The organism is Halopenitus salinus (assembly GCF_055397165.1).
In genome coordinates this window covers 663,557-777,862 of record NZ_AP043853.1, presented here as the reverse complement: position 1 = coordinate 777,862, position 114,306 = coordinate 663,557, and the positions used below count along the sequence as shown (strand labels likewise).

Here is a 114,306-nt window from a genome sequence, read left to right as displayed (position 1 = left end):
CGACCTCACGGTGGGCGTGGCCGCAGCCGACGGCACACCGCATGCACGTCGTCGGTACCCAGTCGCTCATCGGCTCCCCGGGGCCTCCGTTCGGTCGCGTTCGCTCGTTCCGTCGTTCGGCATCCGCACTCGCGTCCGTCCTCGCCCGCGAGCCGACGCCGCGGTGGCGCGTTCCGCCACTATTCGTACAGCTCCGGGGCGACGTCGTAGGCCGGGATCGGACCGTCCTCGCGGTTTGGCGTCCGGCGCGCCTCCTGGCTCGTCTCCGTGTCGTCCCGCACGCGGGTCGTCGACACGCTCAATCACCCGCCTCGATGGGCGTCCCGTCGGCCGCGGTCGGTGCCGGGCTCTCGCCGTCGACGAAGGGGTACCACGACTGCTTGCCGTCGGCGAGACACGGATCGACGTAGCCGTCGACCTCCTCGGGCTCCGCGAGCTCGACGATCGTCTCGTGGCCGGTCGCGTCGACCCACTCGCGGAAGGTCTGTCCCTCCGAGCGCAGCGCGGCGTAGGCCTCGACCACGTTGGCGATCAAGCCGGGGACCTCGTCCGCGGGCACCCGCTGGCGAACCCACTCGATGAACGAGGGATCCTCTCCGATGCCGCCGCCGACGCCGACGTCCATCGCCTCCACCATCTCGCCGTCCTTTCGCGCGCGCATCCCCTGGAGGCCGATGTCGGCGGTCATCGCCTGTCCACAGTCCGCCGTACAGCCCGAAAAGTGGATCTTGATCCGATCGACATCGTCGGGCAGGTCGACGTTCGACCCGAGCCAGCGGAGCAGCCGGGCCATCCGCGCCTTCGTCTCCGTGAGGGCGAGCGAGCAGAACTCCGTTCCGGTGCAGGCCATCGCGCCCTGCACGAACGGGTTCGGCTCCGGCGTGTAGGTCTCGAGGAGGGGCTCTTCGAGCAGCGCGTCGAGCTCCTCGTCGGGGACGTCCATCACGAGCGGGTTCTGTCGGCGGCTCAGCCGGACCTCGCCGGAGCCGTACTCGTCGGCCAACTCCGCGAGCGCGATCGCGTCCTCGGCGGGCAACCGACCCACCGGGACCGAGAGGCCGACGTAGTTCCGTCCGTCGGCCTGATCGTAGACGCCGACGTGGTCGTGGGCGCCGTGCTCGCTCGGGCGTCCGGCGTTGTAGGTGTACTCGCCGCGGAAGTCGGTTCCGGCGGACTCGAACTCGAACTCGAGGCGATCGTCGAGGTCCTCGCGAATCTCGTCGGTTCCCCGCTCGTCGACGAAGAACCGCGCGCGGTTCTTCGATCGATTCTGCCGGTTGCCCTCCTCGTGGTAGAGTTCGACGAACGCCCGCACGGTCTCGACGGCCCGCTCCGGGCGGACGAACAGGTCGAGCGGCCGGGCGTTCCGGGGCTCGCGGCCGCCGAGGCCGCCGCCGACGCGGACGTTGAACCCGGTGACCTCCTCGCCGTCGACGAACTTGTGGGCCGGCTCCAGTCCGACGTCGTTGATCGCGTCCTGGGCACACCCCTGTCTGCAGCCCGTCACGGAGATGTTGAACTTCCGCGGCATGTTCGAGAGGTCGTCGTCGCCGCGGATCGTCTCCTGTATCTCCTCGAGGATCGGCCGCGACTCGACGTACTCGTCGGCCTTGCCGGCGACCGGACAGCCCGTGATGTTGCGCATCGTGTCCCCGCCGGCCGACCGTGAACTCACGCCGACGGACTCGAGCGTCTCCCAGATCTCCGGGACGTCCTCCAGCTTGAGCCAGTGGAGCTGGATCGACTGTCGGGTCGTGAAGTCGATCCACCCGTTTCCAAACTCGGGGTTCTCCGCGGGCCCGCGGGCGTACTCACGGGCGACTTCGCCGATCGCGCGAAGCTGTTCCGGCTCTAGGACCCCGCCGCAGTTCGTCAGCCGCATCATGAAGTACGACTCCTGGCCGTCCCGGTGGTGGAACAGCCCCCAGAACTTGAACCGCGAGAACCACTTCTCGCGGTCCTCCTCCGGGATCGAGTCCCACCCGCGATCGGCGAACTCCAGGATCGTCTCCCTGATCTCGTCCCCGTAGGCCTCCGACTTCCACGACTCCTTTTTATGCGCCATGCGAGCCAACCCAAATTACTGACCGTTTGAACATCGTTATTCGATTATGATTCAATAGTGTCTACATATATGGCTTATCTATGTATTGATCGTACAACAATGGGTGTGTGTTGTAGTATATTGTTTCTCAAGTCTATCCGGATCTGTATAAGGTCCTGTGTGCCGATCGACTCTGTGGGATCCTATTCGATCAATAAAAACGTGCCTTCTGGACGTTCATTCACATCTATTCGGAGATCGATCTCCGTTTACTATCGAGCGCCCCTACCGACGTCGTTCACTCGTCGCCGCGAACCACGAGGACCGGCGTCGAGGCGTTGTCGACCACGCGTTCGGAGACGCTCCCGAGCGAGACGATCTTCTCACGGGGGCTCTTTCCGCGCGTCCCGATGACGATCAGATCCACGTCCGTCTCGTCCACGTACGCGAGGATCTCCTTCCAGGGGGTCCCCGTGCGGATCCCCGTCACCGCCTTGAGGCCCGCCGCGTCGGCGCGCTCCGCGACGGCCTCGACGGCAGCCTCGCCCTCCTCGCGAAGGGACGACTCGAGGTCCGCCCGCGTGTCGCTGTCGGCCGCGGTGAGGATCCGGTTGTCGAGGACGTAGAGGCCGTGTACCGTCGCCTCGTCGTCTTCGGCGATCGAGATCGCGTGATCGAGGGTCGTTTCGACAGTCGGGCTGCCGTCCGTCGGCACGAGTACGTGATCGTACATCGGTCTGTCCCGGTTCGATCTTCGACGCCCCCGCGTATCAACGTACCCCCCGCCGTGGTCGGACCGCGGCGTCTTTATCGCTGTGGCTCCCGTCTCGATCCATGAGCGACGATTGGGTGAGCCTCTTTTCGGGCGGCAAGGACTCCTCGTGGGCGCTGTATCGCGCCCTCGAGGAGGACCTTCCCGTCTCGCGGCTGTTGACCGTCCACCCGGCTGGCGACTCCTACATGTATCACACCCCGGCGACGCGGCTGTCGGCGCTCGCCGCCGAGAGCGCCGGCATCGAGGCGATCGACGTCGAGCCGGCCGACTTCGAGTCCGGCGAGGCCGCCGATTCGGATGCCGGAACCAGGGGCGACGCCGAGATCGAGCCCCTCGAGGCGGCCCTTCGTGACCTTCTGGACGTCCCGGGGTTCGACCTCGCCGGCGTCACCGCCGGAGCGGTCGAAAGCGAGTTCCAGACCTCGCGGATCGAGGGGATGTGTGACCGCCTCGGGATCGATCTCTTCGCCCCGCTGTGGCAGGAGGACCCGGTCGCGCTCGCGGAGTCGATGATCGACGCCGGCTTCGAGATCACGATCGTCCAGGTGGCGGCCTACGGCCTCGACGAGTCGTGGCTCGGCCGCACCCTCGATCGGAATGCGCTCTCTGACCTCCGCGATCTCAACGACGACTACGGCGTCCACGTCCTCGGCGAGGGCGGCGAGTTCGAGACGTTCGTCACGGACGGCCCGCACATGGACCGGGCGATCGAACTCGAGACCGAGCCGGTCTGGGAGGGCTCGCGGGGACACCTCCGAGTTCTCGATGCGGAGTTGACCTAGAGACCTCCCGGCTCGGACGCCCGTCGATGGCCGACGGCGGCGAGTAAACTGGCCGTCGGCGATCAGAACTGGCCGCCGTCGGTGATGGACGTGTGGGCGCCGATGAGCGCGCCCGACAGGTCGAAGTTCTCGATCGTGGTGTCGCGGTCGATGATCGAGCCGCGGATCTCGGCGTTGCGGACGGTGGCGTCGGGGAAGACGACGGCGCGTTCGAGGGTGGCCTCCTCGACGGTGGCGTCGGCCATCACGTGGACGGTCTCGCCGAGGGTGGAGTCGCTCACGGTGGCGTCGTCGTGGACGACCGTGCCGCCGTCGAGGGACCACTCGATCGCGTCGAGGTAGCTCTCGGGCGTGCCGATGTCGAACCAGGCGCCGTCGAAGGTGAACGCGCGCACCGTCCGGCGCTCCTGTAACCACTGGATGAACCAGCCGGGTTCGTCGGGGTTCTCGCCCGCCTCGAGGTAGGTCGCCAGGTCGCCGAGGCGCTCGGCGGGGAACGCGTAGCAGGCGATGGAGACGAGCGTGCTCTTGGGGTCGTCGGGCTTCTCCTGGAAGTCGACGACCCGATCGCCGTCGAGGTCGACGAGGCCGTAGGACTTGGCCTTCTCGCGGGAGCCGACGTCGTACGCCGCGAGCACGGGATCGCCGGCGTCCTCGAAGAAGTCGACGAACTCGGCGATGTCGAAGCTGATGAGGTTGTCGCCGGCGACGACGACGAGGTCGTCGTCGATGCCCTCGCGGTCGACGAGCTGGGCGAGCGCGCCGACGACGCCGAACTTCTCGTCCTCGTTTTCGGTGTCCTCGATGGAGAGGGTGAGCTTCTCGAAGGGGGTCTCCTCGAGGTACGTCTCGAAGTCGGGGGCGAACCGCTCGTTCGTGGAGACGAAGACCTCGTCGATGCGGTCGTCGGCCTCGAGATCGGCGAATATCTCGTCGATGACCGTGTGTTCGCCGATGGGAAGGAACATCTTGGGTCGGTCCTTCGTGATCGGCCACAACCGCGTCGCGTACCCGCCCGCGAGCACAACCGCCTTCATATACTCGCGCAGACGAGGAGGGGTCGTATCACTCTTTCCGTCTCGTCTCGCCGGGTGTTCGGGTTCGGATCCTCGGGATTCGGATGCAGATTCCGGTATCCGGGTTCGCATCCCCGTGACTCGCGATCGCCGCCGGTTTGTACCGCGTTCACCTACGAGCGTGCATGGAGCGCACGACGCGCCAGCGGATCGCCGACCACCTTCGCGAGACGGACGCCACGGCGAGCGAACTGTCCGAGGTCGTTTCGCGTCCCCGGTCCGTCGTCTACGACCACCTCGAGCACGTCGCCGACTCGATCTCGGACGACGACGCCGAGGCGAGCGGCGACGGCGGAGAGCGGCTCTTGGTCGCGCCGCCGCGATGTCGCGAATGCGGATTCGACGGGTTCGACGATCCGCTCACGCTTCCGTCCCGCTGTCCGGAGTGTCGCAGCGAGCGGATCGACGAGCCGACCTTCCGGATCGAGTAGGGCAAATGTTCCGCATCCGTGAGGCTCCACCGACGTACACGCGAGTCGGTTTCGGCATAAACGACTTTATTGGGTCGCACGAAACGGACGGTCGTGATCGCTCAGTCGCCGCTGCCGGGTCGGGTCGTCCTCGCGTTCTACGTGCTCGCGTTCGGCATCGCCGCCGTCGCGTGTTTCGCGGCCATCCCGCGAGCGCGCCGATTCGACGACCCGGACACCCGCCGGGGACTCGTTGGACTGCTCGTCCTCAGCGGCGGCTGGGCGGCCGCGCACGTCGGATTTCTGCTGGCGCCTCCCGGTCCGATCGCGGTCGCCTTCTACCTCGCCGGTCTCGTCTCCGGGTTCTCGACCATCGGCGCCTGGCTCTACTTCTGTTCGGCCTACACCGGTCGGTCCCTCCACAGACAGCCGCTTTATCGACGGCTCGCGCTCGGCGTCTATCTCGGAGTGATGCTCGTGAAGTTCACGAACCCGATCCACGGACTGTACTTCACCACCGAGGCCGCCACCCGACCGTTCGTCCACCTCGGGGTCCAGCACCTCATCGGCCACTGGATCGCAATGGGGCTGGCCTACGCGCTCGCGACCGTCGGGATCTTCATGCTCCTCGAGCAGTTCACGCAGGTCGGCGCCGACACGCGACCCCTCGCCGTGCTCGTCGGCTTCACCGCGTTGCCGCTCGTGTTGGACGTCCTCGGGTACCTCCTCCCGTTCGTCGTCGACATGACTTACGAGCCGCTCGGCGTCGCGGTCTTCGCGGTCGGGGTAACCTCCATCTTTTTCGATCGCTTTCAGGCTACCCGCATCGCCACCGAGTCCGACGACCCCGTGATCGTTCTGGACGATGACGACCGCATCACCGACTACAACGTCTCCGCGAGGCGGCTCTTCCCCTCGCTTTCGGACTCGACCGCCATCGGCCGGGAGGTCTCCGAGGTGCTTCCGACGATCGGCGATGCGATCGATACCGACGAGAACGTCCGCCCCGTCGAGGTCGACGGGGAGCGGCGATACTACCACGTTTCGGTCGGCCCCTTCACCGCCGGCTCCAGACATCTCGGTCGGCTCCTCACGATCACGGACGTCACGGACCGCGAGCGCTATCGAACGGAGCTCGAGCGACAAAACGAGCGGCTCGACCGCTTCGCGAGCGTCGTCTCACACGACCTCCGGAATCCTCTCAACGTCGCACAGGGGCGGCTCGATCTGGCACTCGAGGTCGGTCCGGACGACGCCGAGGCGTTCGAGCATCTGGAGGCCGCGGACCGGGCGCTCGATCGGATGGAGGAGCTGATCGCGGACGTGTTGACCCTCGCCCGTCAGGGCCAGCCGATCGACGAGACCGAGCCGGTCCGCCTCTCGGACGTCTGTGAGGCGGCCTGGGAGGTGATCGACGCCGGCGACAGCACCCTCTCCATCGAGAGCGACGTCGCCTTCACGGCCGACCCGGAACGGCTCAGACAGCTCCTCGAGAACCTGTTTCGTAATTCGGTCGAACACGGCGGCGAGGGCGTGAGCGTGACCGTCGGGGACCTCGATGGCGGCGAGGGATTCTACGTCGCCGACGACGGCCCGGGGATACCCGAGGAGGACCGCGAGGACGTCTTCGAGTACGGCCATACGACGATCACGGACGGGACCGGATTCGGGCTCGCGATCGTCTCCGAGATCGCCGAGGCGCACGACTGGGGGGTGTCGGTGACGGACGCCGAGGGCGGCGGCGCGCGCTTCGAGGTGAGAGGAGTGCGGACGATCGACGCCGAATCGGCCGAGTTCGAGCCGATCGGAACCGAACCTGCGAACGCGGACTGACGCTCCGGGGACGAACTGACGCTCCGGGGCCGACGTGACAGACGAGTTGTAGCGGGTGATCGTCGACGCCGCTATCCGTCGCCGTGGGCGTCGACGACGATGACCTCGCCGTCCTCCACCGTGACGTTGATCAGCGTTCGCACGTTGTAGTCGGTGTCGTCGAGCTCGTTCTCGCCCGCCTTCTTGATGACGGCGACGACGTCGACGACGTCCGCGCCGATCTCGTTCGTGAGCGCGTCGAGGACCGCCTTCATCGTGCCCCCGGTCGAGAGCACGTCGTCGATCACGAGCACGCGGTCGCCCGCCTCGACGTCGTTGATGTACATCTCCGACTCCGAGTAGCCGGTCTCTTGAAACAGCGGGACCTCCCCGTCGAGCCCGTACTGGCGCTTGCGGATCACCACGAGCGGGATGTCCGTCATGAGCGAGAGCGCGGTGGAGATGTGGATGCCCATCGCCGCCGGGGTGACGATCTTGTCGACGTTCTCGAGTTCGGCCTTGCGGATGATCCGGATGACGATCTCCCGGAGCAGCTCCGGTTTCAGCATCGGAACGCCGTCGCTTATCGGATGGACGAAGTACTCGTACTCGCCTTTCTCGATGATCGGGGCGTCGAGCAGCGACTGCTCCAACTGATCCATGTCGCCGGTACAGACCCGGCGGGATAAAGCCTGGCGGTTGTGGCTGCCGGCCGTCCCGCCGGCGCCGGTCCGGCTCGAACGTGGTTCCGTCTCACTTCGAGCCACGGTCCGCGATCCGCTCTGCGATCCGTTCTCCCACGCCGGTGAGATATGCCTGTCCCCACAGTCCGACGATCAACGCGCCGATCGAGTTGAACACGAGGTCCTTGACCGTGTCGTCGAGCCCGTGTTGGGCGAGCGGCATCTCGATCCCGGTCGTCGCGGCGACGACGTCCAGGCCGTACTCGAACAGCTCCCAGAGGACGCCGAACGCGAGCACGAACGAGACGACGAAGACGACGAAGAACCGCCTCGGCAGGACGATCTCGTCGTGGTGGGCGTCGATCGCCCGCACGAGGATGTAACCGATCGCCGCGATAATCGACGCCGAGGTGGCGTGGGTGAGGTGGTCCCACCAGCCGACGGAGGAGTACAACCCGGCGGACCCGAGCGTGTGTAAGAAGACGGCCGTGGTGATCCAGAAGGCCAGAAACGGGTCGATCGCGACGCGGTAGTTCCGGTCGATGACCGCGGGCGCGAACGTGATCGCGAGCCCCGCCGTGCCGTTCGTGACGACCTTCGGCTCCCCGGCCCACAGACCGTATCCGACGAGCCCGACGAGCACGACCTGCATCGCCCGCGCGAGCCGGCGCTGGCTGTCGCGTCCGAGACGTCGCCGGATCCGCCGGATCACGGTTCGGTCACCTCCTCCGTCCCCTCGGTATCGAGCAACTCGCGCTCGAGCTTCCGCTTGAGGGCGCGGTCCCGCCGTCGGAAGTACAGATCGAAGAGCAACCCGGCGGCGAGACCGGCGAGCGCGATCCGAACGAACTCGACCATGAGCGCCTCGTTGTCGAGCAGGTACGCCGTGCCGATCCGTCGATCGAGGAACCACCGTACGATCGTCGAGACCGCGCCCGAGGCGAGGGTGGTGACCACCACGAGCGCGACCGCGAACCAGTGGGTGACGCGCATGCCCGTGAACATGTCGAGCTCGACGACGACCAACAGCGCGAACGCCGCCAGCGCGAGGTACGACGCGAACACCCCGATCTCCACGTCCGGGATCACGGCCCGCGTCGCGACCGGAAGCGCCGCGAGCAGGAGCAGCTCCCACGGGAGGACCACTCGCCAGTCGCGGCGGGCGATCGCCGGCAGCGCCATCACCACCATCGTCGCCGCCGAGATGAGCGCCCACAGCGGCTCGAGGTCGAGGAGGCTCTCGACGAACACGAGCGCGACCGCCGCGAGGATCGCCCAGCCGATCATGGCGTTCCGTCTCGTGTCACGAAACAGCGAGGCCAACAGGTCGTCCCGATCGCGGCTCATGCGGGTGAGTTCCTCGCCATTACGGATAAAGGTCCCCTCGATATCCGTCGATCCGACGGTTCATCGGGTTCGACGGCGACCGCTCGTAGCCGCTCTCCGGGGACGTTCTCCGAGACCACCCGCTCCCGGGGGCTGGCCGATCGCCGCCCCGGACGGATCAGACGTATCGGTTTTCCGATTCCGCCTTGATGTCGTCGAGGAACTCGTGGGCCTCCTCGAAGATCTCCCGTGGTCCGTCCTGGGTGATCGTGTTCGCGGCCTGGTCGTAATCGCGCCACTGGAGGTCGCGATGCTCGTTCGAGAGCTCCGCGCTCGCCTCGAAGGAGCGCGCGATGAACAGGTGGACCGTCTTGTGGATCGTCTCGCCGTTGGCCTCGAAGACGTAGTCGTACTCCTCGCGGAAGCCGTCGATGAGGCGGAAATCCTCGATCCCCGCCTCCTCTTTGACCTCCCTGATCGCCGTTTGCTGGAGCTCCTCGTCCCCCTCGACCCCGCCTTTGGGGAACTCCCAGTCCCCCGGTCGGCTCTTCAGGAGCAGGTACTCCCGATGGCCGCGGGTGTCGCGGAAGAGGATGGCTCCGGCGCTCGTCGCTTCGACCGTCATTGCGAAACCGTACTACGTCACCGCTAAAGAGGGTGTCGGACGGCTCATCGCTCCCGCCTCATCGCCCGACGTCGCCGCCGCTACCGGCCTTCGACCCGTCGATCCGGGAAAACACGAGAGCGGGTAGGTGCGTTTTTAGGCCTCGGACACGGACGCTCGAACATCACAGAATGACCTTCGTAACCAAACTCTCCTTCGAGTCCGGGGACCGGGCCGTCCTCGAGGAGACGGTCGAGGACCTGAAGCGGACGGTCGAACGGAAGGGCGCCGAGTGCAAGGGTCCGCACGCGTCCTCGCCCGAGCACGCGCGGGTACAGCTGTACAAGCGGCTCGCGCCCGGCGACCAGTTCTCGCCGTGGGAATACACCGTCTACGGCCGCCGTCTCGAGATCCACGGATCCGACGACGTCGCTCGCGAGATGGTCGACCGCGAGTTCCCCGATTCGATCCACGTCGAGGTCGAGGTCGACCGGAAGAAGCCGCTCGGCCACGGCCGCGAGTGAACGTTCGCTCCCCGACTGGATCACTCCCGCGACCGGCTTTTTTGATCCTGCGACCCGATTCCGATCGCGAACGCGGCGGTGGAAATGCGGATCAGCATAAAAACACCGAACGTTCCGGGACACCTCCCGGGAAAAACGCACGACTGCGGCCGATTCAATGGAACTCGTTCGTGACCGCGTCTAGTAACCTTTAACCGACGCAAGCCGGTATATTCGGCCAAGATGGCGAGCAACAAGATCCTCGGTATCGACCTCGGTACCACCAACTCCGCGTTCGCCGTGATGGAGGGTGGCGACCCCGAAATCATCGCGAACGCCGAAGGCGATCGGACGACCCCGTCGATCGTCGCGTTCTCCGACGACGGCGATCGGCTGGTCGGAAAGCCCGCCAAGAACCAGGCCGTCCAGAACCCGGACGGAACGATCCAGTCCATCAAGCGTCACATGGGCGAGGAGGACTACGCCGTCGAGGTCGAGGGCGAGGAGTACACGCCCGAACAGATCTCGGCGATGATCCTCCAGAAGATCAAACGCGACGCCGAGGAGTATCTCGGCGAGGAGATCGAGAAGGCGGTCATCACGGTTCCGGCGTACTTCAACGACAAACAGCGCCAGGCGACCAAGGACGCGGGCGAGATCGCCGGCTTCGAGGTCGACCGGATCGTCAACGAGCCGACGGCGGCCGCGATGGCCTACGGCCTCGACGACGAGTCCGACCAGACCGTCCTCGTCTACGACCTGGGCGGTGGGACCTTCGACGTCTCCGTCCTCGATCTGGGCGGCGGCGTCTACGAGGTCGTCGCGACGAACGGCGACAACGACCTGGGCGGCGACGACTGGGACCAGGCGATCATCGACCATCTCGCCGAGGAGTTCGAGAACGACCACGGGATCGACCTCCGCGAGGACAGACAGGCGCTCCAGCGGCTCACCGAGGCCGCGGAGGAGGCGAAGATCGAGCTGTCGAACAAAAAGGAGACGACGGTCAATCTGCCGTTCGTCACGGCGACCGACTCCGGTCCCGTCCACCTCGAACAGTCGATCACGCGGGCGACCTTCGAGTCGCTGACGAAGGACCTCCTCGAGCGGACCGTCGGCCCGACCGAGCAGGCCCTCGAGGACGCCGGCTACTCGAAGGGCGACATCGACGAGGTCATCCTCGTCGGCGGATCCACGCGGATGCCGCAGGTCCAGGAGAAGGTCGAGGACCTCGTCGGCCAGGAGCCGAAGAAGAACGTCAACCCCGACGAGGCCGTCGCGCTCGGCGCGGCCATCCAGGGCGGCGTGCTCTCCGGCGACGTCGACGACATCGTCCTGCTCGACGTCACCCCGCTGTCGCTCGGCATCGAGGTGAAGGGCGGCCTCTTCGAGCGACTCATCGAGAAGAACACGACCATCCCGACTGAGGCCTCGAAGGTCTTCACGACCGCCGCCGACAACCAGACCTCCGTCAACGTCCGCGTCTTCCAGGGCGAACGCGAGATCGCCGAGGAGAACGAGCTGCTCGGCGCCTTCCAGCTCACCGGCATCCCGCCGGCGCCGGCCGGGACGCCGCAGATCGAGGTCTCGTTCAACATCGACGAGAACGGCATCGTCAACGTCGAGGCCGAGGACAAGGGCTCCGGCAACGCCGAGTCCATCACGATCGAGGGCGGCGCCGGTCTCTCCGACGACGAGATCGAACGCATGCAGGAGGAGGCCGAGGAGCACGCCGAGGAGGACGAGAAGCGCCGCGAGCTCATCGAGGCCAGAAACGAGGCCGAATCGACGATCCAGCGCGCGGAGACGCTCCTGGAGGAGAACGAGGAGGACGTCGACGACGACCTGGCCGCCGACATCGAGGCCGAGATCGAGGACGTCGAGGCGGTCCTCGAGGACGAGGACGCCTCCATCGAGGACCTCGAGGAGGCGACCGAGTCGCTCACCGAGCAGCTTCAGGAGATCGGCAAGCAGATGTATCAGGAACAGGCGGCCCAGGCCGGCGCGGCCGGCGGCGCGGGTGCCGGCGGCATGGGCGGTGCCGGACCCGGCGGCATGGGCGGCGCCGGCGCCGGTGGCGCGGGTCCCGGTGCGGGCGAGGCCGGCGACGACGAGTACGTCGACGCCGACTTCGAGGACGTCGACGAAAACGAAGACGAAGAGGAGTAGTTCCGGTTCGCGCTCGATCAGGGGAGCGTCGCCCTCTCGAGCGTGGACGGGGACGAGTCGCCCCCGTCCGGACCGGCGAGCGAACGGACGCACGCTCCGAATCGACCGACGCCGACCGCGCCCCCGCGCGGTCCGGGTGCACGCTTTTCAAGTAGCCCGACGAATTACGGGGTCACAAGACCGAACCAACACGCATGAGCGAGGACTTCTACGACGTACTCGGGGTCTCACGGGACGCCGACGTCGACGAGATAAAACGGGCGTATCGAGAGAAGGCGGCCGAGTACCACCCCGACGTCAGCGATCACGACGACGCCGAGGAGCGGTTCAAGAAGATCAAGAAGGCGAAGGAGGTCCTCACCGACGAGGAGACGCGCCGCCAGTACGACCAGCTGGGCCACGACCGATTCGTCGAGGCCGAAAAACACGGCGCGGCCGGCTCCGGCGCTGGCGGCGGGCCGGGCGGCGCGGGCGGTCCCTTCGGCGGCGGCGGTGGCGGCGGCTTCGAGGACATCTTCAACCAGTTCTTCGGCGGCGGCGGTCGCGGCCGCGGGAACGACCCGAACCGCCCTCGACAGGGTCAAGACCTCCGGACGGGAGTCACCATCGATCTGGAGGAGGCCTTCGAGGGGGCCACGAAGCAGTTCACCGTCACCCGTCCCGAGCGGTGTGCGGAGTGTGACGGCGCGGGTCACCCGCCGGACGCCGACGTCTCCACCTGCGGACAGTGTGGCGGCCAGGGACAGGTGACCCAGGTCCAACAGACGCCGCTCGGGCGCGTCCAGCAGACGACGACGTGTCCCCGGTGTGAGGGCACCGGCGAGACCTACAGCGAGCGGTGTTCGGCCTGCGGCGGCGACGGGATCGTCCGCAACGAGGCGACGCTGTCGGTCGAGATCCCCGCGGGCATCCAGTCGGGACAGAGCCTCCGGATGGAGAGAGAGGGCGCTCCCGGCGAGAACGGCGGCCCGAACGGCGACCTCCTCATCGAGGTCGACGTCGACGTCGGCGACCGGTTCGAGCGCGAGGGCGCCGACCTGCACGTCCACGAGGCGGTCTCGTTCCCGCAGGCGGTCTTCGGCGACACGGTGCAGATCGAGGCCGTGGACGGAACCGTCGAGATGGACGTTCCGGCCGGCACACAAAGCGGCGAGACGTTCCGCCTTTCTGGCAAGGGCATGCCCCGGCTTCGGGGTCGCGGCCGCGGCGACCTGTACGTCCAGGTGCAGGTGGTCGTCCCCGACTCGCTCAACGACGAACAGCGCGAGGCCCTGGAGGCCTTCGCCGAGGCCGGCGGCGAGGAGATCGACGTCGAACAGGGCTTCTTCGAGCGGCTGAAGAGCACCTTTTGAGCCGGCAGCGTCGGCGTCGAAGTGGAACGGCGGAGAACGGAAACAAGCGACGGGGTCGACCCGTCCGCCGCGTCGGATAAGAACTGTTTTGGGTCGTCCGTTCGACCCATCGAACGAGAACCCCGTATGTCGTCTTCATCCGCTCCATCACCGATCCCGGGAGGTGCTCCCGGTGGCTGAGGCCCGGGTGCTCGTCCCGGTCGAGGAATCGTCCACGCTTCGCTCGACGGTCTCACACGTCACGAGCGAGGCGGCCGCCGACGGGATCGAGGCGATCCACTTCGTCCATCTCGCCTCCTGGCGAACCGACGATCCGAGCGCCACGCGGCGGCGGGCGGCCGCGAGCGACCTGCTCGAGGAGGTCGCGGTCTGGGCCCGCTACGACCTCGAGGACGCGGGCGTCGAGGACGTCGCCGTCGAGACGTCGATCGTGGGCGAGGAGGCCTACCTGTTCGGCCCCGGAGACTTCGCGGATCAGCTCCACCGATACGCCGACGATCACGGCATCGACACCGTGATCCTCGATCCCGAGTACACCCCGGTGGGGAACACGACGCTGTTACAGCCCATGGAGTTCGAACTCGCCTCGACGCCGCTTTCGGTGCGCGAGGCCACCGTCGACCGTCCCGCACGTCACGTCCGGATCGCAAAGGAGCTCACGGGGCTGCGGTTCGCCGCGGTCTTCGGCCTCTCGTTCGTCTTCTACATGGTGCTCGGCGATCCCACCTACTGGTTCGACCTCGTGACCGGGGTCGCCTCCGCGCTCGTCGTCGCCATATCGCTCTCCCGGGTCAGCCTCGATCACGATCCGACGTTTCCGGAAACGCCGATGCGCCTGTTTCGCGGCGTCATCTACGTCCCCGTGTTGTTCTTCGAGATCCTCAAATCGAACCTCGTCGTCGCCCGAGTCATCCTCTCGCCCTCCCTGCCGATCGAGCCGACGATGACCCGGATGCGCGTACTCGTCGGGTCCGGCCTCCCCGTCACGACGCTGGCGAACTCGATCACGTTGACCCCCGGCACGCTCACGGTTCGCGCGCGGGACGCCGACCTCTACGTCCACACGCTCATCCCGTGGGCCCGCGAGGGGCTCTTCGACGGCGGGCTCGAGCGGTGGACCCGGTTCGTCTTCTACGGCCGCGAGGCCGCACGGCTCCCGACGCCGCGCGAGCGCGACGACTGCGCGGTGTTGCAGGGCCCCGACGCCGACGAGGACATGCCCCTTCTCGCCGCCGACGGCGGACGGTCGATCGCGACTGGGGACGGCTCGTCCGAACCGGCTGACGACGACCCTCGGGAGGGGCCGAACCGATGAGCATCGCCGACGTCGCGATCGCGAGCGGGTACACGGTCGGGGACGTCCTGTTGGCCGCCGCCGCCGGGTTCGTCCTGCTCGCGCTCGGAATGCTGTATCGGGCCGTCAAGGGCCCGACGATGCAGGATCGGGTCCTCGCAGTCAACGTGCTCGGGACCAACACGGTCGTCATCCTTGCGCTTCTAGGCGCCGGGCTCGGCGAGCCGACGTTCCTCGACATCGCGCTCGTCTACGCCCTGTTGAACTTCCTGATGGCGATCGCGATCTCGAAGTTCACGGTCGAACGCGGGGGGGTCCTCTGATGGCGCTCGAGTCGACCGATCCGGTCACGATCGCCCGGATCGTCCTCGTCGTCGCGTGTCTCGCCGGGGCGCTGTTCTTCACGTTCGTCTCGATGACGGGCGTGATCCGGCTTCCGGACGTCTACGCGCGGGCCCACACCGCCTCCCAGGCCGACACGCTCGGCGCGGGATTCGGATTGGCGGCCGTCGCGCTCACGCTCGGGTGGCAGGGTGCCTCGATCAAGACGGTGATCCTGTTGTTCTTCATCTTCGTGACGAACCCGACGGCGGCACACGCGATCGCGAGGGCCGCCTTCGAGGACGGGATCGTGCCGTGGACCGAGGGGGACGAGCGCCGATGAGCGCGAGCGTAACCGCGATCGAGGCGATGCTCTTCGTCTTCGTGATCGCCACGGCGCTCGTGACGGCGCTCGCCCGGGACGTCCTCTCGTCGATCATCGTCTTCGGGGCCTACAGCCTCGGCATGGCCGCGCTGTACACGTTCTATCGAGCCCCGGACGTCGCGCTCACCGAGGCGGCGATCTCGGCGGGCGTCACGACCGTCCTGTTGCTTCTCACCATCGCGAAGACCTCGCGCATCGACCGCGAGGTCGTCTTCGAGACGGTCGACTGGTCGGCCGCAGCGGCGGTGGGCGCCCTGTGTGCCGTGATGCTCGCCACGGTCTCGTTCATGCCGGCCGTCGGCGACCCGGACGCGCCCGTCTGGTCGAATCCCGACGTCACCGGCTACTACCTCGCGAACACCTACGCCGACACGGGCGTCGAGAACGCGGTGATGGCCGTGCTCGCCTCCTACCGGGGGTTCGACACCTTCGGGGAGGCGGTCGTGGTCTTCGCCGCCGGCGTGGCGGCGATGGTGGTCCTCCACCGGGAGGTGTTCTCGTGAGCGACCGCTCCTCCCCCGGCGACGCCGGGAAAACGACCGATTCCGCCGTCCCCAACGGCGACGGGGGCGACGACGAGCGCTCCGGCGCCCCCCCGATCGAGCCGACCTACTCCGGGCGCGACGAGCGGCCGCATCTCTCCCGGATCCAGCGTCAACAGACGCCCTACACGGAGAGCCAGGTGATCATGTCGACGGTCAAGATCGTCTCGCCGTTCGCGTTCACCTACGGGCTGTTCGTCACCTTCCACGGCGGCGGGTCGCCGGGCGGGGGGTTCCAGGGAGGCGCCATCGTCGCCGCGGTCGTGTTGATGATCGCCTTCGCGTTCGGGATCGACTCCACCCGCGAGTGGTTCACGAACGCGACCGTCGTCGGACTCGGCGTCGGCGGCGTCCTCGTCTTCGCCGGCATCGGGATCGTCGGGCTCGCCCGCGGCGGCACCTTCCTCGAGTACGCGCTGCTTCCGATCCCCCATCCGGTGAAGTACGGCATGGAGGGCGTCGAGATCCTCGGGATCGGGCCCATCGTCGCCGGCGTGCTCGTGGGGCTGTTCTTCCTCCTCGCCGCCGGCTTCGACGACCACGACGCCGGAAACGGCGGCTCAACCCGGCCGAACGACACCGAGCCGACGGAGGGGTCCGAATGACGGGCGTCGCGCTCACCGTCGTCGACCTGCTGGCGACGCGACACGCCTACGCCGTGTTCGCGATCCTGCTCTGTATCGGCCTGTACATGATGATCGCCAACGAGCACCTGGTGAAGAAGATCATCGGACTCAACCTGTTCCAGACGGCGATATTCCTCCTCTTCATCGCCTCCGCGTACGTGCGCGGCGGGGCGATACCGATCGTCCACGACGGCGGCGGCGAGACGCTCCACGTGAGCCCGCTCCCGCAGGTCATCGTCCTCACCGCCATCGTCGTCGGCGTGAGCCTCACGGCGGTCGGACTCGCGCTCTGTCTGCGGATCTACGCGGAGTACGGAACCCTCCGTACGGACGCGCTACGAGAGGTGATGCGCGAGGAGGACGCGATCCCCGACGCACCGGCCGCTCCGGATGCACCCGGGACCGACGAAGGGGGTGACGCCGCGTGATCGACGTCCTGTTGCCCGCGTTGATCGTGGTGCCCATCGTCGCCGCGACGATGCCGATCGCTCTCGGGCTTCGCTACGACGACGTCGGGTGGCCGATCGCCGCCGCGACCGCTCTCGCCCTCCTCGCGATGGCTGGGGCGGTCGTTCGGACGGCGTTCCTCGATCCGCCCTCCCCGATCGGGATCGTCCACGAGCTGGGCGGCTGGCAGCGGCCGTACGGGATCGAGCTCGTCGCCGACGAGCTGTCGGCCGCGATGGTCGCGCTGATCGCGATCGTCGCCGCGGCCACGCTCGTCCTCTCGCGAGTCGCCGGACCGCGCGGGAACGCGTTCTACGCCGCCTACCTCATGCTGGTCGGCGGGCTGATGGGCATGGCGCTCACCGGCGACCTGTTCAACCTGTTCGTCTTCTTGGAGATCGTCGGCCTGACGACCTACGCGCTCGTCGCCGCCGACCGGTCGGGCGCGAGCGCCTACGCCTCGATCAAGTACCTGATGGTCGGGACGGTCGGCGCCTCGCTGTACCTCGTCGGCGTCGGCTACACGTTCCTCGCGACGGGATCGCTCAACATGGTCGACCTCCAGGGCGCGATCGCCTCGGTCGGCTACGGCGACCCGCTGATCCAGGCGGGCTACGCCTTTATCGCGGTCGGCTTCGGGCTCAAGATCGCCCTGTTCCCGCTGCACGTCTGGCAGCCGGACGCCTACCAGCGCGCGCCGGATTCGGTGACGGCGCTGATCGCGGCGTTAGTCTCGACGGCCGCCGCCTACGCGCTGTTGCGCGTCACGTACACCGTCTTCACCGTCGAGTTCCTCGAGGCCAATCCCCACATCACGAACGGGATGTTGCTCGTCGCCGGCGTCTCGATCCTCGTCGGCTCCGCGCTCGCGGTCATGCAGTCCGACCTCAAGCGCCTGTTCGCCTACTCCTCGGTCGCCCAGTTCGGGATGATCGTCGCGGCGATCGGACTGGCGAACGAGACCGCGCTGCTCGGCGGGATCGTCCACCTGATCGGCCACGGGCTCCTCAAGTTCGGGCTGTTCCTCGCGATCGGCCTCCTCGCGTACGGCTACGGAGCCAGACGTGTTCGCGACCTCGCGAGCCTGGCTCGACGCGCGCCGTACGTCTCGGGGGCCTTCGTCGTCCTCGGGCTCGCGCTCGTCGGGATTCCCCCGTCGGTCGGGCTGCTCGGGAAGTGGTACATCGCCCTCGGCGCCGTCAGGGTCGCCGGAACCGGCGATCCGGCCGGTGCGGGGATCGCCGTCGTGATGCTTTTGAGCACCCTGTTCACGCTCGCGTACGTCGCTCGGATCGTCGAACAACTCTACTTCGCCGGCGTGGATCCCGCCGTCGACTCGACTGCGGATGGCGGATCGTCCGGCTCGGGGCCGTCCGACGCGCTCGCTGACGGCGGCGAGTCCGTCGGGCCCGTTCCGACCGGCGCCCTCGTCGTCCTCGTGGCCGTCACGCTGACCGCCGTCGGGCTCGGCTTCGCCGGCTTCGCCGTCTACGATCTCTTCGACCCGTTCCTCGGGAGGATGTTCTAAATGACCGAAGTCGAATCACTGAGACCGCTCGTCGCCGTCCTCGTATCGTTCGTTGCGTCCGGGTTCATCGTCGCCTCCTACCGGCGACCGAACCTCCGGGAGGGGTGGACGCTCCTGGCCGCCGTCGGGAAGTTCGCCGCCGTCGCCTCGATGCTGCCCGGCGTGCTCGGCGGCACCGTCTACGTCTCGAACCTCCTGGCGTTCCTGCCGGGCGTCCAGCTCACGCTGCGGGCGGACCCCCTCGGAATGCTCTTCGCGTTCCTCGCGAGCGGCCTATGGATCGTGACCTCGCTCTACAGCATCGGCTACATGCGCGGGCTCGACGAGCCCAACCAGACGCGCTACTTCGCCGCCTTCGCCGTCTCGCTGTCGACGACGATGGGGATCGCCTTCGCCGGCAACCTCGTCACCATCTTCGTCTTCTACGAGCTGTTGTCGATCGCGACCTACCCGCTCGTCGCCCACGACGAGACCGCGGAGGCGCGCTCGGCGGGCCGCAAGTACCTCGCGTACACCATGTTCGGGGGCGGCGTGCTCGTGCTCGCCGGGACCGTGTTGGTCTACTGGCTGACCGGGCTCGTCGGCGAGCCGACCGTCTCCTTTTCGGCCGGCGGGATCGACGCGCTCGCGACCGCCGCGAGCACCGACCCATTGATGGCGAAGATCGCCTTCGTCCTGCTCGCGGTCGGATTCGGCGTCAAGGCCGGGCTGATGCCGCTCCACCAGTGGCTCCCCGAGGCGATGGTCGCCCCGACGCCGGTGTCGGGGCTGTTGCACGCCGTCGCCGTCGTCAAATCCGGCGCGTTCGGCGTCTCGCGGCTCGTCCTCGACGTCTACGGACCCGAGGTCGTCTTCGATCTCGGCGTGGGGATCTGGCTGTCGGTGGCGGCCGCGTTCACGCTGACGGCGGCCAGCGTGATCGCCTTGCGCAAGGACCACCTCAAACAGCGGCTCGCCTACTCGACGGTGAGCCAGCTCAGCTACATCCTGCTTGGACTGGGGCTGTTCGGGTGGTACGGCCTCGTCGGGGCGCTGCTTCACATCCCCGCGCACGCGTTCATGAAGCTCACGCTGTTCTTCTGTGCCGGCTGCATCCACGTCGAGACCCACACCGACTACATCTCGGAGATGGCCGGGATCGGAAAGCGGATGCCGGTGACGATGGGCGCGTTCACCGTCGCCGCCGCCGGGATGGCCGGCATCCCGCTCGTCGCCGGGTTCGTAAGCAAGTACTACATGCTGATCGGCGGCGTCCGGATGGGCGCGGCGCTCACGCCCGTCGGCTACTACCTGGCCGGCGCGCTGTTGCTCTCGGGCGTCCTCAACATCGCCTACTTCTGGCCGGTCGTCTACACCGCGTTCTTCGAGTCGGAGGAATCTCACGACTCCAAGCCGCTCGTCGACTTCCCGCTCGGCGGACGGACGACCGCAACCGTGGAGTCGCCGCGGACCGACGGCGGCGAACGCGAACCGGACGACGACCACGTCGCCGACGACGATCACGCCCCCGTCGACGGACGAGCGGAGGAGGGTGACGAAAACGCCGAGGACGCCGCCGAGGCCTCCGAACCCGCCGACTTCGAGGAGAAGACCACCGTCGCTGAGGAGGACACCGCCGTCGCCGAGGAGACGATTCCGGACGCCGAGGACGTCGCGATGGATCCGGATGGTGTCGTACGACCCGACTTCTCCCCCGGCGATCGGGACTTCTCCGAGCCGGCCGAGCGGATCGACACCGGCGATTACGCGGTCGACAAGAACCCCTCGGACGCGACCGTCGGCTTTCGGGATTCGACGCCCGAGCCAGAGGATGATCGTGGCGATCACGATGATCGTGGCGACGATCACGGTCGCCACGGTGACGATCGCATCGACCACGACCACCACGCTGACGACTCCGCCGACCACGACCACCACGGCGGGCCGCCGCCGGGCGGTTGGGAGTCGATCCGCGGTCTCGACGCCCTGCTGGGACGCGAGACGACGTGGTTCATGCTCGCGCCGATCCTGACGGCGATGACCCTCGCCGTCCTCGTCGGGGTCGTGCCGACCGAGACCGGCTTCCTGGAGCTGATCCAGCTCATCGTCGACACGCGCCTCGAGGGCGCGGGGGTGGGACCATGACGGGCGTCGGCGCGGTCGATCTGGGCGCGCTCGCGTCCTGGCTTCCGCCGGCGCTGCTTTCGCTCCCGTCGTACGCGCTCGTGGCGATCGCCGCGCTGCTCGTCGTCGCCTTGCCCCGACGGATCGGTCACCTGCTTGGAGCGGCGGCGACCGCGTTCGTCCTCGTCCAGGCCCTCGCCTTCGATCCGAGCGTCTACGGTCCCCTCCTGGCGGGACGGTTCCTCGGGTTCGACGTCGTGTTCCTCAACGTCGACGACTTCTCGCGGCTGATGGGCGCCGTGATCGGGTTCCTCGCGACCGCCGCGGTGGCCTACGCCTACGGCAGCGACGCCCCGAAGTGGACGAGCGGGCTCGCGTTGATCTACGTCGCCTCGACCGTCGCGACCGTCTACGCCGGCGACTGGCTCACGCTCGTCTTCTTCTGGGAGCTGATGGCCGTCACCTCGACGCTTCTCGTCTGGCACCACGGCGGCGAGGCGGTCCGGGCCGGATTCCGATACGCGATCTTCCACGGCATCGGGGGGACGCTGTTGCTCGCGGCGGTCGTCGTTCACTTCGGGGCCGTCGAGAGCTTCCTGTTCACCGCCGAGACGGGAATCCACGCGTCGGCCGCCCCGCTCGCGGCGGTCGGGATCGGGATCAACTGCGGGTTCATCCTGCTTCACACGTGGCTGCCCGACACCTACCCGCGCCCGCACATCGCGGCCTCTGTGTTCCTGTCGGTCTTCACGACGAAGACCGCCGTCTACGTCCTCTACCGGGCGTTCCCCGAGGGCGGGCTCTGGATGGCCTACCTCGGCGGCGCGATGGCGGTCTACGGCGCCTTCTTCGCGCTGTTGCAGTACGACCCGCGGCGGCTGCTCTCCTACCACATCCAGGCGCAGGTCGGCTACATGCTCGCCGGGATCGGGCTCGCTGGCTACGTCGGCGAGAAGGCGCTCGCGGGCGGGTTCGCCCACCTGCTCAACAACGTCCTCTACAAGAGCCTGCTGTTCATGGCGCTCGGCGTCGTGATCTACCGGACCGGCAAACAGGACATCCGCGAGATGGGCGGCCTCTGGCGGAAGATGCCGATCGCCTTCGTGATCTACCTCGTCGGTGCCGCGTCGATCACGGCCGTGCCCGGGTTCAACGGCTTCGTCTCGAAGGGGATGGTGATCGACTCGGCCCACGAGATCCACCAGTTCGAGATCGCCTTGGGCGGCGGGCTCCTGTGGTGGCTCCTCATCCTCGGCGGCGTCGGGACGTTCATGTCGTTCATCAAGCTCGGCTACTACACGTTCTTCCACGGCCCGGCCTCGAGCTCACCGCGGGACGCGACGGCCTTTCAGACCGTCGGGATGACGCTCGCCGCCGCCGCCTGCGTGTTCCTCGGCGTCTCCTACGAGACGCTCATCGGATTGATGCCCCACACCGAGTACCTGCTCGCGGAGCTCCACCCCTACAGCGCCGGCCATCTTCGGGAGTCCGCCGCGCTGTTGGTCGCCGGATTCGTCGGCTTCTTCGCGCTCAAGCGGCCGCTCGGCTGGCTGGCCCACCACGTTCGCGACGTCGACGCCGTCACCTACCCGGCGTTCTTCTACGCCGGACGCGGATTGATCTGGGGCGTGACTGAGCTGTGGGCCGCCGTCGACCGCGCGACCATGCGGCTCGTCGCGCTCCTCGAGTGGACCGCGATGAACCCCCGATCCGCGGCTCGCCGCCTCGGAATCGACTCGGAGATCCGGTCCGGGATCGGCCGCGGCGTCCTCGTGATCACGCTCGTCGCGGCCGCCGCCTTGATCCTCGTATTGGTGGGCTGATCGGATCGGTCGCCCGTTTCGGGGGATGGGTGAGGCGGACGGGCGAGCCTCCGACGTCGTCCGTCCCCGGTTTTCTTATATCCCCCTCGCATAGCCGCGAGCGATGGATCGCCGTCTCGGGATCGGACTCGCGCTGTTCGTCCTCGGCGTGACGGCCGACGTCGCCACCACCTACGTGGCGATCGCTCACGGGCCGTTCGTGGAGGGGTCCCCGATCGGCGGACGGCTCATCGACCGGTACGGCCTCGTTCGCGGGATGATCGCGACGAAGCTGGCCGGCATGGTCCTGATCGCCATCCCGGCGGTCGTCGCCGACCGCGACCGCGACGTCGTGCTGGCGGTGATGTTCGGCGGCGTCGGCGTGCTCTCGTGTCTCGCCGCCGGGTACAACCTCGTCCGGATCGCCGGGGCGTGAACGGCCCGGTCGCTACAGCTCGATCCGCTCGACGAGCCGATCCTCGCCGTCACCTTTGGTGTTTATCGCGACGATCCGGACGTCGGACTCGAGCATCGATCCCTCGAGTTTCGACTTCAAAAGCGAGTCGACCTGGTAGACGCCGGCGGCGTTGTTCATCGTGATCTCGACCTCGACGGCGTGGTCTGACCCCGGCGCGAGCGCGACGCGTTCTATCGCCCGTGAGGAGATCGTGTTGATGCCCCGGCCGCCCTTCTCGTAGGGGATGCGCGAGCGCCCCCGCTCCATGTCGAGCCCGTCCGCGATCCGGATCACGCCGGCCTCCCTCGTCAGCGGCGTCTCCTCGGTGTGGTGACAGAGGATAGCGTGTAGCACCTCCGCCTTCACGCGGACGGCCGCCTCCGTCCCGTAGAACTCGGGGAGGAAGCGATCGAGGAGATCGGCGGCGAGCGGGATGGAGTAGTAGGAGTGGTCGTCGCGGTGGACGACGTGGCCGACGTCGTGAAGCGTCGCCGCGAGCGCGACGATGACGGCCTCGTCGGCCTCCTCGAGTCCCTGATCGCTGGCGCCGTTGAACTCGACCCCGCCGGCCTTCAACAGGTCGTAGAGTCTGAGCGCACGGTCGCGAACGATCTCGATGTGTTTCTCGCCGTGGTCGTTGTACCCCTTTCGGGTGACCGCGTTGACGTTTTGGGCCTGCAGGTACGTGGCGATCTCCGGATCGGATTCGATCGCGGAGAGGACCTCGTTCAAACGCCCGTCCGGAAAGGCGTGGTCCGCGCCCGGATCGTACTCGCGTCGTTCCGTCGATTCGTCGGCGTCGTCGTCCATGCCTCGTCGGTCGTCGCGTCCGAACTTAAAAAGCCTGCTGGCGGACCACGATCGGGAGCGTCTGACGCTTCGTCTCCCGTCGGCTTTCAGATCGCCTCGGCGGTGGCCGACTCGACCGCGGCTTCGACCTCGTCGTACGGGGGCTCCTCGCCCGGCTCGCCGGCGAGCCAGCGGTAGGTGATCGTCCCCTCGTCGTCGATCACGAACACGGACCGGCGGGCGATCTCGTCGATCCCGACGTGGTCGAACGAGTCGACGACGTCGTATGCCGCGATCGCCTCGTGGCCGGCGTCGCTGACGAGTCCGAAGGTGAACTCCTCCTGGGACCGGAACTCCGAGAGGGCGTAGGGGAGATCGGTGCTGATCCCCATGACCGTCGCGTTCAGCGCCTCGAACCGGTCGAACCGGTCGCGAAGCGTACACAGCTCCGTGGTGCAGGTTCCGGTGAACGCGGCCGGGAAGAACGCGAGAACGACCGGGCCGTCGCCGAGCCGCTCCGACAGACGCATCGATTCGACGTCGTCAGCGACGAACGTCGCCTCGAAATCGGGTGCCGTATCGCCGGTGGATGCCATATCGGCCGGTCGTTCGCGCGCGGTTTTTACTTTATGGCTCGCGTCGATCGGAACGCAGCGATCGTCCTCGATGAGCGACGATGGCCTTGGATGGTCGGTCGGGGTCCCGAGGGGAGCAAAAGGCATATAATAATAACCGGGCTACTGCGAGGTGAGATGACACCCGCGATTCCACTGTTCGGTCCGCTTCCGGTCGGTCCCGAGCTACTCATCATCCTGCTCGTCCTCGTGTTGTTGTTCGGCGCACAGAAGATCCCGAAGCTCGCTCGTTCCACCGGTCAGGCGATGGGCGAGTTCAAGAAGGGTCGTGAGGAGGTCGAGGAGGAGCTCCAGGAGATGCAAGGCGAGATCGATCCCACCGAGGAGTCCGACTCGACGACCTCCTCGGCCGACTCGTCCGAGACGACCGACGCTGACGACGACGAAGCCGAGACCGAAGCGGCGACCGACTCCGAGACGGCGACCGAGACGTCGAAGTGAGACGGCCGAACCGTTCGGGTGAGTGACCCGTCGGGCCGACCCCTTCTCGTCGGACGCGTGGCCTAGTGGATAGGGCGAGAGGTTCCTAACCTCTCGATCGCGGGTTCGAATCCCGCCGCGTCCGCTCGCTGCGCTCGCGGACGCGGCGTAGTCCCACTCGCTCACTGCGTTCGCTCGCGGGACTCCCGCCGCGTCCTCCCCCGGGCATTCGCATATTGGTTTGGTGTATTGGGCTTCTTCCGCGTTCTCACGGGAGTTCGCAGATCGCTTCGATCTCGTCAACGTTCGATGGTCACGACCGGTCTGTTCGAGGGAGGTTCCTCAGGACTCGAGTCGTCGAAACGACCGCGCGGCCAGCCCCACGGCGAACAGGCCGACGGCGACCGTCGCCGTCGGCAGGACCACCCCGGGATCGTAGTGTAACGGGGGGTGATACCCGAACCCGTAATCGACGACGTCGTTGAGAAGCGACAGGACCGTCGCGACCGCGAGCGCACCGCGCGTCGTACGTCCGAAGGCGGGAAGGAGCAACGCGAGTCCGACGAACCCGAGATGGGTGAGGAGGATCCCCCAGTAGGCGACGATCGCGTCCGGCGCGCCGAGGTAGAGCTCCGGGCGGACGTGCAACGCCGCGAGCGGCCACAGCCCGTACTTCACGAGCCAGACGAACGCCAACGTCTGGAGGTACGCGAGCGGACGATTGGCCGGGATCGCGGTTACGTCCCGACCGGATCCGACCGTCGGAATCAGGGTCGCAAGCGCGAGCATCGCGAGCGCGAGCGCCGTCGGGGAATCGACGTACAGCGGCCACAGGAGCGTCGGAACCGCCGGCATCGTCGCGACGTAGTACCGGATCCCGACGAGCACGCCGACGGCACAGATCCCGAGTACGCTCACCAGGCTCCGTGAGTCGCCGAGCAGCTCCCGGGCGTACGCCTCCCGTATCCGCGATCTGACATCGGGATCGCGAAGCCTGTCGAGCCGTGCCACACCGTTCCATCACGCCCCCGCGACGAAAAACCTCGCGAGTCGGGCGAGCATACGCGCGGACGATGGACGCGCGGACACGGACGAGTCGCTGACCCCCGTTCGCAGTTCCGTTCGGCCGTCTCCGGACCTCTCGGACCTCTCGTCGGCTCGTTGACGGGAACGGTGGAAGGGTTTTTGCCTCTCCCACGATTGGTCGGAGTTATGGCCATCGAGGACGTCGACGGCGACTCCGACCCGGAACGGGACGGAACGTCGCCGTCGCCGACGTCCGGAAGGGGGGACGGCGCGACCGCCGGCGAGTACACCTGGGAGGCGTTCCTGCGTGAGCACGGATACGGGGACGCCGCCGACAGGCTCCGAGATCGCGACGGGTCGGCCGACGGAGCGATCCCGTCCGAGGAGGACTGGGAACGTGCCGGGATCGACCCGGCCGAGTTTCTCGGGTTCGATCCGGGAACGCTCCCCCAGCGGCTCGGGGTCTCGGCGGCGGCCGCCGAGACGGTCCGCGAGCGCTGTCGCGAGCGATACGAACTGGACCGTACGCCGGTCAAAAAGGACTACTACACCTGGGAGGACTACAAACGCGAGTACGTCTACGGAGCCGACGGGGATCCGCCGGCCGACGAGGAGGGCGAATTCGGGGACTTCGATCCCGCGGACGTGCTCGGGTTCGATCCGACGGCGATCGAGGACGTGGTGGGCGCCGCAGGCACCGCCGCCTCGGAGCTCGAGGGGATCGTCGACGAGCGGACGGTGACGGTCGCCGACGACGTCGACGAGGACGCCTTCTTCTCGGATCCGGACGGGACCACGACGCTCGTCAACCGGTACGACCTGGAGAAGGCCGTACCGAACGCGAAGAAGTCGCACTTCGAGGAGGTCGAACGCTACTGGGTGAACGAGCCGTACGCGTTCGTGATCATCTTCCATTCCACGAAGGAGAACGAGCGGAAGTACTACGCGATCCAGCCGTACATGACGGAGATCGAAACGGAGCTCCAGACGTACCTCACCGGCAAGCTCCGAACCTCGATCAAGTACGCCGACGAGTCGATCGCCGGTGGCGACGAGGAGTACCGACGCGAGGTGATTGCCGAGGAGACGTACACGCTCCTCGATCGATACGATCTCTACACGAGACCGGACGGCTCGGACCCGCTCTCGAGCCTCCTCGATCGGTTCGGGTTCGAACCCACGGAGGGGATCGCGGCCCGCATCGCGGGCGCGCTCGGATACGCGTCCGCGTCCGAGAGCATCGACGACATCGAGGGACTCACCGCCAGGCCGGAGCCGGCGGTCCTCGAGGACGATCCCGAGACGCTCACGGAGTACCAGGTCGAGAAGCTGCTGTACTACCTCCAGCGCGACTTCATCGGCTACGAGCGGATCGACCCGATCAAATACGACATCAACGTCGAGGACATCTCGTGTGACGGCTACGACTCGCCGGTGTTCGTCTACCACTCCGAGTACGAACAGATCATCTCGAACGTCCACCACGGCACCGACGAACTGGACGACTTCGTCGTCAAGCTCGCACAGCGGTCGGGCAAGGGGATCTCCAAGCGATCGCCACAGGTCGACTGTAGCCTGCCCGACGGGTCGCGTGCACAGCTCACCCTCGGGAGGGAGGTCTCCGACCACGGGACGAACTACACGATCCGGCAGTTCAAGGACGTCCCGTTCACGCCGGTCGACCTCATCAACTGGCGGACGTTCTCGCTCGACGAGATGGCCTTCCTGTGGCTGTGTATCGAGAACCACAAGTCGCTCATCTTCGCGGGCGGGACCGCCTCCGGGAAGACGACGAGCCTGAACGCGGTCTCACTTTTCATCCCCTCGAACTCGAAGATCGTCTCGATCGAGGACACCCGCGAGGTCGAGCTGCCGCAGCGAAACTGGATCGCCTCCGTGACGCGGCCATCCTTCAGCGACGACGACAAGGGCGACGTCGACGAGTTCGACCTGCTCGAGGCCGCCCTGCGACAGCGGCCCGACTACATCGTGATGGGCGAGATCCGCGGCGAGGAGGGGCGAACGCTCTTTCAGGTGATGTCGACCGGCCACACGACCTACACCACCTTCCACGCGGACTCCGTCGGCGAGGTGCTAAAGCGGTTCACAACCGACCCGATCAACGTCTCGAAGACGATGTTCACCGCCCTCGATCTCGTCTCGATCCAGACGTCGACGCGCGTCAAGGGTCGAAAGGTCCGCCGAAACAAGTCGCTCACCGAGATCAACCACTACGACGCCGAGAACGACGAGATCAACGTCCAGGACGTCTACCAGTGGCAGGCGGAGACCGACGAGTTCCTCCAGATGGGCGAGTCGAACACCCTCGCGGAGATCCGTTTCGACCGCGGATGGGACCACGCGACGCTCTCCGAGGAGATGTTCAAACGCCGCGTCATCCTCGCCTACCTCATCGACCGCGGGCTCAACACCTACGCCGAGGTGGCCGCGACGGCCCAGGCGTTCATCAACGATCCCGAGACCATCCTCGCGTTGATGGCCAACGGCGAGCTGGAGCGCTCGCTCGCGGACCTGCGGGAGATGGAGTCGGTCCACATCGACGTCGATCCCGAGACCGAGGCGATGGTCCCCCGTCCCGAGCCGGACGAGGAGGGGAAACGGGAGGCGGCGTCGATTCTCGAGGACGCCGAGGAGCTCTTCGAACGCTATCGCGGCACCGTCCCCGACTCCGTCGCGGACGCCCTCCTCGAGGTCCAACCGGAGGCGGACGTCGAGGCGGAACCACACGACGGCGGCGATCGAACCGAACTCGACGCGCTGGCTGACGCCGACGATTCTGACGGGGGGCGATCGGGAGACGAGGACGCGGCCGACGACGCCGATGTGGGGGCCGTTGACCGCGACGCCGGGACGACTGACGACTCCGGGACGACTGACGACTCCGGGACGACCGACGACTCCGGGACGACCGACGACTCCGAGGCGGGAACCGACGTCGGCGGGGATCGATCCCGGATCGACGGGGCCATCTCGACCGACGAAACGCGATCGGAGGCGTCCGAGGACTCGGGCGCGGAGCTGCGAGACCCGTTGGATCTCTCGGACCCGACGGAAGATTCCGGGGTGTTCGACACCGAGGAAGGAGACGGAACTCACGGCGACGCTGAGGACGGGACCAGGATCGGAACCGGGGACGGCGCTGAGGCCGGGGGCGGGACCGAGGATGACGCAGAGGACGGGACCGCAACCGAGGGTGGGGATCTGCCCTCGGACAGGCCGACTTCGGCCGATCTCGATCCGGAACCCTCCGCGGATTCCGGTTCGGAGGGGGACGCCACGGATCAGGGGGACGTCGACGAACGGTCCGCCGAGGAGACGAAAGCGGAATCGGAGGACGATGACTCGGACGATGACGTGGCCGAGATCGACGAGTGGCGGTTCGACACGCCGGAGGAGGACGATGACTGATCGTCCTTCGAGGGCGATTTCGAACCCACCTTCGGGATCGGTTCAGGGTCTCCCCGCGTCGGGTGAGCGTCGATGAGCTTCGGGACGGAGGTCGAGGGACAATCGGGAGGGCTCGACGTCCTCGGCGAGCTGTTCTACCCGGTCTACTCGTTCGTCTTCGACTCGGAGGGCGACCTCGTCGACGACGTCGAGACCAAGCTCGCCGAGGCACGGATGTCCGATACCGTCGAGCTGTTCGTCTCGAAGGCGCTCGCGATCGGGATCATCTCGGGGCTGTCGCTTTGGGCGGTCGGGACGTTCCTGAGCTACTCGCTTTTCGCGTTGGACCTGGTCGATCCCGAGGCCCTCCGTCTCGGGATCCCGGTCCCGGACCCGACCGTCGCCACGTTCATGCGATCGCTCGTCGTTCCGACCGCGGTGTTCATCGCCGGGATCGTCTTCGGATCGATCGGCTTTGCCGCCGGGTTCGGGGGGTTCCTCTCGATCCCGTACTCGCGGTCGTCCGCACGGAAACGCGAGATCAACATGCTTCTTGCCGACTCCGTCTCGTTCATGTACGCGCTCTCGGTCGGCGGCCTCAACCAGCTCGAGATCCTCCGATCGATGGCCGACGCCGAGGACACCTACGGCGAGGTCTCGAGGGAGTTCCAAAGCATCGTCAACGAGACCGAGTACTTCGGGACCGACTATCGGAACGCGATCCGCCAACAGGCGATGGAGACGCCCTCCGAGGACCTCTCGCAGTTCCTCACCGACATGCTGTCCATCGTCAACTCCGGCGGCGACATGGAGGGATTCCTCAGCGACAAAAAGGAGAAACACCTCCGCACCGCCAAACAGCAGCAGGAGATGACGCTCGAGACCCTGGAGCTGTTCGGGGAGATGTACATGACGCTGTCGCTTTTTCCGCTGCTTCTCATCATCATCCTCGTCATCATGGGGATGATGGGCGACTCCGACGACCGGCTGCTGTATGCGACCGTCTACCTCCTCATTCCGCTCACCGGCGTCGGCTTTCTCGTGCTCGTCTCGACGGTCAAACAGGACGAGCCCGGCGACGGGTTCCTCCGACCCAAGGGGACGAGCGACCGGCTCGAGACCGAAAGCCGGGAGGGGCTGTTCCACCTCGGGCTCGTTGAGGGATTCGTCGGCCGGTTCAGCCTCTTCGATCGCATCAAGGACCGCGAGGGAACCTACAAGACCAAACAGTTGCTCTCCGAGCCGCACCTGTTCTTCAAGCGGAATCCGACCTACACGCTGGCGTTGACGGTGCCGGCGGCGGCCGTGTTGATCGCGAGCGCCGTTTCCGTCGGGGCCGCGCCGACGTCGATCGACGCGTGGGTCGCGAGGCCGATCTGGAGCACCGTCATCTGGGTGTACATTCCGGTGTATCTCACGCTCGTTCCCCTGGCGGTCTTCCACGAGTGGCACGAGCGGACGCGAAACGCCATCGTCGGCAAGCTCTCGGAGAACCTCCGGAAGCTCTCGTCGGCCAACGACACCGGACAGACGCTTCTGGAGTCGGTCGACACCGTCGCCGACACCTCCTCGGGGCGGCTCGCCGACGAGTTCGAGGTGATGTACGCGAAGGTCAACTACGGGATGAGCCTCCGGGAGGCGCTCGTCGAGTTCAACAACAAATACCACATCCCCCGGCTCGCACGGACGGTGAAGCTCATCTCCGAGGCCCAGGAGGCGTCCTCACAGATCACGGACGTGTTGACGACCGCGGCACAGGCCTCCGAGAACCAGGACGACATCGAACGGGAGCGGCGCTCGCGGACACGGATGCAGATCGCGATCATCCTCATGACCTACGTGACGCTTCTCGGCGTGATGGCGATCCTCCAGACGCAGTTCATCGACGTCATGGCGAGCCTCGTCGACACCGGAAGCGACGCGGGTGGCGGGGGTGCTGGCGGCGAGATGAACTTCGGCGGCGGCGTCGACCCGGCGCTGCTCTCGCTTCTGTTCTTCCATGCGGTCACCATCCAGGCGATCCTCTCGGGATTCATAAGCGGCTACATCCGAAACGCCGACATCATCTCCGGGGTCAAGTTCGTGGTTATCCTGATGACCATCGCGCTCGGCACGTGGATCTACGTTGGGTGACCCGGGCATGGATTCACACGCACCAGCGTTCGAACGCGGCACGCACGACTTTGGCAACGAGGCCGACCGCGACCGCGCACAGACGGCGCTCGATTTCGCGATAGGCGCGAGCGTCTTCCTCGTCGTCGTCGCGTTCGTCGTCGCGTTCATTCCGGGACTGTTGGCCCCCTTCGAGGCCGTCGAGCCGACGCAGGCCGCCGATCGGTTCGCGATCACGCTCGCCGGCGATCTGCTCACCGATCCGGCGAGCGGTCCCGCCGACGGCCGGGTCATCGATCCCGTCTGTACCGCCGCGTTCTTCACCCAGATGCAGGACGATGCGACGGAGACGACCGACTGTCGATTCGACGGCGACGACACGGATCTCCGATCGACGCTCGCGACCGACCACGCGGTCAACGTCACGATCGAAAATCGCACGGGCGAGATCGCGACGATGGAGTATGATGGAGAGAACACGCCGCTTCGTGCAGGACCGTCCGCCGGCGGCCGAGCACAGGTAACCGTCTCCAGACAGGTCGTGCTGCTCGACGGCCGGAGCCACAGACTGGTGGTGCGAGTGTGGTGATCATGCGAGGATCACGTACCGAGACCGACGGATCGACGGCTTCCGGGAACCGTGGACAGGCGCACACGCTCGAGGCGGTCGCGGCCGCCGTGATCCTCCTGTCCGCCGTCCTCTTCGCGCTGCAGGTCACCGCCGTGACGCCGCTTTCCGGGAGCACGTCGAACCAGCACATCGAGAACCAGCAACGGAACGTCGCGGAGGGGCTCCTCGAGGCGGAGGCGGAGAACGGCTCGCTCGAGGACATGCTCCTCTACTACAACACCTCGAGCGATGCGGATCGGTTCCACGGCGCGAACGGCGACGACGGCGAGTACGACGGGCGTCTCCCGACGAACACCACCTTCGGGACGGCGCTTCAGGAGACCTTCCTCGAACGAGGGATCGCCGTCAACGTCGACCTTCACTACATCCGATCCGGCGGCGAACGGCGATCCCAGCCGCTGATCAACCTCGGAACGCCGAGCGACCACTCCTCGACTGCGACCTGGCAGATCACGCTCCGGGAATCCGACGAGCTGGTCAATTCGAGCGGGTGTCCGACGGAAGAGACGGTCGCCGATGTGGTCGCGGCCGATGGCTGTACTTACTTTACGACCAACGACATCGAGAGCGATGCGTCCGGAAACTCGGACGTCTTCAACGTGATCGAAGTGGAGGTCGTCGTATGGCGGATGTGAGGGGGCCGGAGCAGCCTCCGAGAGCCGCTAGCTCGGAGTCCACCGATCGTCCACGCCGGGATCGCGCACAGCTGTTCCTCGTCGGCGCGATCGTCCTCGCGGTGCTCCTCGTCGCGCTGGCGGTGCTTTTGAACGCCGTCATCTACACCGGGAATCTCGCCACCCGTGATACCGGCGCGGACGTTGCGGCCACGATCGAATACGACGACGCGGCGCACGACGCCGCCCTCGAGGTGTTCACGGCGACGAACGACTACGCGGACGAAAACGAGGCAAACCACACCCAGCTCGAGGCGAACCTCACCGGGGGGATCGGCGCCTGGGAGACCGCCTCGGCCGAACACGCCGCGATCCGGGGAACGATGTCGTCGATCGAGAACGTGGAGACCACGGATGGATATCGGCTCCAGCAAGCGACCAACGATAGTTTCCATCCAAACAGCGATGATAACACGACCGAGTGGGATCTCGCCGATTCAACGAGAGTTCGAAATTACACGATCAACGCGACACCGGAGAACCAGGTCAATGCCGACACGCTCAACGACACTGATCCGGGAAACGTTACTGACACGTTCTTCGTGGAATTCGAGGGTGACGAGACGTACTATCTCTACCTCTATGAGAGCGATTCCGGAGATGGCTGTACGCTCGTTCACGATGGAACGGATGGAATCGATCGAGCGTGTGTGGATGGGCCGACGTTCGTCGTGAACCTCACCGCGGATCCCACGAATTCGACCGCGACGATCTCTAACAGTTCCACCGGTGATTCTTCAGAGTTCAACACTACCTTTTTCCAGGATCTCGATCCGAATCATTCGATCACATATCACAATCCAGGTAATATCTCCGGAGAATACGATCTCGTCGTCGAGTCGGACGACGGTTCGGTTGTCTACGATGATGAACCACCGAACAGTACGGAGGTTATCTACGACCTCGAGTACGACGTCGTCCGTCGCTCGGACTCGCTTCACTACCGGAACGGGACCCGGATCGCGCCGAAGGAGGCACCGTACGATGCGTCCTGACGACGCGTTCGACGTCTCCGGTGGCTCCGGGAGCAACGCGAACCGCGACGTCGCCCCCGGGAGCTGCGACCGTGGCTGGATCGCCGGAACCGATCGCGGCGTTTCGACGACGGTCGGATACGTGTTGGGGCTCGCGATCGCGGCGATCCTCATCTCGGGGCTGTTCATCGCTGGCGGCTCCGTCCTCGAGGACCAGCGTCGGACGGCGGTCGAAACCGGCCTGGAGGCCTCCGGCGAGCGCATCGCGACCGGCTTTTCCGACGCCGATCGGCTCGTCGAGTCCGCGAACGGAAGCGCCGCCACCGTCGACGTCGCCGTCGACGCGCCGAATCGGATCGCTTCGGCCGGGTACGCGATACGCGTCACCGGCGGATCCGACGGTCCGCGCTACACGAACGAGATCGAACTCGAGGGGTCCGACGGGTCGGTCACCCACACCGTTCGCTTCCGGACCCACACGCCGGTGAGCAACCGCTCGATCGATGGCGGATCGGTCGTGATCCGACACGTGGACGGCGAGGGGCTTCGGATCGAACGCGGCCGGATCGATTAACGGTCGGATCGAACGCGGCCGGATCGATTGCAGGTCGGGTCGGCTGCGAGTTTCCTCCTCCGAGCGGCTCGCGACCGTAGGCTTAAGCCGCATGCCGCCCAAGACGCCTCTATGAGGCGCGGTCTCGGGGGGACACGGAAAGACGAGCGTGCCGTGAGCGCGTCGGTCGGCGTCGTGCTCATCGTCGCGATCACGCTCATGGGCGCGACCGCGGTCGTTACGCTTGGCTCTACGGCGATCGGCGACACCCAGCAGGCCGCGGACGTCCAGCGCGGCGAACACGTGATGACGCAGTTCGCCTCCAAGGCGGCGATGGCCGCCCTCGGCGACACCGGCAGCCAGTCGATGACGACCGGTGATACGCAGGGGACGATCTCAGTCACGGAGGAGACGGGACGGATGCAGGTCTATCACGTGAACGCGAGCGGGGACGGAAACGTTGGGGATCCGATCGCGAACAGCACCCTCGGCGAGGTGACCCACCGGAACGACGACCGAACCACGACCTATCAGGGCGGCGGCGTCTGGAGCAAACGGGGGGAGAACCCGGCGCGGATGGTCTCGCCGCCGGAGTTCCACTACCGCGGCCAGACGCTAACGCTCCCCATCGTCTCCGTGGCCGCAGGGGAGACGGCGGCCGCATCCGGATCGTCCCAAATCCGCGTCGAGGGCGGCGACACGATTCCCAGTAACGGGACGGCCGACAACCCCGTCGAGAACGGCACCGTCGTCGTGGTCGTCGAGAGCGAGTACCACGAGGGGTGGCGTGAGTACTTCGAGGACCGGACCGACGGACGCGTCGTCGAAACAGAGGACATCCCCGCAGAGTGGGAGAGCGACCTTTACTACGACGATCCCGAGAAGACGGTCGTTCTCGAGCTCGAAACCGCCGGAACCGGCGGGAGCTTCGATCTTCCCGGATCCGGCGAGCGGATCCCCGTCGACGGGTTCACCGAACGCGAGGCGCTCGAGGAGTTCTCTACGACCTTCGACGTCAACCAGCCCAACCAGGGGTGGGTGAGCTTCCACGGGAAAAGCGGCGATCAGTACTTCGAGACCGTCCTCCAGTTCGATAACGGACAGGGCGCCAGTACGCCCATCTGTGAGGCGAATTTCGACGCACGAATGCTCTATACCGACGGCGACGTCGCCCACCACTGGAAGCTCGCGGATACCTCCGGGAAGACGGGCGGCGACTTCGCGACGTGCGAGAACGAGATGTTGAGGATCGATTTCCTCGCCACGGAGGAGTTCACCTACGTCGAGGAGGACCCGGGAAGCCGTGTCGAGTACCAGGATGTCTGGGGCGGCGACTACACGGAACCCGCCGAAATAAACACCACGGCTGACACGGTGGAAAAAAACCTCGGCGATGCGATGGCGCCCGACGCGTTCGTTCCGGACTACCTCGAGCGGCTCGGTCCCTCCTTCGAGCTCCAGGCGACGTGGGGCCGCGATAAGGGTAACGGAAATGGTAACGGCGGAACCGGTGGCAACTCGATGGACATCGACGACGACTCCACCGTCACCTTCGAGTACGATCGGACCGGCGAGGGCCGATACGTCACCTACCTCCACGTGACGGACAACACCGTCACCGTCGAGTTCGGTTGATCGACGATCCGGTTCGATCAGGATCTCACCGCCCGTCCCGACGGCCGGTCACCGACGGAGCATCCGATAGCGAAATCGCTCGCGTCGGCGATCGAGGAGGGTCTCGATCCCCTTTCCGGGACCCCCCTCGATCGGCCACCCCTTCGTGCGCCAGCCGGGCGGCTCCGGCGAGAACGACTCACACGAGCCCGAACACTCCCTGGCGGTTGGACACCTCCCCTTCGCGGCACAGTCGGGGACCATCGCCTCGCCCGCCCGCTCCAGCCGAAAGTGGCGACAGTCGGGGCGCATCGTCTCGTGGTAGGAACGGAAGCCGCGCCCGTACGCGCGCTCGGCGAGCACGAGCCGTCGAAGATCCCGATCACGCTGGTCGGGAGCGTTCGAGACCGCTCGCCCCAGATCGCTTGGAAGCCACTCGACGGTGGCCGCGTCGGGATCGACCCCGCCCGCGAACTCCGTCAACAGGATCCCCGCCTCGACGGGCATCTCCCGTCGAAGCGCCGGTTCGAGCCGATCTCCCGTGGTCTCGGTGGCGAGCCACGTCTCGTCGAGGAGTCCCGCCTCGACGTCGTACTCGAGCTGGCCGGAGAGCGTGGCCGCGGCGCTCGCGGTGAGGTCGGGCTTGTTCTCGATCGCGACGATCCGTCGGACCCAGTCGGGATACGGCCGCCGGCGTCGGATCTCGATCTTGCCCTTTCGAGTCCGCTCGTCGATCAGATCCCGGTCGGCCGCGCGGTGGATCGCCTCGCGAACGTACCGCCAGGGGTACGCCGGCTTCGCGAGCGTGTCGCGATACCACGTCCACTCGGCCGGCGCCTCGCGGACGATCCCGAGCAGTTCGCGATCGAGCTCGCGCTTGCCGAAGGCCCGTCTCTGTCGCAACCCGGCGGGATCGACTTCGACGACGAGGACGTCCCAGCGCCGCTCGCGCGTCCCGATCTGGCGGGCGACGATCGCGGGCGTCGGGTCCCCGTCCGGGTGCCAGGCGAGCTCCGCCCACCGGCAGACGAGCAGCTCGTAGCCGAACTCCGCGTCCGGTATCACGGACGGAGGTGGGTGCCGATCGTACAAAACGATACGGTGTGGACGGGGATCGGCCTCCCGAACGCCGTCGCCTCCGCTCCTCCTCGAATGCTGCCGCCCCCGCGCCTCCTCGAATACTGTCGTCTCCGTTCCTCCCGGACGAGGCGTTTATGCCGGTCCGCACTCGAGTGGCGAGCGACGATGGCACGGCCAGTTCTGAAGTGGGCCGGCGGCAAACGCCAGCTGCTCGAGGCGATCTACCGGCGGTTTCCCGTCTCCTACGACCGCTATCACGAGCCGTTTCTCGGCGGCGGCGCGGTCTTCTTCGATCTCGAGCCCGACGCCGGCACGGTTAACGACGCCAATCCCCGGTTGGTCAACTTCTACGAGCAGGTCAGGGACCGCCCGGAGGCACTCATCGATCGGCTCCGGTCGTTCGCGGATCCGGAGGCGGAGCCGGACCCCGATCTGGCCTTCGCGGAGACGACGTCGAGGGGCGCGTCGGTGGACAGCTACTACTACCAACAGCGCGCGCGGTTCAACAGACGCCCCTACGGCCACGAGTTCGATCCCCTCGAGGAGGCGGCGCTTCTGGCCTACCTCAACCGGACCTGCTACAACGGGCTGTACCGCGAGAACGCCGACGGCGGATTCAACGTCCCGATCGGCCGATACGCGGACCCCGATTGGGTCCAGGCGGACCGCATCCGGGAGGCGAGCCGGGTGCTTTCGGGAACGACGGTGTACAACCGCGACTTCGAGTACGTTCTCGATGCGGCCGAGGCCGACGATCTGATCTACGTCGATCCCCCTTACGAGCCCATGAGCCCGACCGCCGACTTCAACGACTACAGCGCCGAGGGGTTCGACCGCGACGATCAGGAGCGTCTGTTGGACGTGACCGCGTCGCTCGCGGACGAGGGCGTCCACGTCGTCCTCTCGAACAGCGGCGTGATGTACGACCGCTATCGCGAGGCCGGACTCGACGTCGAGACCGAGGGCGCCACGCGGGCGATAAACAGCGACGCCGATAACCGCGATCAGGTGGACGAGATCATCGCAACGACGGTTCCCGAGGACGAACGCAGGGGATCGACGCAGGCGGGGCTGGCCGATTTTTCCGAGTGAACTCGTCGTTCGCCGCTTTCTCGCAGCGATCCTTCACCCGGCCGGGACTCCCGTGAACGAAGCGAGCGGGCCGGCGGACGAAGGAGAAATGCGCCGGCCGGGATCCCCGCGAGCGAAGCGAGTGGGGGTACGGCCGGCGCGCGACCGAAGGGAGGTGCGCCGGTCGGGATTTGAACCACGGTCGCTCGCTTCGCTCGCTCCCTGATTCAAATCGCCGGCAGGGCGATTATGTCTCTCACGTCCGTTCGTCACAAAGTGCGCCGGCCGGGATTTGAACCCGGGCCATGAGCTTGGAAGGCTCGTGAATGTACCACACCCGAAATCGCCCATCTACCGGAAATAATATCCGGAATCGTCCACCGGCAAATCCTATACCCACATCTACACCAACCGACTGTAATAAAGTATCGGTCTACCCCACCCGAAGACCGCTTAGAAATCCTCGCGTAATCACACCCGAAAAACAGTACTTCATCACCATCTTTTATAAGCTCACGATGTGGTTTCTTTATATAATTCTCACACCACGACTCCTCATCTTTCTCGAACACCAAAGCAAGAGCGATCGTCCACAGGCTTCCAAGAATCGTCAACAAAATTCATTCAGCACAGGCAGATTCTCTTTCAGTTATATGGTTTCCAACATCTATAATGAAATCGGGTAAAGTTCGGGAAGGAGGATCAGCAATGGTATTTCTTAATGATGTATGGGTCTTAACCGAGGTGGGATCCGGCAACGACCCAGCAACTGTTCTGGCAAGTGATTGAGGGTCAATATTTGTGATATTTGCTTGGCGCCATCGAAAGCTCCTCACTTCTTCCTTCAAACGTCCAATGTAACCTATAGGCTCATCAGGAGCTTTCACATTCCCGTTATGTGCGCGGTCGTGGCAGTGCCTACACATCGTAACTAGATTCAATTTATCATGGCTTCCGCCACGGCTTCGTGGAACAATATGGTGAACCTCTAAAGAAACACCTCTCATATCCTCGTGTCTCTCGCAGTGTCGGCACATATAGTCATCCCTGCGGAGAACCTCCCTCCGCCGCTTCGACCAGTCGCTTGGGAGGGGTCTTGACATATATCAAGATAGTACGGATTATATATGATAACAGTTTCCCCTTGCTGAGTATGCGCGTTGTATTTTGCACGGCTACCGGAACACTTCCTTGAACAGGCAAAACCCTAGTGGCGAATACGCACTCTTCAGCAACCGGCTGTTTCAGACAAGGATATGTCTGAAGAAGAGGATATCAACAGAGGCAAACATCTGTACCAGATATTTTATTAGATTCTGGTTCGGTTTCAGCGGAATTCTTTAACCCACCCAATATCATCGGATCGCTCCTCGAAGCCTTCGGTCTCCAAAATGTGTTTCATGGCTGGGTGAATGACGTTGCTCGTTATAACTTCGGACGCACCGTAGCTCCGACTCAGGCTGATGAATTTATTGAGGGCAGCTCGTGCAATCCCGTTCCCCTCCCACGGCGGTTCGACTAAGAGATAGTTGATCTCTCCTGGCTTCCCTTCTATGGCTCCTACACAGCTTTCCTGAAGACGAATATCGTATCCCAGAACCGCCTCTGTGAGAAGTATATCATTCTGATCAACTTGATCGAGATCTTCGGTAGCAGCCATAATCTGTATATGATTATAGCACTCCCATAAATATAAATTTTATTATATAAAGAATTAACGACCGATCTTTGTCTTTAGATCTATGGCTCAAATGGATTTTTCTAGGCATACAAGATTTGTCTAACTCGTATTCATCTGAACCATGTCCTTTGAGACGACTATGCGTTATCCACCGAAAAATCATATATTTGTTATAAACGACATATGCCACTACTAGTGATCTCTATTCAGCGAGAAGAGTAATATCGATAGATAGTCAGATACGGTTCCCAAAACAACGGCGAAAACCCGAGATCGTGTTTTACGTGTGACCATCCATTGTCATCTTTGTGGATAGAACCTTAGACGGGGTTTGAACGCGAGAATTGTCCAAGTTTTCTAGTTGGTACTAATAGTACGTTAATCGAAAAATGTGAATGCCGCCCGTAGACCTACTTCTTACGGCGCGACAATCGCTGGCGTCGCTTCTTCCCGGATCCCCTTCCCGGAGTCCCGCGTAGTCTCCCACCGGCAGGAGAGGCACGTATCTCGTGGGAATGAGACGCTGAACCACGGCCTTTTCCGAGGTCGCTTGTATCGGGGCCGATACTCGGTTGTGAGGGTTGTGTCTGTTCGGTGCGGTCGATAAGCCGGGCCTCGAAGTGAGAGCCTTGATCGACCAGACGCACGTCGTATTCAACACCAACCTCGCCGGCAGGGACGTGTATGGTCTTACCAGCGTGCTGCTGCTGAGCGATGGCGTTACCGCTGTTGCTAACGCGGTCAACCGTTATCGTCTGTGGTTGGACTTGTGCCATCCGTTCACAAACAACACGAGAATGCTATATAATTGTATGGAAAGCCTACATTTTCGTTGAAAGTGGAGATGGATAGCGGAGAGAGACCGCAGGAGACGGCCCATAGATTGTTACTCATTTGTTCTCAACCTCTACGTAAATAATGAATATCGCAATACAAACCGCCGCGGAGGGTAAACAAGAACTCTCATTCTGGCCAGCGATCACTTCTGGCTATATTTACTCACTCAACGGTGGATGGATGTGGTTGGTTGCGTGTATCCTTCTATGCTTGTTTGGTGCACCAATGTTTATTCTAATTCGAAATGCGCGGAAAGCAGTAAAACAATCGAAGAGTCGTGATAAAATTAGGAAGAGAGTTGAGCGGGATAACCGAAGGAACAACGAAAGAAACCAATGGTTGATTCTTCTGGATGTTGTCTTCGAACAATTTCCAGACCACAGTCGAATGCGAGTCTATGTGCTTTTCAGCTGTTTGTTGACAGTAGTCGCAGCAGTAGTGATTTTCATCTGTCTTGTAGCGAGAGTGATCAGAGGAGACGTTAACGACTTGGTCGGGATCGGATTGTTTGCTCTCCCGATTATGTATATTGGAATTCTAATCACAAGGATCTCATGGAGGGATAATTCTGTTTGACTATTCCGTGTGATCGTCCATAGTCGTCTCACACTCGTGGATCGAACCTTAGAGTCGGGTTATATGAGTGAAGATCTCTAATTGATTATTTTCACGATCTCATTATCGAATGCTCTGTTAGAACGAGTGTGCCTACCTAACGACTGTTAGCAAGCAAAATGTCTGTCTAATTGGATTTCAACAGTGTCAAAATCCTATTTGGGAACAAATTCATTTAGGTGTATTTTAATGTGGTATTCATGGATCTACAAGCCCTCAAGGTGGAGAACTTCAGATCGATAGAGGACTCTGGGTGGGTTTCAATCGACGATCTCACGTGCTTCATTGGGAAGAACGAATCTGGTAAAACAGCCTTTATGAATGCTGTTGAGCAAATCAACCCTCGATTTGGATCTCCTGATTATACTCCCTACAAAGACTACCCCCGAAATAAGTGGCCAATATATAAACGGAACCACGATGCCGAACCAGCCCTCATTGCGAGTGCTAAATTCGAGTTAGAAGATGAAGATATAGTGGAGATAGAAAGCCGTGAATACAGTGGTATCATTGGGGATACAGAAGCGATCTACAAAAGGTATCTCGATGATTCCGAGGAGTGGGAACTAGAGATTGAGGAGGCGTCTCTCGTTCAAGGCCTTGTCCCGGACAGAGGGCTGCATGATAAGACAGAAACCAAGCTATTGGGATCAGATTCGATATCGGAATTGAAAGCAAATATCCGAGAGTCAACTTCGGATGATGATGCGTTGGAAGAATTGGAGAACAAGATCTCTGGGGAGTATTTAGAGGGCCTTCAGAAGAGGATAGGGCGTAATCACTTGAAGGCGAAGGTTCCATCTTTCCATTATATAGGCGAATATTCTATTATGAATGATACTGTGAGTATAAACCAGCTAATCAAAGATAAAAACAATAATAATCTGGATGAATCTGATGAGGTCTTTATGTCTCTACTCTCTGTTGCGAACCTTGACTTGCAAGAGTTGAGGGACAATCCTGACTGGCGGAAAATAAGAACCGAACTCCAGGCAGCCTCCGGAAGAGTGACGGAAGATTTGCTAAATTACTGGACTCAAAATCAGAATCTTCGTTTCTCCTTCGATAGAAATGAAGCCAAACAGGAAGGTCCTTCAGATTATAATTCAGGAAAAATTGTGGATGTTACTGTAGAGAATAGTGATGGTGTTGAGGTTGGCTTTGATCAGCGGTCGCAAGGGTTCCGTTGGTTCTTCTCCTCATTTTGCCAGTTCCGGGATATTCGAGACTCGGATGAAGACTTGGTCCTACTATTAGATGAACCTGGCCTCCATCTACATGCTAAAGCCCAGCAGGACTTCTTGGACTTCCTAGATCAAGAATTATCAGCGGAGCATATCGTTGCCTATGCTACCCACTCTCCGTTTATGATTGACCCTCGGAATCTGAACCGATCAAAGATGGTAATGGCCGACCCAGAGGGACAGACAAACATTTCCGACGACGTTATGGCGACTGACGAAGCCACGCGCCTCCCTCTACAGAATGTATTCGAATTTGACCTTGTTGACACGCTTCTGATCCGACCGCAAACTCTTCTTGTTGAGGGAAAGTCAGATCACGCTTATCTATACGCTATTTCAAATATCTTGGAGAAACGAGGACGGACGGGCTTAGACAAGTCTTGGACAGTTATTCCGGTTGGAAGCGGAAGTAACGTCCCTACCTTTGTTTCGTTATTCGGTGCTAATGATCTTGATCTTGGTGTCTTACTGGACGGGGACTCTGGATACAACCAACGAAAAGAAGACATTACCTCTAAAGGAGTGATGAGTGATGAACATATTCGCTCCACCTCTGACTTTGTTGACCAAAACTATAGTGATATTGAGGACTTGTTCAGTGAAGACTTCTATCTTGAACTAGTCAATCAAACGTACCAAGCTGAACTTGCACAAGGTCCCCACCCAGTTGGTGAGATAGTTGCCAGCGATTTCAAAAACGAAAACCCAAGAGTCGTCAAGCGCTTGGAAAAATATTTTGAAAGGCAACATATTAACGAAGGAAACTTTGAGCACTTCGCTCCCGCAGAATATCTACAGCAGAACCTGGAGAGATTACGTGAAGAAATCGATCCGGAGTCTCTTAACAACTTTGAGGAACTGTTTGAGGATTTCAATACCTATCTGGAAGAATTCTAAGCCCCATCAAGAGTTGACGACTATGGGCTACCAAGCGGAACGACACTACAACGCTGGGACGCCCTGACTCGATCGAAACCAGTCCTTCGGACTTGCCCACGCGAGAGCTGCTCCCTCAAACAATGCCTGCGGTGGATCTTCTCGTTCGGTATCATAGAAATCTCCGAGGGGTAAATGTGCGAGCTGCGAAGCCAGATACTGCGCTCCAGCTGTATTTGGAAGCAGCCTGCTGTTCGTCTCGTCATTAATATCGTTTAGCTTGTCCGGGATTTGCTTGACAATTCGAGGTGTATGTTCAACAGTGATCGCGCCACTTGTGCCGTCAGCTCGATACCGGTGATCCTCCTCGTACGCATTCGCACAATATTTGAGATGCTTTTCCAATCCCGGCTCGAAATGCTCCGTCGTTACATCATCATCGAGATCGTCGATCCAGAGGTAGATATGCTCGTGGGGAGTTCCGGCACTCCGAGTTGGAGCTGTCACAGCTATCCACTCGAATGTGAAATCACCGAGATGGTAGTTCAACGCTTCACGAACGGATCGATGAACTCCCCCGCCGTGTAACATCTCGTTGCATTCCCAGGGAGTGAGCCAGTTGTCGGTTTCATCGAGTGGCGACAAACGTCGGGTGAGCATCGCCGTCGTGACGTTCTCGTAGTTCGTCCGAAAGTGTCGATCGGCTTCGAGAATTCGAGGATATATATGGTAGCGGTGACGCTCGTACTTCGACGTGCGTCCGACTGCATTCCACGATGCTCGCTGAGTACGTAGGTACGTTTCCCGTGCTTCCTCAACTGTCTGTGGCTCCCCACAGTCAGTCAGAGGTGCTGGAAGGCGTTCTACCTTCACCGATGGCGGAGCTAATGGGAGTTTCCGACGTGTAGCGTGGTTGGCAGTAGATGGATCTCCCGGTTCGGGTACAACTGCCGTCCTCGTTCCTGGTGGATTTCCGTTAGTTGGCCCATAGTCATCTGGGACACTCATCCGTCGGCACAGAGCATCGGTATGCCGTCAACTTCGACAGGGTCAGAGCCTCCTCTATGAAGCTGTCCGTGTTCCGTTTGTGATAGTGCATCCAGAAACGCTGGAGCATCTATTTTGAGGAGTGGTAATTGATGGTGGGACTGTGCATCGTATATCTCGTCGCCGGACTTTGCATAGAGGGTGAGTCGAGCAAGGTTGACGATCTCGCCATTCGGGTCTGTAATGAATTCCCGAGCATCTTCACGTGTCCAGTAGGTACAGTTCGTCTCGCCAGTAGATGTGTCTGATTTCATATGATAAAAAAGAGATTCAGTAATCGCCGCCGCTATTCTTGTGATTCGATATACCGTCCTGCCAATTCGTATATCACTGCACCGTATGGTATTTCATCAGTTCTGTACAACACGAGTCTTGCTTCGTCGAGCGCGTTCTTTTCTGCACGGCTAACGCTAATCGTAGTATCTCGTACCATTCTAACAATAGCAGGGACGCCCGCTCATCCCCTCCAATAGTATTAATGGTAAAGGGTTTATATACCCCCCATCGGGGTGAGAATTTCCGCTGTCTTAGGCTCTGTATCGGTTGTTTATGATTATAGTGGTCGATAGATATTTATACCCTGAATATCAGGAGTTGCCTGAGAACCACCAACATATCTGATTAGCGTTCCACAATTGAGATCATCTATACACCCAGTTTTCACGACTTTGAATTCCCTAAATTTGGCCATCAACCGACCCATATTTCCTGACCTCAGATCAGAAATTTCGCAGATGGGGTTACGTATATTACACATTATGATATACATCAATGTTCTAACCCGGTGTTTATTATTTATATACTTATACATAGGTGATAGTATAACCATATTGTTAATTTGGAGGTCCCGGAACTCCACAGACGGCTGCTATCGCGTTTTCCAACCGAAACGTCCCTACCTACTCGTACGATGGGAAGATTAATTCACACTTGCATCAGATGGTTTAGAATAGCTTTGAGATCGGTGGCTGTTCTCCAGCTTTGATAGTACGATCTCCCCGGCATACATATAGTATATACATACGGTTCATTTGTGATCTTCAGATAGGTTTACATCGGAGTGATTCACTTCATAGAGTGGGTTTTGTTACCTGTTCTTTGGTAATACCTTACTCTGTGGACTAATTAGAGTGTTTTAACACATAGAGGGGAGGGTAAAACTATTCTTTTTACACTATCATATTGTTGTGGTCATACAGTAGTATATATATTATAGTAATGATGGGGGGTAGTGGATGGTATGACCGAGAGAAGTGAACCAAGATCTCACGCTTCTCCATTCATGATCTAAAAATATAAGAAATATATAATACCTACCTATCTTATATTTGTGTGTGTGTTTCACCACGACGAGCGACAAGATCGTTTACTGTCACCTACGCCAGTCCAGAAGCATATTCCACTCCCGTCTATGAATTTATCCACCCAATGAACTCGAGTCAACCGTAGTAACGATCGAGAATGACTAGGCGCGTAAGTGTGTGTGCGCGAACACACCGTTCACACGCTCACTAGCTCGTGCATCTGCGTATGCGCCGCCCGAACGACTATTTCCGAATTTTCACGTATAGACTTCGTACGTGAGAGTTCGGAAACCCTCGGCTACTCCATACGCCCGAACTCGGCGAATTTCTCAAGCTGTACATTTGACCAGTGATACGCGTTCCCGCGCCCGCCGCGACGTGACGTTACGTATCCTTCCTCTTCCAGCTCCTGCATCAACTTCCCCACTTGACGAGGCTGAATCGAAACGCCCTCCGCGATCTCCTTGTTTGTCCACTCTCCATCAGGCCACTTGTCGGATTCACGGAGTGTCAAGACGATCTCCTGCATTCCCTTGGACCACGTCTTGATGGTTACCTCTTCGTGAGGATTGATCCATCGAGGGAGACGAGATGTGTGTACGTATACGATCGCACCTTTTTCTCCACCGCTTGCTGTTCGACCGAATCGCATTACTGCTTGAAGAACTTCCTTTCCTACAACGTCCGCAAACAGTGCGTTCCCAAGTGGACCGAAGTCTAAGCGATTTCCCTTCGTTACGTTTCCATCGCTGTCTTCCTTCCGTGATACGGCATCACCATTGAGAGCGCCCCATCGTTCGACTGCTTCATCCTCAGGGGGATGTGGACTTCCGATAACCGCACCAAGTCGTGTTTCAGCGAACTCGTTACTCCCTTTGAGGTTTCCATAGTGTTCCGCCCGCTCTATGTGTTTATCCACTCCGAAGGAGACATACTGTTCCTTCGCCTGTTTTGACGTAATTACTGCTGGCTTCTGTCCCTCTTGTTCGTGGATATTCTCCAGAAGAGCGCCATCCGATCTGTGGTTAACGTGTGCGCCACTCTGGTAGGGTTTTGTCCCTGCATTGGTTTGGACGATCTGAAGGCTGAGAACGTCACGAAGGTATGTGCGCTTCTCCTGATTTGATTCCAGTACCTCCTCGTGATATACCCAATCCCCACCGAGTATGAGCCGCCATTTTGTGATCGTGGGTGTACCGTCGAGGGCAACTACGCTTTCGGCCGCATAGAGCGGGGGTGGAATGAGGACTGTCCACTCGTCATCGGGACTTTTGGTTGCGACACGTCCTGCATCAAGTTCTGCAACCTCCCATTCGTTATCTAGTAACTCGAACTCAAGGCCGGCGTGTGCCAAAAGGGGTGCGTGAGCGTGGAAACCCCGACTTTGCTGTGACTCTCGCCGAGTGTCTCGGTGAGCGTAGCTGCTCATATCATCCTTCCAAGCATCAATGGCATCCTGATACTCCGGTTTGAATCGACGACGAGTCAGCTGCTTCCAGTTCTCGAAGGGGAGATCGTCGTCGATTTGGAGATAGTTCGTAATTGCTCGCGTTGCTTCATTGTGTGTCGGCTCGAAGAAGTATGCGTCACCAGGAAACTCGTCGTAAGCGACGTATCTATCTTCGATGTAGTTCTCGTTGTGTGCTTGGAGGTAGTGACCGATTAGTACATCATACTCGTCGGGGTCGAAATCACGCTGTTCCATATAGGAACATCGGCCATTCACTTGGCAGGGAAGGAGCTTCCCGAAGTGCATCTTCGAATTCTCGTGAATATCTGCTCCCGAAATCCCGGTGGCGTATACCGATTGTATCTCCCCCTCTATGGGGTAGTCCCCGCCCATCGTCTCACACTCTCGATGAAACGCCGGTAGAATCCGATACGTCAACCCACGCTCGGAACACCACTTCTTGTACTGACCGTAGAGTTCGTGGCGGGAAGTGAACAAAGTGAGTTGATTCCCCGTCGCCTCTGCCCACTCGACGACACCGTAGCTCTTTCCCATCGCAGGGAGTGCTTCGACGAGAGACGTTCCGCGTTGTTCGAACGCCTTGTGTATCGTTTCATAGAGGCGGTTTCGAGCCTCAGATAGCGAGAGTGGTTCGCTGCTCGCCTCGAATAAATTTCTCAGCGTAATATCGATAGAAGTGAGCGGGATTGGTTAAATCGTGTCGAAGCTCCGATGGTGAAATAAGTCAGTAAATCTCCGTCGATACAACCTTTTTACCGTGTGGCTGTCTCGGGTTTGTTATGTCCGATACGTCTGCGATTCTTGACGCCCTCCACGAGGTTTCCTCCCGACTGGATGGGAATATGACCGAGAAAGACGTTGAAAATGCCTTTCTCAACGAGAACTTCTATACCCATCTCGGATATCAGGGAACGGGATATGACCTTCGTAGTGAGTGGACGCTTCCCGACGATCGACGTCCCGACTACGTAACTCTGGACAACAACGAGTCTGTCACGGCCGTCTATGAGTTCAAAACGACGGGACGCGATCTTACTCCCCACGAAGATCAACTATTTCACTACGTAGACGAACTGAAGGCCGATTATGGCGTTCTCACCAACGGCGACGAACTCCGCCTCTACCGCCGTGACGGACACACTCACCTCCTCACCGTCTCCCTCGAAGACGCAACTGAGAGTGACGCCGCCGATCTCGAAGCCGCCCTCCAAAAGCCCGAGTGGGACATAACCGATCCCGAGAGCGTCACAGCCTTCCTCGACCGCCTCGATGAAGTGGAACTCGACGGGCAACTCGGACAGGAACACTTCTTCGAGACGTTCCGTTTGGAGGAGGACAGTCCCTTTGCCAATCTCGTGACGGCGATGATGGACTTGCTCGAAGAACTCCGTGACGAACAGGAAGCGAAATTCGTGAAGGGGGCCTACGACTTTTGGGAGGCCAGCTACGCAAGCGAACCCGACGAGACGCCCGACTCGTGGGAACCGTTTATCGGAGGGAAGCAATCACTTCGGGACTTTATGTTCTGTCTGGAGTCCGGCCACGCGCTCCTCGCTCGTCTCCTCTTGGCGAAGGCCACCGACGATCACGACTTCTTCCCGAACAGCAAGGGGCTTCGTCGATACTTCGATGAACTCGGCGGCTTCAGCGGGAACATCGAACTGGATGCCTATCCCGTCGCGGCGAACGGGATGATCGAAGATATGCGGAATCAGCTCGTCCAGAGTCTGTTTGAGGACGACATCTTCATCTGGTGGACCGACGGCTACGGCGAACAGACCGCGAGCCAACACGACAGCCCGTACACCCGTTTCCGCGACGTAGCCAAAGATGGAAGTGAGGTGAGCCGTGTGAGTCCCGCCACCCGCGAGCGGTTCAGTCGCGCTATCGCTCACGTCTCCTTCGCTGTCCTCAAGTTCGACTTCGCGGAGATCGAGGGCGACCCGCTCGGGGATCTCTATCAGCGGTACTTCGATCCGGAGACACGGAAGGCCCTCGGGGAGTTCTACACGCCACAGCCGGTCATCGACTACATCATGGATGGTGTGGACTACAACGTCGGCGTTTCACAGGAGCGCCTTATCGACCCGTCCTGCGGCTCCGGGACCTTCCTCGTGGAAGCCGTGAACCGCTATCTCGACGACGTGCGGCGGTACAACGACGATCCCGATTGGTCGGAACACCTCACGGAACTGTGTACGACGCCGCACATCGTCGGTCTTGACATTCACCCGTTCGCAGTGTTAATGGCACAGATTCGCTTTATGGTCGCCATCCTCCCCGAGTACCGGGAGGCAAAACGCGAGACGGAGAGTTTCACCATACGTCGGCTTCCGATCTTCCGAACTGACTCGCTACGGAACGAGCGTGAATTGACGGGAATAGATCTCGGCGACGACGAGCAGACGCAGATGACGCTCGACTCGATCACGGAGGACAGTCAGGACGTGAAGATCCCAGTTCCCCTTCCCATCGAGGTCAATGAGGGTGAGGTGGCCGACTCCGAACTCGAAGACGGCTTCCTCGTTCAGCGTGTCCGGATGCCGAAGTACGACACCGCGAAGATGAACGCCGGCGTTCGGAACTTCGGGGAATATTACGCAGCCCTACAGGGCGTCCTCGATGTGGTGAAATTCCACATGCAGGAGAGTTGGTGGGAGTATGGCGGTGGCCTCGAACAAGGAATCCACCGCTACACGACCCGAGAGTACGACGGCGTCGAGGAATTCTTCGAGCCGTATGTCAACGACATTCTCGCGACGGTTCGCTACCTTCGAGAGGATCACGGTGACGGACGGCTGTTCAAGATGTTCGAGGACAGCGTTCTCGCGCTCGTCGTGAAGAACTATATGGAGTACCAGTACGTCGTTGGGAATCCTCCCTACGTCCGTATTCAGAACCTTCCCGATCAACAGAAAGCGATCCTCGACGAACTGTACGACTCCACCACAGGTAACTACGATCTCTACTGTCCGTTCTATGAGCGGGGAATTGACTGGCTCGAAGAAGGGACGGGGAGACTCGGATATATTACACCGAACCAGTTCATGGTGACTGACTACGGGGACGGGCTTCGTCGTGTCCTTCGAGAAGAAACCGCCCTCGATGAAGTGTACGACTTCCGGGATTCAGGCGTGTTTAAGGACGCGACGAACTACCCGGCTATCGTAATTGCGGAAGACGAACCGGACGAAGACGCTCGTGAGAAGAATCAGATTCGGTGTGTCCGGGTGAAGGCGAACGTCGAAGAAGACACAGGAAGAGCGTTGGACGAGGAGATCGTCGCCGCTGTGCGCGATCACCGTGGAGAACCGGGGTATTCGGACGAGTTCATCGACGTGTTCGACTTCCCACAAATGGAACTTGGTGACGGCTACTGGTCGATGATGCCACCGGAAGAACTGGAGGTGTTTCGGAAGCTTGAGCGCAAAAGCGATAGCAGGCTGGATGAGATAACAGATTCTGTTTTTGCGGGTACTCAGACGAGTGCCAACAAAGTGTACGTCGTCACTCCGGTGAATGCAGGCCGGATGGAACCTGATGAAGGTGGCGACACGGTTCGAGTCGTTCCATCAGGGGAAGACCGTGAGTACGAGATTGAGACAGATCTTCTTTCTCCTTGGCTTGATGGTAAAGACATTCAGAGATGGGAAGCGGATTGGTCGGGTCAGCATGTAATTCTCCCGTACAAAATAGAGGAGAATGAGGATGGAGAGCTAACATCCGACCTCTACACAGAAAGCCATCTAAAAAAGAATCTACCACTCTCGTGGGAGTATTTCGAGGAACATCGAGAAACGCTTGAAGGACGAGAGGGAGGGAAAATGAACGGTCGTGATGACTGGTATGGCTTCATCTATCCGAAAAGCCACGATCGCTTTGAGCGACCGAAAGCTATCGGAGCACACATATCGGAAAATTCGCGATTTATGGTGGACTCTGTCGGAGTCTGGTATTTCAAAACCGCCTACGGAATCCAACTATTACCCGAAATTGACGAACTTACCGAAGTTGTCACCGCTCAAATGAACTCGAAGGCTCTCGATTTCTATTTCAAGCATATTACGACTGTTAAGGCTGGAGGATTCTACGAGTACCGGGCGCAATATCTGGAACAATTACCCACCATTACAGAGGGAGATGCGTCTTCGTTCGATACGATTCAGTCACGGGCAGACAAAATCGTGGCTACTCTCGATATAGACAATAAGACGGGACGCTTCCCTGAAGCCTATCTCGGAGACTTCGACGGCGACCTCGGGTACATCGACTATGAGTGGCAGACCCGACGCTACCCGGTTGACGCCGACATTCAGCAGAAAACCGATGGACGCTTCGCGGTTACTGCTGGCCGCTCCGACGAGATTACCGACCCGCTAATGGATCGCGGCGACCAAGAGGAGCGAAAGCTCCGAGCGAAGTACGTTCACACCGCTGTAGATGGGCGGAATATGAAGAAGGGAGAACAACAGACGATCCCGATCCCACGTTCTCGGGACGGCGTGGAACAACTCATAGAGGTGCTGGAAGCCGACCGGAAAACAGTCGAAGAAACAAGCATCGAAGACCTCGAAGCGGAGATCGACGAGACGGTGTACAACCTGTTCGACCTCACCGATGAGGAGCGGGAGGTTATCGAGGACTACCTCGAAGTGTTCTGACTACACTCCAGTCAAAGTACTCGGTACTGTGGGCTGTATTTCTCCATTCAGCCTCCTTTCCGTCAGCAGATATAGCCAAACAGCTGAACGCGGGATTTCAAACGGCCCATTTTGTTTTGGACGTCCGTTTAACCCTAACTACGAAATACAAGTCTTCTAAATGCCAAAAAACGCCGTTAATAACGTGGGTTCTATTACACGCCGGCGTCGTAACTACTATAGTGGGGGGACTAGTACCTGTTTGTAGATGACCCCCGTCGAACTCCCAAGCCGGGCCAAGCCCGAGGCGCTACACGAACTCTGCCGCCACCTTCACAAGGTTAGCGGCTCCAAGAAGACCGACCTCTATGACCAACTGGAAATTGATCAGCGGCAGATTCGAGCCTGCATTGACTATGGCGCGAAACTTGGCTTCTTGACTGTCGAGGACGACGACGTTCAGAACACCAATCGAGGTTCAGGTATCAGCTACTCCGAGAACATCGACGACAAGCCGGTACAGACCGCATTTCGAGAAGCCATCGGATTTTACGAACCGTACCGGGACACGCTACTGCGTATCCACGCCGGAAACTTAGTGGAGAAAGTCAAAGACAATCCGGCGGTCAAACAGAGCGTATTCAAGGAGAAGGCGGAAGCATCGACTGGCGACGAGCATTCGGATAGGGAAATCAATCTCCTGATCAAAACCGCTCAGGCGGCTGGACTTGGAGAGTTCATCACCGGAAGAAAGGGATTTGAGACGCGCCTCGAAGTGTCCGACCAGTATGGGGAATTTGTCAACGAACTGGCCGAGGAGTACCCGATACCCGAACCCGAAGAAACCGTTGAGGAGGAATCTACCGAAGCGGGCAAAGATGTGGAAGCCGATAAAGTATCCGCTGACGTGGACGAAATGGTGTTGAAGGCTGACGAGTCTGCCAAGCAACTGAAATTGAAAGTTGAATACGACGTAACCAACAAGAGTAAGGAACAGATCGCCAGTCTCGTTCAGGGGATTCGAGGTGAAAAGTAATGCCTCTCAACGATGAGTTGTCGCGGTATTCGGAGCGGTCAGTTCAACTGATTGAGAACTCCCCACAGATGGACGAGGAGAACACCAAGCGGAAGATCATCGAACCGCTGATTGAGCTTCTCGGATGGGATATTCTCTCCTCTGACGTTGAGCTTGAGTACTCTGTTCAGATGGGGTCGGGGACAAAGAAGGTTGATTACGCACTCAAGCGGGAGGGAACACCCATCGTATTCGTGGAGGCGAAGGGATGTGACACGCCACTTGGCCAAAGTCACGAGAATCAGCTGAAAAGCTACATGCGACAAGTCGGGGTCGATTGGGGACTCCTCACTAATGGTCGTAAATTCGAAATATTCCGGCGAGACGTATCCAGCAACCGCCCCAACGAAATCTCACTTGCGAAGTTCACCATCGAGAGAGTTCCTGCTAACGAACACCCCCTCAAGGCTCTTTCTCGGGAGTCTATCGACTCGGGAGAATCCCGACAAATTGCTGAGAAGATCGAAGCAGTACAGAACGCTGTCGCCTCCCTCCGAAAAAACAAGGAAACTCTTGCAGAGGACGTGACGGGTGAGGTTACGGAGGTCGCCGGAAGTGCTGTGTCACAGCAAATCGAGGATGAAGCGAAAGCGTTCGTCGACGACCTCATCGAGACGTTGGAGGAGGAGGCCCACCGGACAGCTGTAATTCAAGACCCAAAGGGAGGTGACGACAAACCCGAGGGTGGAGAGTACATCATTAGTCTCAATCGAAATGGCGACGAGGTCTTCCGAGTGGCAGAGGATGTCCAATCGGAGGCAGTTGGGTCACTCGTGAACTACCTCATAGGGGAGGAGGGGCTTCTTGACGAGATCGATATACCTTACATTCCCGGTACAGGACAGGGAAGTCGCGCACTCCTCAACGATGAACCCACGCATCCGAACGGTTCAGATATGCGGGCACAAAAGAGAGTTTCAGGTGGGTATTATTTACTCACGAACCTAAACTCAGAAGACAAGAAGCGATACACATCAGAACTCCCCGAGAAGGTGGGTTTGGAATGCGATTTCTCCCAGAATTGGTGATCTGACCTGAATCTCCGACTGCTACCTATAGTCGCGTGAAATCTTCACAAACGCAAAAGCTCAACAACTTCCTGAGTCTGACCTCAGAGTTCCTACTCGAAAGGATTGAGTGAAACGTAGCCGACTGGTTACTACCGATACCCGTGGTCGGATCAACGAGCGCGAACATCTTCAACGGTAACTTCCACTGATCCCTTCACCAGTCTCATCTTCGTGTTTGTTTCAGTAGTTCAACACATAGAGTCGGCGTTAGTCACTGAATCGTCTCAGTAATATTTCTATTCACGTCATATCTACTTCTCTAAGATAACTCGATCCCACACCCTCTATGTGTTAAACTACACATTTCAAACAATGATACAATCCGTTGTTGTTGATACTTCCCTGGCACTTCCCCGGTGTATCACTACTTATCCACCCTAATGAATGCTAAGGGGTTTATATACCACCCCTCCAACGCTGTCCGTGCTTCTCGTCCACCGAGGGTGATTCCACGATCCGACGATCGGGATGTTCGTTCGCTTTCCAGTTGGGCTTCCGCGAGTCGAACTGTACCGGCGGTAGCTCTCCGAAGGTTTGGTCGAACATTCGGCAGACGTTCTCGATACGGTTCTCGCTGAGATTGAACTCCTCAGCTACCTCCTCGAACAGTTCGTCTGTCTCGGGACTGTTCGGATGGAAGTGCCTTTCCTTGGTGTACCCGCTCTCGTCCCGATGGACGACGTATGCACAGGTGCAGAAGACGGCCAGTTCCAACCGCTGTCCGAATTTCTCGCCGTCGATGTTCGTTGCCCTCGCGATCGAACGCTCGATCTGCCGTTCCGTCAGATTGAGCCGTTGGCCGATGATTTCGACGAGGTCTTTTCGAAGCCGGTAGGTGTGGAGTTGGCTGTGTTCCCACGTCGGGCCGTTCTTCTCGCCGCGATTGATGGCGGAAAGCATCCGAAAGTATCGTTCCCGATTGAGGTTAAGAAAGTCGGACACCCACTTCTCACCTCGAACGTCGCTTGGAGAGAAAAACGTCGCACAATGAGGGTCAGGTTTCGTTAGGTCGTTGTACGCCTCCCCGTTGATGTGTATCTCGTCCTTGTCGCCGTCATCCTCAGAGTCGGTCGGTGTGTAGACTGATTTCGAGTCGGTTGGCGGATCTACCTCGGGCGTGGCGGCGTATTCGTCAGATGGTTCAGTTATCGTTTCGGCTGTGTGGCTGGTTTGGTTGGCACTCATAGGTTAACGAAGGGGTTGGCGATACCCATCATCGACGGACAGCGCCGGATCTCAGAGAGGGTAACGCCAGTAAAATGCCTCTACTGTACAGACGGTAGCCACTTCCTTAATACTAGTGTGAGAACAATATGCCATGGGGGGTTCGAGATGGATTCCCCGTCATCCCTTCAATCTGTGTCTCGACACACCGAGAGTTCGTCCGCACCTCACCCTACATCGATAATGCTGATGAATGACACACCCCACCCCCGGCCTTAACAGGTCGGGGGCTTTTTTCTATTTTACCACTTATCTTCAGCTCGGTTATCTGCACTTCGTTTATTCGTTCGAAGGTACTTTCGAGTCGTTTTGAGATTGGAATGTCGGACTTGTTCCGCCGCTTGTGCGATTCCCTCTTTCTCGGTCCAGAGCGAAGCGACCCCATGACGGAATGAGTACCACGATAGGGTACGGTTCGATCCTTGGAGGTCAGCACCCTCTATGAGTTGGTCCAGCAGTTTGTTCAGATTCCGAGCATCGTATCGATTTCCATATTTCGTAAGCCACAGCTCGTCTTCACCGTCGTACTTTTCATACGATTGCCGCTCCTGAAGCCAATGTTTCAGAGCATTTCGAGAGGTAGACGAGATTTCGCAATTCCAGGCTTCCTTATTCTTAGTAGACTCCTTTGCGGGGATATTGATCATGTTCCGATCGAGGTCAATCCACTCCGGCTGCATTTTCCCCACCTCAATAGGTCGGAGTCCGAGATCGGAAGTGACCGAAATAATCGAGGGGTACTTCCACGACGAGGCGTTTTTAAAGTCTTCTTTCGATACGTTCTCCTTCTTGATCCCCTGTTGTTGAGCGACGAACCGTTTCAATTCCGCCCGTTCGTCGGACGTGAGATTCCAGTAACTCTTGATGGAGTATTTCTCTAGTGCGGCTTCATAGAGTCGATTCATCTCGTCAGGGTAGAATCGATCTTTAACCTTCTCCGAGTCGTCGGAATTGCGCGATGGTTCGATCGGAATGTCGTGTTCCCACTCGGGAATGTCTCGATTCTGAGCCTCGCGCTTGTATTTGAATAACCGGCGGATGCACTTCTCGAACGTGTAGACGTAGCTATCTGGGTGGGTGGAGTGTTTCATTAACGTATCGAGAAGTTCGGTGGCTTGCTCTTGGGTTATTTCTTTGGTGAATTCCCCTTCTTGTTCCCACAACCATTTGTACACTTCATCGATCTTGTAGTGGGTAGTTTTGACTGTAGATTCTGAGAAGCCTTCTCCTCGGTACGTGTCTTTCCCCTCGTTCATCAGCCAGCGGATGAAGGTGATTTTGTACTGCTTGTAGTCGTCTTGGATCATCTCGCTGAATGATTGTAGCGACTCGTTCGTAGCTTCAGCAACGGGGGGTACTGGTAGCTCTGTTTCCTCTTGTTCGCGCGTGTTGATTTTCATATTTCCACCGTGAGCCTGGATTGTGGTCCTACCCCTACCCCATATGGCGGTTTTTCGGGTGGTGTTAGGACCGATTTTCTTTTAGGCCTTTTCACAGAATTTGCGGTGGAAAAAGGCGAAATCGGGCGTGTTAGAGCCGTATGCGCCGGCCGGGATTTGAACCCGGGCCATGAGCTTGGAAGGCTCAGGTCCTACCACTAGACCACCGGCGCCCATCTACGGGAAATCGCCGGTGGAATAAGGACCTTGCCCTTTTCGATCGGGACCGGGTCGGGACGGTTCACACCTCACCTGGCGGCCGGATCCGGCCGAACGACCACGTAGCAGTTGCCGCTGGAGATCTCGAACTCCTCGATCGACAGGTCGCTCGCCTCGAGGTCCGCACGGAACTCCGCGGGCGCGTAGATGTGGTAGAACCGGGGAACCGTCTCGCCGCCCGGAAGCGTCCAGTCGACCGTGGTGTCGAACCCCTCCGCGTCGGCGTCCTCGACGTTCGCGTCGTCGGTGGTGGTCCCAGGGACGTCCGCGAAGCGATCGTGGGCCGTACTCCAGGTGCTCACGAGCGCGACGCCGTCGCCACACAGAACGCGGGCGAGTTCGTCGAGGCTTCGAACCCGGTGCTCGCGGGATCGGAGGTGATGGATCGTCGCGACGTAGACGCCGAGGTCCACGGAGTCAGTCCGGAGCGGCAGGGACGCGGCGTCGCCCTGCAGGAGTTCGGCATCGAATCCTCGGGAGTCGCGCCGATCGGCCGCCTCCCGGAGGAGTCCGCGGCTCGCGTCGACGCCGACGACCGACCACGAACGCCGTGCCAGCGTCTCCGTGTGGCGACCGTTTCCACAGCCGACGTCGAGCGCCCGCGTCGCCGTCCGTCCCTCGAGGAAGGACTCGACCTCCGGCCAGGCGTACTCGCGCGTCTTCGCGAAGTGGGCGGCGATCCGATCGTACGTCGCGATGGGATCGCGGTCCCGCGGGCGCGGTCCACCCGATTCAGGACCGTCCCGTTCGGAATCCTTCCGTTCGGAGTCCTCCGCCATGGACGCTCCTGCGGAGGCCGCGGGGAAAGGTTCCCCGAAAGTCCCGCGTATCGGTGGATGGTGATGGCGATCGGTCCCGCGTCTCACCGACCGATCGCCAGGCGCAGTGCGTTCAGGTACGCCGACGGCGCGCGCCGCCGTGCGCCGGCCAGCGCGTCAGCGAGCGCCTCGCCCGCGCGGTCGTGGATTCCCTCGCCGTGCCCGACCAGGATCCGGTCCGGATCGATCCCGGCGAAGGGGGCCCGCGGCGGGATGAGACGCAACATCGGGTGGACGCCGAGGCGTTCGCCTCCGGCACGAAAGAACGGGTTCGTCCCCACGGCTTCCGGGACGATCAGGGTCGATCCGTCGAAGAGTGCCACCTCCTGCCAGGGGGGCAGCGAGGCGTTTCGAACCCGGATCGCCTCGAATCCGGTGTCGGCGAGCCGGGACCCGAACCGCTCGACGGGCGCGTCGAGTTCCTCCTCGACGCCGGTCATCCACTCCGGGATCCAGACGGCGACGTCGTGACGTGTCGCGACCGCGGCGGCGTCGCGCTTGTGGCGGTCCAGACAACACACGACGCCGGCGACGCTCCCCGGATCCGAGAGGAGTTCGTCGAGCTGGTCGGAACCGTCGGGTCCGGGCGGATCGACCGGGTCGATCACCCAGACGTCCGGGGCGCCCCCGCCTTCCTCGTTCGGGACGGTGACGGCGTGGCTCGCCCGCTGCATCGCCTCCTCGGGATGGGCCATCCAGCCGACGCCGCCGTCGAACCGATCGATCACGTGGAGGAACTCTCGGTCCTCGGCCGTCGCGTTCCCGTCCGAGGCCTCCGGGTCGGACTCGTCGCCGGGATCGGACGCAGTCATACGCGAGGTAGGGACCGAGGGCGCTTAAAACACGGCCGGCGCCGACGCGGGTCACTCCGAGAGTCGATCGGTGTCGATGGCGACGTCGGGGGGCGTCACGACGAGAAAGCCGCGAAAGTGCATCAGTTCGCCGTCCATGTCCCGGATCTCGCGGGCGAATCCGGCGGCGAGCTCGTTGAGGTCCCCCTCGATCGACAACACGAGCGTGTTTCCGTACTCGACGTGGCGGATCCACTCCTCCGGAGCCGTCGAGCCGTCGAGTACCCCGAGAACGACGTCCCCGCGTGCGCCGATCTCGTCGAGTTGGTCCTCCGCGTGCCTGAGGTCGAGGTCCCAATCGCCCATACCCGGAGGTCCACGCCCGTGGTAAAAACGGTTCCCCCAGCCGGTCGACGACGTCTCCGGCCGGATCGATCGCATCCGCCGGCGAGCCGCGTTTCGAACGGCTGGGTGGACGCCGGGCCCGTCTCGTTGAGGGGTGGACGAACGTCCAATCGGGTCATAAACCCGGTGCCGGATCACCACCGGACGCGGTCGCCCGGGAGAGAACCGGCCGATCTCTCGAACACGACTCGTCCGAGTCACGCGATCTGTACGTCGTCGATCCGTGATCGTGGGGAACTGTTCCGTCCGATCCGGGCCCATCGCGAAAAGGTTTAATAGTGGAGAGGCCTCAGGACGAAGTGCGATGACACATCATACGGAGGCTTCGTCGGACACCCCGGCGGATCGAGTTCTTCCAGGGCACGATAGCTTCTAACATCGATATCGGTCCTGTCCGAATTTTCGACACGACGCTGCGAGACGGCGAACAGTCACCACGTACTTCGTTCAGCTACGACGAGAAGCGACGCATAGCGTCGACGCTGGACGAGATGGGAACCCACGTCATCGAGGCCGGGTTCCCCGTCAACTCCGATTCGGAGTTCGAGGCCGTGAGCGACATCGCCGCCGCGACGGACGCCACGACCTGCGGGCTCGCCCGCGTGGTCGAAGGCGACATCGAGGCGGCGATCGACTCGGGCGTGGAGATGATACACGTGTTCGTCTCCACGAGCGACGTCCAGCTCGAGGACTCGATGCACGCGACCCGCGAGGACGCGGTCGAGCGCGCGGTGAAGAGCGTTCGCCGGGTCAAGGACGCGGGCGTCGAGTGCATGTTCTCGCCGATGGACGCGACCCGAACCGAGCCGGAGTTCCTGATCGAGATCGTCGAGGCCGTCTCGGAGGCCGACGTCGACTGGATCAACATTCCGGACACATGCGGCGTCGGGACGCCGACGGCGCTCGGCAAGACGGTCGAGGCGGTCGTCGAGGCGACCGACGCCCGCGTCGACGTCCATCCCCACGACGACTTCGGGCTGGCCACCGCGAACGCGCTGGCCGGCTTCGAGAACGGCGCCCACCAGGCGCAGGTCTCGGTCAACGGGATCGGCGAGCGAGCCGGCAACGCCGCATACGAGGAGGTCGTGATGGCGGTCGAGTCGGTCTACGGCGTCGACACCGGGATCGACACGACCCAGATCACCAAGCTGGCTCGGATCGTCGAGGACGCCTCGGACATCCCGGTCCCGGCCAACAAGCCGGTCGTCGGCCGGAACGCGTTCTCCCACGAGTCGGGCATCCACGCGGCGGGCGTGATCGAGAACGCGGACACCTTCGAGCCCGGCGTGATGACCCCGGAGATGGTCGGGGCCGAACGCGAGTTCGTCCTCGGCAAACACACCGGGACCCACGCGGTGCGCAAGCACCTCGAGGAGGCCGGCTTCGACCCGACCGACGCCGAGGTCCGCGTCGTCACGAAGCGGGTCAAAAAGCAGGGCGCGAACAAACGCCGCGTCACCGTCGGCGACGTGGAGCGGTTCGCGGAGGACGAGGGCATCGAGAGACGCGAGGAGGTCAGGGTCTGATGACCCCCTCCGCGTCGGGGTTCGACCGCCAGCGACAGCCCCGGATCGCGGAGCGTCGAGACAGATTTAAGTGTGGCGAGCGGAATTCATCTCGTGATGAGCCGACACGAGACGTTCGCGGACGAGGGCGAGCAAGCCACCGCGACGCTCGCCCGCTCCCCCGGACTCGACAGTCTCGGGCTCGTGATCGGTATCGGAGCCATCGTAGGGGCTTGAGCCCCTACACCACCACCCTTCTTCGAAGCCGGCGTACCGCACGTTCCCCGCGAGGGACCGATCCTCGCGACCCGGAGATCACGGCAATCGACACCGATCGCGACACACAGATGCCACGACACGACCCATGACCACTCGAGACGCACCGATCGACCACGACGAATCGAACCCGACGAACGCCGACGCGGCGGCGGCGAACGGGGAGGACCCCGCGAGCGACGCCGCCGCCGACGGCGGAACCGCGGCCGCCGAGGCGGACGCCGCCGGAGAGGAGGCCGCGGAGGCCGTGAACCGCACGCCCACGACGGGTGCCGAATCGGTGATCGCCGCGCTCGAGGCGGCCGGCGCCGACACGGCCTTCGGCATTCAGGGCGGAGCGATCATGCCCGTCTACGACGCGCTTTACGCCTCGTCGGTCCGCCACGTCACGATGGCCCACGAGCAGGGCGCCGCGCACGCGGCCGACGCTTATGGCGTCGTCTCCGGCGAGACGGGCGTCTGCCTGGCCACGTCCGGTCCGGGCGCGACCAACCTGGTCACCGGGATCGCCGACGCCTCGATGGACTCGGACGCGCTGTTGGCGCTGACCGGCCAGGTCCCGACGGAGTTCGTCGGCAACGACGCGTTCCAGGAGACCGACACGATCGGCGTCACGGCGCCGATCACGAAACACAACTACTTCGCGAGCGAGTCCGACACCGTCGGCGACACCGTCGGCGAGGCGTTCGCGTACGCGGAGACCGGCCGGCCCGGTCCGACGCTCGTCGACCTGCCGAAGGACGTCACGCTCGGCGAGACCGACCGGACCCCGAAGCCGCCGGAGCCGCCGGCCGGCTCGGAGACCGACCCCGAGGCGGATCCCGACGCGGTCGATCGGGCCGCTCGGGCCATCGAACGTGCCGAACGGCCGCTCTGTCTGTTCGGCGGCGGCGTGATCAAAGCCGACGCCAGCGATCAGGCGCGACGGTTCGCTCGCGAGCACGAGATCCCCGTCACCACGACGATGCCGGGGATCGGGTCGTTCCCCGAGGACGATCCGCTCTCGCTGTCGTGGGCGGGCATGCACGGCACGGGCTACGCCAACATGGCGATCACCCACACCGACTGTCTGATCGCGGTCGGGACCCGGTTCGACGACCGGCTGACCGGCGGGATCGAGACGTTCGCTCCCGAGGCCGAGGTCGTCCACGTCGACATCGACCCGGCCGAGATATCCAAGAACGTCCACGCGGATTACCCGCTCGTCGGCGACGCCGCGACCGTGCTCGAACAGCTGCTCGCGACCGTCGAGACGTCGCCGGACGCCGACGAGTGGCGAGAGCAGTGTGCGGACTGGAAGAACGAGTACCCGATGACCTACGCGATGCCCGAAGACGAGCCGCTGAAGCCGCAGTTCGTCGTCGAGGCCTTCGACGAGGCGACCGGCGACGACGCGATCGTCACCACGGGCGTCGGCCAACACCAGATGTGGGCCGCGCAGTTCTGGACGTACACGGAGCCGCGGACCTGGGTCTCCTCACACGGGCTCGGAACGATGGGCTACGGCGTGCCGGCGGCGATCGGCGCGCGACTGGCGGCCGACAACGCCGGCGAGACCGACCGCGAGGTGGTCTGTTTCGACGGCGACGGGTCGTTCCTGATGACGATCCAGGAGATCTCGGTCGCGGTCCGTGAGAACCTCGACATCACCTTCGCGGTGCTCAACAACGAGTACATCGGCATGGTCAGACAGTGGCAGGACGCCTTCTTCGAGGGGCGACACATGGCCTCCGAGTACGGCTGGATGCCCGAGTTCGACAAGCTCGCGGAGGCGTTCGGCGCGAAGGGCTGGACCGTCTCGGAGTACGACGAGGTGGCCGACACGATCGAGGCCGCCCTCGACCACGAGGGTCCCTCGGTCATCGACTTCCGGATCGACCCCGCCGAGAACGTCTACCCGATGGTTCCAAGCGGCGGCGACAACGGCAAGTTCGCGCTCTCGGAGGAGCAGCTATGAGCGGGAACGCCGACGACGCGACCCCGAACAAACCCGATCCGGGATCGCCCCATCGGGACACCCAGGGGACGAACGCCGACCGCTCGGGTATGCCCGGTCCGGCCCCGGAGGAGCGACCCCATCCGGAGGGGCGGCGAAACAGCCAGGGCATCCGGATCGATCCGGCGGTCGAGGCCGAACACCAACCGAGACGGGCGACGATATCCGCGCTCGTCGAGGACGAGCCGGGCGTCCTCTCGCGGGTTTCGGGACTGGTCTCGCGGCGACAGTTCAACATCGAGAGCCTGACCGTCGGCCCGACGACCGTCGAGGGCCACTCCAGGCTCACGATGGTGGTCGAGGAGACCGATCCCGGGATCGACCAGATCGAACGTCAGCTCGCGAAGCTGAAACCCGTGATCTCCGTCGGCGAGCTCGCCGACGACGCAGTCACGACGGAGCTCGTCCTGCTCAAGGTCCGCGGCGACGAGCCCGACAAGGTCCACGCCATCACCGAGATGTACGACGGCGAGACCCTCGATGCCGGGCCGCGAACGATCACGGTCCAACTCACCGGCGACGAGTCGAAGATCGACGACGCGATCGACGCCTACGACCAGTTCGGGATCATCGAGATCGCCCGGACCGGACAGACCGCGCTCTCCCGCGGCGACACGCAGACGGTTCCCGGCGAGGAGCCGGGGACCTCGGGCGAACCGACCGCCCACGCGACGAGCGTGGGCGAATCGACACAGCGAAGTTACGACAATCCCTAATACAGATACATCCATGAGCAACGACACGCCGTTCGAATCCGAGATCTACTACGAAGACGACGCGGACACGTCCCACATCCTGAACAAGACCGTCGCCGTACTCGGCTACGGATCCCAGGGTCACGCGCACGCACAGAACCTGAACGAAAGCGGCGTCGACGTCGTGGTCGGCCTGCGCGAGGACTCCTCCTCGTGGGGCGCGGCCGAGGACGACGGTCTGGAGGTCGCCACCCCCGCGGAGGCGTCAGCACGTGCGGACATCGTCTCCGTGCTCGTCCCCGACACCGTTCAGCCGGACGTCTACGAGAACGCGATCGAGCCCAACCTCGATCCCGGCGACACGCTCCAGTTCGCCCACGGGTTCAACATCCACTACAACCAGATCCGTCCGCCCGAGGACGTCGACGTCACGATGGTCGCGCCCAAGTCGCCGGGCCACCTCGTCCGCCGGAACTACGAGAACGACGAGGGGACGCCGGGCCTGCTCGCCATCTATCAGGACGAGACGGGCACGGCCAAACAGGAGGGACTCGCCTACGCCGCCGCGATCGGGTGTGCCCGCGCCGGCGTCGTCGAGACGACCTTCCGCGAGGAGACGGAGACCGACCTCTTCGGCGAGCAGGCCGTCCTGTGTGGCGGCGTCACCTCGCTCGTGAAACAGGCCTACGAGACGCTCGTCGAGGCGGGCTACTCCCCGGAGATGGCCTACTTCGAGTGTCTCAACGAGATGAAGCTGATCGTCGATCTGATGTACGAGGGCGGACTCGGCGAGATGTGGGACTCCGTTTCCGACACCGCGGAGTACGGCGGCCTCACACAGGGCGACGTCGTCGTCGACGAGCATGCCCGCGAGAACATGGAGCAGGTCCTCGAGCAGGTACAGGACGGCACCTTCGCGCGCGAGTGGATCGCGGAGAACCAGGCCGGACGTCCCTCGTTCACGCAGCTGCACCAGGCCGAGCGCAACCACGAGATCGAGCAGGTCGGAGCGGAGCTCCGGTCGCTTTTCGCCTGGTCCGAGGAGACCGAGGACGAGGACGAGACGGAGCGCGTGACCGCCGATGCCTGAGGACGTGCCGGACGTATCGCGTGCAATCGTCCGCGGTCGCGAGCGGGGGATCCCCCGATGAGCAGCGGAACGCTCTACGATAAGGTCTGGGAGAACCACAAGGTGACCGAGCTGCCGACCGGACAGGACCAGTTGTTCGTCGGTCTCCACCTCGTTCACGAGGTCACGAGCCCGCAGGCGTTCGGAATGCTGCGCGAGCGCGACGTCGAGGTCGCCTTCCCGGAGCGGACCCACGCGACGGTGGACCACATCGTTCCGACCGACGACCGCGATCGACCCTACGCCGACGACGCGGCGGAGAACATGATGGCCGAACTCGAGGAGAACGTCCGCGAGTCCGGCATCGAGTTCTCCGATCCCGACTCCGGGAACCAGGGGATCGTCCACGTCATCGGCCCCGAACAGGGGATCACCCAGCCGGGCATGACCATCGTCTGTGGCGACTCACACACCTCGACGCACGGCGCTTTCGGGGCGCTCGCGTTCGGGATCGGGACCTCACAGATCCGCGACGTCCTCGCGACGGGCTGTGTCGCGATGGAGAAACAGAAGGTCCGACGCATCGAGGTCACGGGCGAGCTCGGCGAGCACGTCACGGCCAAGGACGTCATCCTCACCATCATCCGGAAGCTCGGCACCGACGGCGGCGTCGGCCACGTCTACGAGTACGCCGGCGAGGCCATCGAGAGCCTCGGCATGGAGGGACGGATGTCCATCTGCAACATGTCGATCGAGGGCGGCGCCCGCGCGGGCTACGTCAACCCCGACGAGACCACCTACGAGTGGCTTCGCGAGACGGACGCCTTCGCCGACGATCCCGAGCGGTTCGAGCGGCTGAAGCCGTACTGGGAGTCGATCGCGAGCGACGACGACGCCGAGTACGACGACGTCGTGACGATCGACGGCTCCGCGATCGAGCCGACCGTCACGTGGGGAACGACCCCCGGACAGGGAATCGGAATCACGGAGCCGATCCCGGCCCCGGAGGACCTGCCGGCCGACAAGCAGGACACCGCACGGCGTGCACAGGAGCACATGCGCGTCGAACCCGGAGACACCATGGAGGGATATGAGATCGACGTCGCCTTCCTCGGCTCGTGTACGAACGCACGGCTGAAGGACCTGCGTGAGGCGGCCGCGTTCGTTCGCGGCCGCGAGGTCGCCGACGACGTCCGCGCGATGGTCGTCCCCGGCAGCCAGCGCGTTCAAGCCGCCGCCGAGGCCGAGGGCCTCGACGAGGTCTTCACCGAGGCCGGCTTCGAGTGGCGCGAGCCGGGCTGTTCGATGTGTCTGGGCATGAACGCCGACCAGCTGCAGGGCGACGAGGCGAGCGCCTCCTCCTCGAACCGGAACTTCGTCGGCAGGCAGGGCTCGAAGGACGGCCGGACCGTCCTGATGAGCCCGACGATGGTCGCGGCGGCGGCGGTGACCGGCGAGGTCACCGACGTCCGCGAGATGGAGGAGGTGGTGACCGCATGAGCGGCTCCGACGTCGAGATCGACCACGAGGGCTTCGCCGAGGGCGAGGCCCCCGCCGAGAAGGTGACGGCGGTGTCCGGAACCGGGATCCCGGTCCGCGGAAACGACATCGACACCGACCAGATCATCCCGGCGCGGTTCATGAAGGTCGTCACCTTCGACGGGCTCGGCCAGTTCGCCTTCTTCGACCAGCGATTCGACGACGAGGACGAGGAGAAGGACCACCCGTTCAACGAGGAGCAGTACCAGGGGGCGAACGTCCTGGTCGTCAACGCCAACTTCGGGTGCGGCTCCTCGCGCGAACACGCCCCGCAGGCGTTGATGCGATGGGGAATCGACGCCGTCGTCGGCGAGTCGTTCGCGGAGATCTTCGCGGGCAACTGTCTCGCGCTCGGCATCCCGACGGTGACCGCCGACCAGGCGGACATCGAGGCGCTCCAGGACTACGTCGAGGAACACCCCGACGCCGAGATCGACGTCGACGTCGAGAACGAGCGCGTCGTCTACGACGACGAGGAGATCGACGCCACGGTCAACGACGCACAGCGGAAGGCCCTCGTCGAGGGGGTCTGGGACACGACGGCGCTCATGGGCGCGAACGCGAACGCGGTCCGCGAGACCGCCCGCTCGCTCCCCTACGTTCCGGAGGATCACGTCTCCTCGCCGGACGAGGACGCTGACGCCGCGGCGGGGGACGACTGAATGAGCGAGGAGATCGTCGTCATCGAGGGCGACGGCATCGGTCGGGAGGTCGTCCCGGCCGCCGTCGAGGTGCTCGATGCGATCGCGGACGACTCGGACGCGGTCGGCCCGTTCGAGTACGTCGAGGCCGACGCGGGCGATGCGGTCCTCGCGGAGACCGGCGAGGCGCTCCCCCGGGCGACCTACGACCTGGCGGCGAACGCCGACGCGACGCTGTTCGGGGCGGCCGGCGAGACGGCCGCCGACGTCATCCTCCCGCTTCGCGACGCCGTCGACTCGTTCGTCAACGTTCGGCCGGCGCGTGCGTACCCCGGCGTCGATGCCCTGCGCCCGGAGACGGACGTCGTCTTCCTGCGTGAGAACACCGAGGGCGTCTACGCCGGCCACGAGGACCGCCTCTCCGCGGACCTCTCGACGCTCACGCGGGTGGTCACCGACTCCGCGTCCCAACAGCTCGCGGAGTTCGCCTGCGAGTTCGTCGAGGCCGGTCGCGGCCCCGACCACCGCGACGGCTTCACCGTCGCACACAAGGCGAACGTGATGCGCGAGACGGACGGTCGGTTCCGCGAGACGGTTCTCGAGGTCGCAGACGAGCGCGGCGTCGCGGCCGACGAGGAGCTGATGGACGCGTTCGCGACCAAGCTGCCCCTCGATCCGAGCCAGTACGGCGTCGTCGTCTGTCCGAACCTGGCCGGCGACGTGCTCTCGGACCTCGCGGCGGGGCTCGTCGGCGGGCTGGGACTGCTCCCCTCCGCGAACGTGGGCACCGACAACGGGCTCTTCGAGCCGGTCCACGGCACCGCGCCGGACATCGCCGGCGAGGGGATCGCGAACCCGACCGCCGCGATCCTCTCTGCGGCCATGCTCCTCGAGCATCTCGGCTACACGGCGGCCGGCGGGCGGGTTCGGACCGCGGTCGAGTCCGTCCTCGCCGACGGCCCCCGGACCGGGGATCTCGGCGGGTCGGCGACGACGGCGGAGATGACCGACGCGATCATCGCACGGTTGTAGACCGCCTCGGGGGCGCCCCCTCGAACCCTACACCTTCTCGGCCAGCTGCTCTGCGACGTGTTCGCCGTAGGGGAGCGAGCAGGTCAACCCGGGCGAGACGGCGTTGAGGACGTGAACCGCGTCGTCGGTCTCGATCGACAGCGGATCCTTGACGAGTTCGCCCTCGGCGCTCACGAGCTGGGCGCGGATGCCGGCGTAGCTCTTCTCCAAGTCCTCGCTTTTGACCTCGGGGACGAGCCGTCTGGAGGCCTCCGTGAACTTCCCCTTGCGGTAGGACTTGTTCAGCTCGGAGACCGCGACCGAAAGCATCGTCGGGGAGGCGAGGAGCCGCCGGAACCCCTCGTAGGTGAGCGTTTCGTACAGCTCACGGAGATCGACGTCCGTGTTCTCGTAGGCCTCGCGGCCGAACGCGAGGACCGCGTTCGGTCCGACGATCACCTTCCCGTCGGTCCGTCGGGTGTAGTGGACCCCGAGGAACGGCAGCTCCGGGTCCGGCGTCGGATAGATCATCGTCCGGCACAGGTGCGCCTTCTCGGGGGTAAGCTCGTAGTACTCGCCGCGGAACGGGACGACCTGGTAGTCCTCGCCCACGCCGACCTGATGGGCCAGCGTGTCGGCGTGCAGTCCGGCGGCGTTGACCAGGTAGTCGGCCTCGACGTCGCTGTTGCTCGTGTGGATCCGGTACCCCTCGCCCGACCGATGGATCCGCGAGACGGCGTGGCCCATGTACAGGTCGACGCCGTCCTGCTGTGCCTCGCGGGCGAGGGTGTAGACGTACTGCTGGGAGTCGACGGAGGCCGCCTCGGGGGCATAAAGCGCCGCCTGCCCGACCGCGTGCGGCTCGTGTTCGCGGATCGCCGCCTGCGAGTCGAGCAGCTCGTAGGCGACCCCGTTGGCCTCCGCCTGTGCGGCGAGTTCCTCGAGGTGCGCCTCCTCGCGGTCGTCCTTTGCGACGACGAGCACGCCGCACTCCTCACACGGGATGTCGTGTTCCGCACAGTACTCCTTCATCCGGCTCGTCCCCTCCGTGGCGTACTCCGCTTTCACCGAGTCCGGAGGGTAGTTGAAGCCGGGATGTAACACGCCGGAGTTGCGCCCGCTCTGGTGTTCGGCGAGGTGGTACTCCTTCTCGAGGACGCACACGTCGAGGTCGGTCCGCTCCGCGAGGTGTTTCGCGGTCGACAGCCCGACACAGCCGCCGCCGATGACCGCGACGTCGTGGTGTATCATCGACCGAGAGTAGCCATGACTGCCTAAAAAATCCGCCGCAACGTCGCCGAAGCGCCCGATCGATGATGCATCCCTCTCAGTATCCCAACCCGAGGACGTAGTTCACGACCACGGCCGCGAGGATCACGGCGAGGAGCCCGGAGAGGATGGAGAAGGCGGCGGACCACCCGACGGTGTCCGCCAGAAATCCCGTCGTCACCGACCCGAGCGCGCTGACGACCAGATAGACCGTTCTGACGAGGCCGAATCCCACGCCCTGTTCGTCCTCCGACAGCTCGTCGACGAACCGCGGCTCCACGGTGACGGCCATCCCGAGCCCGGTGCCGATCATGACGACCGCTGCAGCGATGCCGACCAGGCCCGGACCGACGACGAAAAGCGCCATGCCCGCCACGCTCGTGAGCAGGCTGACGCCGACGCCGAGATCCCGCTCGTAGTTGTCCGAGAGCGCGCCGAGGAGGGGCTTGGTCGCCGCCTGTACCACGAAGTACGACGAGAACACGACGCCGGCCGTCGTCGCGGACAGCCCCCGATGCGCGATGAGGAACGTCGGGAGGAACGACGCGACCCCCTGCCAGACGAACGCTCCCGTGCCCGCGATGACGGCGGTGAAGGCGATCGTCGGCCGCGAGAGCAGCTCGAGGACCGGCCCGATCCGCATCCGATCGCGCATCGGCTCGTCGGGACGTTGCGGCTCGCTCTCGCGGACGAACAGCGCGAACGACGCGAAGACGGGAACCGCGACTATCGCCCCGATCGCGACGGCGGGCCGCCATCCGTAGCGCGTGCCGACCCACGCCGCCGCGACCGGGGCGATCAGTCCACCGGCGGGCGCGCCGATCGTGTGGATCCCGATCGCGGTCCCGATGTCGTCGTAGGTCCGCCAGAGCAGGGTCGTCGCGGTGCTGTAGTGGAGCCCCGCCACGGCACCCAACGCGATCACACAGAGGACGAAGGCCGGATAGACCGGAGAGACGGCGACGAGCAGGGCCATCACCCCCGTCCCGCCGACTGCCACGAGGATGATACGCCGCTCCCCGTATCGGTCCCCGAGGACCCCGCTCGGGAACTGCGAGAGCGCGTAGGCCATCCACATCCCGGTCAACGCGACGCCGATCACCGTGTTGGAGATCTCGAAGGCGTCGGTTATCCGCGGGACGACCGGGCTGATCGCGAGCCGTCCAACCATCGTCGCGAAGAACGCGAGCGTACAAAGCGAGAGAACGGTGTGTCTGTAGTGCCAACGCATGTCCATGAACGCGTCAGTTCACGCACCGGCCGACCGCATCCGTCGTCGGTTCCCGTCGTTCGGCGTTGTTCATCGCGCGGTGGCGTGCTCGTCGGTGGCCTCGCGGATCCGTTCGTAATACTCCTCCGCCCGCCGTCGGTCCGTCTCCGAGAGTTCGACGAGCGGCTCCCTCACCGGGCCGCCGTGGAGTCCCGCGAGGTCCATCGCGTGCTTGACCGCCGGGACGTTGTTCGCGGCCGCAAGGTCGTTTTCCTCGCCCGGCTCCTCCCGGAGGTTCTCGAACGGCCGGATCTGCTCGCGAAGCTCCCGCGCCCGATCCCACGCTTCCGCCTCGAGGGCGTCCATCAACGCGAGCACCTGCTCGGGCACGAAGTTTCCGATCCCGGTGGTGAACCCCTCTGCCCCCTCGACGGCGAAGGCGGGGGCGAACCGCTCCGCGATGCCGTTCGACCAGACGACGTCGGCGTCGATCGTTTCGACCATCTCGGAGAAGCCCTTGACGTCGTTCACCGCGTACTTCACGCCGACGACGTTCTCATAGCCCGTGATCTCCGCGAGCAACTCCCGAGTCACCGCCGGACCTCGCTTGTACAGAACGACGCCGAGATCGGTGGATTCGACGATCTCCCGGTAGTAGTCGATCAGGCCGACCTGATGGATGTATGTGTGAACCGGGTGCATGACCATGATCGCGTCCGCCCCGACGTCCTCGTAGGCGGACGCGAGCTCGATCGCGGTTTGGGTGCTCCCGCCGACGCCGCCGACGATCGTCGCCTCGTCGCCGACCGCCTCGGCCACGGTTTCGACCACCGCGACCCGTTCCTCGTTCGTCAACGAGTAGTACTCGCCCGTGTTTCCACAGGGGATGATCACCCGCCCCCCGGCGTCGACGACGTGGCGAACGTTGCTCGCGAGCGCGTCGTGTCGGATCTCCTCGCCGCTCTCGTCGAACGGCGTCGGATTGGTGAAGGCGACGCCCCGAAGGTCGGATTTGATGCGTTGATACTGCACGGACGTGTGAACTATCCGCACGCAGCATAAAGGTATCCGTCGACCGTTCGCTCACGGTCTACCCGTATCCGTCGAATCTCGCTCCGATGTCGATTCTCGCCCCGGAATCACGTTCTCGTTTCGGGAACAGACTTATGTCGGTCGCGGAACTGCCGGCGCACATGACGACGGAACCGACGGGCAGACGGATCCGCGGCGTGCAGATCGGGGTCAGCGTCATCGAGCTGCTTCAACGGGAGGGAACGCTCGGGGTGACGGCGATCGCGAACGAGCTCGGACACTCGAAGAGCACGGTCCACAGCCACCTCCGGACGCTTGCGGACGAGGGTCTCGTGGTCGCGGAGGACGGCGGATATCGGTTGAGTCTGAAGTTCCTCTCCATCGCGCGCGACGTCCGCGACCAGGTCGCGGACTACGACGTCATCGAGAACGAGGTCGACGAGCTGGCATTCGAGACCGGAGAGATCGTGCAGTTCGGAATCGAGGAGTACGAGCGCGTCTCCTACCTGTATAAGGCCGCCGGAGATCGGGCGGTCACGACCGCCTCCCGGATCGGGACCCAACAGCCCATTCACTCGACCGCGCTCGGAAAGACCATCCTCGCACACCTCCCCGCGGACCATCGCGAGGGGATCGTCGACGCCCTCGACCTCGACGGCCGTACTGAAACGACCATCACGGACCGCCAGGCCCTCCGAGAGGAGCTCGATCGGATCGTCGATCGCGGGTACGGCATCGACGACGAGGAGAACATCCAGGGGCTCCGCTGTGTCGCGGCGCCCGTTCTCGACGACGACGAGGTCCTCGGTGCGATCAGCATCTCCGGACCCTCGAGCCGAATCACCGACGAGCGGCTCCACGGCGACCTCGCCGACAGCGTACGGCGCGCGGCGAACGTGATCGAGTTGAACACGAAGTTCGGGTGAGTCGAACGGTATCGTTAATATCGAACGTCCGAATGGCTCCGACGGATGCACACCGTTTCTCCCGACTCGCTGGAGGCGTTCGCACAGGTCGCGATCGAAGGATGCGGGGCGCCGTCCGGGATCGCGGAGACCGTGGCCCGCTCGCTCGTCTCCGCGGACCTCGTCGGCCACTCCTCACACGGCGTGGTCAGGCTTCCCTACTACGCCGCCCAGATCGACGACGGGGCGCTCGATCCCTCCGCGATGCCGGAACTCGAGGAAGCGGGCCCGTTCCACCGGATCGACGGCGGTGGCGCGTTCGGCCAGGTGACCGGTCGACGGGCGGTCGAGCTGGTCACGGAGACGGCGGCCGAACGCGGCGTCGGCATCGTCGGCGTTCACGACTCCGGTCACCTCGGTCGGATCGGCGAGTGGGCGGATATCGTCACGGACGAGGGGTACCTCTTCGCGTCGTGGGTCAACCTCCACGGCGGCGCCCAGCGGATAGCTCCTCACGGCACCGCCGACAGGCGGCTCGGGACGAATCCGATCACCTTCGGCGTGCCCAGCTTCGGGGCGCTCCCGTTCGATCCGATCTACGACGCGGCGACGAGCCAGATCGCCCACGGGAAGATCATCGAACGCGACGGGTCCGGCGAGCGGCTCCCCGAGGACTGGACGATCACGGAGACCGGCGAGCCGGTCGAGTACGCCGCCGACTTCGAGAACGAGGTCGGCGCGCTGTTGCCCCTCGGCGGCATCGAGACCGGCCACAAGGGGTTCGGCCTGGCGACGATGACCGAGCTGTTCGCGGCGATCATCGGCGGCGGCGCGGTCGCGACCGAGGCGGAGCAGAACTGGGCCGGAAACGGCGCCGCATTCGTCGCCATCGATCCGACGGCCTTCACCACGCGGGAGGCGGTCGCCGAGCGCGTCTCCGGGCTCGCGCGCTTCCTCCGCTCTGCGGAACCGATCGAGGAGGGCGGGGAGGTCCTCCTGCCGGGCGAACCGGAGTACCGAACCGCGCGGGACCGGCGCGAGTCGGGCATCCCGCTCGAGGACGCCGTGGTCGAGAACCTCCGGGAGATCGCCGAGGATCTCGGCGTTCGGGCGTCGCTGCCGGAACCGCTTCGGTGAACCGCCTCGCTTCCCCGTGGAACGCGTCTGGTCCGACGAGGCGACCGTACCGGCCCTCATCACCTCGAACGTCGAGGACCGTTCCGACGCGTCCGTCGACCGATTCGTCGGGAAGTCTCACCGGGGCCGCGCGTCCGCGTCGGTCGGCGAGGGCGCCGCGAGTTCGCCGTTCTCGAAGGCGATCGGCTCGGGCTCTGCCACGACCCGCAGGTCGTCGCGCTCGCGCGCCTCCTCGAGGAGCGCCTCGGAGGCGTACATCCGCTCGAGGTGCATCGTGTCGGTCGCCCGGATCACGCGCGCGTCCCATCGATCGCGGACGCCGACGGTGGAGAGACACGCGAGGATCCCCGCCCGGTCGGTCTCGACGGTCGTGGGGATCCGGGCGTTCTCGACGCTCCCGGAGGTCACGGCGTTGATCGCGGTGTCCTCGACCTCGAGGTCACCCAGCAGGTCACGGTGGATGAAGTCGGCCTGGCCGACGCCCGCGGCGTTGCCGTGGGAGGCCGCCGTGAGCGACCGCGTGTAGATACGCCGGATGTCGGGGACCTCGGGCGACGGCTCGTTGAACGCCAACAGCCGACCGGTGACGTTCGTGTCCATCCCGGATCCGCTTATCTCCTTGCCCATCCGGTCGAAGACGACGAGATCGAGGTCGTCGAACGGCAGCGTGGGGAGCAGCTCGTAGGCGGTCTCGAGGAGTTCGGCCTCCCGGTCGAGGAACCCCTCGGGCGGCACGCCCTCGATCTGCTCCGTCCGATCGCGTTGGTCCTCGAGGATGGCGACGCCGCCGACGACGGGGAGCTCCCCGAGGAGGCGTTCGGTGATCTCGGGGATCATGTTGCGGAAGCTCCAGTCGAGCGCCCACGCGTGGGCGGTCTTCGCGCCCTTCTGTTTGCCCATGCCGATGACGAGCATCTTCGAGAGGCCGCTCTCGACGTCGCCCGCGAACATCGTGTGCGGTTTGATCCGGTTTATCGGCAGGATGGCGTCGGCGTTGACGGCGGTGGCGTCGGCGTAGACGGGGACGTCGCGGTCCGCGGTGCGGCCGACCTCGACGACGTCCATCGACGAGCGGATCGCACAGCCCACGGACTCCTCGGTGACGCCGAGTTCCGCGAGCATCTCGCGTTGGCCCTCGCCCGTCGCGCCGCCGTGGCTCCCCATCGCGGGGAACACGAACGGCTCGTAACCCAATTCCTGTAATTCCGCGACCACGCCGCCGACGATCGACGCGAGGTTCGCGATGCCGCGCGAGCCCGCGCCCACCGCGACCTCGCCGCCGGCCGGCACGTCGCCGAACTCGAGGTCGCGAACCGCCGCGCCCGCGCGCTCCGCGATCTCCGCCTCCGGGATCGGGTCCGTCTCCCACACCTGCTCGATGACCCCGAACTCCGGCAGCTCGACCGCTCCACAGGCCTCCACGATCGTCGCCTCGGGGACCACACGCGAGTCGATCCGGTCGTCCGTCTCGTCTGCCATGGTGACTCCTCGCACGGACGATGGTTAAAACTCGCGTCACGCGTTCGTGGTGCGGTGGGGACGTGCGGACCGACTCGAGGCGTTCGAATCGGCGCGAAGCGTCCGGATCGACCTGAATCGTCCGGATCGGCGCGAAGCGTTCCGACCACGTGGTTTTATGTCACACCCCGCGATTCTCCCGGTATGCGAATCAGCGAGGTGAGAGGGTACGCCCTCTCGTCGCCCATCGACCCGGTACAGTCGCGTCCGTTTCACGGCGGCCGTCGCCGCCTGCTGAAGCGGGACGTCGTGCTCGTCACCGTCGAGACGGCCGACGGGGAGATCGGGTTTGCCTCCGCGGGCGCGAGCAGCTCCGCGATGCGCGAGTACTTCGAGGGGGACTCGCAGGCGAGCTTCGCGGACCTCGTCGAGGGGGAGGTGGCCGACGCCCTCGAGGGCGAGACTATCGAGGAGATCGCGGACGCACACGCGTTGATCGACGCGACGAACCTCCCGGAGCGGGTTCGCCACGAGGCGGCCTCCGCCATCGACGTCGCGCTCTACGACCTGCGGGGCAAGCGGGTCGGCGCCCCGATCTACGAGCTGCTGTGTGCGGAATACGGCACGGAGCCGGACGACGACCTCCCGATGTACGCCAGCGGCGGGATGTACATGCGGCCGGAGGGCTACGCCGACCAGGCGCGGATCGTCGACGAGCTCGGCTTCTTCGGCTACAAGTACCGCCCCGGGATCGGCCCGGACGAGGACGTCCGAACGATCGACCTCCTCGCCGAGACGGTCGAGGAGACCGAGGTGATGCTCGACGCCCACACCTGGTGGAAGCTCGACGGCGACGTCTACGACGCGGCGACGAGGGCGGAGATCGTCGAACACGCCGGCGAGCGTGACGCCTTCTGGGTCGAGGAACCGGCCGCGCCCGACGACTACGACGGGTACGTCGACCTCGCGGGTCGCGGCGTTCCGCTCGCGGGCGGCGAGAGCGAGTCCTCCCCGGCCGGTCTCATCTCGCTCGCCGAGACCGGCGCCGTCTCGTTCCTCCAGGGCGACGTCCGCCATCACCGCGGCTACACGGGCTGTGCGGAGGCGATCGACTACTGTCTCGGCACCGACGTCGAGTTCGTCCCGCACAACTTCGGGACGTGGCTCGGCCTGATCGCGAACGCCCACCTCGTGGCGGCGGCGCCGGAGGTCCGGCTGCTCGAGTATCCAATCTTCGAGGACGACCCCGCACTCGATCACCCGGAGGACCCGGGAATGTACCCATTCGAGCTGGCCTTCGACGTCATCGAGGAGACGATCGACGTCGAGGACGGAACCCTGAGCGTTCCGGACGGCCCGGGACTCGGCGTGACCGTCGACCTCGACGTGATCGACGAGTACCCGCCCACGGAGGGCGCCTGGACGGAGTTCATCTACGACGAGTGAGAGTGGAACTGCGACGAGCGAGGATACGGGACGAGCGATCTACCGTTCGCCGGCGACCCGCGCGAGCCCGCGCAGGTAGCCGGCCGTGAAGCCGCGACCGCGGTGGCCCCAGTCCGTGTCGTCGCGCACCGCCGGGACGTGATCGGGGATGACGACTCCCTCGAAGCCGGCGTCGATCAGGGTCCGCATGACCTCGAGTTCGTCGTAGTTGCCGCAGTCGACGAACGTCTCGTTGAACGACTCCGCCGTTCCCTCCACGTCGCGGAAGTGGACGAAGGTGATGTCGCCGCTCTCGCCGAACTCCCGGACGACGTCCGTGACGTCGATGCCCATCTCGGAGAAGCAGCCGAGACACAGCTTCAGTCCGTGGTGGTCGCTCGGCACCGTCTCCATCGCCCGCCGGAAGCTCTCGACGTTCCGAAACAGCCGCGGAATGCCGCCGATCTCCTCGATGTTCGGCGGATCGATCGGGTGTAACGCGAGGGTGACGCCGGCCTCCTCGGCGACGGGAAGGATCTCCTCGAGGAACCGTTCGTAGTTCTCCCACAGTTCCGCCTCCGTGTACTCGCGCTCGAGGGCCGGGTCGCCGGCGTGTTCGACGTCGTCGAGGTCGAAGCTCGTCGCCTCCGCGTCGCCCCGGACCGGGACCGTGCCGGTCCGCATCGGGACGACGCCGCGGGGGTTCCACTGGTAGCCGAGGATCGGGAGGTCCGCCTCGCCCATGTTGTAGAGCAGCTCCTCGATCGCGGCGAGCTGCTCGTCGCGGCCCTCGCGGTCGAACTTGACGTCCCCGTAGCAGTTGTACCCGAGGGTGTGGATCCCGGCGAGGTCGACGCCGTAGCTCTCACACGCCGCAGAAAGCGACTGAAGGTACTCCACGGAGGGGACCTCCTCGGGACCGAGGGGAAGCCGCCGGTCGGTCTCGGTCCGATCGCTCTCGTCGACGAAGATGTCGCCGCCGGTCCCGCCCTCCGGCTCCGTGGGATTGACGAAGACGTCCGTCACGCCGAGCTGTCGGATGTACTGCAGTCGCTCGTCCGAGAGCGTGTTGGTTCGAAACCCGACGCGTACGGGACCGTCTTCCGGGTCGCCTCGGTGGCTCATACCCGGGCGTGCCGAGAGGATAAATATATAGATACCGATCCGGCACCCCGGCGTGTCCACCCGTGTTCCAACCGCCGTCCCGGATCGCGGGGCGGCGTAGCGCCCTCCCCGGCCGATCACCGCGACCGTGGCGTTTAATGCATGTGGCATCACAACGCGTCTCACGCATGTACGAGGACTTCGCGAGGAAACTCGCAACGACGATGTGGGGCGACTACGACGAGACGCCGGGGCGGACCACGGACACGCCGGCGATCACGGACCTCGACACCGTGGTGATCGACGGGAACTTCCCGTGGACGATCGTCACGATCGAGACCGACGCCGGCGTGCGGGGGATCGGCGAGGCCTATCCGGCACCGGGCGTCCACGAGATCATCACGGACTACCTCCGTCCGGTGCTCGTCGACGAGAACCCCCTCGACGTCGAGCGGCTCTATCACCTGATGCGCGAGAGCCTCTCGGGACGCGGATCCCAACAGGGGATCGCGACGATCGCGATAAGCGGGGTCGAGCTGGCGCTTTGGGACGTCGCCGGCAAGGTGCTCGACCAGCCAGTCTACCAGCTCCTCGGCGGGAAGATGCGCGAGGAGATCCGCATCTACGCGGACTGCCACGCCGGCGAGTCCATGATCGATGCGGCCCTGGAGGGACAGTCGCGGGAGACCTACCGGCCCGAGGCCTACGCCGAGGAGGCGCGCGAGGCGGTCACGGAGGGGTACGACCTGATCAAGTTCGACCTCGACGTCCCCTCGGGACGCGAGATCCAGACGGAGGCGAGACACCTCACCGACCCCGAGATCGAACACAAGCGTCGGCTCGTCGAGGCGGTCGCGGAGGCGGTCGGCGACGAGGCGGAGTACGCCTTCGACCTCCACTGGAACTTCGCCCCCGAGTCGGCGAGGCGTCTCTGTGAGGCCGTCGAGCCCTACGGTCCGATCTGGATCGAGGACCCCCTCCCGCCGGAGAACACGGAGGCTATGGCCCAGCTCTCGCGTGCGGTCGACGTGCCCATCCTGACCGGCGAGAACCGGTACGGCCGCCACGGGTTCCGCGACCTCCTCGAGGCCGGCGCGGTCGACTTCGTCGCCCCCGACGTCCCGAAGACCGGCGGGATCGCCGAATCGAAGAAGATCGGCGACCTCGCGGACACCCGCTATTGCGCGTTGACCCCGCACAACATCGGCAGCCCGGTCGCGACCATGGCGGGCGTCCACGTCGGCGCCTCCGTTCCGAACTTCCTCGCCCTCGAGTTCCACGCCCGCGAGGTCCCCTGGTGGGACGACCTCGTCGTCGGCGAGGAGCCCCTCATTCAGGACGGCCGGATCGCGGTCCCCGACGATCCGGGACTCGGGATCGAACTCGACTGGGACGTCGTCGAGGAACACCGCAAGCGGTGAGGGCCGATCGGCGCGGGCGTCTCGGGCGGGGGTCGATACCACCAAAACGTTTTATCGATCTCGGGTGACCATTCACAGGTCAATGCGAAACGATCACGCGATAGTCGACTGTCTCACGGAACACGGGATCTCGACCGTCTTCGGGATCCCCGGCAAACAGACCCTGCCGTTGAACGAGGTGATAAGCGGTCGAGAGGACGTCCGGTTCGTGATGGCCCGCCACGAGACGAACGTCACCCATCAGGCGTGGGGATACGCGGAGTCGAGCGGCGAGATGGCCGCCACGGTCGTCATCCCCGGACCGGGCGACATGAACGCGATGAACGGGCTGAAGAACGCGCTCAACGACTGCACGCCGCTCGTGCACGTCGCCGTCGAGACGGAACCCGAGGTCCGCGGCGGCGACGGGATCCACGAGACGCCGCCCGACACCTACGACAACGTCGTCAAGGAGAACGTGACGGTCGAGACGCCACAGAGCACGGTCGCGGAGCTCGATCGGGCGATCACGATCGCGAAAACGCCGCCGAAGGGGCCGGTCCGGGTCGGGATCCCGAAGAACTTCGTTCCGATGGCGGTAGAACAGGCCGAATCGGGCGAGACCGAGCCGGCCGAACCGCCCCGTCCACCGGCGTCGGCGGTCGGACGGGCCGCGGATAGCCTCGCAGCAGCCGACTCCCCGGCGATCATCGCGGGAGGCGGCGTGCGTGCCGCCGAGGCGAGCTCCGAGCTGCGAACCCTCGCCGAGACGATCGATGCGCCGGTCGCGACGACCTACAAGGGGAAGGGGACGTTCCCCGAGGACCACCCCCTCTTTGCGGGCGCGCTCTGTGGCGCGACGAGTCCCGAACTGACGCGGTGTCTCGAGACGTCGGACGCCCTCCTCGCCGTCGGCTCCGACTTCGATGCCGTCTGGAGCAAACGCTGGTCGTACGACCTCCCCGCGGAGCTGATCCACGTCACCCTCCATCCGTCCGACGTCGGAACGGGCTACGACCCGAGCGTCGCCGTCGTCGCCGACGCGAAGCGGACGCTCGAGGCCGTCAACGCGGAACTGGGGGAGCGCTCCGAAGTCGGAGTGGACACGTCGGCGTCCGGATCCGGTCGCTCCCGCGCCCGGGACGTTCGAAACGCCGAGGCCGAACGAACGGCCGAGCTCCGCGCGGTCACGGAGCCCCCGCTTTCGAGCGTGAGCGCGCTCGCCGCCATCCGGGAGGGGCTGCCCCGTGAGACGATCGTCGCCGCCGACGCCGGCGGCTCGCGCGTCTGGACGGTCATGACCTTCCCGGCCTACGACCCGCGCGATTACGTCAATCCGGGCTCCTGGGCGTCGATGGGACTCGCGATCCCCGCCGCGGTCGGGGCCGCGATCGCCAATCCGGATCAGCCGGTTGCCGTCCTGATCGGGGAAGGGGGCTTGATGATGTGTCTCGAGGAGCTTCACACGATCGTCGCGGAGTCCCTCGACGTGACCGTGTTCGTGTTCAACAACGACGACTACGCGATCATCAGCGAGGAGGCCGAACGGAGCTACGAACTCGGTGCGAACGCCTACGGGTGGACCGACGCCCCGCTCGACTGTGCGGGGATCGCCGAGGGGATGGGCATGGACACGAGGCGGGCCGAGACGCCGGACGGGATTCGGGAGGCCGCACGCGAGTCGATCGGGAACGGTCCGACCCTCGTCGAGATTCCCACCGATCCGGACGAACCCCAGGCGGGCGAGTTCATGACGTGAGTGACTCGTTCTTCTGTCGGGAACGGACTGCGGATCGTTCGAGCCGGCTCGCCATCCGTGAGCCGTGAGCCGATATCGAGCAAAATAATTACTACTGTATGGTTGTAATGATATCCGACAGATCGACCGATCCGTGAGTGCCCCCGATACTCGAACGATCGGGAATGTGTTTCCGACGTGTCGGAATCCCGGTTTGAACCCGATATAGAGGCGTTACACGCCGATCAATGTTGTTCCCGAACGGAGAACCCCATCGGCGGGGAGCGACCAGCCGCAACCGTGCGGTCCTCGATCGGATCGCACACCTATTTATTCGTCCCCGACCGTTCGTCGGTATGGACGTGTTACACCCGGCGATGTGGGTCACGGACGCCGACGAGATGGAGGAGTTCTACGCGGAGGGTCTCGGTCTGGAGCGGACCCGCGAGTTCACCGGCGGGGACGGCGCGACGAACCGATTCCTCGGCGGCGAGGGCGACGCGGAGATCCAGTTCAAGTTCCACGAGGACGACGCCGAGGACGCGCCGACCGGCTTCGATCACGTCGGGATCGCCGTCGAGAGCGTCGACGAGACCATCGAGGTTCTGACCGAGGAGTTCGAAAGCGAGATCGTCCGCGGTCCGAAGACTCTCGAGGACAAGGGGCTCCGGATCGCGTTCCTCACCGACCCCGAGGGATACGTCGTCGAGGTCGTCGAGGAGCTCGAGGAGTAGATCGGGTCGACGCGGACTCCACGCTCGCGGCCGAGAACGATCGCACTGGAAAGCGACAGCTGAGGATCGAACGCACCCGAGTGAGACCGGACGCGTGAGACTGGCCAGGTGGGACTGATCACCTGATACTGGCCGCGTGAGCTTGGAAGCGATCGATTCGGACGTGACGGCCGATCACGCTCGCCGAGACATATACGATATCGTACTATACATACGAATTATCCGTTCGTTGATTCATTCGATCCGGCGGTGTTCCTGGATCGTTCGTGTCTTCGAACCGGCGGTCGTCCTCGCGGTCACGATGACTGTCCCCCGATCGACGTACCTGCTCTATCCACACCTCATCCGCAAATATCCGGGATATCGGCGATTTGTGCGTCGATCGTTCCGCTCAACGATTCGACTAACGCATGGATCGGGACTCGCGATCGGGGATCGGTTCGTCGACGACGATCGGGCGTCTTCGCCTTCCTCCTCGAGTGAAGTACGGACCGGATCTCGACGTGTTTTCGTCGAATTCTAAGAAATAAACTATGTATCGCAATATGATTTTAGGCGACCCTTCGAGCGACGCGTTCGGAACGCCCAAAGGCGTTTTGGGCGGAGACAACGGAGGGATCGCATGGTCGTTCCCCTGGAGATGGGCTGGCGGCGTCTGTTGTTCGAGAACTGGCCGGTCGATCCCGTGACGCTGGACGCGCGGCTTCCGGAGCCGCTCGAGCCGGACGTCCACGACGGGTCCGCGTGGATCTCGATCGTCCCGTTCACCAACGTCGCCGTTCGTCCGAAGGGGGTTCCCGAACCGTTCGGGATCCGGCTGCCGGAGCTCAACGTCCGAACGTACGTCACCCGCGACGACGTCCCGAGCGTCTACTTCTTCAGCCTCGACGCACAGGGGATCGCGAGCGTACTCGGCGCCCGAATCTTTCAGCACCTGCCGTACTACTACGCCCGGATATCCCTGGAGTGGCGGGACGGACGAGTGCGGTTTCGCTCGCGTCGTCGACATCCGGGCGCACGCCCCGCCCGCTATGCGGCGACCTACCGGCCGACCGGCGAGCCGTTTCGGGCGCCGGAGGACCCGATGGCGGAGTTCCTCCTCGAGCGGTATCGGTTCTACACGCAGGATCAACGGGGGACGCTTCGGTACGCCAACGTCGACCACGAACCGTGGACGCTCTACCGGGCCGACGCCGAGGTCGACGTGAACACGCTGTGGTCGGCCCACGGGTTCGAGCGACCGGACGCCGATCCGGTGTGTTACTACGCCCCCGGCGTCGACGTCGTCGCCTCCCGAAGCAGGCGGGAATGGCGGTGAAGCCCGATGGAGCCGTTCGAGGCGACGTTCGGCGAGGAGTTCGAGGCGGCGTTCGAGGAGTTGGCGGCCGAAGCGAGCGCGTGATAACGCTTAACCCGGCACGACGGTTTCACCCGTCATGGAAAAGGCGGAGTACGACTGCGGGTTTCTCGAGGACGTCGTCGACGACGGGCGCGTGAGCTTCGAGGCGAGCCGCCGCGAGCAGTACGCCGGGGACGCGAGCCCCCACGAGCCCCGGACGCCCGACGCGGTGGTCTGGCCGACCGATTCCGAGGAGGTATCCCGGATCCTCGCGGCCGCGAACGAACGCGGGGTCCCCGTAACCCCGTGGTCCGCCGGATCGAGCCTGGAGGGCAACCCCATCCCGGTCGCGGGCGGGATCGTCCTCTCGACCTACGAGATGGAGTCGATCGAGGTGCGTGCGGACGACCTCCACGCCGTCGTCGGACCGGGCGTGGTCTACGACGACCTCAACGAGCGGCTGGCCCGCGACGGACTACGGTTCCCGCCGGGCATCTCCAGCGGCGATCTCGCCACGATCGGCGGGATGATCGCCAACAACGCGAGCGGGTTCAACGCCGTCCGCTACGGGGAGACGCGCGATCACGTCCGCCGTCTCGAGGTCGTGCTCCCGGACGGGCGGATCGTGGAGTGCGGCGGCGACGTCGTCAAGACGTCGGCGGGCTACAGTCTGAAGGACCTCTTCGTCGGCAGCGAGGGAACCCTCGGGGTGATCACGGAGGCGACCCTCGGCGTCGAGGGGATCCCCGAACACCGGCGGGCGGCGCTCGTCACGTTCCCGACGGAGCGCCACGCCAGCGAGGCCGTCGCGGAGGTGATCCGCTTCGGCGTCCGACCGGGCGCGATCGAGTACGTGAACGAGGGGACCGTCGAGATCATCGACGAGTACGCAGACGACCTCTCGTTGACCGCCGCGCCGACGCTGATCGTCGAGGTTCACGGGAACACCGCGGGCGTCGAGGAGGACGTCGAGTTCGTCCGCTCGATCTGTGAGGACAACGGGGCGACGAGCTGGGAGTCGGCCGCCGGCGACGAGCGCGAGGAGATCTGGCGTGCGCGCCGCGAGACCTACGACGCCGTCCGCAGCCATCGTCCCGGCGAGGAACCCGCCATCGTCGGCGACGTGGTCGTGCCGATATCGCGGTATCCGGACATCGTGGAGGCGGTCGAGACCGAAAGCGACGACCTCGACCTCTTTTGTCCGGCCGTCGGACACGCCGGCGACGGAAACCTCCACTACGCGCCGCTCGCGGACCTCGACGACTCGGACGCGGTCGAGCGGGCCCGCGAGTTGAACCGCCGGATCGTCAAGCGGGCGATCGACATGGGGGGAACCGCGACCGGCGAACACGGCGTCGGCATCGGGAAACGCAAGTTCATGGAGCGCGAGCACGGCGTCGCCGTCGACCTCATGTACGACATCAAGGAGTCCCTGGATCCGAACGGGATCATGAACCCCGGAAAGGTCCTTCCGGACGACGGGGACGTCACCGACGAGACGTAACGCGATTCCGATCGAACCTGATTCCGCTGTTCGTCTCCTCCGTGATGTGGAGCCGGAGTCGGATTTATCATGTTGGGTGTCGCCGATCATCACATGACACCGACGATCACGCGGATCGAGTCGACCGAGTTCGGCTACGAACTCGAGGATCGCGGCCCGTACCCCGATGGATTCGGGATGGGCTATCATCCGGGACGAACGACCGAGCGCCGTCTCTTCGGCGTTCGGGTCCACACGGACGTGGGGATCACGGGCGAGTACGTGGGCGGGAACTCGCCGGGGATGGCGGAGTTGAACATGGTCGCGGACTATCTCGTCGGCAAGAACCCGCTCGACCGCGAGAAGCACTGGTCGGAGATCAAACGCGCGCTGCGGAAGTACGACCGGATGGGGATCGGGCCGATCGACATCGCGCTGTGGGACTTTGCCGGCAAGTACTACGACGCCGCGATCCACGAGCTGCTCGGCACCTACCGAGAACGCATCCCCACCTACGCCTCGACGTACGGCGGGGATCGAAACGGCGGGCTCGACTCGCCGGAGGCGTATGCGGACTTCGCCGAGGAGTGTCTCGAGATGGGATACCCCGCCTTCAAGATCCACGTCTGGGGCGGCGAGTGGCGCGACACCGAGGAGGTGATCGACGTGGTCCACGCTGTGGGCGAGCGCGTCGGCGACGAGATGGACCTCATGTGCGATCCGGCATGCCACATCGAGACGTGGGGTGACGCGCTCGAGGTGGGAAAGGCGTGTGACGAACACGACTATTACTGGTACGAGGATCCCTACCGCGACGGCGGGATCTCCCAACACGCCCACCGAAAGCTCCGCCAGAAGCTCGACACGCCCATCCTCCAGACCGAACACGTCCGTGGACTGGAGCCGTTCACGGACTTCATCGCGAACGAGGCGACCGACTTCGTGCGTGCCGATCCCGAGTACGATGGCGGGATCACCGGCGCGATGAAGCGCGCCCGCGTGGCCGAGGGCTTCGGCCTCGACGTCGAGTATCACGCTCCCGGCCCCGCACAGCGGCAGTGCATCGCGGCGACGCGCAACACGAACTACTACGAGATGGCGTTGGTCCATCCGGAGGTCCCGAACACGACGCCGCCGGTCTACGCCGACGGCTACGACGATCAGCTGGAGTCGATCGACGACGAGGGGTACGTGGAGATCCCGGACGGCCCCGGCCTCGGCGTCGAGTACGACTGGGCGTTCATCGAGGACAACGAGACGGGAAGCCGCGTCTATGAGTGATACCGTGGTATCCCCGTCCGTGATCCGTGTGATCGAGGATCAACGTTTTGTGCACCCTCCGCGAACCGGTCAGTCATGACGAACTCCAACGCGGCAGATCTCGAGGCGGAGTACGAGCGGCGGACGCCGACCTCGAAGGAACACTTCGAGGAGGCGCGAACGTATCTTCCCGGCGGCGACACGCGCGAGGTGACCTACGTCGATCCGTATCCGACCTTCGTCGAGGAGGCGTCCGGGTGCACGCTGACGACGGCCGATGGGGAGGAGCTGCTCGACTTCCTGAACAACTACACCCAGTCGGTCCTCGGCCACGCACCGCCGACCGTGGTCGATGCGGTCACGGAGCGGTTCGCCCGCGGAAACGGACTCGCGGCGCCGACGACGGAGGCCACCGAGTTGGCACGCCGGATCGTCGAGCGCGTTCCCTCGGTCGAGACGGTCCGGTTCGCCAACTCCGGAACCGAGGCGACGATGAACGCCATCCGCGCCGCGATCGCCCACACGGGCAACGAGCACGTGCTCAAACTCGACGGCGCGTTCCACGGGACTCACGACACGGTGCTCGTCGGCGTCGAGGACGAGGGGCGAGAGAACCCCGGCGTCCCGACCACCGTCGAGGAGCGCGTCTCGACGGTCCCGTTCAACGACACGAAGGCGCTCGTGGAGGCGTTCGAACGACACGGCGACGACCTGGCCTGCTTCATCGTCGATCCGATCATGGGAAACGCCGGGATGATCCCCCCACGCGAGGGGTTCCTCGAGACCGCCCGCGATCTCACGGCGGACACCGACACGCTCCTGCTGTTCGACGAGGTGATGACCTTTCGCATGGACCCGGGCGGCGCCCAGGAGCGGTACGGGATCCGCCCGGATCTCACGGCGTTCGGGAAGTTCATCGGTGGCGGGCTTCCCGCGGGCGCCTTCGGCGGCCGCGAGGACGTGATGTCGGTGTTCGATCCCGCCACCGGGTCGGTCACCCACTCGGGGACGTTCAACGCAAACCCGGCGACGATGGTCGGGGGCGCCGCCACCCTCGACGCCCTCGACGGGAACGCGATCGAGCGGCTCAACGACCTCGGCGCGACGGCACGCGAGCGCCTCGAAGCCGTCTGTGCGGACGCGGAGGTACCCGCGCAGGTCACCGGCGACGCGTCGTTTCTCAACGTCCACTTCACCGACGACGAGGTGCGCGACGCGCGGACCGGAACGACCCACGAGGCGATCACGGAACGGTTCTCCCTCGCGATGCGGAACCGGGGCGTGTTCGTCGCCGATCGCGGGTTGGTGAACCTCTCGACGCCGATGGGCGAACCCGAGATCGACGCGCTCGTCGACGCGGTCGAGGGTGCCCTGGCGGATCTCTCGACCGCGGCCGCGTTCGATGGGGCCTGATCAGGGTCCGTGGCTGCCCCACGCGAAGGCCGTCCAGCCGCCGTCGGCGGTCAACACCTCGCCGGTGACGAAGTTGTCCCGGGAGGCGAGAAACAGCGCGCAGTTGGCCATCTCCTCGGTCGTGCCGAACCGCCCCATCGGCGTGCGGTTCTCGACCTCCTCTTGTGTGTAGTCCGCCGACTCCATCGTCTGATCGGTGATGGCCGTGCGGATGTACCCCGGCGCGAGCGCGTTGACGTGGATGCCGTGTTCGGCCCACTCGACCGCGAGGGTCCGCGTCAGGTTGTCGACGCCGCCCTTCGCGGCACAGTAGGGGCTGCGCCGGTGGAGGCCCATCGATCCCATCATGCTCGAGACGTTGACGATGGCGCCGCCGTCATCCTGGTCGATCATCTGGCGTCCGGCCGCCTGCGAGCCGAAGAAGACGCCGGAGAGGTCCACGTCGATGACCTGTCGCCAGTCCTCGGGCGCCATCTCCTCTGCGGGGCCGATGATCGTCATTCCCGCGTTGTTCACCATCACGTCGAGGCGGCCGAACTCCTCGACCGTCGCCTCGACCATGGCCGAAACGGAGTCCGGGTCGGTCACGTCACACTCGACCGGCAGCGTTTCGGCGCCGTCGACCGTCTCCGCGATCTCCTCGGCTGCCGCCTCGGCGCGCTCGTAGCTCCGCGAGTTCGTGACGACGTTCGCGCCCTCGCGCGCGAGTTCGGTCGCGATGGCCTTGCCGATCCCCTTGCTCGATCCCGTGACGATGGCCGTCTCTCCGTCGAATCGTCCGCTCATACGGGTTTTCGCTCGCGCGCACACCTAATAAGTCCCCCCATCGTCGTCGGTCGCCGGCGGCGCGCCGACGGTCTCGTCTAAGACGATCGATCGCCTACGCGTCCTCGTCCGCGGGACGCCCGTCGTCGGTCGCCGGCGGCGCGCCGACGATGAGCCAGACGTGTTCGCCCTCGGTGTCGTTGAGCACCTGTCGGTTCGTCTCGGGCGGGATGCGGACCGCGGAGCCCTCCGGCACGTCGATCAGATCGCCCTCGATCTTCATCCGACCGGGCCCCTCGAGGACGTAGTACAGCTCCTCCTGTTCGGTCTGGCGGTGGTAGCTCATCGCGTCGCCCGGCGAGAGGTACCACACCTTCGGTCGCATCTCCGTACAGCCGAGCTCCGAGACGAGATCGACGTGGTCCGTCCCCGAGCTCGCCGAGGGAGTCGGTTCCACGTCGTGAACCTGGACCATGCTGTAGTCGTCGGACATGTCCCCGACTCCGTCGTCCTCGCGTAAAAAGGTGCGCCGTTCGGCGTTGGCGTCCCGGACCGGTAGAAGTCGCCGTAGGTCGCTCCTACCGGATTCGAAGTCGGGACATACCTATCCGTGGAGACGTCCCTTCTCCGTCCATGAGCACCCCTGTTGCGGACCGAGAGAGTCTGGAAACGCACCTGTTGAAAGCCCTCGAGAACACGAAGGATCCGGAGGCGCGCTACCACATCCGCGAGTCGCTCCAGAAGCTCCAGATCGAATAGGACGGCGACGAGAGGCGCCGAAAACGCCGACCTCTCGATCGAATCAACGTCGATCGGTCCAAAGGCTATTGGGCGGCGGCGGGAAAGGCCAGCCATGGCCGACACGTCCCGCGAGTGGCGTCTCGCGAAGCGACCCCACGGCGAACCGGAGCTGGACTGTTTCGAACTGCACGAACGCGACGTCCCGGTGCCCGAGCGAGGTGAGGTCCTGATCCGCGTGCGATACCTCTCCGTCGATCCGTACATGCGCGGGCGGATGCGGGACAGCGAGTCCTACGCGGACCCGTGGGCGGTCGGCGACCCGCTGCGCGGCGGCGTGGTCGGCGAGGTCGCCGCGAGCGAGAGCGACCGATACGACGTCGGCGACCTGGTCTCCGGGAGGGGAACCTGGGCCGACTACACCGTTCTCGACGCCGCGGACGTCACGGCCGTCGATCCCGACATCGCCGACCTCCCGGCGTATCTCGGAACGCTTGGAATGCCGGGACGGACGGCCTATTTCGGCCTGCTCGAGGTCGGGGAGCCGAAGCCCGGCGACACGGTCGTCGTCTCGGGCGCCGCCGGCGCGGTCGGATCGACCGTCGGCCAGATCGCGAAGCTGAACGGGTGTCGCGTCGTCGGGTTCGCCGGGTCCCGAGAGAAGACCGCGTGGCTGACCGAGGACCTCGGCTTCGACGCCGCGATCGACTACCGGGCCAGGGAGGACTACGCCGCGGCGCTCGAGGAGGCGGCGCCCGGCGGCGTCGACGTCTACTTCGACAACGTCGGCGGTCCGATCACGGACGCGGTGTTCACGAAGCTCAACCGCGACGCACGCGTCGCCGTGTGCGGCCAGATCGCCCACTACAACGACGAGGAGGTCCCGACCGGTCCGCGAAAGCTCCCGTCGCTCATCGCCACCCGCGCCAGGGTCGAGGGACTTTTGGTTCGCGACTTCGCGACGCGACACGACGAGGCCAACGACCGGCTCGCACGGTGGGTCGACGACGGCGACATCGTCCATCGCGAGACGATCGTCGAGGGGCTCGAGAACGCGCCGGACGCCTTCCTCGGACTCTTCGCCGGCGACAACGTCGGCAAGCAGGTCGTCGAGGTCTCGACGCCGCCGTGACGATCACGGCAGGCAGGTCGCAAGGAACCCGACGATCCGGTCGAGCCGCTCGTCGATCCGATCGGCGCCGTTTCGAATCGGACGTTCAGGGAGGTCCGACGACGGGGTTCTCGATCGATCCGTCCTCGAGTTCGATCCTCCCGTCGCCGTCGACGGTGACCTCGTGTCCCGCGTACTGGAAGGCGACCTCGCCGTCCGACATCGACTCGACGACCGCGTTCAGCGCGTCCGGATCGACGGCGTCGTACAGTACCGGGAGATCCAGAACGTCCCTGTCGGTCGTCTCAGCCACTCGTCGGATGACGCGTTCGGAGACTGACCGGTTCGTCCGCGGCATAACCGATCCAGGTCGGGTTGTGTCTTAAACCTACGTCAGACAACCACCGCTTCACCGTTTGGTCGGATAACCACCGCATCGCCGTTTGGTGGGATCGCGACGGCGTGAGCATCCGATCACGCTCGACTCGGGTCACCAGGACGTCTGACACAGGTTAATATGCGTCGACATACAGGGTTCAACCAACGATGCTTCGAGCGACCCACGAGCGAGTCGACCGCCCCGACCGACGAGACCGGCCCTCCAACCGGACGATCCGGGGGATCCGGCGATGAAGCTCGCGACGATCGGCGTCGGAAACGCCGGCAGCAAGCTCATCGACCGGATGATCGAGTTCGAGCGCGACACCGGCCGAAACCTCTGTCGACACGCGCTCGTGATCAACACGGCCCGGACCGACCTGGCGAAGCCCCAACACGTGCCCGAGGACCGCCGCGTCCTGATCGGCGACACCCATCGGAAGGCGCGCGGCCACGGCGTCGGCGGCGACGCGGAGGTCGGCGCCGAGGTCGCAAAGACCGACATCGACGAGATACGTCGGGTGTTCGACGACGTCGAGATCCACGAGGTCGACGCGATCCTCGTGGCCGCGGGGCTCGGCGGCGGCACCGGCAGCGGGGCCGCCCCGGTCGTCATCGACGAGCTTCAAAAGATGTACGACGAGCCGGTCTACGGGCTCGGCGTGCTCCCCGGCAAGTACGAGGGCGGCCGACCGGCGCTCAACGCCGCCCGGTCGCTCCAGTCGTTCGTCACCAAGGTGGACAACTTCATCGCCTTCGACAACGACGCCTGGCGCTCGCGCGGTCAGACGATCGAACAGGGCTACGAGGAGATGAACGAGGAGCTGGCCACCAGGATCGTCACCCTGCTCGCGGCCGGCGAGGTCGACGACTCCGACGTCGGCGAGAACGCGATGGACTCGAGCGACATCATGCGGACCCTCGAGATCGGCGGCGTCTCCTCCATCGGCTACGCGTCCACGGAGCTGGCCACGCAGTCGGAGGGGCTGCTCTCGCGGTTCAACGAGGGCGAGGACCTCCAGGAGGACTCGACGGACGCGGCCAAGATCAAGGGGCTCGTCCGCCGGGCGGTCAACTCCCGGCTCACCGTCCCCTGTGAGGTCTCGAGCGCCGACCGCGCGCTGATCGTCTTCGCCGGTCCGCCGGCGGCCATCTCGCGAAAGGGCGTCGAGGCCGCCCGCGAGTGGCTCGAGAACGAGGCGGACACGGTCGACGTGCTCGCGGGCGACGACCCCCGGCGGAACTCCTCGACGCTCGCGGCGGTGGTGCTGCTCTCGAACGTGACCGAGACGCCGCGGATCGACGAGATACAGAACCAGGCCGTCGACGCACAGAACAAGATCCGCGAGCTCGACGCGGTCCGCGAGGAGGAGATCGAGTCGCTGATCACCGACGACGACAATGACCTGGACCCGATCGTCTAGCGTGCCGCTCGGGGGAGGGGGGACGTCGGGGGCGAACGAATGAAGCTCTCGCTTCTCGGCGTCGGCAACGCCGGGACCCGGATCGTCGACCGGCTCGTCGAGGCCGAAGCCGAGACGGGCCGCGAGTTCACCGAGGGAAACGTCCTCGCGTTCGACACCTCGACGGTCGCGTTCGAGGAGACGACGACCATACCGGAGGACCGTCGGGTGCTGATCGGCGACACCCATCCCGAAGTCACGGAGCACCACCCGAACGGGGACGCCGATAGCGATGCCGACGGCGATCACGCGGGCCCCCCTGCGGACGCGGACGCCGACGATTCCGCGTCCGTCGTCGATAGCGAGCGACCGGGCGTCGGCGGCGATCCGGACGTCGGCGCCGCGGTCGCGCGCGACGACCTCCCGGAGATCCGTCGCGCGCTCGACATGGTCGACGAGACGGAGGTCGACGCGACGCTGGTGGTCGCCGGGCTGGGCGGCGGCACCGGAAGCGGCGTTGGGAGCGTCCTCTTAGAGGAGCTTCAGTCGAGCTACGAGGAGCCGGTCTACGTCCTCGGCGTTCTGCCTGCCGAGACGGAATCGGACGAGCGCGCTCTGACCGCTGCCCGCGGAGTACGGACGATCGTGCCGCTCGCCGACGCCGTGATCCCGGTTGACAACGAGTCCTGGCGGGCGGGCGAGGCGCGGATCGACGACCGCTACGCGGCGATCAACGACGAGATCGCGACCCGGATCCTCGCGCTGTTCGCGGCCGGCGAGCTGGAGCCCGACAATCCCTCCGAGATGCGGATCGATCCGACGGACGTCAGCCGGACGCTCGGCGTCGGCGGCCTCGCCGCAATCGGGCACGCCACCATCGAGATCGATTCCGGCCCGAACGGGCTCATCGGGCGGCTGCTGGCGCTTTTGGGCCTCCGCGAGGACGACCCCGACACGACGACCGACGCCGCGACGATCAAGCGGCTCGTGCGCCGCGCCCTCGAGTCCAAGCTGACGATGCCGTGTGACGTCTCCTCCAGCGATCGCGTCTTGCTCATCCTCTCGGGGCCGCCGGCGAAGATCTCCCGGAAGGGCTTCGAGACCGGACGGTACCTCCTCGAGGACGAGACCGGGACGGTCGAGGTGCTCGCCGGGGACGAGCCGCTTTCACGTGCCGACTCGATCACGGCGACGGTGCTTTTCGCGAACGTCACCGACGTCCCGCGGGTCGAAGAACTGCAGCGCCGCGGTCTCGCGAGCCGTGAGGAGGCGACCACCTCGGCGTCCGCCGCCGCGAAGGAAGTCGCCGCCTCGGCGGCCGCGGATCGGACGGACTCGTCCGGATCGCCGCCCGACGATCGGGGCTTCGAGTTCGGCGAGAACGGCGACGGTTCCGATCGCGGCGTGGCCATCGAGGACGCCGACGGCGGGATGGCAACGAGCGTGTCCGACAGCGAGACGGCGCCGGCGGAGACCGGTGACGAGGCGGAGACTGGGGACGAGACGGAGACCGGTACCGAGACGGAGACTGGGGACGAGACGGAGACCGGTACCGAGACGGAGACTGGGGACGAGACGGAGACCGGTACCGAGACGGAGACCGGTACCGAGGCGGAGACCGATCGGGAGTGACGGCTCCGGCGGTTTCGAACGGCACTCGAGCCGAAACCTCGATGTCGCTCCGCGAGAACCGTCGAGGCGGGATGCGGATCGCACTCATCGCACACGACGACGAGAAGCCCGAGATGATCGCGTTCGCGAACGAACACGAGGAGATCCTCGCCGAACACGACCTCATCGCGACAGGAACAACGGGCGGCCGCCTGAACGACGAGACGGATCTCGAAGTGACGCCGCTCGAGTCCGGGCCGCTCGGGGGCGATCTGATGATCGGTTCGGCGGTCGCCAACGACGCCTGCGACGCCGTCTTCTTCTTTCGCGATCCGATGACCGCACAGCCCCACGAGCCGGACATCACGGCGCTGCTCCGGATCTGTGACGTTCGAGACGTCCCGCTCGCGACCAACCGATCGAGCGCGACGGCCCTCCTTTGTGGACTCGACGCCGCCGTCGAGTAGCTCGAGCGATCGAATCGCAACGCCGCGACCACCATCACTATGGGCACCACCGTCGATGTGCCCGCATGGACGACCGAACCAGACTCTACGTGTCGGGGTTCATCGCCGCGACCATCGCGTACGTCACCACCGTCCTGGCCTTCGCCGGCCGGTTCGCGATCTTCGAGTGGATCGCGTTCGTGATCGCCTTCCTCGTCGTCTTCGTCGGGTTCGATCGGTTCGTCGTCTGGCTCGAGTCCCAGGAGTGATGGGCGGTCGAGCCATCAAAACGGCTTCACGGGAGGAGGAGTTCACGGTCGGAGGGATCCGCGGTCACGGGGATCCTACTCAGAGGAATCCCGAGATGCCGAGCGCCTCGAGGATCGGAACGCCGGCGACGAGCGAGCCGAGGACGTACCCGCCGATCGCGCCGCCGTTCAAAAGCGGCAGGCCGGCGTGTGCGCGCCCGCGCATCACCCATCGGAGCAACACGAACAGCCCGGCGAAGATCCCGACCATCGCGAGGAGCGCCGGGAGGTTGAGCCCGACGATCGGAACCCCGAGATCGGGCGCCGGCGAGAAGGTCGCCGCGCTCGCGACCAGCACGGTCGGAATGACGGCGTCGCCGAGGCCGATGAAGAACGCATCGCGCTCGTCGTCGTTTTCGTGGTCTCCGTCGCCTTCGTCCGCGGCGCTTCCGTCGACGTCGTTCGAGCCGTCGACGTCGGCGGCACCGCTTTCGTCCCCGTTGTCGACTCCGTCCTCACTTCCGTCGCCGTCCTCACTCCCGTCACCGTCCTCGTCCGCCTCCGCGAGGAACGAGTAGGAGAGCGAGAGCGGGATCACGAGAACGACCGGGATCCGAAGGTCCATGACTCCCTCGGCGAGCGAGAGCATGTGCTCGGTCCCGTAGACGGAGATCGCATCGTAGACCGCGAGGAAGCCCAACAACACGAGCGCCGGGAGGATCCCGAAGGAGATGCCGAACAGGCCGGCCGCGCCGGCCCCCATCAGCACGCCCGCGGCGTCGATCACGTACCACTCCGGGTACACGAGGAGCGCGATCGACACGGCCGCGGAGGGAACGACGGCGAGGACCGGATCGAAGAGCGCGGAGAAGACGTACCACGCCAACAGCCCGGCCGTCCCGACGATCACGTACCGGACCGCTCGGTCCAGATCGTAGCGGAACGCGGCGAGCATGAACCCGGTCGCGACCAGGATGGCGGCGAAGTACGCGAGGCTGTTCGTCGGGTCCTGGGGGTCCTCGACCGGCTGGTAGCCGCTCTCGACGAACTCCGGGACGAGCGCGAGCGCCCCGAGCTGGACGATCAAGAAGAGGGCGGCGGCGAACGCGACGCCGCGGTACTCGCGGGGGATCATCGCGCGTAGAGCTTGCCCCCGAGGAGGTCGGCCAGCGTGACCCCGTCGTTCGGCGTCACCGCGACGTAGGGGCGGTCGACCGGGCCGAACACGTCGACCACGCGGCCCACGGTCGAGAGCGACTCGTCCACGACCGTCTCGCCGATCCCGGGCGGATCCTCGCCCGTCGATCCGCGAGCGATCGCGAGCCCCTGTGCCGTTCGCACGACGTCGCCGACGCGTTTCACGAGTCGTCCCTGAGGAGGCCGACGTAGGCAGCGACGGCCTGCACGAGGTCGTTCTTCGTCGTGTCCTCCGTGCCTCGCACGAGGACGCGCCCACGTGCTTCGTGTTCGCGGGAGTAGCTCGCGTCCCGTTCGATCACGGCGTCGTAGCCGACCTGCTGGACCGCCTCGGCGATCTCGTCGACGGTCGGATCCGGAAGCGCCTGATCGCCCGCGACGCGCCGACCCGCTGACCGAGACAGATCGGCGTCGAGATAGGCGGGATAGATGACGTTCTCGACCATACCGATCCGCCGTCCCCGGGCCGTAAGGTCGTTTCGACTGGCGGGAGCGCCCCCGACGTCGCTCTCGAGACGTCGTGGGACGTGCTCGCGGGACCGGCGCGGCGGTCGCCGATCACGCCGCCGCCCAATTGCACCGGCCCCCCATTGCACCGGCTCCCGGTCGGCGCCCTGCCCGCCGTTCAGCGTAGGGAGTATCGACGTCGCTCAGCGTACCGCATCAGCGATCCGGGAGAGATACGGGTTGATCCGATCGAAGGCGATCAGGTAGACCCCGATGAGGATCCCGATCAACCCCAGCGGAAACGCCCCGGTCACGGTGGCGATGAACACGATGAGTCCCACGATCCTGACGATCTTGGCCGTTCGCTCGTTCATACTTGTCCCCCGTGCGACAGACTCGCGTGATCGCAATTAAAAGTTGTCCGCAAGGTGGTGCGAGGCGGTGACGGCGCTCTCCTCGCTCTCTGACGTGAGACGGTTCCACGACCGGATTCCGTGGGAGTGACGACCCGTCACTCGCCCTACTCGTGATCTCCGGCCTTCGATCGGAGCCGTTCGATCGAAGACGTCGTTCGAACGGTCAACGATCGCGGATCCATTCACGGAACGATCGCTCGCGAGACGACGACAGGAGTTTGACCCTTCCAAAAACCTTAAACGGTCGCGGGATACCGTCGTGCATGAACCCTCCGCTCGCTGCGACCCTCGCGTTCGAACCGTCACTTTCGACCGTCCTCGTCCCCGAACTCGCCCAGGTGACACAGCCGGGAGCGCCACAACCGGGAGCGAACGTGTCGCTCATCGGGAGCGTCCTCGGATCCGTGCTCCTCACCGTGGTCATCGGCGGCGGACTGCTCGCGTTCGCGCCCGACTACGTCGATCGAACCACGGGACGGATCCTCGACGATCCGGGAGAAACCGTCCTCTACGGGCTCGGGATCGGCATTGTGCTGGTGATCGGCATGGTCGTGTTGTTCATCACCGTCTTCGGGATCGTTCTCGCGATCCCGTTGATCCTGGCTACGATCGTCGCGAGCGAGCTCGGATATCTCGCCGCCGGCAGGGCCGTCACCGACGAGTGGGGTCCCGCATTGCTCGTCGCGATGGGCGTGTCCGCGATCGTCGGTGCCGTCCCGATCCTCGGTGCGGTCGTCGGACTGGTTCTCAGTAGCTTCGGGATCGGGGCTGCGTACCTCGATCTCACTCGGTAGCCGTCACCGATCGAGCCGCCGCGAGAACAGCGCCGTCGCGACGATCGCGACCGCCGCGATGGCGATCCCGAACCCGGGTGTGTCGTCCGTGGTCGGATCCGAGGTCCCCTCCTCGGTTGCCGGCGCCGAGGTTCCTCCCTCGGTTGCCGTATCCGAGGTCGTTCCGTCCGGAGTCGCCTCGACGGTCGACCCCGAACTCGGAGCCGAATCCGCTCGCAGCTGCTCGGAGACGTTCTCCACCGTGTAGACCACGCTTCGCGGCGCGGGCTGGTTGACCCACTGGACGGGGACGTAGATCGTGTTGTTCTCGCGACCCGCGGTGGTGCTCGCGTAGGGTTCCTCGGCGTGAATATCCGAGTCCCGGTCCGTGATGAGGATGTACTCCGGGTCCATCTCTAAGACGACCTCCGCGCTCAACTGGGGGTAGCCTGTGTGGTTCTCGGCCGCGACGTTTCTGGCGCCGGCCGTGGTCAGCATCTCGTCGATGAAGGTGTCGCCGGCGGCGACGTAGCCGCTGCCGAGCGGATAGAGGATGGTGGGTCGCTCGTCGTCGTCGTCGACCGAGACCCGGGCCGTCTCCACGCTCTCGTTCATCCAGGCGTTCGTCTCGGCGGCCCCCTCGCAGTTGCCGGTGAGCCTGCCGATCGTCGTCGTCTTCGCCGCGACGTCCTCGATCGAGTGTGCACGCGGGAGGTGGAAGACGGGGAGGCCGGCATCGCGCATCCCCGCCAGCTGTTCCGTGTCGGTCGAGTTCGGGACCAACACGAGGTCGGGCTCGGTGCCGGCGACCTCCTCGATGCTCACCCCGAACTCCGAGGAGACGGGGGTCCGCTCGTCCGCACCCTCGAGGTAGGAGGCGTACCGCGTCACGCCGACGACCTGCGAGCGCCCGCCGATCTCCCACATGGTCTGGGCGGCCGAGGGATTCGTCGTCGTCACGCGCTCTGGGCGCTCCTCGAGGCGAAGCGTCTCGCCCGAGGCGTCGGTGAGTTCGACCGGGAACGCACAATCGCTCGCTCCTGACTCCGCGGCGGCGACCGGCGCGGCCGCCGCGGGGAGGAGCAACGTCGCGACGAGGACCACGGTCACCGCGGTTCGTGTTCGCATCATCCCTTCCTCACCGTCAGTCCAATAAATATTTAGCTACTGCAAGCCGGTTTGTGACACCGTGCGACGGACCCGAACCGCGACGTGGTGTCTGGGCCTGACGACGCTCCTGGCGGCCGTCGTGGCCGCGAGCGCGGCGCTCGGCCCGGTTCGGGTCCCCCCGACGGCGGTCGCGAAGGTGCTTTTGGACGCGCTCGTCGTTCCGGTCGGCGCGGAGTTCGGACTGCGGTCGATGCCCGGCCCGCTCTTCGTCCCGGCCGTCGAGCTGCGGTACGTCTCGCCCTTCTCCTATCCGGTCTCGGACCTCCACCGACAGATCGTCGTCGCGATCCGGCTGCCGCGGATCCTGCTCGCGGCGATCGTCGGGTTCGCGCTCGCGGCCGCCGGCACCGTGATGCAGGGGTTCTTCCGGAACCCCATGGCCGATCCATCGATCATCGGCGTCTCCTCGGGCGCCGCGGTCGGCGCGGTCGCGTTCATCGTGGCGCCGCTCGCGTTTCCGACGTGGCTCCGATGGCTCGGCCTTCAGGGGATGGCCTTTCTCGGCGCCCTCGTCGCTGCCTTCGGCGTGTACGCGATCGCAACGAGGAACGGACGGACGCCGGTTTCGACCCTGCTTTTGGCCGGCGTGGCCGTCCAGACGTTTCTCGGCGCCGTCATCTCCTACCTCCAGTTGCGGGCCGAAGAGAGCCTGCGCGAGGTCGTCGGCTGGCTGATGGGCCACCTCGCGGGCGCGAACTGGGCGGAGGTACACGTGACGCTTCTCGTCGTTCCCGTCCTGTTCGCGGTGCTTTTGGCCTACGCGCGCGATCTGAACGTCCTGCTTCTCGGCGAGGAGGAAGCGCGGGGGCTCGGGATCGAGGTCGAGCGGACGAAGCGCGTCCTGCTCGGCGTCTCCTCGCTCATCACCGCCGCGGGCGTGGCGGTCACCGGCGTGATCGGCTTCGTCGGCCTGATCGTCCCCCACATGCTTCGCCTCGTCGTCGGACCGGACCACCGGATCCTGCTTCCCACTGCGGCGCTCGCCGGCGCGTCGTTCCTGGTGATCGCCGATACGGCCGCCCGACTCGCCAGCGCGGAGCTGCCGGTCGGAGTGGTCACCGCGGCCGTCGGCGCGCCGTTCTTCCTGTTTCTGCTTCGGCGCCGGGAGGTGCACGATCTGTGAGCGGGCCCGAGGAGACCACGGGCGAGTCGGGCGACGCCGCGGGCGAATCACGAAACGTGGACTCCGACGTCGACGACGCCGTCGAGGACTCGCCTCCGGCGATCCGCGTTCGCGATCTGACCGTCTCGTTCGGCGATCTCACGGTGCTTTCGGGGGTGTCCCTCTCGGTGGACCGCGGGACGTTCCTCGGGCTCGTCGGCCCGAACGGGGCCGGAAAGACCACGCTCTTGCGGACGCTTCGCGGGACGCTGGCGCCGGACCGCGGAACGGTGACGCTCGGCGGCGACGACGTTGCCACGCTCTCCGCGAGCGCGATCGGCCGGCGGGTCGCATCGGTGCCCCAGGAGACCTCGCTCCCCTTCTCCTTCGGCGTCGAGCAGGTGGTCGAGATGGGTCGGACGCCCCACCTCTCGCGGTTCGATTCGATCGGTTCCGACGATCGCGAGGCGATCGAGCGGGCGATGGATCGAACCGACGTCTCTCGATTTCGAGAACGATCGATCGAGTCGGTTTCGGGAGGCGAGCGCCAGCGCGTGCTGCTCGCCCGCGCGCTCGCCCAGGAGACGTCCGTCCTCCTCCTCGACGAGCCAACCGGGAGCCTCGACATCAACCACGCGGTTCGGACCCTCGAACTGGTCCGCGAGCTGGTCGCGGACGGCAAGACGGTCGTGGCCGCGATCCACGACCTCAACCTCGCCGCGCGCTACTGCGACGAGCTCGCGCTGCTCTCCGACGGATCGATTCGTGCCGCCGGACCGCCCCGGCAGGTGCTCACTGCCTCGACGCTACGGGACGCCTTCGACGCCCGAACGCTCGTCACCGATCGACCGGGGACGGCGGCGCCGCTCGTCACCGCGCTCCCGGACGACGGAGAACCTCGGGAGGACGAGACACCCCCGCACGTCCACGTCGTCGGGACCGGATCCAGGGCCGCGACGGTCGTGCGCGCGATCGCACGGGAGGGATTCGAGGCGAGCGTCGGGGTCGTCCCCGCGGGCGACGCGGCCGCCGAGGCCGCCCGCGAGGTCGGAGCCGACCCGATCCTCGTGCCCGCGTTTTCGGAGATCAACGACGAGGCCGCCGGCGCCGCACGCGATCGCGCTGCCGAGGCCGACGCGCTCGTCGTCGTCGGGCTTCCGGCGACGGGAAACCGCTCCGTCGTCGAGTCGGTGCCCGAAACGAAACGCCTCGTTGTCGGCCGATCGGCGGTCGAGGGAGTGGAAGCCCCCACGACCGAGGCGGCTGCCGAAACCGGGGGAACGGACGGAACCACGGAAACAGCCGGAACCGCTGGAACTGCCGCGCTCGACGACGCGGCGGACGTGATCGCGAGGCTGGAGACGATGATCGATCGAACTCGCAGCGGTCGGTGAAGGAGGACGCCCGGGGAGGTGGCCTCACGCCGGGCGAACGCGGATCGAGTTCGCGACCGCCTCGGGGAGGCTCTGTTCGCCCGCCGGCGTCCGGACGGTGATCATCCCGAAGGGGGCCACGTCGGTGATCTCCATCTCCGTTCCGGGGGTCACTCCGGCCTCGTCGAGGTAGGCCAGTTCCTCGTCGTCGCGGTCGGAGACGCGCGTGACCGTCACGCGATCGCCGGGTGAACACTTCGCGAGCCCGACGGAGTCGTCGTCGACCGGCTCGAGGTCCGCGCCGGGGATCGGGTCGCCGTGGGGGTCGACCTCCGGATCGTCGAGCGCGGCGGCGACGCGCCGCTCGAACTCCTCGGAGATGTGGTGTTCGAGGCGGTCCGCCTCGTCGTGGACCTCGCTCCAGTCGTAATCGAGGTGTTCGGCCAGGTAGGCCTCGAGCAGCCGGTGGTGGCGGATGACCTCGAGGGCGACCGCCTCGCCCTCGGGAGTCAACTCGACGCCCGTGTACGGCTCGCGGTCGACGAGCCCGCGGTCGGCCAGCTTGGAGAGCATGTCCGTGACCGTCGGCGACGTCTTTTCGACCTCCTCGGCGATGTCGGAGGTCGACACCGGCGGACCGTCCCGCGTCTGGAGGACGTAGATGGCCTTGAGGTAGTCCTCCATGACGTCGCTGAGCATCATCGACGTGTTGGTCGGGGTGGCGGAAATACGTGCGGGATCGGATCCGACTCTACGTGAGGGACCGGATACAGATCCGTCAGTTCGCGTCCTTCGCGCCCTCAACGGTCTCGCGGACGGCCGCACAGCCCTCGTCGTGGAGGAGGTCCCCGACGACGACGACGTCGGCGTGGGTTCCCATCTCCCGGGCGGTTTCGTAGTCGTGTATCCCGCCGCCGTAAAACAGCGTGGCCTCCTCGAGGGCGTCCCCGGCGGCCGCGACCGTCTCGGGGTCGCCGAAGGTCCCCGAGTACTCGACGTAGACGACGTCCTGTCCGAACAGACGTTCGGCGACGCTCGCGTAGGCCGCGACGTCCTCTGGCGACTGGTCGCAGTCGGCGTTCGTGTACTCCGCGACGGAGGCCTCCGGGTTCAACACGATGTAGGCCTCGGTGTGGGTTCGGTCCCAGTCGAGACCGTCCTCGATGCGGACCCACTCCTTGTGGGCGCCGACGATCCAGAAGGGATCTTCGGCGTTGAACACCGTCGGGATGAGGTAGCCGTCGAGCTCCGGCGAGTCGATGACGACGGAGGGGTTCGACGGCTCCTGGTAGATCGGGACGTCGTGTGCGGCACACGCCTCGATCACGCGTTGCATCTTCTCCTCGGTCACGCCGAGCGTGCCGCCGATCTCGATCGCGTCGGTCCCGGTCCGAACGACGTCCTCGAACGTCTCGTTCCCGTACAGCTCCTTGTCGGGATCGACTTTGAGGAGGTGATCCCACTCCTCCCACGGGTTCGTCATTACACGGAGCCACACCGGCAGGGTGTAAAAAGCAAGCGATGGATCGTGCGGGACGCCCGAATCGCCACCGGATCCGAGGCGAACGTCGCGAAGGCGAAAACGGACGCCAGCGTCGGGAGGTCAGGACGAGGGAGTCGACTCGGTCGTCTCGTCGTCAGCGCGCTCGGTTCCCGAGGACGGTTCATCGTCTCCCGTAGACGTTTCATCGTCGTCGGAGCCCCCCTCATCCGTGTCGGCATCCTCATCGCCTTCGTCCCTCGACTGCTCGGGTTCGACCTCATCGACGTCGACGTCGGTTCCCGCGACCCCGCTCTCCGATATCACGGGTTGGAGGTTGTAGCTCGCCTGATTCCCACGTTTGACCACGTTGATGTCGAAGACGAAGCTCGTCGTCTCTCCCGACCGGACCTCGAACGGCTTCGTGATCTGCAACTTCCCGCTTGGAATCATCACCTCCACCTGATCGCCGTCGACGATCCCCTCGATATCGGAGGCGTGGAGCTCGATCTTTCGGTAGCTCCCCTCCGACAGTTCACCCTCGAAGACCGGCATCGCGTCGTTCTCGATCACTTGCGTCAGATCGACGGTCGCGCCGTCGAGATCGATGACGGAGAACCCCTCGCGCCGTTCGACCCGAGCGTCGGATCCCGAATCGGGCCCCCCGTCTGATTCGTCCGTTTCGTCTGATTCGTCCGTTTCATCGGGTTCGTCCGTCCCGTCGTCGGCACCGTCGTCCGTGCCCGTCCGATTCTCCGTGTCCGACCCGTTTTCCGAGTCGGTCGAGTCGGCCTCCTCCTCGGATTCCTCGCCTTCGCCCTCGAACACCCGAGCGCTGTCGAAGGTGACGTCGAGGCGATCGAAATCACCGATGTCGGCGGGCATGTCGCTCACCAACAGTCGGAAGTTCGATCCGGACGGCTCCGATCCGTCGGATCCGGGACCGCTCGGTACGCCCGAACAACCGGCGAGAAGTGTCGTTCCCACTCCCGCCCCGAGCGTGAGCACGCGTCGTCGGTTCAGATGGATGGGCGATTCGTCGTCGTTCGATCGATCGAAGGACAGGTCGTCTCGGTTCATGGCGTCCTCCACTAGGGACGCCGAGTGGATATATTCGAACGGTACTTCAGACGAATTTAACGGGTTTAATTCGGATTTACCGCACCGCAGTCATTCGATTCTCCGGATCCAAGTCGGAAACACGGGGATCGGGATCCGGGCCGTAGCCGTGGCCGGTCGAACGCGCGCCCGCCTCCGAAGTGTATCGATGGACGTCGATCAGTCAGTCGATGGACGTGGATCCATCCGTCGATGGACGTCGATCAATCCGCGTTCGCCTGCCAATCACGGACCGTATCCGGCCCGACACCCTCGACCCGGTCGGCCAGGTCGTCCGGGTCGGCCTCCTTGAGGTCGGTGACGCCGTCGACGCCGGCGTCGGCGAGCTTCTCCGCAGTGCGTTCGCCGATCCCCTCGAGCGTCTCGAGTTCCGAGCCGTTCTGTCGGGCCTCGTACTCGCGGTAGTTGCAGATGGGACAGCCGAGCTCCCAGGGCTCGTCACCGGAGTGGACCCGGAGGTGCGGCAGGTCGTGTTCCTCGCAGGTCTCCTCCGTCACCTCGATCTCGCCGCGGCGGGGCAGCGGTAGCGAGTAGTCGCAGTCGGGATAGCGCGTACAGCCGACGAGCCGCGATCCCGACCGCAGGTGTTTGATCGCGAGCTCGCCGCCGTGGTCGTCGCCACACGCGGGACACTCGCCGATGATCGTGTCCTCGGTGGCGTCGGCCTCGTCGGCCTTACACTGCGGACAGCCGTGAACGAACGTCTTGCGTCCCGCGAGCATCTTGACGTGGTGGAGGCCGTGGTCCTCGCAGGTCTCCTCGAGGACGATCGGCTTGCCGGTCGAGGGAAGCGGCAACGTGTACTCGCAGTCGGGATAGCCGTCACAGCCGACGAAGTGGGAGCCGTACCGCGACTTCCGGACGAGGAGATCCGAGCCGCACTCGGGACAGGGGCCGATCGTCCGGTCGGCCTTCAGCGACTTCCGTAGGTGATCGCCGATATCCTCGCGGGAGTCGGCCAGTTCCTCGAAGACCGCCTCCAGCAGCTCCCGCGATTCGGCGGTGACCTCGTCGTAATCCGCCTCGCCGGCCGCGATGGACTGCATGTCCCGTTCGAGCTGTGCGGTCATCTCCTCGGAGACGATCCGGTCGGCGAACTCCTCTGCGGCCTCGACGACCGCCTCCGCGAGCCGCGTCGGCCGCGGCGGGTCGTTCTCGATGTAGTCGCGGTCGTAGAGCTTCTCGAGGGCGTTGTGTCGCGTCGCCTTCGTCCCCAGCCCGCGCGACTCCATCTCCTCGATCAGCCGGGACTGGCCGTACCGCCGCGGCGGCTGCGTCTCCTTGGCCTCGACGCGACGTTCGGAGAGCGCGAGCGTCTCGCCCTCCTCGACGTCGGGGACGATCGTCTCGCTCGCGGAGCCGTAGGGGTAGACCTCGTGGTAGCCGGCCTCGAGGAGCCGCTTGCCGTTCGCCTTCAGCCGGAGGCCGCCGTCGGCCGCGAGCGTCGGCTCCGCGCCGTCCACGGCCGCCTCGGGGTCGCGGAGCGCGGCCCGAGCGTCGGCCCGGGAGGCGATCGTCGTCGCCTCGCCGTTCGCGAGCGCGAGGACCCGGAGGTGCTCCCAGGTCGCCGCCGGTGCGCACGTCGCGAAGAAGCGCCGCACGACGAGCTCGTAGACCTCCCACTCGTCGTCCGAGAGGTCCGACCGCGAGGGCAGCTCGCCGGTCGGGTGGATGGGCGGGTGGTCCGTGGTCTCCTCGTCGCCCTCAGTCGCCTCGATCGTCTCCCGTTCGAGCAGCGAGGACGCCTCCTCGGAGAACCCGCTCTCGAGGAACGCCTCGAGCAGCTCACGGGGGTCGAGGTCCTCCGGGTACACCGTGTTGTCGGTCCGCGGATAGGTGATGTAGCCGGCGGTGTAGAGGTCCTCGGCGATCGACATCGCGCGCTGGGCGGAGTAGCCGAGCGACCCGGCCGCGCGGATGAACTGGGTCGTGTTGAACGGCGCTGGCGGCTCGTCGCTTCGGGTTCGACGGCGGACGTCGTCGACGGTCGCCCCGCCGGCGGCCTGAAGGGCCTCGGAGAGCGTCTCGGCGACGTCGCCGTCCCAGACGCGCTCGGCCTCGTTTCCGTCGGCGTCGAGCAGGAAGTACTGGGCCTCGAAGGCGTCCGCGTCCTCCTTCTCGAGGTCCGCGAACAGCTCCCAGTAGGACTCGGGGTCGAACGCCCGGATCTCTCGTTCGCGATCGACGATGAGTTTGAGCGTCGGGCCCTGCACCCGTCCCACCGAGATGAAGTCGTCGCCGAGCTGGCCGGCCGAAAGCGAGAGGAACCGCGTGAGCGCCGCCCCCCACATCAGGTCGATCACCTGGCGGGCCTCGCCCGCGGCCGCCAGGTCGAAGTCGATCTCGTCGGGCTCGGCGAAGGCGTTCTTCACCTCGTTTTCGGTGATCGACGAGAACCGGACGCGGTCGACCGGGACGTCCTCGTTCACCTCGCGGACCAGCTCGTAGGCCTCCTTGCCGATCAGCTCGCCCTCCCGGTCGTAGTCGGTCGCGATGGTGACCCGCGAGGCGTTCCTCGCGAGCCGGCGGAGGGCCGCGACGATGTTCTCCCGCGTCGGGTCCTTGCTCACCGGCGCGTCGATGAGTTCGACCGGCTCGACGTCGCGCCAGTCGTCGTACTCCGGCGGAAAGTCGACCTCGACGACGTGGCCCGACAGGCCGATACACCGCTTTCCGCCCCACTTGTAGACGTTGACGCCGTTCATCCGCTCGGACTCCGCGGACTCCCCGCTCAGGATGTCCGCGATCCGCCTGGCGGCGTTCTCCTTTTCGGTGATGATCAACTCGGGGCCGCGACTCATTGAGGTCCGGTAGGAAACTGCTCCGCGTAAACCTTTCGTGCCGGGGATTCGCGCTTTCGTGCCGGCCACTCGGACGGGATCCCGGATCGAACCCGCGGCCGAATATTGCGGTCGAACCCGCGCTCAGATCCCCTTGCCCATCAGGTGGCTTCGCAACACGTCGGGCGTCTTGACCCCGCTTTCTGTGTTGAGTAGGACGACCGTCTCGTCGCCGTCGAACCACCCATCCTCGGCGAGCGCCCACGCGCCGGCCGGGGCCGCACCGCCGGCAGCTCCCATCTCCAGCACCTCGTGTTGGGCGACCGCCACCGCGCTCTCGAGAATCTCGTCGTCGCTCGCGGTCACGCCCCGTCCCCCGCTTTCGCGCACCGCCTCCACGGCCCACTCGCCCCCTTCGGGGTCCGCGATCTCCAGCTCGCCGCAGATCGTATCGGGCGTCCCCCAGGGCTCCGGGGCGTCGATTCCTCGCTCGATCGCGGCCGCGATCGGAGCACACCCCTCGGCCTGAGCCGCGACCAGCCGGGGTCGCTCGTCGATAACCCCGAGGGATTCCAGCTCGCGGAAGCCCTTCGCGATCCCGGCGAGGACCTCGCCGCTCGCCGTCGGGACCACGACCACGTCGGGCGCGTCCCACCCGAGATCGGCGGCGAGCTCGTATGAGACCGTCTTCGCGCCCTCGTGTCGAAACGGCGTGGAGAACTCCGAGAGGTCGGTGTAGTCGGTCGCGAGCTGTTCGTCGACGGCCGCGACGGCGTCCGGGTGGCGCCCGCCCACGACGCGCATCTCGCCGCCGTGAACGTTCGTCATCGCCTTGTTCGAGAAGGCGCACCGCGAGGGAACGAACGTGTACGATCGAAGCCCCGTTCGGCCCGCGTACGCGGCCATCGACTGACCGGCGTTTCCGGGTGAGGCACACACGAGCGGTTCGACGACCGGGCTCGAACCGGACCCGTCCGTCCCGGCGGTCCCCTCCCCGAGTCCCGCCACCGCCGACATCGCGACCGACAGGCCGCGATCGAGGACCGTCCCGGTCGGGTTTCGCCCCTCGTCCTTGAGGTACACCTCGTCGACGTCGAGCTCGTCGGCGAGACGCTCAGCGGCGACGAGCGGGGTCGATCCCTCACGAGCCGAGACGGCCGACTCGGCGGGAAACGGCAAGACCGCGTCGAATCGCCACAGTCCCGGCTTTCGCGAGTCGGTCGGCGGATCGTGTGGACGCGACGGATCGGCGTCGTTCGACGCGGCCTCACGGATCGCGTCCGGATCGATCGCGTCGAGGTCGTAGCTCGGATCGAGCGGTCCGCCGCAGTTCGAACAGCGTGCCGACGCCGCGAGCGCGTGGTCGCTTCCGCAGCCGCGACACGTCAGTCCCTCGAAGGCGTTGGTCGTCTCCATACCGGCCCTTCCGGACGGGGCGACTAATCGCTTCCCGTCCGCGCCGAGGGGCCCCGTCGAGGATCCACGCCGTTCCCACGGAACCGGCAGTTCCACGGATCCGCGCTCCATCGACCGCTCGCTGCTTCTGTGGTCTCAGTGTTCCGGCAGCAACTCCGCGGGCGCGTCCGCCAGCCCGGCGAGCGCGTCGGCCTCGACGTGGTGGAGGTCGCCGGGGATCACGAGCAGGTGGAGCGGATCGCCGAAGTTCCGCTCGGCGAGCGCCGACAGTCGGTCGGCGGCGACGATCGAGTCGGGGCTGCCGGCCCGGGCGACCGCGACCGCGAGGACGTCCGCCCACTCGGTCGCGAGCAGGTCCGCGGCGTGGTCGGCCGACATGTACTCCTCGTGGTCCGGATCCGGCCCGCGCGGGCCCATTCCGACCTTGATGTCCAGATAGACGATGGTGTGGAGTCCCCGTTCGCGGTTGGCTTCGATCGTCTCGATCACGCTCTCCGGAACCGAGTCGCCGCCGTGGGCGTAGGGGAACGGGAGCGTGACGGCCTTCCCGAACCGGTAGTTCTGCAGGCCGGTCACGCCGGAGGCGGCCGACTGGGCGGTGACGCCGTGGATCACCCGCGTCTCGATGCCGCGCTCCTCGGCGCGGAGTCGCAGATCCGTGTGGGTGGTCGAGACCATCGTGTCGCCGGCGGTGAGGAAGGCGACGTCCGAGGTCTCGGCGGCGTTCAGGATCGGGTCGGGATCCTGCTCCACGCCCGCCCGGTCGCGGACCTCGATCTCGACCTCGTGGTACGCCTCGAGGTCCGCGACGTCGGCGCCGACGAGCCGACTCGTGTAGAACTCCGCGAACGCGCGGTCGGACGCGCGGAGCGCCTCGCGCCCCTCGACGGTGATCGATCGCTCGTCGTGGAGCCCGAGGCCGATGAACGTGAGCATGCCCACGCTCGGACGCGGAGGGGCTTATGGAGTCCGAAATCGTCGCTGTCGCTCGCCGCGACGATGGCGAGCCCAGACCGGACGTCCGGTTCGTTCCGCCGTGATCCGCCTACCGGCGTCCGTTCCGGCTCCGGATCCAGAGTACGACGAGCCCTCCCGCGAGGAAGAAGGGGAAAAGCGCCAGGAAGGCCAGGTTGTACCCGTATCCCTCCGCGAGGTACCCGATGTAGACCGGACCCGCGGACCCGAACAGGATGAGGATGCTCCGCGCCGCGCCGTAGTCCCCGCCCATGCTCGTGTCCGGGAAGTTGTCCATCAAATAGGCGTTCAGCACCGGCGGGTAGCCGGTGATGCCGGCGGCGAGCAGGGCGGCGCCGAGGGCGACGAGCGGCGTCGATTCGGCAACGTAGAGAACGGACAGGCCGACCGCCCCGCTGGCGGCCGCTCCAGCCGCGACGGTGAGATGGCGAAATCGGTCACCCAGGTTTCCGGCGACGATCCGGACCGCAGCACCGACGACGAAGAACGCGACGAAGAAGTTGTTGGCGAGCGTCGATGAGAACCCCTTGGCGAACTGGAGGAACGCCGGCAGGAACCCGAGCACCCCCTGGAAGACGAGGCCCATCAGGATGTAGGCCACGATGATCCACCGGATCCGGGGCTCGCCGAGGATCCGACGGACCGTCCCCCGAACCTCGAAGGTGACCTCGGAGACGTCGAGTTCGTACCGGCCACGGTGAAGGAAATGCATCCCCCCGATGACACAGACGAGCGCCGCGGCGACCGGCAGGAAGGCAACCCGCCAGGTCGCCACGGCGAGTACTCCGATGGCGATCGCCCCGGAGAGGGCGCTGCCGATGTCGATCGAGGCGGTGTAGACGCCGAAGGCCTGCCCGCGGCGTTCCTCGAAGAGCGCGGCGAGTTGGGCGTACGAGGACGGCGAGAACAGGCCGCCACCGAGTCCCATGACCACGAGCCCGACCACGAATCCGGCGTACGTCGACGTCCCCAGGAGCGTGAGGAACCCGGCCGTAAGAAGCGTCATCGCACCGATCAGAACCGTCTTGTAGGAGAGTTGATCGGCCAGTCGTCCTCCGGGGTACTGGGTAACCGCGATCGCGACCCACATCGCCGACAGCGCGGTCCCCGCCTCCGCGGACGTGATGGCGAGATCCTCGATGATCGACGGGAGCAGCGGTCCGAAGATGTTCCGTCCCACGAACGCCGACGTCGTACCGAGCACGATGAGCAGCAACACCCGTCCCGAGTATCCCCCCGATCAATCGCTCTTCGTCGTCGGACGTTACCATGTCGACGACCTCTTTTTCACGATCGATTATAAAACGACGGGCGCACGCACCCGTTCCCGTGGGGAGTCCTCCCGTCGGAGATCGGTCGCACCGCAATCGGGCGAGATGGGTATCGGTCGATCCGCTCTGAGATGGTCAGGGGGTCAAAATACGGGTTTCTCCCTCTCTATGGGTGTTTTAACCGATCGATCCCATGACATACCGTACGGCCACTGGGCTGGATGCCAAACTTTGATTGACCCACCCCAGTATGCTCGTACGATGGTTCAAGGTGACTCGATCGTTCAAATCGGCGTGATTCTCCTCTCCATACTGGGGCTGTGGATCGGCGCGCGACTCCTCGTCGATGCGGTCGTTCGGTTGGCTCGACGGTTCGGACTCTCGGACCTGACGATCGGACTGACGATCGTCGCGATGGGAACGTCAACACCTGAGCTGGCGGTTTCGTTGGACGCTACCCTCAAGGGGTTTGGTGATCTCGCGGTCGCGAACGTCCTCGGATCGAACATCTACAATCTGGCGTTTATTCTGGGCGTGATCTCCCTGTTGAAGGTGATCCCGATCGCGGAATCGCTCGTTCATCGTGACGGCATCGCTCTACTGGCAAGCACTCTCATCGGTGGAATCGCGGTTTTCGATCTCCGGATCACGAGATTCGAAGGCGTACTCTTGGCGGGTACGTTCGTCGCCTATACGGCCTATCTGCTCCGCGCCAACCAGTCGGACTCGACGACATCCCCCGATCAGGCACCCGGAAACGGAGGGGTGGCCAGTTCAGTGACCGAACGTGTGGCCTTCCGCGGGCGTGATTTCGGCCTGCTCCTGGGTGGCCTAGCGCTGGTGCTGGTGAGCGGCGACTACATGGTGGTCGCCGCTTCGGAGTTGGCCCGCGGCGTCGGGATCTCCGAGTGGGTCATCGGCGGGACGATCGTCGCAGCGGGTACGTCGACGCCGGAGTTCGCCGTCTCGCTCGTGGCGATCCAACGGGGGAGCCTCGGCGTCTCGGTCGGAAACATCGTCGGCAGCAACATATACAATATCACGGGGATCCTGGGCGTTGCGGCAATCGTTCGTCCGCTCGTCGTGAGTGGCCTGGCGCTTGAGACGTTAGCGTGGTTGGCCGGTGTCTCTCTACTGATGGTTGCTGCTCTTTGGACGAAACGAGAACTCTCTCGTGTGGAAGGTGCCTTCTTCACCACCTCCGAAATTGCTCGATGGATTCTGGGGCTACTCGGACTGGTCGGTTAGTTCACTCGTACTGGTAGCTGAACTCGATAACGTTTCGGGCGAAACGATGGGGATGGGTAATAGTGAACAAGAGTTATTCTTCAGTGGGTAATAGTGGGTAACATAATGAAAGTCGACGCGCGGGATCTGCGGACGAACGAGACGGACGACAGGGGTCGAATCTACCTCGGGACGGAGTACGCCAACAAACGCGTCACGGTAGCCGTCGTGAATGTCGAATCCGATCGGCCGGATGACGAGGAACTGGCAGCCGCGTATCGCGAGGCCTCTGAAAGTGCGGAAACGCTGGCCGAGGACTGGGATGGGGTGTCGGACGAAGCGTGGACTGGGCTGGATGAATGAGCGAGGCAGTAGCGGTTCGCCGTGGAGACGTGGTCGTCGTCCGACTCGATCCCGCCGAAGGGCACGAGATGCGGAAGACTCGACCAGCGGTGGTCGTCCAGAACGACGTTGGAAACCAAAACTCCAGTACGACCATCGTCGCGCCAGCCACTGGAACGCCCCGTGGCTACCCCTTTGAGGTGATCGTCGAAGCGGACGGTTCTCCGTTCGAAAAAGACTCCGCTATCCGTCTCGACCAGATTCGGGCCGTTTCCGTCGAAAAGCGGATTCACTCGGTCGCGGGACGTCTCGACGGAGAAACGATGAACGAAGTGGACGACGCGCTGAAACTGAGCCTCGGACTCGAGTGAACACCGCCTGAACGTGACGCGCGCGGGATTTCAGCAAATCCTCCACGCGCTCGCCAAACACGTCGTAGAGCGGGGTAGTTCACACGGATGAATTCCACCATACAAGCTGCTGAAACGCCCCGTCGAACACCACTCGTCGAGGTTTGGTGGTAAAATTCTTTGTTCATGGTAACGTAGTATCCGATATGTCAACAGAGACGGACGGGCAGGGGCGGCTATACATCCCGAAAGAGGTGCGCGAGAAGTACGGCCAAAAATATCACATCGTTATGTACGAGGACAGAATCGAGCTGATTCCGGTCGCAGACGACCCGCTCGCCGCTGTCCGCGAGGCGGCAGGCGAACTCCACGATGCATCCGTCGAGGAAATTCGGAAGGATATCGAGGCAGAGGCGAAAGACGAAGCTGAGGAAGCCGGCGGCGACGGATGACGGTGTACGTCGAGACGGATTTCCTGCTCGCACTCGCCAAAGATACCGATTGGTTACAGCGTTCCGCAGAGGACGCTCTCACCGAATACGATGTCGAAACGTCACCGTTCTCGTATCTCGAACTCCTTCTCGCTCGGGAACGTTACGAGTTCGACTACGTTCCGCTGGTGGCGAACCTGCTCGAACTCGTCCCCGTGCGGGACGAAGAAGAGAAACAGGTCGTGCTGAAAGCCGTCAACTACTACGAGGGGGGGATGACGCCGTTCGATGCGTTCCACGCGGCGACTGCGGAAACGCGGGGGATGGACGTACTCTCATCCGAGAAAGATTATGAAGAGATCGAGGTAGAACGGGTCCCACTCGAACCGACCGATGAGGACAAATCGACGTACTGATCGTTTAATACGTCGTTAGAATCCCTGAAACGCCTTTTTTATCGCCTACCGACTCTCCCGCTGTTCCACCTTGTTCAACTCGATCAAAAGCCGGAAGATCGCCTTCACGAGGTTGGCGTCGACGTCGAACTGCTCCGCGTTCTCGCCGGCGCGCTCCATCACGCGGGCCTCCTGTGACTCGTCGGTCGTGGGGAGGTCCCGCTCCGCTTTGACCCGGGCGACGGTGTCGGCGACGTAGGTCCGGCGGGCGATCAACTCGACGATCTCGCGGTCGATGTCCTCGATCTCGGCGCGCAGCTCGTCGAGTTCCATCTGTTCGGGGTCCGCGTCGTTCGTGCTCATGGATCCCCCTCGTCGTCACTCCGCAATAATCCTTGCACCATCGTTCCGGGTCGTCGTGGATCGGACGGTTCCGGAACGCTCGGACCACAGCTCCCGAACGCGATCGAGATCCGCCTCCGGGTCGCCGGGGTCCGCGACGGCGACGACGCTCGGGCCGGTTCCCGAAAGCGACACGCCGGAGACGTGCGGCATCGCCTCGACGGCCGGATCCGGCGAGAACCCGAGCGCCGCCGAGAACGCGAGCCCGTTCACCGACATGGCCTCGGCGTACCGTCCCTCCAGGGCGAGGTCGGCGACGAGGTCCGCCATCGGTGCCACGTTCCGGCAGCGGTCGAGGTCGGCGTCCGCGCTGTAGGAGCGCTCGGGCGGCGTCCAGACGAGCACGTCCCACTCGACCGATCCGCGATCGAGCAGCTCGTCCGCGGCGTTGTCCGTGACCGTGAGGCCGCCGAGCATCGACGCCGTGGCGTCGTCGAAGGCCCCGGTGACCGCGACGCCCGTCTCGCGTGCGGCCTGCACTCCGAGGCGGCACGCCTCTAGACGGTCGAGGTCGGCGCCCATCCCCTCCTCAGTCTCCCCGTGAGCCCCGGAGACGGTGGCTCCGAGCGCGTCACACGTCGCGAGCACGGTCGCGTTCGCGGCCGCGCTCGAGCTCTTGAGTCCCGCCGCGAGCGGCACGTCGCTTTCGGTCCTGACCGTTCCGCCCTCGCCGTCTCCCCAGCGCTCGGTCGCGAGCTCGACGCAGCGTTCGATGAGCGCCGTTTCGGCCTCCGGGTCCTCGGCGATCTCGCCGTCGACGCCGTCGGAATTCGGATCGAGTTCCACCGTCGCCCGGGTCTCGACGTCGAGGCCGAACGCCGAGCCGGTCTCCGTCGCGAGCGCGTTGAGTACCGTCCCCGCACCGAGTGCGGCTGCCCGTCCGTGCATACCGATCGAACCGAGGGCGCCCGCAAAGGTGTGACGGTCCCGGGTACGTCTCTTCGGTCCGATGGCACTCCACGACCGGCCGCCCGACCGAGCGCGCCGCTTTTGGGGCCGCCGGCCCAACTGACGGTATGTCCGCCAACGCGCGCTCGGAGGTCCCGCCGAGCACCATCGGCGTCGAACTCCGCGAGGAAGGCGTCGTCGTGGAGTATCTCGACGGCCGAACCACGCTGTATCGAGGAGCGCCCTCGGCGGTGGAGGGAACGCTCACCGCCGCTCCCGGCAAGGAGATGCACGTCCTCGTCACCGATCCGACGGAGACCGAGGGCGTGATGACCTACGTGAACGACCTGAAGACCCACGACGAGATCCTCGAGGACACCGGCGTCGGCCGCGTGATCTTCGAACCCGGGGAGGGGGAGGAGCTGTTCCCCGGCGTCGCTGCGAGACGGACCGGCGAACGAGCCCAGATCGAGGCCGATCCGGAGGTCGCCGGCGGGCGCGTGTTCGTCTTCGTCGAGGACGACTGGAGCGAGCGGAGCTTCGAGATCGTCTCGCCTCCCGAGGGAGGCGTCGGAAGCTTCGAGGGATAGGTCACCCTCGTCGGGATATCCGACGGGAGATAGCCATCGGACGGCGAAGGGCCAAACGGCGAGGGGATCGCCGTCCCACTCAGAGCGCGGAGCCGGGCTGATACTCCCCGAACTCCTCGCGGAGCACGTCGCAGATCTCTTGAACGGTGGCGTATCGTTTCACCGCCTCGACCATGTACGGGAGGAGGTTTTCCTCGGCGTTCGCGGCCTCCCGGATCGCCTCAAGCGCCTCCTCGACGGCCTCGGAGTCACGCTCGTCCTTCACCGCCTCGAGGCGCTCGCGCTGTTCGTTCTCGCGTTCGGGGTCGACCTCCTCCAGGTCGATCTCCGGGTCCTCGTCGCTCTCGTACTCGTTGACGCCGACGATGATCCGCTCGCCCTCCTCGATCTCGCGTTGCCGCTCGAAGGCGACGTCCTGTATCTCGCGTTGGACCCACTGGCTCTCGACGGCCGGAAGCATCCCTCCACGCTCGTCGACCGACTCGATGATCGAAACGGCGCGCTCCTCGATCCCGTCGGTCAGGCTCTCGACGTAGTAGGACCCGGCGAGGGGATCGATCGTGTCGGCGGCGCCGGACTCGTGGGCGAGGATCTGCTGGGTGCGAAGCGCCGTCCGGACCGACTGCTCGGTGGGCAACGCGAGCGCCTCGTCCTTCCCGTTGGTGTGGAGGCTCTGGGTCCCGCCGAGGACCGCCGCGAGCGCCTGGTAGGCGACCCGGACGACGTTGTTCTCGATCTGCTGGGCGGTGAGCGTCGATCCGCCGGTCTGGGTGTGGAACTTCAACTGCTTCGCCTTCGAGCTCTCGGCGTCGAACCGCTCCTGCATGATCTTCGCCCACAGCCGCCGGGCCGCGCGGAACTTCGCCGCCTCCTCGAAGATGTCGTTGTGCGCGTTGAAGAAGAAGGACAGCTGGGGTGCGAACTCCTCGACGTCGAGTCCGGCGTCGACGGCGGCCTCGACGTACTCGATCCCGTTACCGAGCGTGAAGGCGACCTCCTGGGCCGCGGTCGAGCCGGCCTCGCGGATGTGGTAGCCCGA

At 64.5% G+C, this 114,306-nt stretch carries 105 protein-coding genes, 3 tRNA genes and 1 pseudogene (2 of these 109 only partly in view); 62 read left to right on the top strand and 47 right to left on the bottom strand.

All coding sequences use genetic code 11. The annotated features are described in order from the left end of the window. The 3 genes from nasA to ACZ5YD_RS05640 all read right to left on the bottom strand — a co-directional run. A protein-coding gene (gene nasA / locus ACZ5YD_RS05650; RefSeq protein ID WP_379745954.1) for an assimilatory nitrate reductase NasA crosses the window boundary here: on the bottom strand, positions 1 to 70 show its 5' portion. Its footprint begins 2,015 nt before the window's first position; 70 of the gene's 2,085 nt are visible here — the first part of the coding sequence; its start codon is at positions 68 to 70; its stop codon lies beyond the left edge, outside the window. A gap of 228 nt (positions 71 to 298) precedes the next feature. Then, on the bottom strand, positions 299 to 2,065 hold the full coding sequence (locus ACZ5YD_RS05645; protein ID WP_379745957.1) for a nitrite/sulfite reductase: 1,767 nt from the start codon (positions 2,063 to 2,065) through the stop codon (positions 299 to 301). Positions 2,066 to 2,342: 277 nt separating this feature from the next. After that, entirely contained in the window at positions 2,343 to 2,777 is a 435-nt protein-coding gene (locus tag ACZ5YD_RS05640) for a universal stress protein (protein ID WP_379745960.1), read from the bottom strand. A gap of 101 nt (positions 2,778 to 2,878) precedes the next feature. On the opposite strand from ACZ5YD_RS05640, the gene ACZ5YD_RS05635 reads away from it, so the two are divergent. Next, positions 2,879 to 3,601, top strand: coding sequence for a diphthine--ammonia ligase (locus ACZ5YD_RS05635; protein WP_379745963.1), 723 nt, complete (start codon positions 2,879 to 2,881; stop codon positions 3,599 to 3,601). A 62-nt stretch (positions 3,602 to 3,663) separates the two neighbouring features. Here the strand turns inward: ACZ5YD_RS05635 and ACZ5YD_RS05630 are convergent, their stop codons facing one another. Then, entirely contained in the window at positions 3,664 to 4,638 is a 975-nt protein-coding gene (locus ACZ5YD_RS05630) for a sugar phosphate nucleotidyltransferase (protein ID WP_379745966.1), read from the bottom strand. Between the two features lie 164 nt (positions 4,639 to 4,802). Between ACZ5YD_RS05630 and ACZ5YD_RS05625 the strand changes: the two genes are divergently transcribed. Both ACZ5YD_RS05625 and ACZ5YD_RS05620 read left to right on the top strand, forming a co-directional pair. Further along, entirely contained in the window at positions 4,803 to 5,108 is a 306-nt protein-coding gene (locus ACZ5YD_RS05625; protein ID WP_379745969.1) for a transcriptional regulator, read from the top strand. A 93-nt stretch (positions 5,109 to 5,201) separates the two neighbouring features. Further along, entirely contained in the window at positions 5,202 to 6,920 is a 1,719-nt protein-coding gene (locus ACZ5YD_RS05620) for a sensor histidine kinase (RefSeq protein ID WP_379745971.1), read from the top strand. A gap of 71 nt (positions 6,921 to 6,991) precedes the next feature. On the opposite strand, the gene hpt is transcribed toward ACZ5YD_RS05620, so the two are convergent. The 4 genes from hpt to ACZ5YD_RS05600 all read right to left on the bottom strand — a co-directional run bounded on the left by hpt (position 6,992) and on the right by ACZ5YD_RS05600 (position 9,533). Continuing rightward, entirely contained in the window at positions 6,992 to 7,561 is a 570-nt protein-coding gene (gene hpt, locus ACZ5YD_RS05615) for a hypoxanthine/guanine phosphoribosyltransferase (RefSeq protein ID WP_379745974.1), read from the bottom strand. Positions 7,562 to 7,652: 91 nt separating this feature from the next. Beyond that, on the bottom strand, positions 7,653 to 8,234 hold the full coding sequence (locus tag ACZ5YD_RS05610; RefSeq protein ID WP_379746041.1) for a DUF2238 domain-containing protein: 582 nt from the start codon (positions 8,232 to 8,234) through the stop codon (positions 7,653 to 7,655). 56 nt (positions 8,235 to 8,290) lie between these two features. After that, the gene (locus ACZ5YD_RS05605) at positions 8,291 to 8,929 is read right to left on the bottom strand and encodes a hypothetical protein (protein ID WP_379745977.1); all 639 of its coding nucleotides are present in this window, start codon (positions 8,927 to 8,929) and stop codon (positions 8,291 to 8,293) included. Between the two features lie 157 nt (positions 8,930 to 9,086). Continuing rightward, positions 9,087 to 9,533 (bottom strand): bis(5'-nucleosyl)-tetraphosphatase, encoded by a 447-nt coding sequence (locus ACZ5YD_RS05600; protein ID WP_379745980.1) that lies wholly within the window; start codon positions 9,531 to 9,533, stop codon positions 9,087 to 9,089. Between the two features lie 170 nt (positions 9,534 to 9,703). Between ACZ5YD_RS05600 and ACZ5YD_RS05595 the strand changes: the two genes are divergently transcribed. The 13 genes from ACZ5YD_RS05595 (at position 9,704) to ACZ5YD_RS05535 (ending at position 23,020) form a co-directional block, all read left to right on the top strand. After that, a complete protein-coding gene (locus ACZ5YD_RS05595) occupies positions 9,704 to 10,036 on the top strand; it encodes a 30S ribosomal protein S10 (RefSeq protein ID WP_379745983.1) in 333 nt (110 codons plus the stop codon). A 222-nt stretch (positions 10,037 to 10,258) separates the two neighbouring features. Next, on the top strand, positions 10,259 to 12,184 hold the full coding sequence (gene dnaK, locus ACZ5YD_RS05590) for a molecular chaperone DnaK (protein WP_379745986.1): 1,926 nt from the start codon (positions 10,259 to 10,261) through the stop codon (positions 12,182 to 12,184). 194 nt (positions 12,185 to 12,378) lie between these two features. Further along, positions 12,379 to 13,536 carry a molecular chaperone DnaJ gene (gene dnaJ, locus ACZ5YD_RS05585; RefSeq protein WP_379745989.1) on the top strand — a complete coding sequence of 386 codons (1,158 nt, stop codon included), beginning with the start codon at positions 12,379 to 12,381 and terminating at the stop codon, positions 13,534 to 13,536. Between the two features lie 172 nt (positions 13,537 to 13,708). After that, positions 13,709 to 14,851, top strand: a complete 1,143-nt coding sequence (locus ACZ5YD_RS05580) for a monovalent cation/H+ antiporter subunit E (protein ID WP_379745992.1) — start codon at positions 13,709 to 13,711, stop codon at positions 14,849 to 14,851. Next, positions 14,848 to 15,153: a cation:proton antiporter gene (locus ACZ5YD_RS05575; protein ID WP_379745995.1), complete on the top strand. Its 306-nt coding sequence runs from the start codon at positions 14,848 to 14,850 to the stop codon at positions 15,151 to 15,153. Before ACZ5YD_RS05580 ends, ACZ5YD_RS05575 begins: the two co-directional genes overlap by 4 nt. Next, on the top strand, positions 15,153 to 15,494 hold the full coding sequence (mnhG, locus tag ACZ5YD_RS05570) for a monovalent cation/H(+) antiporter subunit G (protein WP_379745999.1): 342 nt from the start codon (positions 15,153 to 15,155) through the stop codon (positions 15,492 to 15,494). The genes ACZ5YD_RS05575 and mnhG overlap by 1 nt, the downstream gene beginning before the upstream one ends. After that, a complete protein-coding gene (locus ACZ5YD_RS05565) occupies positions 15,491 to 16,039 on the top strand; it encodes a DUF4040 domain-containing protein (RefSeq protein WP_379746002.1) in 549 nt (182 codons plus the stop codon). The genes mnhG and ACZ5YD_RS05565 overlap by 4 nt, the downstream gene beginning before the upstream one ends. Next, positions 16,036 to 16,683 carry an MnhB domain-containing protein gene (locus ACZ5YD_RS05560; RefSeq protein ID WP_379746004.1) on the top strand — a complete coding sequence of 216 codons (648 nt, stop codon included), beginning with the start codon at positions 16,036 to 16,038 and terminating at the stop codon, positions 16,681 to 16,683. The genes ACZ5YD_RS05565 and ACZ5YD_RS05560 overlap by 4 nt, the downstream gene beginning before the upstream one ends. Next, on the top strand, positions 16,680 to 17,132 hold the full coding sequence (locus ACZ5YD_RS05555; protein WP_379746007.1) for a cation:proton antiporter subunit C: 453 nt from the start codon (positions 16,680 to 16,682) through the stop codon (positions 17,130 to 17,132). Before ACZ5YD_RS05560 ends, ACZ5YD_RS05555 begins: the two co-directional genes overlap by 4 nt. Next, positions 17,129 to 18,679: a proton-conducting transporter transmembrane domain-containing protein gene (locus ACZ5YD_RS05550; RefSeq protein ID WP_379746010.1), complete on the top strand. Its 1,551-nt coding sequence runs from the start codon at positions 17,129 to 17,131 to the stop codon at positions 18,677 to 18,679. Before ACZ5YD_RS05555 ends, ACZ5YD_RS05550 begins: the two co-directional genes overlap by 4 nt. Beyond that, positions 18,680 to 20,803: a cation:proton antiporter gene (locus ACZ5YD_RS05545; RefSeq protein WP_379746013.1), complete on the top strand. Its 2,124-nt coding sequence runs from the start codon at positions 18,680 to 18,682 to the stop codon at positions 20,801 to 20,803. Next, positions 20,800 to 22,605 (top strand): Na(+)/H(+) antiporter subunit D, encoded by a 1,806-nt coding sequence (locus tag ACZ5YD_RS05540; protein ID WP_379746016.1) that lies wholly within the window; start codon positions 20,800 to 20,802, stop codon positions 22,603 to 22,605. The genes ACZ5YD_RS05545 and ACZ5YD_RS05540 overlap by 4 nt, the downstream gene beginning before the upstream one ends. Before the next feature lie 103 nt (positions 22,606 to 22,708). Continuing rightward, complete coding sequence (locus tag ACZ5YD_RS05535; RefSeq protein WP_379746019.1) at positions 22,709 to 23,020, top strand: hypothetical protein; 312 nt, start codon at positions 22,709 to 22,711, stop codon at positions 23,018 to 23,020. A 12-nt stretch (positions 23,021 to 23,032) separates the two neighbouring features. Here the strand turns inward: ACZ5YD_RS05535 and ACZ5YD_RS05530 are convergent, their stop codons facing one another. Continuing rightward, complete coding sequence (locus tag ACZ5YD_RS05530; protein WP_379746022.1) at positions 23,033 to 23,851, bottom strand: HD domain-containing protein; 819 nt, start codon at positions 23,849 to 23,851, stop codon at positions 23,033 to 23,035. Positions 23,852 to 23,937: 86 nt separating this feature from the next. After that, positions 23,938 to 24,426 carry a redoxin domain-containing protein gene (locus ACZ5YD_RS05525; protein ID WP_379746024.1) on the bottom strand — a complete coding sequence of 163 codons (489 nt, stop codon included), beginning with the start codon at positions 24,424 to 24,426 and terminating at the stop codon, positions 23,938 to 23,940. A gap of 156 nt (positions 24,427 to 24,582) precedes the next feature. Between ACZ5YD_RS05525 and ACZ5YD_RS05520 the strand changes: the two genes are divergently transcribed. Next, entirely contained in the window at positions 24,583 to 24,906 is a 324-nt protein-coding gene (locus ACZ5YD_RS05520) for a Sec-independent protein translocase subunit TatA/TatB (RefSeq protein WP_379746026.1), read from the top strand. A gap of 51 nt (positions 24,907 to 24,957) precedes the next feature. Further along, positions 24,958 to 25,030: transfer RNA gene (locus ACZ5YD_RS05515), tRNA-Arg, on the top strand. A 197-nt stretch (positions 25,031 to 25,227) separates the two neighbouring features. Here ACZ5YD_RS05515 and ACZ5YD_RS05510 read toward each other — a convergent pair. Further along, complete coding sequence (locus ACZ5YD_RS05510; protein WP_379746469.1) at positions 25,228 to 25,896, bottom strand: DUF1405 domain-containing protein; 669 nt, start codon at positions 25,894 to 25,896, stop codon at positions 25,228 to 25,230. A 201-nt stretch (positions 25,897 to 26,097) separates the two neighbouring features. On the opposite strand from ACZ5YD_RS05510, the gene ACZ5YD_RS05505 reads away from it, so the two are divergent. From ACZ5YD_RS05505 to ACZ5YD_RS05475, 7 genes are all read left to right on the top strand, one after another. Beyond that, a complete protein-coding gene (locus tag ACZ5YD_RS05505; RefSeq protein WP_379746472.1) occupies positions 26,098 to 29,340 on the top strand; it encodes an ATPase, T2SS/T4P/T4SS family in 3,243 nt (1,080 codons plus the stop codon). 72 nt (positions 29,341 to 29,412) lie between these two features. After that, positions 29,413 to 31,452 (top strand): type II secretion system F family protein, encoded by a 2,040-nt coding sequence (locus tag ACZ5YD_RS05500; protein ID WP_379746474.1) that lies wholly within the window; start codon positions 29,413 to 29,415, stop codon positions 31,450 to 31,452. Positions 31,453 to 31,459: 7 nt separating this feature from the next. Next, the gene (locus tag ACZ5YD_RS05495) at positions 31,460 to 32,020 is read left to right on the top strand and encodes a DUF7287 family protein (RefSeq protein ID WP_379746477.1); all 561 of its coding nucleotides are present in this window, start codon (positions 31,460 to 31,462) and stop codon (positions 32,018 to 32,020) included. Between the two features lie 2 nt (positions 32,021 to 32,022). Then, complete coding sequence (locus tag ACZ5YD_RS05490; protein ID WP_379746480.1) at positions 32,023 to 32,697, top strand: DUF7288 family protein; 675 nt, start codon at positions 32,023 to 32,025, stop codon at positions 32,695 to 32,697. Then, complete coding sequence (locus tag ACZ5YD_RS05485) at positions 32,685 to 33,731, top strand: DUF7261 family protein (RefSeq protein ID WP_379746483.1); 1,047 nt, start codon at positions 32,685 to 32,687, stop codon at positions 33,729 to 33,731. The genes ACZ5YD_RS05490 and ACZ5YD_RS05485 overlap by 13 nt, the downstream gene beginning before the upstream one ends. After that, positions 33,721 to 34,284 carry a DUF7266 family protein gene (locus tag ACZ5YD_RS05480; protein ID WP_379746486.1) on the top strand — a complete coding sequence of 188 codons (564 nt, stop codon included), beginning with the start codon at positions 33,721 to 33,723 and terminating at the stop codon, positions 34,282 to 34,284. The genes ACZ5YD_RS05485 and ACZ5YD_RS05480 overlap by 11 nt, the downstream gene beginning before the upstream one ends. Positions 34,285 to 34,395: 111 nt before the next feature. Then, positions 34,396 to 35,898, top strand: a complete 1,503-nt coding sequence (locus ACZ5YD_RS05475; protein WP_379746489.1) for a DUF7289 family protein — start codon at positions 34,396 to 34,398, stop codon at positions 35,896 to 35,898. A 48-nt stretch (positions 35,899 to 35,946) separates the two neighbouring features. On the opposite strand, the gene ACZ5YD_RS05470 is transcribed toward ACZ5YD_RS05475, so the two are convergent. Beyond that, on the bottom strand, positions 35,947 to 36,942 hold the full coding sequence (locus ACZ5YD_RS05470; RefSeq protein ID WP_379746492.1) for a DUF5787 family protein: 996 nt from the start codon (positions 36,940 to 36,942) through the stop codon (positions 35,947 to 35,949). Between the two features lie 180 nt (positions 36,943 to 37,122). On the opposite strand from ACZ5YD_RS05470, the gene ACZ5YD_RS05465 reads away from it, so the two are divergent. Next, positions 37,123 to 38,049 carry a DNA adenine methylase gene (locus ACZ5YD_RS05465; protein ID WP_379746495.1) on the top strand — a complete coding sequence of 309 codons (927 nt, stop codon included), beginning with the start codon at positions 37,123 to 37,125 and terminating at the stop codon, positions 38,047 to 38,049. Positions 38,050 to 38,305: 256 nt separating this feature from the next. Here the strand turns inward: ACZ5YD_RS05465 and ACZ5YD_RS05460 are convergent. The 3 genes from ACZ5YD_RS05460 to ACZ5YD_RS05450 form a co-directional block, all read right to left on the bottom strand. Next, positions 38,306 to 38,367 (bottom strand) — tRNA-Leu (locus tag ACZ5YD_RS05460). A gap of 281 nt (positions 38,368 to 38,648) precedes the next feature. Then, on the bottom strand, positions 38,649 to 39,035 hold the full coding sequence (locus ACZ5YD_RS05455; RefSeq protein ID WP_464384468.1) for an HNH endonuclease: 387 nt from the start codon (positions 39,033 to 39,035) through the stop codon (positions 38,649 to 38,651). Between the two features lie 320 nt (positions 39,036 to 39,355). Next, positions 39,356 to 39,688 (bottom strand): GNAT family N-acetyltransferase, encoded by a 333-nt coding sequence (locus ACZ5YD_RS05450; protein ID WP_379746501.1) that lies wholly within the window; start codon positions 39,686 to 39,688, stop codon positions 39,356 to 39,358. 1,673 nt (positions 39,689 to 41,361) lie between these two features. Between ACZ5YD_RS05450 and ACZ5YD_RS05445 the strand changes: the two genes are divergently transcribed. Further along, the gene (locus ACZ5YD_RS05445) at positions 41,362 to 43,302 is read left to right on the top strand and encodes an AAA family ATPase (RefSeq protein ID WP_379746504.1); all 1,941 of its coding nucleotides are present in this window, start codon (positions 41,362 to 41,364) and stop codon (positions 43,300 to 43,302) included. A 45-nt stretch (positions 43,303 to 43,347) separates the two neighbouring features. Here the strand turns inward: ACZ5YD_RS05445 and ACZ5YD_RS05440 are convergent, their stop codons facing one another. The 3 genes from ACZ5YD_RS05440 to ACZ5YD_RS05430 form a co-directional block, all read right to left on the bottom strand. Beyond that, a complete protein-coding gene (locus ACZ5YD_RS05440) occupies positions 43,348 to 44,289 on the bottom strand; it encodes a hypothetical protein (protein ID WP_379746507.1) in 942 nt (313 codons plus the stop codon). Then, complete coding sequence (locus ACZ5YD_RS05435; protein ID WP_379746510.1) at positions 44,286 to 44,582, bottom strand: hypothetical protein; 297 nt, start codon at positions 44,580 to 44,582, stop codon at positions 44,286 to 44,288. Before ACZ5YD_RS05435 ends, ACZ5YD_RS05440 begins: the two co-directional genes overlap by 4 nt. 1,348 nt (positions 44,583 to 45,930) lie before the next feature. Then, positions 45,931 to 47,475, bottom strand: a complete 1,545-nt coding sequence (locus ACZ5YD_RS05430) for a hypothetical protein (RefSeq protein ID WP_379746513.1) — start codon at positions 47,473 to 47,475, stop codon at positions 45,931 to 45,933. A gap of 407 nt (positions 47,476 to 47,882) precedes the next feature. Here ACZ5YD_RS05430 and ACZ5YD_RS05425 point away from each other — a divergent pair, with 407 nt between their 5' ends. The 3 genes from ACZ5YD_RS05425 (at position 47,883) to ACZ5YD_RS05415 (ending at position 53,846) form a co-directional block, all read left to right on the top strand. Then, on the top strand, positions 47,883 to 51,764 hold the full coding sequence (locus ACZ5YD_RS05425; RefSeq protein WP_379746516.1) for an Eco57I restriction-modification methylase domain-containing protein: 3,882 nt from the start codon (positions 47,883 to 47,885) through the stop codon (positions 51,762 to 51,764). A 247-nt stretch (positions 51,765 to 52,011) separates the two neighbouring features. Then, positions 52,012 to 52,779, top strand: a complete 768-nt coding sequence (locus ACZ5YD_RS05420; RefSeq protein WP_379746518.1) for a hypothetical protein — start codon at positions 52,012 to 52,014, stop codon at positions 52,777 to 52,779. Further along, positions 52,779 to 53,846, top strand: coding sequence for a type I restriction enzyme HsdR N-terminal domain-containing protein (locus ACZ5YD_RS05415; RefSeq protein WP_379746521.1), 1,068 nt, complete (start codon positions 52,779 to 52,781; stop codon positions 53,844 to 53,846). Before ACZ5YD_RS05420 ends, ACZ5YD_RS05415 begins: the two co-directional genes overlap by 1 nt. Before the next feature lie 438 nt (positions 53,847 to 54,284). Here ACZ5YD_RS05415 and ACZ5YD_RS05410 read toward each other — a convergent pair whose 3' ends face one another. From ACZ5YD_RS05410 to ACZ5YD_RS05385, 6 genes and pseudogenes are all read right to left on the bottom strand, one after another. After that, the gene (locus ACZ5YD_RS05410; RefSeq protein ID WP_379746524.1) at positions 54,285 to 55,073 is read right to left on the bottom strand and encodes a hypothetical protein; all 789 of its coding nucleotides are present in this window, start codon (positions 55,071 to 55,073) and stop codon (positions 54,285 to 54,287) included. Between the two features lie 281 nt (positions 55,074 to 55,354). Next, positions 55,355 to 56,512: a tyrosine-type recombinase/integrase gene (locus ACZ5YD_RS05405; RefSeq protein ID WP_379746527.1), complete on the bottom strand. Its 1,158-nt coding sequence runs from the start codon at positions 56,510 to 56,512 to the stop codon at positions 55,355 to 55,357. 141 nt (positions 56,513 to 56,653) lie between these two features. Next, a tRNA-Gly gene (locus tag ACZ5YD_RS05400) sits at positions 56,654 to 56,724 on the bottom strand. Between the two features lie 75 nt (positions 56,725 to 56,799). Beyond that, positions 56,800 to 57,549, bottom strand: a complete 750-nt coding sequence (locus tag ACZ5YD_RS05395; RefSeq protein WP_379746530.1) for a class I SAM-dependent methyltransferase — start codon at positions 57,547 to 57,549, stop codon at positions 56,800 to 56,802. A gap of 83 nt (positions 57,550 to 57,632) precedes the next feature. Further along, positions 57,633 to 58,283 carry a hypothetical protein gene (locus tag ACZ5YD_RS05390; RefSeq protein ID WP_379746561.1) on the bottom strand — a complete coding sequence of 217 codons (651 nt, stop codon included), beginning with the start codon at positions 58,281 to 58,283 and terminating at the stop codon, positions 57,633 to 57,635. Positions 58,284 to 58,454: 171 nt separating this feature from the next. Next, positions 58,455 to 58,745: pseudogene (locus tag ACZ5YD_RS05385) on the bottom strand (DUF5779 family protein); the annotation flags it as partial. A 350-nt stretch (positions 58,746 to 59,095) separates the two neighbouring features. Between ACZ5YD_RS05385 and ACZ5YD_RS05380 the strand changes: the two are divergent. From ACZ5YD_RS05380 to ACZ5YD_RS05350, 7 genes are all read left to right on the top strand, one after another. Then, complete coding sequence (locus tag ACZ5YD_RS05380) at positions 59,096 to 60,310, top strand: LeuA family protein (RefSeq protein WP_379746564.1); 1,215 nt, start codon at positions 59,096 to 59,098, stop codon at positions 60,308 to 60,310. A gap of 343 nt (positions 60,311 to 60,653) precedes the next feature. Further along, a complete protein-coding gene (gene ilvB, locus ACZ5YD_RS05375; protein ID WP_379746533.1) occupies positions 60,654 to 62,522 on the top strand; it encodes a biosynthetic-type acetolactate synthase large subunit in 1,869 nt (622 codons plus the stop codon). 89 nt (positions 62,523 to 62,611) lie between these two features. Further along, positions 62,612 to 63,277, top strand: coding sequence for an acetolactate synthase small subunit (gene ilvN, locus ACZ5YD_RS05370; protein ID WP_379746567.1), 666 nt, complete (start codon positions 62,612 to 62,614; stop codon positions 63,275 to 63,277). 13 nt (positions 63,278 to 63,290) lie between these two features. Beyond that, entirely contained in the window at positions 63,291 to 64,346 is a 1,056-nt protein-coding gene (ilvC, locus tag ACZ5YD_RS05365; RefSeq protein WP_379746536.1) for a ketol-acid reductoisomerase, read from the top strand. 57 nt (positions 64,347 to 64,403) lie between these two features. Next, positions 64,404 to 65,825, top strand: a complete 1,422-nt coding sequence (gene leuC, locus ACZ5YD_RS05360; RefSeq protein ID WP_379746539.1) for a 3-isopropylmalate dehydratase large subunit — start codon at positions 64,404 to 64,406, stop codon at positions 65,823 to 65,825. Next, complete coding sequence (gene leuD, locus ACZ5YD_RS05355) at positions 65,822 to 66,526, top strand: 3-isopropylmalate dehydratase small subunit (protein ID WP_379746542.1); 705 nt, start codon at positions 65,822 to 65,824, stop codon at positions 66,524 to 66,526. The genes leuC and leuD overlap by 4 nt, the downstream gene beginning before the upstream one ends. Then, positions 66,527 to 67,537, top strand: a complete 1,011-nt coding sequence (locus ACZ5YD_RS05350) for an isocitrate/isopropylmalate dehydrogenase family protein (RefSeq protein WP_379746545.1) — start codon at positions 66,527 to 66,529, stop codon at positions 67,535 to 67,537. It begins immediately after the preceding gene. Positions 67,538 to 67,564: 27 nt separating this feature from the next. On the opposite strand, the gene lhgO is transcribed toward ACZ5YD_RS05350, so the two are convergent. From lhgO to ACZ5YD_RS05335, 3 genes are all read right to left on the bottom strand, one after another. Continuing rightward, positions 67,565 to 68,767 (bottom strand): L-2-hydroxyglutarate oxidase, encoded by a 1,203-nt coding sequence (gene lhgO / locus ACZ5YD_RS05345; RefSeq protein ID WP_379746548.1) that lies wholly within the window; start codon positions 68,765 to 68,767, stop codon positions 67,565 to 67,567. Positions 68,768 to 68,843: 76 nt separating this feature from the next. After that, complete coding sequence (locus ACZ5YD_RS05340) at positions 68,844 to 70,016, bottom strand: MFS transporter (RefSeq protein ID WP_379746570.1); 1,173 nt, start codon at positions 70,014 to 70,016, stop codon at positions 68,844 to 68,846. Positions 70,017 to 70,085: 69 nt separating this feature from the next. Next, positions 70,086 to 71,027, bottom strand: coding sequence for a dihydrodipicolinate synthase family protein (locus tag ACZ5YD_RS05335; protein ID WP_379746551.1), 942 nt, complete (start codon positions 71,025 to 71,027; stop codon positions 70,086 to 70,088). A gap of 161 nt (positions 71,028 to 71,188) precedes the next feature. On the opposite strand from ACZ5YD_RS05335, the gene ACZ5YD_RS05330 reads away from it, so the two are divergent. Further along, complete coding sequence (locus tag ACZ5YD_RS05330) at positions 71,189 to 71,953, top strand: IclR family transcriptional regulator (RefSeq protein WP_379746555.1); 765 nt, start codon at positions 71,189 to 71,191, stop codon at positions 71,951 to 71,953. 45 nt (positions 71,954 to 71,998) lie between these two features. After that, positions 71,999 to 73,069 carry an Ldh family oxidoreductase gene (locus tag ACZ5YD_RS05325; protein ID WP_379746558.1) on the top strand — a complete coding sequence of 357 codons (1,071 nt, stop codon included), beginning with the start codon at positions 71,999 to 72,001 and terminating at the stop codon, positions 73,067 to 73,069. 117 nt (positions 73,070 to 73,186) lie between these two features. Here the strand turns inward: ACZ5YD_RS05325 and ACZ5YD_RS05320 are convergent, their stop codons facing one another. Further along, the gene (locus tag ACZ5YD_RS05320; RefSeq protein WP_379801138.1) at positions 73,187 to 74,548 is read right to left on the bottom strand and encodes a nickel pincer cofactor-dependent isomerase, group 22; all 1,362 of its coding nucleotides are present in this window, start codon (positions 74,546 to 74,548) and stop codon (positions 73,187 to 73,189) included. A gap of 183 nt (positions 74,549 to 74,731) precedes the next feature. On the opposite strand from ACZ5YD_RS05320, the gene ACZ5YD_RS05315 reads away from it, so the two are divergent. After that, entirely contained in the window at positions 74,732 to 75,973 is a 1,242-nt protein-coding gene (locus ACZ5YD_RS05315; RefSeq protein ID WP_379744705.1) for a mandelate racemase/muconate lactonizing enzyme family protein, read from the top strand. A gap of 39 nt (positions 75,974 to 76,012) precedes the next feature. On the opposite strand, the gene ACZ5YD_RS05310 is transcribed toward ACZ5YD_RS05315, so the two are convergent. After that, positions 76,013 to 77,077 carry a mannonate dehydratase gene (locus ACZ5YD_RS05310; protein WP_379744708.1) on the bottom strand — a complete coding sequence of 355 codons (1,065 nt, stop codon included), beginning with the start codon at positions 77,075 to 77,077 and terminating at the stop codon, positions 76,013 to 76,015. A gap of 167 nt (positions 77,078 to 77,244) precedes the next feature. On the opposite strand from ACZ5YD_RS05310, the gene ACZ5YD_RS05305 reads away from it, so the two are divergent. From ACZ5YD_RS05305 to ACZ5YD_RS05275, 7 genes are all read left to right on the top strand, one after another. Next, positions 77,245 to 78,477, top strand: coding sequence for a mandelate racemase/muconate lactonizing enzyme family protein (locus tag ACZ5YD_RS05305; RefSeq protein ID WP_379744711.1), 1,233 nt, complete (start codon positions 77,245 to 77,247; stop codon positions 78,475 to 78,477). 82 nt (positions 78,478 to 78,559) lie between these two features. Next, on the top strand, positions 78,560 to 80,215 hold the full coding sequence (locus tag ACZ5YD_RS05300) for a thiamine pyrophosphate-binding protein (protein ID WP_379744714.1): 1,656 nt from the start codon (positions 78,560 to 78,562) through the stop codon (positions 80,213 to 80,215). A gap of 335 nt (positions 80,216 to 80,550) precedes the next feature. Next, positions 80,551 to 80,928: a VOC family protein gene (locus tag ACZ5YD_RS05295; protein ID WP_379744717.1), complete on the top strand. Its 378-nt coding sequence runs from the start codon at positions 80,551 to 80,553 to the stop codon at positions 80,926 to 80,928. Between the two features lie 622 nt (positions 80,929 to 81,550). Continuing rightward, a complete protein-coding gene (locus ACZ5YD_RS05290; RefSeq protein WP_379744721.1) occupies positions 81,551 to 82,246 on the top strand; it encodes a YqjF family protein in 696 nt (231 codons plus the stop codon). A 118-nt stretch (positions 82,247 to 82,364) separates the two neighbouring features. After that, positions 82,365 to 83,771 carry an FAD-binding oxidoreductase gene (locus ACZ5YD_RS05285; protein WP_379744724.1) on the top strand — a complete coding sequence of 469 codons (1,407 nt, stop codon included), beginning with the start codon at positions 82,365 to 82,367 and terminating at the stop codon, positions 83,769 to 83,771. A 93-nt stretch (positions 83,772 to 83,864) separates the two neighbouring features. Continuing rightward, positions 83,865 to 85,031, top strand: coding sequence for an enolase C-terminal domain-like protein (locus ACZ5YD_RS05280; RefSeq protein WP_379744727.1), 1,167 nt, complete (start codon positions 83,865 to 83,867; stop codon positions 85,029 to 85,031). 75 nt (positions 85,032 to 85,106) lie between these two features. Next, positions 85,107 to 86,423, top strand: a complete 1,317-nt coding sequence (locus ACZ5YD_RS05275) for an aspartate aminotransferase family protein (protein ID WP_379744730.1) — start codon at positions 85,107 to 85,109, stop codon at positions 86,421 to 86,423. Here the strand turns inward: ACZ5YD_RS05275 and ACZ5YD_RS05270 are convergent, their stop codons facing one another. Further along, the gene (locus tag ACZ5YD_RS05270; protein WP_379744733.1) at positions 86,424 to 87,209 is read right to left on the bottom strand and encodes an SDR family NAD(P)-dependent oxidoreductase; all 786 of its coding nucleotides are present in this window, start codon (positions 87,207 to 87,209) and stop codon (positions 86,424 to 86,426) included. A 94-nt stretch (positions 87,210 to 87,303) separates the two neighbouring features. Next, positions 87,304 to 87,681 carry a cupin domain-containing protein gene (locus ACZ5YD_RS05265; RefSeq protein ID WP_379744736.1) on the bottom strand — a complete coding sequence of 126 codons (378 nt, stop codon included), beginning with the start codon at positions 87,679 to 87,681 and terminating at the stop codon, positions 87,304 to 87,306. Between the two features lie 140 nt (positions 87,682 to 87,821). On the opposite strand from ACZ5YD_RS05265, the gene ACZ5YD_RS05260 reads away from it, so the two are divergent. Further along, positions 87,822 to 87,947 carry a hypothetical protein gene (locus tag ACZ5YD_RS05260; RefSeq protein ID WP_379744739.1) on the top strand — a complete coding sequence of 42 codons (126 nt, stop codon included), beginning with the start codon at positions 87,822 to 87,824 and terminating at the stop codon, positions 87,945 to 87,947. A 94-nt stretch (positions 87,948 to 88,041) separates the two neighbouring features. After that, positions 88,042 to 89,058 carry an NADP-dependent oxidoreductase gene (locus ACZ5YD_RS05255; protein WP_379744742.1) on the top strand — a complete coding sequence of 339 codons (1,017 nt, stop codon included), beginning with the start codon at positions 88,042 to 88,044 and terminating at the stop codon, positions 89,056 to 89,058. 85 nt (positions 89,059 to 89,143) lie between these two features. Here ACZ5YD_RS05255 and ACZ5YD_RS05250 read toward each other — a convergent pair whose 3' ends face one another. After that, positions 89,144 to 89,395: a HalOD1 output domain-containing protein gene (locus ACZ5YD_RS05250; RefSeq protein ID WP_379744745.1), complete on the bottom strand. Its 252-nt coding sequence runs from the start codon at positions 89,393 to 89,395 to the stop codon at positions 89,144 to 89,146. A 271-nt stretch (positions 89,396 to 89,666) separates the two neighbouring features. Between ACZ5YD_RS05250 and ACZ5YD_RS05245 the strand changes: the two genes are divergently transcribed. From ACZ5YD_RS05245 to ACZ5YD_RS05230, 4 genes are all read left to right on the top strand, one after another. Then, a complete protein-coding gene (locus tag ACZ5YD_RS05245) occupies positions 89,667 to 90,839 on the top strand; it encodes a tubulin/FtsZ family protein (protein WP_379744748.1) in 1,173 nt (390 codons plus the stop codon). A gap of 39 nt (positions 90,840 to 90,878) precedes the next feature. Next, entirely contained in the window at positions 90,879 to 92,450 is a 1,572-nt protein-coding gene (locus tag ACZ5YD_RS05240; protein WP_379801136.1) for a tubulin/FtsZ family protein, read from the top strand. Between the two features lie 41 nt (positions 92,451 to 92,491). Next, complete coding sequence (locus ACZ5YD_RS05235) at positions 92,492 to 92,896, top strand: methylglyoxal synthase (RefSeq protein ID WP_379801134.1); 405 nt, start codon at positions 92,492 to 92,494, stop codon at positions 92,894 to 92,896. A gap of 65 nt (positions 92,897 to 92,961) precedes the next feature. Beyond that, entirely contained in the window at positions 92,962 to 93,144 is a 183-nt protein-coding gene (locus ACZ5YD_RS05230; RefSeq protein WP_379744757.1) for a hypothetical protein, read from the top strand. A 79-nt stretch (positions 93,145 to 93,223) separates the two neighbouring features. On the opposite strand, the gene ACZ5YD_RS05225 is transcribed toward ACZ5YD_RS05230, so the two are convergent. The 4 genes from ACZ5YD_RS05225 to ACZ5YD_RS05210 all read right to left on the bottom strand — a co-directional run bounded on the left by ACZ5YD_RS05225 (position 93,224) and on the right by ACZ5YD_RS05210 (position 95,141). Beyond that, entirely contained in the window at positions 93,224 to 94,258 is a 1,035-nt protein-coding gene (locus ACZ5YD_RS05225; protein ID WP_379744760.1) for a presenilin family intramembrane aspartyl protease PSH, read from the bottom strand. After that, on the bottom strand, positions 94,255 to 94,485 hold the full coding sequence (locus ACZ5YD_RS05220; RefSeq protein ID WP_379744763.1) for an H/ACA ribonucleoprotein complex subunit GAR1: 231 nt from the start codon (positions 94,483 to 94,485) through the stop codon (positions 94,255 to 94,257). The genes ACZ5YD_RS05225 and ACZ5YD_RS05220 overlap by 4 nt, the downstream gene beginning before the upstream one ends. Next, on the bottom strand, positions 94,482 to 94,766 hold the full coding sequence (gene srp19 / locus ACZ5YD_RS05215) for a signal recognition particle subunit SRP19 (protein ID WP_379744766.1): 285 nt from the start codon (positions 94,764 to 94,766) through the stop codon (positions 94,482 to 94,484). The genes ACZ5YD_RS05220 and srp19 overlap by 4 nt, the downstream gene beginning before the upstream one ends. Positions 94,767 to 94,970: 204 nt before the next feature. Then, positions 94,971 to 95,141 (bottom strand): hypothetical protein, encoded by a 171-nt coding sequence (locus ACZ5YD_RS05210; RefSeq protein WP_379744768.1) that lies wholly within the window; start codon positions 95,139 to 95,141, stop codon positions 94,971 to 94,973. Positions 95,142 to 95,446: 305 nt separating this feature from the next. Here ACZ5YD_RS05210 and ACZ5YD_RS05205 point away from each other — a divergent pair, with 305 nt between their 5' ends. After that, the gene (locus ACZ5YD_RS05205) at positions 95,447 to 95,977 is read left to right on the top strand and encodes a DUF8173 domain-containing protein (RefSeq protein WP_379744771.1); all 531 of its coding nucleotides are present in this window, start codon (positions 95,447 to 95,449) and stop codon (positions 95,975 to 95,977) included. 3 nt (positions 95,978 to 95,980) lie between these two features. Here the strand turns inward: ACZ5YD_RS05205 and ACZ5YD_RS05200 are convergent, their stop codons facing one another. Beyond that, positions 95,981 to 97,084: a PGF-CTERM-anchored ABC transporter substrate-binding protein gene (locus ACZ5YD_RS05200; RefSeq protein WP_379744774.1), complete on the bottom strand. Its 1,104-nt coding sequence runs from the start codon at positions 97,082 to 97,084 to the stop codon at positions 95,981 to 95,983. 61 nt (positions 97,085 to 97,145) lie between these two features. On the opposite strand from ACZ5YD_RS05200, the gene btuC reads away from it, so the two are divergent. Both btuC and ACZ5YD_RS05190 read left to right on the top strand, forming a co-directional pair. Then, positions 97,146 to 98,249, top strand: a complete 1,104-nt coding sequence (gene btuC, locus ACZ5YD_RS05195; protein ID WP_379744777.1) for a vitamin B12 ABC transporter permease BtuC — start codon at positions 97,146 to 97,148, stop codon at positions 98,247 to 98,249. 56 nt (positions 98,250 to 98,305) lie between these two features. Continuing rightward, complete coding sequence (locus ACZ5YD_RS05190) at positions 98,306 to 99,622, top strand: heme ABC transporter ATP-binding protein (RefSeq protein ID WP_379745600.1); 1,317 nt, start codon at positions 98,306 to 98,308, stop codon at positions 99,620 to 99,622. Between the two features lie 24 nt (positions 99,623 to 99,646). Here the strand turns inward: ACZ5YD_RS05190 and ACZ5YD_RS05185 are convergent, their stop codons facing one another. From ACZ5YD_RS05185 to ACZ5YD_RS05155, 7 genes are all read right to left on the bottom strand, one after another. Next, positions 99,647 to 100,300: a metal-dependent transcriptional regulator gene (locus ACZ5YD_RS05185; protein ID WP_379744780.1), complete on the bottom strand. Its 654-nt coding sequence runs from the start codon at positions 100,298 to 100,300 to the stop codon at positions 99,647 to 99,649. A 79-nt stretch (positions 100,301 to 100,379) separates the two neighbouring features. Next, positions 100,380 to 101,084, bottom strand: a complete 705-nt coding sequence (locus ACZ5YD_RS05180) for a phosphoglycerol geranylgeranyltransferase (RefSeq protein WP_379744783.1) — start codon at positions 101,082 to 101,084, stop codon at positions 100,380 to 100,382. A gap of 120 nt (positions 101,085 to 101,204) precedes the next feature. Next, on the bottom strand, positions 101,205 to 102,161 hold the full coding sequence (locus ACZ5YD_RS05175) for a DUF4382 domain-containing protein (protein WP_379744786.1): 957 nt from the start codon (positions 102,159 to 102,161) through the stop codon (positions 101,205 to 101,207). A 242-nt stretch (positions 102,162 to 102,403) separates the two neighbouring features. After that, the gene (locus ACZ5YD_RS05170) at positions 102,404 to 105,001 is read right to left on the bottom strand and encodes a DNA topoisomerase I (RefSeq protein WP_379744789.1); all 2,598 of its coding nucleotides are present in this window, start codon (positions 104,999 to 105,001) and stop codon (positions 102,404 to 102,406) included. Between the two features lie 123 nt (positions 105,002 to 105,124). Beyond that, positions 105,125 to 106,396 (bottom strand): threonine synthase, encoded by a 1,272-nt coding sequence (locus ACZ5YD_RS05165; RefSeq protein WP_379744792.1) that lies wholly within the window; start codon positions 106,394 to 106,396, stop codon positions 105,125 to 105,127. 135 nt (positions 106,397 to 106,531) lie between these two features. Next, positions 106,532 to 107,332, bottom strand: a complete 801-nt coding sequence (gene dph5, locus ACZ5YD_RS05160) for a diphthine synthase (protein WP_379744795.1) — start codon at positions 107,330 to 107,332, stop codon at positions 106,532 to 106,534. Between the two features lie 109 nt (positions 107,333 to 107,441). Further along, entirely contained in the window at positions 107,442 to 108,590 is a 1,149-nt protein-coding gene (locus ACZ5YD_RS05155; protein WP_379744798.1) for an MFS transporter, read from the bottom strand. 313 nt (positions 108,591 to 108,903) lie between these two features. Between ACZ5YD_RS05155 and ACZ5YD_RS05150 the strand changes: the two genes are divergently transcribed. The 5 genes from ACZ5YD_RS05150 to ACZ5YD_RS05130 all read left to right on the top strand — a co-directional run bounded on the left by ACZ5YD_RS05150 (position 108,904) and on the right by ACZ5YD_RS05130 (position 111,408). Further along, positions 108,904 to 109,890, top strand: a complete 987-nt coding sequence (locus tag ACZ5YD_RS05150; RefSeq protein ID WP_379744801.1) for a calcium/sodium antiporter — start codon at positions 108,904 to 108,906, stop codon at positions 109,888 to 109,890. 105 nt (positions 109,891 to 109,995) lie between these two features. Beyond that, positions 109,996 to 110,232, top strand: coding sequence for a hypothetical protein (locus ACZ5YD_RS05145; protein WP_379744804.1), 237 nt, complete (start codon positions 109,996 to 109,998; stop codon positions 110,230 to 110,232). Next, a complete protein-coding gene (locus ACZ5YD_RS05140; RefSeq protein ID WP_379744807.1) occupies positions 110,229 to 110,582 on the top strand; it encodes a type II toxin-antitoxin system PemK/MazF family toxin in 354 nt (117 codons plus the stop codon). Before ACZ5YD_RS05145 ends, ACZ5YD_RS05140 begins: the two co-directional genes overlap by 4 nt. A 185-nt stretch (positions 110,583 to 110,767) precedes the next feature. After that, positions 110,768 to 111,013 carry an AbrB/MazE/SpoVT family DNA-binding domain-containing protein gene (locus tag ACZ5YD_RS05135; RefSeq protein ID WP_379744810.1) on the top strand — a complete coding sequence of 82 codons (246 nt, stop codon included), beginning with the start codon at positions 110,768 to 110,770 and terminating at the stop codon, positions 111,011 to 111,013. Continuing rightward, a complete protein-coding gene (locus tag ACZ5YD_RS05130; protein WP_379744813.1) occupies positions 111,010 to 111,408 on the top strand; it encodes a PIN domain-containing protein in 399 nt (132 codons plus the stop codon). The genes ACZ5YD_RS05135 and ACZ5YD_RS05130 overlap by 4 nt, the downstream gene beginning before the upstream one ends. Before the next feature lie 45 nt (positions 111,409 to 111,453). Here ACZ5YD_RS05130 and ACZ5YD_RS05125 read toward each other — a convergent pair whose 3' ends face one another. Next, entirely contained in the window at positions 111,454 to 111,750 is a 297-nt protein-coding gene (locus tag ACZ5YD_RS05125) for a chorismate mutase (protein ID WP_379744817.1), read from the bottom strand. A 15-nt stretch (positions 111,751 to 111,765) separates the two neighbouring features. Continuing rightward, positions 111,766 to 112,677, bottom strand: coding sequence for a shikimate kinase (locus tag ACZ5YD_RS05120; protein WP_379744820.1), 912 nt, complete (start codon positions 112,675 to 112,677; stop codon positions 111,766 to 111,768). 128 nt (positions 112,678 to 112,805) lie between these two features. Here ACZ5YD_RS05120 and ACZ5YD_RS05115 point away from each other — a divergent pair, with 128 nt between their 5' ends. Continuing rightward, complete coding sequence (locus ACZ5YD_RS05115) at positions 112,806 to 113,267, top strand: DUF5796 family protein (protein ID WP_379744823.1); 462 nt, start codon at positions 112,806 to 112,808, stop codon at positions 113,265 to 113,267. A gap of 79 nt (positions 113,268 to 113,346) precedes the next feature. Here ACZ5YD_RS05115 and ACZ5YD_RS05110 read toward each other — a convergent pair whose 3' ends face one another. After that, positions 113,347 to 114,306, bottom strand: the 3' portion of a protein-coding gene (locus ACZ5YD_RS05110) for an acyl-CoA mutase large subunit family protein (RefSeq protein ID WP_379744826.1). The gene runs 723 nt beyond the window's last position; the window shows 960 of its 1,683 coding nt (coding positions 724–1,683); its start codon lies off the right edge, out of view — the gene reads right to left on this strand; the stop codon is at positions 113,347 to 113,349.

Coding starts and splice junctions, on each gene's coding strand:
- srp19 (WP_379744766.1), bottom strand. CDS start 94,766: ATGGTCGAGAACGTCATCTATCCCGCCTATCTCGACGCCGATCTGTCT.
- ACZ5YD_RS05545 (WP_379746013.1), top strand. CDS start 18,680: ATGACCGAAGTCGAATCACTGAGACCGCTCGTCGCCGTCCTCGTATCG.
- ACZ5YD_RS05555 (WP_379746007.1), top strand. CDS start 16,680: ATGACGGGCGTCGCGCTCACCGTCGTCGACCTGCTGGCGACGCGACAC.
- leuC (WP_379746539.1), top strand. CDS start 64,404: ATGAGCAGCGGAACGCTCTACGATAAGGTCTGGGAGAACCACAAGGTG.
- ACZ5YD_RS05230 (WP_379744757.1), top strand. CDS start 92,962: ATGGACGACCGAACCAGACTCTACGTGTCGGGGTTCATCGCCGCGACC.
- ACZ5YD_RS05240 (WP_379801136.1), top strand. CDS start 90,879: ATGAAGCTCTCGCTTCTCGGCGTCGGCAACGCCGGGACCCGGATCGTC.
- ACZ5YD_RS05630 (WP_379745966.1), bottom strand. CDS start 4,638: ATGAAGGCGGTTGTGCTCGCGGGCGGGTACGCGACGCGGTTGTGGCCG.
- ACZ5YD_RS05170 (WP_379744789.1), bottom strand. CDS start 105,001: ATGAGTCGCGGCCCCGAGTTGATCATCACCGAAAAGGAGAACGCCGCC.
- ACZ5YD_RS05395 (WP_379746530.1), bottom strand. CDS start 57,549: ATGGCGGAGGACTCCGAACGGAAGGATTCCGAACGGGACGGTCCTGAA.
- ACZ5YD_RS05485 (WP_379746483.1), top strand. CDS start 32,685: ATGGCGGATGTGAGGGGGCCGGAGCAGCCTCCGAGAGCCGCTAGCTCG.
- ACZ5YD_RS05440 (WP_379746507.1), bottom strand. CDS start 44,289: ATGAGTGTCCCAGATGACTATGGGCCAACTAACGGAAATCCACCAGGA.
- ACZ5YD_RS05260 (WP_379744739.1), top strand. CDS start 87,822: ATGAGCACCCCTGTTGCGGACCGAGAGAGTCTGGAAACGCACCTGTTG.
- ACZ5YD_RS05255 (WP_379744742.1), top strand. CDS start 88,042: ATGGCCGACACGTCCCGCGAGTGGCGTCTCGCGAAGCGACCCCACGGC.
- lhgO (WP_379746548.1), bottom strand. CDS start 68,767: ATGATACACCACGACGTCGCGGTCATCGGCGGCGGCTGTGTCGGGCTG.
- ACZ5YD_RS05150 (WP_379744801.1), top strand. CDS start 108,904: ATGGTTCAAGGTGACTCGATCGTTCAAATCGGCGTGATTCTCCTCTCC.
- ACZ5YD_RS05135 (WP_379744810.1), top strand. CDS start 110,768: ATGTCAACAGAGACGGACGGGCAGGGGCGGCTATACATCCCGAAAGAG.
- ACZ5YD_RS05125 (WP_379744817.1), bottom strand. CDS start 111,750: ATGAGCACGAACGACGCGGACCCCGAACAGATGGAACTCGACGAGCTG.
- ACZ5YD_RS05185 (WP_379744780.1), bottom strand. CDS start 100,300: ATGCTCAGCGACGTCATGGAGGACTACCTCAAGGCCATCTACGTCCTC.
- ACZ5YD_RS05300 (WP_379744714.1), top strand. CDS start 78,560: ATGCGAAACGATCACGCGATAGTCGACTGTCTCACGGAACACGGGATC.
- ACZ5YD_RS05500 (WP_379746474.1), top strand. CDS start 29,413: ATGAGCTTCGGGACGGAGGTCGAGGGACAATCGGGAGGGCTCGACGTC.
- ACZ5YD_RS05640 (WP_379745960.1), bottom strand. CDS start 2,777: ATGTACGATCACGTACTCGTGCCGACGGACGGCAGCCCGACTGTCGAA.
- ilvB (WP_379746533.1), top strand. CDS start 60,654: ATGACCACTCGAGACGCACCGATCGACCACGACGAATCGAACCCGACG.
- ACZ5YD_RS05540 (WP_379746016.1), top strand. CDS start 20,800: ATGACGGGCGTCGGCGCGGTCGATCTGGGCGCGCTCGCGTCCTGGCTT.
- ACZ5YD_RS05490 (WP_379746480.1), top strand. CDS start 32,023: ATGCGAGGATCACGTACCGAGACCGACGGATCGACGGCTTCCGGGAAC.
- ACZ5YD_RS05445 (WP_379746504.1), top strand. CDS start 41,362: ATGGATCTACAAGCCCTCAAGGTGGAGAACTTCAGATCGATAGAGGAC.
- ACZ5YD_RS05575 (WP_379745995.1), top strand. CDS start 14,848: ATGAGCATCGCCGACGTCGCGATCGCGAGCGGGTACACGGTCGGGGAC.
- ACZ5YD_RS05645 (WP_379745957.1), bottom strand. CDS start 2,065: ATGGCGCATAAAAAGGAGTCGTGGAAGTCGGAGGCCTACGGGGACGAG.
- ACZ5YD_RS05295 (WP_379744717.1), top strand. CDS start 80,551: ATGGACGTGTTACACCCGGCGATGTGGGTCACGGACGCCGACGAGATG.
- dnaK (WP_379745986.1), top strand. CDS start 10,259: ATGGCGAGCAACAAGATCCTCGGTATCGACCTCGGTACCACCAACTCC.
- ACZ5YD_RS05415 (WP_379746521.1), top strand. CDS start 52,779: ATGCCTCTCAACGATGAGTTGTCGCGGTATTCGGAGCGGTCAGTTCAA.
- ACZ5YD_RS05475 (WP_379746489.1), top strand. CDS start 34,396: ATGAGGCGCGGTCTCGGGGGGACACGGAAAGACGAGCGTGCCGTGAGC.
- ACZ5YD_RS05520 (WP_379746026.1), top strand. CDS start 24,583: ATGACACCCGCGATTCCACTGTTCGGTCCGCTTCCGGTCGGTCCCGAG.
- dph5 (WP_379744795.1), bottom strand. CDS start 107,332: ATGCTCACGTTCATCGGCCTCGGGCTCCACGACGAGCGATCGATCACC.
- ACZ5YD_RS05120 (WP_379744820.1), bottom strand. CDS start 112,677: ATGCACGGACGGGCAGCCGCACTCGGTGCGGGGACGGTACTCAACGCG.
- ACZ5YD_RS05455 (WP_464384468.1), bottom strand. CDS start 39,035: ATGAGAGGTGTTTCTTTAGAGGTTCACCATATTGTTCCACGAAGCCGT.
- ACZ5YD_RS05330 (WP_379746555.1), top strand. CDS start 71,189: ATGACGACGGAACCGACGGGCAGACGGATCCGCGGCGTGCAGATCGGG.
- ACZ5YD_RS05310 (WP_379744708.1), bottom strand. CDS start 77,077: ATGAGCCACCGAGGCGACCCGGAAGACGGTCCCGTACGCGTCGGGTTT.
- ACZ5YD_RS05225 (WP_379744760.1), bottom strand. CDS start 94,258: ATGATCCCCCGCGAGTACCGCGGCGTCGCGTTCGCCGCCGCCCTCTTC.
- ACZ5YD_RS05235 (WP_379801134.1), top strand. CDS start 92,492: ATGTCGCTCCGCGAGAACCGTCGAGGCGGGATGCGGATCGCACTCATC.
- ACZ5YD_RS05525 (WP_379746024.1), bottom strand. CDS start 24,426: ATGGCATCCACCGGCGATACGGCACCCGATTTCGAGGCGACGTTCGTC.
- ACZ5YD_RS05320 (WP_379801138.1), bottom strand. CDS start 74,548: ATGGCAGACGAGACGGACGACCGGATCGACTCGCGTGTGGTCCCCGAG.
- ACZ5YD_RS05165 (WP_379744792.1), bottom strand. CDS start 106,396: ATGGAGACGACCAACGCCTTCGAGGGACTGACGTGTCGCGGCTGCGGA.
- ACZ5YD_RS05145 (WP_379744804.1), top strand. CDS start 109,996: ATGAAAGTCGACGCGCGGGATCTGCGGACGAACGAGACGGACGACAGG.
- ACZ5YD_RS05495 (WP_379746477.1), top strand. CDS start 31,460: ATGGATTCACACGCACCAGCGTTCGAACGCGGCACGCACGACTTTGGC.
- ACZ5YD_RS05410 (WP_379746524.1), bottom strand. CDS start 55,073: ATGAGTGCCAACCAAACCAGCCACACAGCCGAAACGATAACTGAACCA.
- ACZ5YD_RS05465 (WP_379746495.1), top strand. CDS start 37,123: ATGGCACGGCCAGTTCTGAAGTGGGCCGGCGGCAAACGCCAGCTGCTC.
- ACZ5YD_RS05420 (WP_379746518.1), top strand. CDS start 52,012: ATGACCCCCGTCGAACTCCCAAGCCGGGCCAAGCCCGAGGCGCTACAC.
- ACZ5YD_RS05425 (WP_379746516.1), top strand. CDS start 47,883: ATGTCCGATACGTCTGCGATTCTTGACGCCCTCCACGAGGTTTCCTCC.
- ACZ5YD_RS05595 (WP_379745983.1), top strand. CDS start 9,704: ATGACCTTCGTAACCAAACTCTCCTTCGAGTCCGGGGACCGGGCCGTC.
- ACZ5YD_RS05390 (WP_379746561.1), bottom strand. CDS start 58,283: ATGGCCCATCCCGAGGAGGCGATGCAGCGGGCGAGCCACGCCGTCACC.
- ACZ5YD_RS05200 (WP_379744774.1), bottom strand. CDS start 97,084: ATGCGAACACGAACCGCGGTGACCGTGGTCCTCGTCGCGACGTTGCTC.
- ACZ5YD_RS05565 (WP_379746002.1), top strand. CDS start 15,491: ATGAGCGCGAGCGTAACCGCGATCGAGGCGATGCTCTTCGTCTTCGTG.
- ilvC (WP_379746536.1), top strand. CDS start 63,291: ATGAGCAACGACACGCCGTTCGAATCCGAGATCTACTACGAAGACGAC.
- ACZ5YD_RS05250 (WP_379744745.1), bottom strand. CDS start 89,395: ATGCCGCGGACGAACCGGTCAGTCTCCGAACGCGTCATCCGACGAGTG.
- ACZ5YD_RS05290 (WP_379744721.1), top strand. CDS start 81,551: ATGGTCGTTCCCCTGGAGATGGGCTGGCGGCGTCTGTTGTTCGAGAAC.
- ACZ5YD_RS05280 (WP_379744727.1), top strand. CDS start 83,865: ATGACACCGACGATCACGCGGATCGAGTCGACCGAGTTCGGCTACGAA.
- ACZ5YD_RS05480 (WP_379746486.1), top strand. CDS start 33,721: ATGCGTCCTGACGACGCGTTCGACGTCTCCGGTGGCTCCGGGAGCAAC.
- ACZ5YD_RS05325 (WP_379746558.1), top strand. CDS start 71,999: ATGCACACCGTTTCTCCCGACTCGCTGGAGGCGTTCGCACAGGTCGCG.
- ACZ5YD_RS05430 (WP_379746513.1), bottom strand. CDS start 47,475: ATGGGCGGGGACTACCCCATAGAGGGGGAGATACAATCGGTATACGCC.
- ACZ5YD_RS05340 (WP_379746570.1), bottom strand. CDS start 70,016: ATGCGTTGGCACTACAGACACACCGTTCTCTCGCTTTGTACGCTCGCG.
- ACZ5YD_RS05140 (WP_379744807.1), top strand. CDS start 110,229: ATGAGCGAGGCAGTAGCGGTTCGCCGTGGAGACGTGGTCGTCGTCCGA.
- ilvN (WP_379746567.1), top strand. CDS start 62,612: ATGCCCGGTCCGGCCCCGGAGGAGCGACCCCATCCGGAGGGGCGGCGA.
- ACZ5YD_RS05350 (WP_379746545.1), top strand. CDS start 66,527: ATGAGCGAGGAGATCGTCGTCATCGAGGGCGACGGCATCGGTCGGGAG.
- ACZ5YD_RS05265 (WP_379744736.1), bottom strand. CDS start 87,681: ATGTCCGACGACTACAGCATGGTCCAGGTTCACGACGTGGAACCGACT.
- leuD (WP_379746542.1), top strand. CDS start 65,822: ATGAGCGGCTCCGACGTCGAGATCGACCACGAGGGCTTCGCCGAGGGC.
- ACZ5YD_RS05175 (WP_379744786.1), bottom strand. CDS start 102,161: ATGAACCGAGACGACCTGTCCTTCGATCGATCGAACGACGACGAATCG.
- ACZ5YD_RS05315 (WP_379744705.1), top strand. CDS start 74,732: ATGCGAATCAGCGAGGTGAGAGGGTACGCCCTCTCGTCGCCCATCGAC.
- ACZ5YD_RS05115 (WP_379744823.1), top strand. CDS start 112,806: ATGTCCGCCAACGCGCGCTCGGAGGTCCCGCCGAGCACCATCGGCGTC.
- hpt (WP_379745974.1), bottom strand. CDS start 7,561: ATGGATCAGTTGGAGCAGTCGCTGCTCGACGCCCCGATCATCGAGAAA.
- ACZ5YD_RS05505 (WP_379746472.1), top strand. CDS start 26,098: ATGGCCATCGAGGACGTCGACGGCGACTCCGACCCGGAACGGGACGGA.
- ACZ5YD_RS05435 (WP_379746510.1), bottom strand. CDS start 44,582: ATGAAATCAGACACATCTACTGGCGAGACGAACTGTACCTACTGGACA.
- ACZ5YD_RS05180 (WP_379744783.1), bottom strand. CDS start 101,084: ATGACGAACCCGTGGGAGGAGTGGGATCACCTCCTCAAAGTCGATCCC.
- ACZ5YD_RS05305 (WP_379744711.1), top strand. CDS start 77,245: ATGTACGAGGACTTCGCGAGGAAACTCGCAACGACGATGTGGGGCGAC.
- ACZ5YD_RS05450 (WP_379746501.1), bottom strand. CDS start 39,688: ATGGCTGCTACCGAAGATCTCGATCAAGTTGATCAGAATGATATACTT.
- ACZ5YD_RS05605 (WP_379745977.1), bottom strand. CDS start 8,929: ATGAGCCGCGATCGGGACGACCTGTTGGCCTCGCTGTTTCGTGACACG.
- ACZ5YD_RS05625 (WP_379745969.1), top strand. CDS start 4,803: ATGGAGCGCACGACGCGCCAGCGGATCGCCGACCACCTTCGCGAGACG.
- ACZ5YD_RS05285 (WP_379744724.1), top strand. CDS start 82,365: ATGGAAAAGGCGGAGTACGACTGCGGGTTTCTCGAGGACGTCGTCGAC.
- dnaJ (WP_379745989.1), top strand. CDS start 12,379: ATGAGCGAGGACTTCTACGACGTACTCGGGGTCTCACGGGACGCCGAC.
- ACZ5YD_RS05635 (WP_379745963.1), top strand. CDS start 2,879: ATGAGCGACGATTGGGTGAGCCTCTTTTCGGGCGGCAAGGACTCCTCG.
- ACZ5YD_RS05405 (WP_379746527.1), bottom strand. CDS start 56,512: ATGAAAATCAACACGCGCGAACAAGAGGAAACAGAGCTACCAGTACCC.
- ACZ5YD_RS05275 (WP_379744730.1), top strand. CDS start 85,107: ATGACGAACTCCAACGCGGCAGATCTCGAGGCGGAGTACGAGCGGCGG.
- ACZ5YD_RS05210 (WP_379744768.1), bottom strand. CDS start 95,141: ATGAACGAGCGAACGGCCAAGATCGTCAGGATCGTGGGACTCATCGTG.
- ACZ5YD_RS05130 (WP_379744813.1), top strand. CDS start 111,010: ATGACGGTGTACGTCGAGACGGATTTCCTGCTCGCACTCGCCAAAGAT.
- ACZ5YD_RS05610 (WP_379746041.1), bottom strand. CDS start 8,234: ATGCAGGTCGTGCTCGTCGGGCTCGTCGGATACGGTCTGTGGGCCGGG.
- ACZ5YD_RS05530 (WP_379746022.1), bottom strand. CDS start 23,851: ATGGACGACGACGCCGACGAATCGACGGAACGACGCGAGTACGATCCG.
- ACZ5YD_RS05600 (WP_379745980.1), bottom strand. CDS start 9,533: ATGACGGTCGAAGCGACGAGCGCCGGAGCCATCCTCTTCCGCGACACC.
- ACZ5YD_RS05245 (WP_379744748.1), top strand. CDS start 89,667: ATGAAGCTCGCGACGATCGGCGTCGGAAACGCCGGCAGCAAGCTCATC.
- mnhG (WP_379745999.1), top strand. CDS start 15,153: ATGGCGCTCGAGTCGACCGATCCGGTCACGATCGCCCGGATCGTCCTC.
- ACZ5YD_RS05205 (WP_379744771.1), top strand. CDS start 95,447: ATGAACCCTCCGCTCGCTGCGACCCTCGCGTTCGAACCGTCACTTTCG.
- ACZ5YD_RS05535 (WP_379746019.1), top strand. CDS start 22,709: ATGGATCGCCGTCTCGGGATCGGACTCGCGCTGTTCGTCCTCGGCGTG.
- ACZ5YD_RS05270 (WP_379744733.1), bottom strand. CDS start 87,209: ATGAGCGGACGATTCGACGGAGAGACGGCCATCGTCACGGGATCGAGC.